Annotated in this window: 108 protein-coding genes and 1 tRNA gene (2 of these 109 cut by a window edge); 56 read left to right on the plus strand and 53 right to left on the minus strand. The window is 65.9% G+C overall.

All coding sequences use genetic code 11. From position 1 onward, the window contains the following. Nucleotides 1-727: the 5' portion of a tRNA (adenosine(37)-N6)-threonylcarbamoyltransferase complex transferase subunit TsaD gene (tsaD, locus tag IEV87_RS18695; protein ID WP_188479331.1), read on the minus strand. 362 nt of this gene lie to the left of the window's left edge; only the first 727 of its 1089 coding nucleotides appear in the window; the start codon lies at nt 725-727; the stop codon falls past the left edge of the window. Nucleotides 728-802: 75 nt separating this feature from the next. Here tsaD and IEV87_RS18700 point away from each other — a divergent pair, with 75 nt between their 5' ends. From IEV87_RS18700 to IEV87_RS18715, 4 genes are all read left to right on the plus strand, one after another. Further along, the gene (locus IEV87_RS18700) at nt 803-1516 is read left to right on the plus strand and encodes a uroporphyrinogen-III synthase (RefSeq protein ID WP_188479332.1); all 714 of its coding nucleotides are present in this window, start codon (nt 803-805) and stop codon (nt 1514-1516) included. Between the two features lie 47 nt (nt 1517-1563). Then, complete coding sequence (locus tag IEV87_RS18705; protein WP_188479333.1) at nt 1564-2892, plus strand: COG4223 family protein; 1329 nt, start codon at nt 1564-1566, stop codon at nt 2890-2892. Nucleotides 2893-2904: 12 nt separating this feature from the next. Further along, nucleotides 2905-4419, plus strand: coding sequence for a heme biosynthesis protein HemY (locus IEV87_RS18710; RefSeq protein WP_188479334.1), 1515 nt, complete (start codon nt 2905-2907; stop codon nt 4417-4419). 45 nt (nt 4420-4464) lie between these two features. Beyond that, nucleotides 4465-4540: transfer RNA gene (locus IEV87_RS18715), tRNA-Thr, on the plus strand. Between the two features lie 296 nt (nt 4541-4836). Here the strand turns inward: IEV87_RS18715 and IEV87_RS18720 are convergent. Together IEV87_RS18720 and IEV87_RS18725 are read right to left on the minus strand one after the other, a co-directional pair. After that, on the minus strand, nt 4837-6210 hold the full coding sequence (locus IEV87_RS18720; RefSeq protein ID WP_188479335.1) for an NAD-dependent succinate-semialdehyde dehydrogenase: 1374 nt from the start codon (nt 6208-6210) through the stop codon (nt 4837-4839). Between the two features lie 87 nt (nt 6211-6297). Then, nucleotides 6298-7917, minus strand: coding sequence for an FAD/NAD(P)-binding protein (locus tag IEV87_RS18725; RefSeq protein ID WP_188479336.1), 1620 nt, complete (start codon nt 7915-7917; stop codon nt 6298-6300). Nucleotides 7918-8118: 201 nt separating this feature from the next. On the opposite strand from IEV87_RS18725, the gene IEV87_RS18730 reads away from it, so the two are divergent. The 6 genes from IEV87_RS18730 to IEV87_RS18755 all read left to right on the plus strand — a co-directional run bounded on the left by IEV87_RS18730 (nt 8119) and on the right by IEV87_RS18755 (nt 14239). Beyond that, nucleotides 8119-8595 carry an MgtC/SapB family protein gene (locus IEV87_RS18730; RefSeq protein ID WP_188479337.1) on the plus strand — a complete coding sequence of 159 codons (477 nt, stop codon included), beginning with the start codon at nt 8119-8121 and terminating at the stop codon, nt 8593-8595. A gap of 125 nt (nt 8596-8720) precedes the next feature. Continuing rightward, the gene (gene coxB, locus IEV87_RS18735; RefSeq protein ID WP_188479338.1) at nt 8721-9737 is read left to right on the plus strand and encodes a cytochrome c oxidase subunit II; all 1017 of its coding nucleotides are present in this window, start codon (nt 8721-8723) and stop codon (nt 9735-9737) included. Beyond that, nucleotides 9734-12295, plus strand: a complete 2562-nt coding sequence (gene ctaD, locus IEV87_RS18740) for a cytochrome c oxidase subunit I (protein ID WP_188479339.1) — start codon at nt 9734-9736, stop codon at nt 12293-12295. Before coxB ends, ctaD begins: the two co-directional genes overlap by 4 nt. Beyond that, entirely contained in the window at nt 12295-12696 is a 402-nt protein-coding gene (locus IEV87_RS18745; protein ID WP_229737698.1) for a hypothetical protein, read from the plus strand. Before ctaD ends, IEV87_RS18745 begins: the two co-directional genes overlap by 1 nt. Continuing rightward, a complete protein-coding gene (locus IEV87_RS18750; RefSeq protein ID WP_188479341.1) occupies nt 12693-13265 on the plus strand; it encodes a cytochrome c oxidase assembly protein in 573 nt (190 codons plus the stop codon). The genes IEV87_RS18745 and IEV87_RS18750 overlap by 4 nt, the downstream gene beginning before the upstream one ends. After that, on the plus strand, nt 13262-14239 hold the full coding sequence (locus IEV87_RS18755; protein WP_188479342.1) for a c-type cytochrome: 978 nt from the start codon (nt 13262-13264) through the stop codon (nt 14237-14239). The genes IEV87_RS18750 and IEV87_RS18755 overlap by 4 nt, the downstream gene beginning before the upstream one ends. A 105-nt stretch (nt 14240-14344) precedes the next feature. Here the strand turns inward: IEV87_RS18755 and IEV87_RS18760 are convergent, their stop codons facing one another. The 20 genes from IEV87_RS18760 to IEV87_RS18855 form a co-directional block, all read right to left on the minus strand. Further along, complete coding sequence (locus tag IEV87_RS18760) at nt 14345-14680, minus strand: hypothetical protein (protein ID WP_188479343.1); 336 nt, start codon at nt 14678-14680, stop codon at nt 14345-14347. A 68-nt stretch (nt 14681-14748) separates the two neighbouring features. Continuing rightward, nucleotides 14749-16845 carry a pyrroloquinoline quinone-dependent dehydrogenase gene (locus IEV87_RS18765; protein ID WP_188479344.1) on the minus strand — a complete coding sequence of 699 codons (2097 nt, stop codon included), beginning with the start codon at nt 16843-16845 and terminating at the stop codon, nt 14749-14751. A 15-nt stretch (nt 16846-16860) separates the two neighbouring features. After that, the gene (locus IEV87_RS18770; protein WP_188479345.1) at nt 16861-17238 is read right to left on the minus strand and encodes a glucose dehydrogenase; all 378 of its coding nucleotides are present in this window, start codon (nt 17236-17238) and stop codon (nt 16861-16863) included. Nucleotides 17239-17356: 118 nt separating this feature from the next. Further along, complete coding sequence (locus tag IEV87_RS18775) at nt 17357-17950, minus strand: exopolysaccharide biosynthesis protein (protein ID WP_188479346.1); 594 nt, start codon at nt 17948-17950, stop codon at nt 17357-17359. Between the two features lie 17 nt (nt 17951-17967). Beyond that, nucleotides 17968-20157, minus strand: a complete 2190-nt coding sequence (locus IEV87_RS18780) for a xanthine dehydrogenase family protein molybdopterin-binding subunit (RefSeq protein WP_188479347.1) — start codon at nt 20155-20157, stop codon at nt 17968-17970. Next, entirely contained in the window at nt 20154-21125 is a 972-nt protein-coding gene (locus IEV87_RS18785) for an FAD binding domain-containing protein (RefSeq protein WP_188479348.1), read from the minus strand. The genes IEV87_RS18780 and IEV87_RS18785 overlap by 4 nt, the downstream gene beginning before the upstream one ends. Beyond that, nucleotides 21122-21646 (minus strand): 2Fe-2S iron-sulfur cluster-binding protein, encoded by a 525-nt coding sequence (locus IEV87_RS18790; RefSeq protein ID WP_188479349.1) that lies wholly within the window; start codon nt 21644-21646, stop codon nt 21122-21124. The genes IEV87_RS18785 and IEV87_RS18790 overlap by 4 nt, the downstream gene beginning before the upstream one ends. 107 nt (nt 21647-21753) lie before the next feature. Then, nucleotides 21754-23193, minus strand: a complete 1440-nt coding sequence (locus IEV87_RS18795) for an alpha,alpha-trehalose-phosphate synthase (UDP-forming) (RefSeq protein ID WP_188479350.1) — start codon at nt 23191-23193, stop codon at nt 21754-21756. 89 nt (nt 23194-23282) lie between these two features. Next, nucleotides 23283-25058, minus strand: a complete 1776-nt coding sequence (locus tag IEV87_RS18800; protein WP_188479351.1) for a glycoside hydrolase family 15 protein — start codon at nt 25056-25058, stop codon at nt 23283-23285. Further along, the gene (gene otsB, locus IEV87_RS18805) at nt 25058-25798 is read right to left on the minus strand and encodes a trehalose-phosphatase (RefSeq protein WP_188479352.1); all 741 of its coding nucleotides are present in this window, start codon (nt 25796-25798) and stop codon (nt 25058-25060) included. The genes IEV87_RS18800 and otsB overlap by 1 nt, the downstream gene beginning before the upstream one ends. Nucleotides 25799-25972: 174 nt before the next feature. Next, on the minus strand, nt 25973-26683 hold the full coding sequence (locus IEV87_RS18810; protein WP_229737699.1) for a hypothetical protein: 711 nt from the start codon (nt 26681-26683) through the stop codon (nt 25973-25975). 33 nt (nt 26684-26716) lie between these two features. Beyond that, nucleotides 26717-27076 carry a response regulator gene (locus tag IEV87_RS18815; protein ID WP_188479353.1) on the minus strand — a complete coding sequence of 120 codons (360 nt, stop codon included), beginning with the start codon at nt 27074-27076 and terminating at the stop codon, nt 26717-26719. Beyond that, nucleotides 27076-29070: an ATP-binding protein gene (locus IEV87_RS18820; protein WP_188479354.1), complete on the minus strand. Its 1995-nt coding sequence runs from the start codon at nt 29068-29070 to the stop codon at nt 27076-27078. Before IEV87_RS18820 ends, IEV87_RS18815 begins: the two co-directional genes overlap by 1 nt. A 2-nt stretch (nt 29071-29072) precedes the next feature. Beyond that, nucleotides 29073-29999, minus strand: coding sequence for a response regulator (locus IEV87_RS18825; RefSeq protein ID WP_188479355.1), 927 nt, complete (start codon nt 29997-29999; stop codon nt 29073-29075). Between the two features lie 11 nt (nt 30000-30010). Then, nucleotides 30011-31420: a hypothetical protein gene (locus tag IEV87_RS18830; protein ID WP_188479356.1), complete on the minus strand. Its 1410-nt coding sequence runs from the start codon at nt 31418-31420 to the stop codon at nt 30011-30013. After that, complete coding sequence (locus IEV87_RS18835) at nt 31417-33345, minus strand: glycosyltransferase family 2 protein (protein WP_188479357.1); 1929 nt, start codon at nt 33343-33345, stop codon at nt 31417-31419. Before IEV87_RS18835 ends, IEV87_RS18830 begins: the two co-directional genes overlap by 4 nt. A gap of 6 nt (nt 33346-33351) precedes the next feature. Further along, complete coding sequence (locus IEV87_RS18840) at nt 33352-35307, minus strand: cellulose biosynthesis cyclic di-GMP-binding regulatory protein BcsB (RefSeq protein WP_188479358.1); 1956 nt, start codon at nt 35305-35307, stop codon at nt 33352-33354. Then, nucleotides 35304-35678 (minus strand): Hpt domain-containing protein, encoded by a 375-nt coding sequence (locus IEV87_RS18845; RefSeq protein ID WP_188479359.1) that lies wholly within the window; start codon nt 35676-35678, stop codon nt 35304-35306. The genes IEV87_RS18840 and IEV87_RS18845 overlap by 4 nt, the downstream gene beginning before the upstream one ends. 223 nt (nt 35679-35901) lie before the next feature. Beyond that, on the minus strand, nt 35902-36333 hold the full coding sequence (locus IEV87_RS18850; RefSeq protein ID WP_188479360.1) for an acyl-CoA thioesterase: 432 nt from the start codon (nt 36331-36333) through the stop codon (nt 35902-35904). After that, a complete protein-coding gene (locus IEV87_RS18855; RefSeq protein WP_188479361.1) occupies nt 36333-37487 on the minus strand; it encodes an iron-containing alcohol dehydrogenase in 1155 nt (384 codons plus the stop codon). The genes IEV87_RS18850 and IEV87_RS18855 overlap by 1 nt, the downstream gene beginning before the upstream one ends. Nucleotides 37488-37942: 455 nt before the next feature. Here IEV87_RS18855 and IEV87_RS18860 point away from each other — a divergent pair, with 455 nt between their 5' ends. The 7 genes from IEV87_RS18860 to IEV87_RS18890 all read left to right on the plus strand — a co-directional run bounded on the left by IEV87_RS18860 (nt 37943) and on the right by IEV87_RS18890 (nt 45839). Continuing rightward, the gene (locus IEV87_RS18860; RefSeq protein ID WP_188479362.1) at nt 37943-39571 is read left to right on the plus strand and encodes an ABC transporter substrate-binding protein; all 1629 of its coding nucleotides are present in this window, start codon (nt 37943-37945) and stop codon (nt 39569-39571) included. Between the two features lie 71 nt (nt 39572-39642). Beyond that, nucleotides 39643-40944: an aspartate aminotransferase family protein gene (locus IEV87_RS18865; RefSeq protein ID WP_188479363.1), complete on the plus strand. Its 1302-nt coding sequence runs from the start codon at nt 39643-39645 to the stop codon at nt 40942-40944. Nucleotides 40945-40956: 12 nt separating this feature from the next. Beyond that, nucleotides 40957-41979 (plus strand): phosphotriesterase family protein, encoded by a 1023-nt coding sequence (locus tag IEV87_RS18870; protein ID WP_188479364.1) that lies wholly within the window; start codon nt 40957-40959, stop codon nt 41977-41979. A 40-nt stretch (nt 41980-42019) separates the two neighbouring features. Continuing rightward, the gene (locus IEV87_RS18875; protein WP_188479365.1) at nt 42020-42964 is read left to right on the plus strand and encodes an ABC transporter permease; all 945 of its coding nucleotides are present in this window, start codon (nt 42020-42022) and stop codon (nt 42962-42964) included. Further along, a complete protein-coding gene (locus IEV87_RS18880) occupies nt 42961-43830 on the plus strand; it encodes an ABC transporter permease (RefSeq protein WP_188479366.1) in 870 nt (289 codons plus the stop codon). The genes IEV87_RS18875 and IEV87_RS18880 overlap by 4 nt, the downstream gene beginning before the upstream one ends. Before the next feature lie 6 nt (nt 43831-43836). Continuing rightward, complete coding sequence (locus IEV87_RS18885) at nt 43837-44847, plus strand: ABC transporter ATP-binding protein (RefSeq protein ID WP_188479367.1); 1011 nt, start codon at nt 43837-43839, stop codon at nt 44845-44847. Further along, nucleotides 44844-45839: an ABC transporter ATP-binding protein gene (locus IEV87_RS18890; RefSeq protein ID WP_188479368.1), complete on the plus strand. Its 996-nt coding sequence runs from the start codon at nt 44844-44846 to the stop codon at nt 45837-45839. Before IEV87_RS18885 ends, IEV87_RS18890 begins: the two co-directional genes overlap by 4 nt. A gap of 19 nt (nt 45840-45858) precedes the next feature. Here IEV87_RS18890 and IEV87_RS18895 read toward each other — a convergent pair whose 3' ends face one another. Beyond that, nucleotides 45859-47160 carry a M20/M25/M40 family metallo-hydrolase gene (locus IEV87_RS18895; RefSeq protein WP_188479369.1) on the minus strand — a complete coding sequence of 434 codons (1302 nt, stop codon included), beginning with the start codon at nt 47158-47160 and terminating at the stop codon, nt 45859-45861. Between the two features lie 150 nt (nt 47161-47310). Beyond that, a complete protein-coding gene (locus IEV87_RS18900) occupies nt 47311-48099 on the minus strand; it encodes an IclR family transcriptional regulator domain-containing protein (RefSeq protein WP_188479370.1) in 789 nt (262 codons plus the stop codon). 169 nt (nt 48100-48268) lie between these two features. Between IEV87_RS18900 and IEV87_RS18905 the strand changes: the two genes are divergently transcribed. The 20 genes from IEV87_RS18905 (at nt 48269) to IEV87_RS19000 (ending at nt 69524) form a co-directional block, all read left to right on the plus strand. Beyond that, a complete protein-coding gene (locus IEV87_RS18905) occupies nt 48269-49726 on the plus strand; it encodes a M81 family metallopeptidase (RefSeq protein ID WP_188479371.1) in 1458 nt (485 codons plus the stop codon). Between the two features lie 19 nt (nt 49727-49745). Continuing rightward, a complete protein-coding gene (locus tag IEV87_RS18910; protein WP_188479372.1) occupies nt 49746-50858 on the plus strand; it encodes a C4-dicarboxylate TRAP transporter substrate-binding protein in 1113 nt (370 codons plus the stop codon). Between the two features lie 61 nt (nt 50859-50919). Next, a complete protein-coding gene (locus IEV87_RS18915; protein ID WP_188479373.1) occupies nt 50920-51423 on the plus strand; it encodes a TRAP transporter small permease subunit in 504 nt (167 codons plus the stop codon). Beyond that, nucleotides 51416-52729 carry a TRAP transporter large permease gene (locus IEV87_RS18920; protein WP_188479374.1) on the plus strand — a complete coding sequence of 438 codons (1314 nt, stop codon included), beginning with the start codon at nt 51416-51418 and terminating at the stop codon, nt 52727-52729. Before IEV87_RS18915 ends, IEV87_RS18920 begins: the two co-directional genes overlap by 8 nt. Next, a complete protein-coding gene (locus tag IEV87_RS18925) occupies nt 52726-53640 on the plus strand; it encodes a MurR/RpiR family transcriptional regulator (RefSeq protein ID WP_188479375.1) in 915 nt (304 codons plus the stop codon). The genes IEV87_RS18920 and IEV87_RS18925 overlap by 4 nt, the downstream gene beginning before the upstream one ends. After that, entirely contained in the window at nt 53637-54971 is a 1335-nt protein-coding gene (locus IEV87_RS18930; protein ID WP_188479376.1) for an aspartate aminotransferase family protein, read from the plus strand. Before IEV87_RS18925 ends, IEV87_RS18930 begins: the two co-directional genes overlap by 4 nt. A 259-nt stretch (nt 54972-55230) precedes the next feature. Beyond that, entirely contained in the window at nt 55231-55938 is a 708-nt protein-coding gene (locus tag IEV87_RS18935; protein ID WP_188479377.1) for a 3-oxoacid CoA-transferase subunit A, read from the plus strand. After that, nucleotides 55935-56633 (plus strand): 3-oxoacid CoA-transferase subunit B, encoded by a 699-nt coding sequence (locus tag IEV87_RS18940; RefSeq protein WP_269902656.1) that lies wholly within the window; start codon nt 55935-55937, stop codon nt 56631-56633. The genes IEV87_RS18935 and IEV87_RS18940 overlap by 4 nt, the downstream gene beginning before the upstream one ends. 116 nt (nt 56634-56749) lie before the next feature. After that, a complete protein-coding gene (locus IEV87_RS18945) occupies nt 56750-57748 on the plus strand; it encodes an NADPH:quinone oxidoreductase family protein (RefSeq protein ID WP_188479378.1) in 999 nt (332 codons plus the stop codon). A gap of 106 nt (nt 57749-57854) precedes the next feature. Further along, nucleotides 57855-59453, plus strand: a complete 1599-nt coding sequence (locus IEV87_RS18950; protein ID WP_188479379.1) for a class I adenylate-forming enzyme family protein — start codon at nt 57855-57857, stop codon at nt 59451-59453. A 30-nt stretch (nt 59454-59483) separates the two neighbouring features. After that, nucleotides 59484-60224, plus strand: a complete 741-nt coding sequence (locus tag IEV87_RS18955) for a FadR/GntR family transcriptional regulator (RefSeq protein ID WP_188479380.1) — start codon at nt 59484-59486, stop codon at nt 60222-60224. Then, entirely contained in the window at nt 60224-61228 is a 1005-nt protein-coding gene (locus IEV87_RS18960) for a phosphotransferase family protein (RefSeq protein WP_188479381.1), read from the plus strand. Before IEV87_RS18955 ends, IEV87_RS18960 begins: the two co-directional genes overlap by 1 nt. Nucleotides 61229-61241: 13 nt before the next feature. Continuing rightward, nucleotides 61242-62507: an acyl-CoA dehydrogenase family protein gene (locus IEV87_RS18965; protein WP_188479382.1), complete on the plus strand. Its 1266-nt coding sequence runs from the start codon at nt 61242-61244 to the stop codon at nt 62505-62507. A 224-nt stretch (nt 62508-62731) separates the two neighbouring features. Continuing rightward, nucleotides 62732-63619: a crotonase/enoyl-CoA hydratase family protein gene (locus tag IEV87_RS18970; RefSeq protein ID WP_188479383.1), complete on the plus strand. Its 888-nt coding sequence runs from the start codon at nt 62732-62734 to the stop codon at nt 63617-63619. Next, complete coding sequence (locus tag IEV87_RS18975) at nt 63616-64395, plus strand: enoyl-CoA hydratase-related protein (protein ID WP_188479384.1); 780 nt, start codon at nt 63616-63618, stop codon at nt 64393-64395. Before IEV87_RS18970 ends, IEV87_RS18975 begins: the two co-directional genes overlap by 4 nt. Nucleotides 64396-64452: 57 nt before the next feature. Next, entirely contained in the window at nt 64453-65589 is a 1137-nt protein-coding gene (locus IEV87_RS18980) for a C4-dicarboxylate TRAP transporter substrate-binding protein (RefSeq protein WP_188479385.1), read from the plus strand. Nucleotides 65590-65661: 72 nt separating this feature from the next. Further along, entirely contained in the window at nt 65662-66198 is a 537-nt protein-coding gene (locus tag IEV87_RS18985) for a TRAP transporter small permease (protein ID WP_188479386.1), read from the plus strand. Continuing rightward, nucleotides 66191-67498, plus strand: coding sequence for a TRAP transporter large permease (locus IEV87_RS18990; protein ID WP_188479387.1), 1308 nt, complete (start codon nt 66191-66193; stop codon nt 67496-67498). Before IEV87_RS18985 ends, IEV87_RS18990 begins: the two co-directional genes overlap by 8 nt. 34 nt (nt 67499-67532) lie before the next feature. Next, the gene (locus tag IEV87_RS18995) at nt 67533-69119 is read left to right on the plus strand and encodes an acyl-CoA synthetase (RefSeq protein WP_188479388.1); all 1587 of its coding nucleotides are present in this window, start codon (nt 67533-67535) and stop codon (nt 69117-69119) included. A gap of 51 nt (nt 69120-69170) precedes the next feature. Beyond that, nucleotides 69171-69524 (plus strand): GFA family protein, encoded by a 354-nt coding sequence (locus IEV87_RS19000; protein ID WP_188479389.1) that lies wholly within the window; start codon nt 69171-69173, stop codon nt 69522-69524. A gap of 3 nt (nt 69525-69527) precedes the next feature. Here the strand turns inward: IEV87_RS19000 and pepT are convergent, their stop codons facing one another. From pepT to xrtD, 6 genes are all read right to left on the minus strand, one after another. Further along, nucleotides 69528-70760: a peptidase T gene (gene pepT / locus IEV87_RS19005; RefSeq protein ID WP_188479390.1), complete on the minus strand. Its 1233-nt coding sequence runs from the start codon at nt 70758-70760 to the stop codon at nt 69528-69530. A gap of 9 nt (nt 70761-70769) precedes the next feature. After that, nucleotides 70770-72284, minus strand: coding sequence for an L-piperidine-6-carboxylate dehydrogenase (amaB, locus tag IEV87_RS19010; protein ID WP_188479391.1), 1515 nt, complete (start codon nt 72282-72284; stop codon nt 70770-70772). Between the two features lie 99 nt (nt 72285-72383). Next, the gene (locus IEV87_RS19015; RefSeq protein WP_188479392.1) at nt 72384-73649 is read right to left on the minus strand and encodes an NAD(P)/FAD-dependent oxidoreductase; all 1266 of its coding nucleotides are present in this window, start codon (nt 73647-73649) and stop codon (nt 72384-72386) included. A gap of 66 nt (nt 73650-73715) precedes the next feature. Continuing rightward, complete coding sequence (locus tag IEV87_RS19020) at nt 73716-73943, minus strand: hypothetical protein (protein WP_188479393.1); 228 nt, start codon at nt 73941-73943, stop codon at nt 73716-73718. A gap of 119 nt (nt 73944-74062) precedes the next feature. Continuing rightward, on the minus strand, nt 74063-75133 hold the full coding sequence (locus IEV87_RS19025) for an acyltransferase family protein (protein WP_188479394.1): 1071 nt from the start codon (nt 75131-75133) through the stop codon (nt 74063-74065). A 157-nt stretch (nt 75134-75290) separates the two neighbouring features. Next, nucleotides 75291-76907, minus strand: coding sequence for a VPLPA-CTERM-specific exosortase XrtD (gene xrtD, locus IEV87_RS19030; RefSeq protein WP_188479395.1), 1617 nt, complete (start codon nt 76905-76907; stop codon nt 75291-75293). A gap of 567 nt (nt 76908-77474) precedes the next feature. Between xrtD and IEV87_RS19035 the strand changes: the two genes are divergently transcribed. Continuing rightward, complete coding sequence (locus IEV87_RS19035) at nt 77475-78068, plus strand: VPLPA-CTERM sorting domain-containing protein (protein WP_188479396.1); 594 nt, start codon at nt 77475-77477, stop codon at nt 78066-78068. 76 nt (nt 78069-78144) lie between these two features. On the opposite strand, the gene IEV87_RS19040 is transcribed toward IEV87_RS19035, so the two are convergent. The 3 genes from IEV87_RS19040 to IEV87_RS19050 are packed head-to-tail and all read right to left on the minus strand — an operon-like array spanning nt 78145 to nt 81539. Then, the gene (locus IEV87_RS19040; protein ID WP_188479397.1) at nt 78145-78987 is read right to left on the minus strand and encodes a CpsD/CapB family tyrosine-protein kinase; all 843 of its coding nucleotides are present in this window, start codon (nt 78985-78987) and stop codon (nt 78145-78147) included. Between the two features lie 48 nt (nt 78988-79035). After that, entirely contained in the window at nt 79036-80622 is a 1587-nt protein-coding gene (locus IEV87_RS19045; RefSeq protein ID WP_188479398.1) for a GumC family protein, read from the minus strand. Continuing rightward, the gene (locus tag IEV87_RS19050; protein ID WP_229737700.1) at nt 80619-81539 is read right to left on the minus strand and encodes an ExeA family protein; all 921 of its coding nucleotides are present in this window, start codon (nt 81537-81539) and stop codon (nt 80619-80621) included. Before IEV87_RS19050 ends, IEV87_RS19045 begins: the two co-directional genes overlap by 4 nt. A gap of 729 nt (nt 81540-82268) precedes the next feature. Here IEV87_RS19050 and IEV87_RS19055 point away from each other — a divergent pair. From IEV87_RS19055 to IEV87_RS19080, 6 genes are all read left to right on the plus strand, one after another. After that, nucleotides 82269-82937, plus strand: a complete 669-nt coding sequence (locus IEV87_RS19055; protein ID WP_188479522.1) for a sugar transferase — start codon at nt 82269-82271, stop codon at nt 82935-82937. Nucleotides 82938-83165: 228 nt separating this feature from the next. Continuing rightward, the gene (locus IEV87_RS19060; protein WP_188479400.1) at nt 83166-85637 is read left to right on the plus strand and encodes a tetratricopeptide repeat protein; all 2472 of its coding nucleotides are present in this window, start codon (nt 83166-83168) and stop codon (nt 85635-85637) included. 175 nt (nt 85638-85812) lie between these two features. Continuing rightward, the gene (locus IEV87_RS19065; protein WP_188479401.1) at nt 85813-86424 is read left to right on the plus strand and encodes a polysaccharide biosynthesis/export family protein; all 612 of its coding nucleotides are present in this window, start codon (nt 85813-85815) and stop codon (nt 86422-86424) included. Nucleotides 86425-86494: 70 nt separating this feature from the next. Then, on the plus strand, nt 86495-87841 hold the full coding sequence (locus IEV87_RS19070; protein ID WP_188479402.1) for a hypothetical protein: 1347 nt from the start codon (nt 86495-86497) through the stop codon (nt 87839-87841). Nucleotides 87842-87901: 60 nt separating this feature from the next. Further along, complete coding sequence (locus IEV87_RS19075) at nt 87902-88558, plus strand: rhomboid family intramembrane serine protease (protein ID WP_229737701.1); 657 nt, start codon at nt 87902-87904, stop codon at nt 88556-88558. 98 nt (nt 88559-88656) lie between these two features. Continuing rightward, on the plus strand, nt 88657-88920 hold the full coding sequence (locus tag IEV87_RS19080; protein ID WP_188479403.1) for a spike base protein, RCAP_Rcc01079 family: 264 nt from the start codon (nt 88657-88659) through the stop codon (nt 88918-88920). Between the two features lie 548 nt (nt 88921-89468). Here IEV87_RS19080 and fliP read toward each other — a convergent pair. The 4 genes from fliP to fliF are packed head-to-tail and all read right to left on the minus strand — an operon-like array spanning nt 89469 to nt 92668. Then, complete coding sequence (gene fliP, locus IEV87_RS19085; RefSeq protein ID WP_373284068.1) at nt 89469-90200, minus strand: flagellar type III secretion system pore protein FliP; 732 nt, start codon at nt 90198-90200, stop codon at nt 89469-89471. After that, nucleotides 90197-90472: a FliM/FliN family flagellar motor switch protein gene (locus IEV87_RS19090; protein ID WP_188479404.1), complete on the minus strand. Its 276-nt coding sequence runs from the start codon at nt 90470-90472 to the stop codon at nt 90197-90199. Before IEV87_RS19090 ends, fliP begins: the two co-directional genes overlap by 4 nt. Then, complete coding sequence (locus IEV87_RS19095; RefSeq protein WP_188479405.1) at nt 90465-91064, minus strand: ABC transporter ATP-binding protein; 600 nt, start codon at nt 91062-91064, stop codon at nt 90465-90467. Before IEV87_RS19095 ends, IEV87_RS19090 begins: the two co-directional genes overlap by 8 nt. Further along, nucleotides 91061-92668: a flagellar basal-body MS-ring/collar protein FliF gene (gene fliF / locus IEV87_RS19100; RefSeq protein WP_188479406.1), complete on the minus strand. Its 1608-nt coding sequence runs from the start codon at nt 92666-92668 to the stop codon at nt 91061-91063. Before fliF ends, IEV87_RS19095 begins: the two co-directional genes overlap by 4 nt. Before the next feature lie 122 nt (nt 92669-92790). On the opposite strand from fliF, the gene IEV87_RS19105 reads away from it, so the two are divergent. From IEV87_RS19105 to IEV87_RS19150, 10 genes are all read left to right on the plus strand, one after another. After that, nucleotides 92791-93279 carry a flagellar basal body-associated FliL family protein gene (locus IEV87_RS19105; RefSeq protein ID WP_188479407.1) on the plus strand — a complete coding sequence of 163 codons (489 nt, stop codon included), beginning with the start codon at nt 92791-92793 and terminating at the stop codon, nt 93277-93279. 9 nt (nt 93280-93288) lie between these two features. Beyond that, nucleotides 93289-93663 (plus strand): hypothetical protein, encoded by a 375-nt coding sequence (locus tag IEV87_RS19110; protein ID WP_188479408.1) that lies wholly within the window; start codon nt 93289-93291, stop codon nt 93661-93663. An 80-nt stretch (nt 93664-93743) separates the two neighbouring features. After that, entirely contained in the window at nt 93744-94283 is a 540-nt protein-coding gene (locus IEV87_RS19115; RefSeq protein WP_188479409.1) for a MotE family protein, read from the plus strand. Between the two features lie 66 nt (nt 94284-94349). After that, nucleotides 94350-95219, plus strand: a complete 870-nt coding sequence (gene motA / locus IEV87_RS19120) for a flagellar motor stator protein MotA (protein ID WP_188479410.1) — start codon at nt 94350-94352, stop codon at nt 95217-95219. Then, nucleotides 95216-97435: a hypothetical protein gene (locus IEV87_RS19125; protein WP_188479411.1), complete on the plus strand. Its 2220-nt coding sequence runs from the start codon at nt 95216-95218 to the stop codon at nt 97433-97435. The genes motA and IEV87_RS19125 overlap by 4 nt, the downstream gene beginning before the upstream one ends. A gap of 135 nt (nt 97436-97570) precedes the next feature. Then, nucleotides 97571-98245, plus strand: a complete 675-nt coding sequence (locus IEV87_RS19130; RefSeq protein WP_188479412.1) for a transglycosylase SLT domain-containing protein — start codon at nt 97571-97573, stop codon at nt 98243-98245. Beyond that, a complete protein-coding gene (gene flhA, locus IEV87_RS19135; protein WP_188479413.1) occupies nt 98242-100335 on the plus strand; it encodes a flagellar biosynthesis protein FlhA in 2094 nt (697 codons plus the stop codon). Before IEV87_RS19130 ends, flhA begins: the two co-directional genes overlap by 4 nt. After that, nucleotides 100332-101108: a flagellar biosynthetic protein FliR gene (locus tag IEV87_RS19140; RefSeq protein WP_188479414.1), complete on the plus strand. Its 777-nt coding sequence runs from the start codon at nt 100332-100334 to the stop codon at nt 101106-101108. Before flhA ends, IEV87_RS19140 begins: the two co-directional genes overlap by 4 nt. Next, a complete protein-coding gene (locus IEV87_RS19145; protein WP_188479415.1) occupies nt 101105-102190 on the plus strand; it encodes an EscU/YscU/HrcU family type III secretion system export apparatus switch protein in 1086 nt (361 codons plus the stop codon). The genes IEV87_RS19140 and IEV87_RS19145 overlap by 4 nt, the downstream gene beginning before the upstream one ends. Next, nucleotides 102187-102564 carry a hypothetical protein gene (locus IEV87_RS19150; protein ID WP_188479416.1) on the plus strand — a complete coding sequence of 126 codons (378 nt, stop codon included), beginning with the start codon at nt 102187-102189 and terminating at the stop codon, nt 102562-102564. Before IEV87_RS19145 ends, IEV87_RS19150 begins: the two co-directional genes overlap by 4 nt. 9 nt (nt 102565-102573) lie before the next feature. Here IEV87_RS19150 and IEV87_RS19155 read toward each other — a convergent pair whose 3' ends face one another. The 9 genes from IEV87_RS19155 to IEV87_RS19195 are packed head-to-tail and all read right to left on the minus strand — an operon-like array spanning nt 102574 to nt 107097. Beyond that, nucleotides 102574-103065 (minus strand): flagellar basal body-associated protein FliL, encoded by a 492-nt coding sequence (locus IEV87_RS19155; protein WP_188479417.1) that lies wholly within the window; start codon nt 103063-103065, stop codon nt 102574-102576. 18 nt (nt 103066-103083) lie between these two features. Further along, nucleotides 103084-103821, minus strand: a complete 738-nt coding sequence (gene flgH, locus IEV87_RS19160) for a flagellar basal body L-ring protein FlgH (protein WP_188479418.1) — start codon at nt 103819-103821, stop codon at nt 103084-103086. Further along, nucleotides 103818-104231 carry a flagellar basal body P-ring formation chaperone FlgA gene (flgA, locus tag IEV87_RS19165; protein WP_188479419.1) on the minus strand — a complete coding sequence of 138 codons (414 nt, stop codon included), beginning with the start codon at nt 104229-104231 and terminating at the stop codon, nt 103818-103820. Before flgA ends, flgH begins: the two co-directional genes overlap by 4 nt. Before the next feature lies 1 nt (nt 104232). Continuing rightward, nucleotides 104233-105018: a flagellar basal-body rod protein FlgG gene (gene flgG / locus IEV87_RS19170; RefSeq protein WP_188479420.1), complete on the minus strand. Its 786-nt coding sequence runs from the start codon at nt 105016-105018 to the stop codon at nt 104233-104235. Nucleotides 105019-105027: 9 nt separating this feature from the next. After that, nucleotides 105028-105741 carry a flagellar hook-basal body complex protein gene (locus IEV87_RS19175; RefSeq protein ID WP_188479421.1) on the minus strand — a complete coding sequence of 238 codons (714 nt, stop codon included), beginning with the start codon at nt 105739-105741 and terminating at the stop codon, nt 105028-105030. A 3-nt stretch (nt 105742-105744) separates the two neighbouring features. After that, complete coding sequence (locus tag IEV87_RS19180) at nt 105745-106011, minus strand: flagellar biosynthetic protein FliQ (RefSeq protein WP_188479422.1); 267 nt, start codon at nt 106009-106011, stop codon at nt 105745-105747. Between the two features lie 3 nt (nt 106012-106014). Continuing rightward, the gene (gene fliE, locus IEV87_RS19185) at nt 106015-106302 is read right to left on the minus strand and encodes a flagellar hook-basal body complex protein FliE (RefSeq protein WP_188479423.1); all 288 of its coding nucleotides are present in this window, start codon (nt 106300-106302) and stop codon (nt 106015-106017) included. A gap of 12 nt (nt 106303-106314) precedes the next feature. Next, the gene (flgC, locus tag IEV87_RS19190) at nt 106315-106707 is read right to left on the minus strand and encodes a flagellar basal body rod protein FlgC (RefSeq protein ID WP_188479424.1); all 393 of its coding nucleotides are present in this window, start codon (nt 106705-106707) and stop codon (nt 106315-106317) included. A gap of 6 nt (nt 106708-106713) precedes the next feature. Then, complete coding sequence (locus IEV87_RS19195) at nt 106714-107097, minus strand: FlgB family protein (protein WP_188479425.1); 384 nt, start codon at nt 107095-107097, stop codon at nt 106714-106716. 85 nt (nt 107098-107182) lie between these two features. Here IEV87_RS19195 and IEV87_RS19200 point away from each other — a divergent pair, with 85 nt between their 5' ends. Then, the gene (locus IEV87_RS19200; protein WP_188479426.1) at nt 107183-108610 is read left to right on the plus strand and encodes a FliI/YscN family ATPase; all 1428 of its coding nucleotides are present in this window, start codon (nt 107183-107185) and stop codon (nt 108608-108610) included. Between the two features lie 236 nt (nt 108611-108846). Here IEV87_RS19200 and IEV87_RS19205 read toward each other — a convergent pair whose 3' ends face one another. From IEV87_RS19205 to IEV87_RS19230, 6 genes are all read right to left on the minus strand, one after another. Next, nucleotides 108847-109677: a DUF1217 domain-containing protein gene (locus IEV87_RS19205; protein ID WP_188479427.1), complete on the minus strand. Its 831-nt coding sequence runs from the start codon at nt 109675-109677 to the stop codon at nt 108847-108849. Continuing rightward, nucleotides 109674-110078 carry a flagellar biosynthesis repressor FlbT gene (gene flbT / locus IEV87_RS19210; protein ID WP_188479428.1) on the minus strand — a complete coding sequence of 135 codons (405 nt, stop codon included), beginning with the start codon at nt 110076-110078 and terminating at the stop codon, nt 109674-109676. Before flbT ends, IEV87_RS19205 begins: the two co-directional genes overlap by 4 nt. Continuing rightward, nucleotides 110078-110452: a flagellar biosynthesis regulator FlaF gene (flaF, locus tag IEV87_RS19215; protein ID WP_188479429.1), complete on the minus strand. Its 375-nt coding sequence runs from the start codon at nt 110450-110452 to the stop codon at nt 110078-110080. Before flaF ends, flbT begins: the two co-directional genes overlap by 1 nt. A gap of 77 nt (nt 110453-110529) precedes the next feature. Continuing rightward, entirely contained in the window at nt 110530-112080 is a 1551-nt protein-coding gene (locus IEV87_RS19220) for a flagellin N-terminal helical domain-containing protein (RefSeq protein WP_188479430.1), read from the minus strand. A 210-nt stretch (nt 112081-112290) separates the two neighbouring features. Beyond that, complete coding sequence (locus IEV87_RS19225; protein ID WP_188479431.1) at nt 112291-112647, minus strand: flagellar biosynthesis protein FlgN; 357 nt, start codon at nt 112645-112647, stop codon at nt 112291-112293. After that, entirely contained in the window at nt 112637-112915 is a 279-nt protein-coding gene (locus IEV87_RS19230; protein ID WP_188479432.1) for a rod-binding protein, read from the minus strand. The genes IEV87_RS19225 and IEV87_RS19230 overlap by 11 nt, the downstream gene beginning before the upstream one ends. Before the next feature lie 2337 nt (nt 112916-115252). Here IEV87_RS19230 and IEV87_RS19235 point away from each other — a divergent pair. Beyond that, nucleotides 115253-115343: the start of a flagellar hook-length control protein FliK gene (locus IEV87_RS19235; RefSeq protein ID WP_188479433.1), read on the plus strand. It continues 422 nt past the right edge of the window; 91 of the gene's 513 nt are visible here — the first part of the coding sequence; the start codon lies at nt 115253-115255; its stop codon lies beyond the right edge, outside the window.

Here is a 115343-nt window from a genome sequence, read left to right on the forward strand (position 1 = left end):
CGGCGCGGTCCTGCAAGGTCAGCCGGTTGCCCTCCATCACCTCGTCCCGCGTGCGCAGCAGCGCGGTCTTCAGGCCGGAAAAGCTCATGTCGCACCCGTCCCGGTCGAGCAGTGGCCGCGGGAAACGGAATCGCGCCGGATCGCCCTTCAGCGCCTCCGCCTCGACAGAGGGCCCGCCGGGCTGCGGCAGGGCAAGCAGCCGCGCGGTCTTGTCGAAGGCCTCGCCCGGCGCATCGTCGATGGTCCCGCCGAGCCGGGTGAAATCGTCCGGCCCGCGCACCAGCAGGAACTGGCAATGCCCGCCGGACACCAGCAGCATGAGGAAGGGAAACCCGATCCCGTCGGTCAGACGGGGCGTCAGCGCATGGCCCGCAAGGTGGTTCACCCCGACCAGCGGAAGCCCCGACCCGGCGGCGATCCCCTTGGCACACATCACGCCGGACATGACCCCGCCGATCAGGCCCGGCCCGGCGGTCACCGCCACCGCATCCAGTCCGGACAGCCCGACACCGGCGTCGGCCAGCGCCTGCCGTACCACGACATCCAGCCGTTCGGCATGGGCGCGCGCAGCGATTTCCGGCACGACGCCGCCGAAATCGGCATGAAGCGACGACTGCCCCATCACCACCGAGGACAGCACCTGCGCATCCCCCGGCACGCCGCGCACGACCGCCGCGGCGGTATCGTCGCAGGAGCTCTCCAGCCCGAGCAGAATGAAGGCGCGCATGTTGGGTCCGCCGATTGCATGATGCCTGTGCCGCAGGTAACACCGCACAGACTCTGAAACAATGGCGAGCCCCGGATGCGCCCGACGATCCTTGTGACCCGGCCAGACCCGGACGGACCTGCCACCGCAAGGGCGCTGGCCCGCGCCACCGGCCTGCCCGTGGTGGAAAGCCCCCTGCTGCGCATCACCGCCGCCGGTGCCCTTCCCGGCCTGACCGGGATCGCGACCCTGATCCTGACCTCGCGCAATGCCGCCCATGTCTATGCCGCGCTCGGCGGTCCCGCGCTGCCCGCGCTCTGCATAGGGGAGGCCACGGCCGAAGCCGCACGCGCCGCCGGACTGACCGCAACAGCCCTTGGCGGCGATGCCGAGGCACTCGTCGCCGACCTGCTGCGCACCCGGCCTGATGGCGCGCTGATGCATCTCCGCGGCGCGGCGTCACGCGGGAACATCGCCGCGCGCCTTTCCGCCGCCGGTCTCAGCGCGCGCGAGGCGGTGATCTACGAGCAGGAACTCTGCCCGCTGAACGAGGAGGCGCAGGCCCGTCTCGCCGCCCGCAAACCGCTGATCGTGCCGCTCTATTCCCCGCGCACCGCGGCCCATTTCGCGGATCTCGCCCGGCCCCGCGCCCCGTTGCATATCGTCGCGATGAGCCCCGCGGTGGCCCGCGCCGCCGCGCCGCTGGACAGCGATTCCCTGACCATTGCCGAGGCACCGGATGCCCCGGCGATGATCCGGGCGGTGGTTGCGACCGTACGGCGGGTTGAGGGGATGGGTCGCCCGGACTAAGTTACCCTTGCTGCATTTGCAAAGCAGGGATTCGAAAGGACTATTCCGTGGCCACCAAGAAGACCTCCAAGCCGCCTTCGGACACCGTCGCCGCCTCTGACGCGGAAGATACCCTGCCCGCCGCAGTCTCCGAAGATACGCCTCCGGCTGGCGAAGGCACGGACGCCATCGCTCTGCCCGAACCCGGTCGTGAGACGGATGCGGAGCCTGTTGCGACAGAGGATCCGGCCGCCCAAACATCCGATCCCGATGCCCCGGTGGCCGACCCCGCCGCGCCCGAACCCGCTTCGGATGTCCCGGAATCGCCTGATTCAGAGACTGTTTCTAATGACGACGATACACGCGCCGCCGCGCCGCAGCCTGACGATCTCGAGGCCGAGGCTGCGTTGGACACACCCGCTGATCCGGCACCCGAGCATCCCGCGCCCGTCGTCGTCGAGAAACGCGGCGGTTTCGTGCCGCTGGCGCTCGGCGGCATGGTGGCGGCCGCCATCGGGTTTTTCGCCGCGCTTGGCCTAGGCGGGTCGATCCCCGGCGTCGGACCGGGCGCAGGCCTGTCTGACCGGGTCGCCGCGCAGGAACAGGCCATCGCCGACCTGAAGGCCGCCCTTCCCGCCGCCCCCGACCTCGCCCCGCTGGAAACCGCCGCCGCCGACAACGCGACCGCCATCGCGTCGCTGTCAGACCGGATCGCGGCGGTCGAGACCGGGCTGACAGACCTTGGCACACGGATGGAGGACTCGCAGAAGGCAATGCTGGAAAACGGCGTCTCCGACACTGCCATCCAGGCCTACGAGGACGAACTCGCCCGTCTCCAGGACGCCATGCGCCAGCAGCGCGAAGAGGTCGAGACCATGGTCGCGAACGCGCAGACCATGCAGGCCGACGCCGAAACACGCACCGCCGAGACGGAGGCACGCGCTGCCCTGACGCAGATTCTGTCCGCCCTCGACAGCGGGGACGGCTATGCCGAACCGCTCGAACTTCTCCAGTCCACCGGGCAGCAGGTGCCTGAACCGCTGGTCGCCAATGTCGAAGGGGTGCCGACCCTGTCCGAACTGCGCGACAGTTTCCCGCCCGCCGCGCGCAACGCGTTGGCGGTGACGCGCGGGGCCGGGAACTCCTCCGTCGGGGATTTCTTCAGGACCCAGCTCGGTATCCGCTCGCTCGCCCCGAAGGAAGGCGACGATCCCGACGCCGTCCTGTCCCGGGCCGAGGCCGCGCTGGCGCGGGGCGACATCGCCGCCGCACAGCAGGAAATCGCGACCCTTCCCGAACCGGCCCAGGCCGAACTGGCAGACTGGACCGCCGCCGCCGAAACCCGCAGGACCACCGTCGCCGCCGCCACCGGCCTGATGGCCGAACTGAACAACTGAGGAACGCCGCCGATGCTCTGGTCTCTCGTCAAGATAGTCGTTTTTGTCGTCCTCGTGGCCGCCGCAACCTTCGGCGCCTCCTACCTGCTCGACATGCAGGGAGGCGTGCTGATCGCCATGGGCGGGATCGAAATCAACCTCACCCCCATCAAGGCCGTCATCGCCGCACTGCTGCTGATCCTTGCCGTCTGGCTGTTCCTCAAGCTGTTCGGCCTGCTGATCGCCCTGCTGCACTTCATCAACGGGGATGAAACCGCGCTCAGCCGCTATTTCGACCGCAACCGCGAACGCAAGGGCTTCGATGCGCTGAGCGAGGGCATGATGGCGCTGGCCTCCGGCGAAGGGCGCAAGGCCATGGCCAAGGCCGCCCGCGCCGAACGCTACCTCGACCGCCCTGAACTGACGACGCTGCTGACGGCGCAGGCCGCCGAACAGCTTGGCGACCGTTCCAAGGCGGAGGAGGCCTACAAGAAGCTGCTCAAGACCGACAAGACCCGGTTCGTCGGCGTGCGCGGCCTGATGATGCAGAAGCTGAACGACGGCGACACTGACACCGCGCTGGCGCTTGCCGAAAAGGCCTTTGCCCTGAAACCGGGCCACATCGAGGTGCAGGACACGCTGCTGCGTCTGCAGGCCCAGAAATCCGACTGGAAGGGCGCCCGGTCCACCCTCAAGGCCAAGCTGCGCCACGGCTCGCTCCCCCGCGACATCCACCGCCGCCGCGACGCGGTGCTGGCCCTGTCCGAGGCCAAGGGCGTTTTCAATGAGGATGCCAGCATCGAATCCCGCGAGGCCGCGATCGAGGCAAACAAGCTGTCCCCCGACCTGATCCCGGCCGCCGTCATGGCCGCGCGTGGCTATATCGACAAGGACCAGAAGCGCAATGCCACCCGCGTCCTGAAGAAGGCGTGGGAGGCTTCGCCGCATCCCGACCTCGCAGCCGCTTTCGCGGAGATCGAACCGGAAGAGACCCCCAAGCAGCGGCTCAAGCGGTTCGCCGCGCTGGTCAAGCCCGCCCCGAACCACCGTGAATCCCGCCTGCTGATGGCCGAGCTCAACATCGCGGCCGAGGATTTCCCGGAAGCCCGCCGCGCGCTTGGTGACCTCGCCGCCGAACAACCCGACGCCCGGACGCTGACCATAATGGCCGCCATCGAACGCGGCGAGGGCGCACCCGATGCCATCGTCAAGGGCTGGCTGGCCCGCGCCGTGACCGCTCCGCGCGGCCCCCAGTGGACCTGCGAGAACTGCAACCACATCCACCCGGCCTGGACCCCTATCTGCGACAACTGCGGGGCGTTCGACACGCTCGCCTGGAAATCCGCGCCCGCCGGCGACTATCAGAGCCCGGTCGGCACCGCGATGCTCCCCCTCATCGTGGGCGAGATCGAGGACAAGCGCGCCGAGCCCGTCCCGGAACCCGCAGCCGCGCCCGACCCGTCGCCGGAACCCGAGGACGCGGAGATCATCCCCGCCGCCCCGGTTCCCGACCCGACCGGCGAGCATGCGGAAAAGGCGGACAAATAGGCTTTCCCTGCCGTGGGAGGGGTGCTATAGCCCCGCCTCACCGGGGCCGCTGTAGCTCAGCTGGTAGAGCACGTCATTCGTAATGATGGGGTCGGGGGTTCGAGTCCCTTCAGCGGCACCACGGTCAATCCGAACAGCGCCTCTTTCGCAAAGTTCCACGGGTGTTCCGCTGTGGAACTGTCCAGTAATTAAATTCTTTCCGCCGGACACGCGCGTGCGTGTGAAGGTTGGTCTTAAGGGAAAACTCAGGTCTTCATTTTGCAGGACCGGTCGCTGTTTCGACTGTGGGCCATGCCGTCCGCCAAGTGGCGAGCCCGCGGTGAAATATCTGACCTGAGAGCGGCCCGCAGACGGTGCTGCGCCTGACGCACCGGGCGGCGTAGCCGGGCGCGTCAGGCGTCACGAACCGTCGTCCGGTCACGCGATGTAGAGCGACTTCGCGTTCACGAACTCCTTCATGCCGAACCCGCCGTGCTCCCGGCCATAGCCGCTGTTCTTCACCCCGCCAAACGGCATGTTGGGAATCGCGAGGTTGTACTTGTTGATGCAGACCATCCCGGTATCGAAATGTCTGGCAGCAAGCTCGCGCGCCCTGGCCGTGTCCTTCGAAAAGATGCCGCCGCCAAGACCGTAACGGCTGTCGTTGGCGATCCGCATCGCGTCTTCGTCGTCCTTCGCCCGGATGACCGAAGCGACGGGCCCGAACAGTTCGTCGTCATAGGCCGGCTGGCCGGGCGCGACGTCGACGAGGACCGTCGCGGGATAGTAGGCCCCCTTGCGGTCCGGAACCTCCCCGCCGCAGAGGACGCGCGCTCCCTTGGCCACGCTGTCGCGAACCTGCTCTGCCAGGTCGTCGCGCAGGTCGGTCCGGGCCATCGGCCCCAGGCCGCTTTCCGCCTCGGAGGGGTTGACCATCTCCATCGCCGCCATCTTCTTCGTGAAACGGTCGACGAAGGTGTCGTAGTTCGCCTCTGTCACGACAAAGCGCTTGGCAGCCACGCAGGTCTGACCGTTATTGTAGAGCCGGCCGGCAACGCAGGTTTCGACGGCGAGGTCGATATCCGCATCGTCGAGAACGACATAGGCGTCGTTCGATCCCAGTTCGAGCACCGTTTTCTTCAGGTGCTTCGCCGCCTGCTGCGCGACCACACGGCCCGCGCTGTCGCTGCCGGTGATTGTGACGCCGCGGACAAGGTCATCGGCGATGACGCGGTCGGACTGGTCGTGATCGATCACCAGCACGGTGAACAGATCGTCGGGCAGTCCGGCGCGCGCCATGAGGTCCTGAAGAAACAGTCCGCTGCCGGTGCAGTTTGAGGCGTGTTTCAAGAGTACGCCGTTGCCAGCCATCAGGTTTGCGACGGCATAGCGGATCACCTGGTAGCAGGGAAAGTTCCAGGGCTGCATGCCATAGATCACGCCGAGCGGGGCATAGGTGATGACCCCCTTGCCATCGGGAATATCCCGCTCTTCGTCTGCCAGATCCTTCGGTCCCTGAGCGGCGGTGAAATCGCAGATGGCGGCGCAGAGCTCGATCTCCTGCCGGCTGTCGCCGATCAGCTTGCCGACCTCCCGTGTCATCAGCTGTGCGAAGTCTTCCTTGCTGTCGCGCAGCGCCTGACCGATGGCCCTGATCCGGTCCGCACGGTCGTCCAGCGACACCAGACGCCATGACTCGAATGCGTCGTGACAAGCGCGGATGGCGGTTTTCACCTCCTCGTCGGTCATGAGGTCATAGGTGTCGATGACATCCCCGGTTGCGGGATTGATCGTCTTGATGGCGCTGCTCATCGCGGGCTCCTGTTCATTGGCATTCCCGGGGCAACGTTTCGCCGGTCAATTGTTTCCCCGGCTTTCGCGAAAGTGAGCGGGGCCGCGTCAGGCGATCCGGGACAGGACACCTTCGGCCCATCTGCGTGAGGCGGCGCCAAAGCAGTCGTGCAGGCTGTCGGCGGCGATCACGCTGCCAAGAGCCAGCCGCCCCAGAAGACTGAGGCCGGGGGCGATCCGGCCCTCTCGCCCGATCAGGCGGCCGTCGGGTCCGGTGCGCGCGGCCAGACCCTCGGTTACGGTCATCCAGCCATCATCCAGAAGGCCGGAGATCAGCGGATCGGTCACCTGCATAGGATCGGGGGAGGGCAGGACGGCGTCTACCATCACCCCGGCGGTCATGTCGGTGCCATCCGCGCCAAGACGCCATCCCTCCGGAACGGTTGCGATGTCGGGATCGCGGGACAGGGCGGTCGACACCAGACCGAGGTCGATCAAGGCCAGCAGTTCCCGGCACGCGTCGACCGGGGGGCCGTAGGAATAGCGTTTCAGACCCTCGTCGAACCCCACGATCAGCGCTGCGGTGTCAGGAGGCGTCCGGGCGGGATTGTAGCCCTGACGCAGCGGGTTCTGCCACTTTCGCCAGACCTGTCCGACCACGTATCCGATGGTGGGAGGTCGGCTGCCCTCGGCCATGGCGATACCGTTTCGAAGACACGCCACGGCGCTGTCGCGGGTCTGGGTGCCCGGATCAGACCACTCCGTCGCCAGCCAGTCCGCTATGGCTTGCCGCGGGAACGACTCTCCCTGACCGGCGAGGATGCGTTCCACCGGCGCAATCAGCGCGTCCGTGATGAGGGACTTCGCCGTGCCGGGCGTATCGAGGGATGCCGCCGCGATCGCATCGCGAAAGGCTGCGGTCTCCTCGTCCGCCGGGTCGAAACCGGCGTCGACCCCGGCGGTTTCGGGTTTGGGATAAGGCGGCTGGCCGTCGAGCGAAAACGGCAGGATGCAGCGTGGTTCGCGGCCCGACGGCTGATACCCGCCGTCGGTAAACCGTCCGCCCAGCCCCTGTGTCAGAACGCGGATCACGTCGAAGGAGGACAGGGCAAAGCCGCGCACGGCGACCGTCTTCCCGCCCCAGCTCTTCGCGCGGTCAAGAAGGTCCCGCGCCGGATAGGCCTGTGCCAAAGCGCCGTCGCTCTCCGCCGCGTGATCCTGCCAGCCGCTCAGCTGTTCATCCGGCCTGGTCGAAGGCTGGCCGGGCACAAGAAGAACCTCCGCATAGGGCCCGTGCCGCTTTGTCCCCGCCTGAAGGTGCCAGCCATCGGGCCCGGGGATCAGCTGTTCGACCCTTTCGGCAAATCGGGTCACGGTCACTGCGGAACCGGAGGTCAGCGCGTCGAGCCGGTATTGCAGGTATGCGCCAAGACGCGGACGCGGGGGGAAGGTGTTCCGGCCGATCGGCGGCGACAGCCAGTCGGACAGCGGCACGGTCCCCAGCATCTCCGGCGCGCGCAGGTCGATGTCGCGCATGGGAATGTTCAGACGGCAGAGATCGCTTTCATCGGGGTCGAAGTTGGGACCTGCGCCGGGCGACGGGTGCGGATCGAAGACGTCGGCAGACAGCGGGAAACCGCGGCCCATGGCAAGGGCCGCAAGCGCCTCCAGCGCGCCGAGCCCTCGCGGGCCAAGCCCGACGACCGCAATCCGGGGACTGTCCTGCACGATCTTGAAAGCCGTTTCGTTGTCGATACCGCGCTATCACTTAGCGCGCCGTGCCGCCTGCGCCAACGCTTTGACCGGGATGGGCCCATGGCAGCGGTGCCGAACACCGGTGCAGCGCGGAACCATGCGGGTGCTGCAACGGTTTACCAATAACCCGCGCGCGTCCGCGCGATACCGACCATCGACGGATTTGCGTTAGACATGGACGACTACCTGACCCTTCTGTCCAACGAATTCTCCGGCCACAGCACGCTTCCGTGGCCAATCGTATCGGTCCGCATTCTGGGGGCGCTGGTGCTTTCGGCCGTGATCGGGCTGGAAAGGGAGCGCAACGATCATGCGGCCGGCCTGCGGACCCATATGCTCGTCGGCCTTGCAGCGTCCTGCTACTGTCTCCTGGCGCTCGACCTCGTGGGGCGCGACTTCGGCGATGACGTCCGGCTTGATCCGATCCGCATGATCGAGGCGGTCACCGGCGGCGTCGCCTTCCTGGCCGCCGGCCTGATCGTATTCACGCGCGGGGAGGTAAAGGGCCTTACCACCGGGGCAAGCCTCTGGCTCGCGGCGGCGATCGGTACGGCCGCGGGGCTGGGCGTCTGGTCGATTGCGGCGCTGGCGACCTTGTTGTCCCTTTTCGTGGTCAAAGTCCTGAAATCGTTCGAAAGCCGGGTGAAATAGCCACGCCGGGAAACGGCAGGCGGGGTAAGGGCTTCATCGCGCGGACCCCACGGCGCCTCGCTCGACGATTTTGCGGTTTTTGCCGTTCGAATGGAACTCCCGCAGCGTGCTCACGTTACCGTGTCATGGCCGTGAAGAATTTCGGGCAGGGCACGCGTTGCCGTCCGTCGCGACGACACATTGGCACTTTGGTCTCGCTTCTCTCGGTCGCGGGTTGCGGCCTGCATCAGTCCGCCCTCAACCCTGCCGGCCGCGACGCCACTTCCATTTCTACGCTGTTCTGGGTGATGCTCGCAGGGGCGGTTGTGCTGTGGCTGCTGGTCAACGGTGCCTTCTTCTACATGTCCCGTGTCAGGCCCGGCCAGTTCGATCAGCGGTACGCGCGACACATCCTGATCGGCGGCGGCATCGTGTTGCCGGTGGTCGTGCTGACCACGCTGCTGGTCTGGGGCCTGTCGATCCTGCCCGACCCGCGCCGCCCGGGTGACGGGCTGGTCGTGCGGATCACCGGCGAACAGTGGTGGTGGCGGGTGGAATACTGGCCAGAAGGGGCGGAAGACCCGATCCTTTCGGCAAACGAACTCCGTCTTCCCGCCGGGGAGAGGACGGAGATCCGTCTGACCTCTGCCAGGGTGATCCACTCCTTCTGGGTGCCCGCGCTCGGCGGCAAGATGGACATGTTCCCGGGCCGCGAGACGATGATCAGCCTCGCGCCGGAAAAGCCGGGCAGCTACCGGGGGCAATGCGCGGAATTCTGCGGGGCAAGCCACGCGTGGATGGCCTTTTCCGCCGTGGTGATGGATCCGGGTGCCTTTGACACATGGCTGGCGGCAGAGGCCGCCGACGCCACGCCGCCGCAGGACGAGGCTGCGGTGCGCGGAGCAGACCTGTTCCTGTCGGAAGGCTGCGGTGCCTGCCACACCATAAGGGGAACTGACGCCGCCGGCCTGGTCGGTCCGGACCTGACCCATGTCGGCAGTCGCCAAACGATCGGAGCCGGTCGGTTGCCGGCCACGCTCGATGACATCCGCCTCTGGCTGGACCATACCGAGGCCCTCAAACCCGAGGTGAAGATGCCGACCTACGATCTGTCGCCAACTGAACTTGATGACCTCGCGCAGTATCTGGAGGGGCTGAAATGACGCATCCGTCCGGCTTGCCCGAACCCGAGGGCCCCTATCCGCCGACCGATGAGATGCTGGCCGAACCGGTCCCCCGGGACGTGCAGGAGGCGCAGGCGCGGCGGTTGCGGGCGGCGTGGGAGACCCCGAAAGGCTGGCGCTACATCACGGCGGTCAACAACACCGAGGTCGGCAAGTGGTACTGCCTGACCGCGCTGGTCTTCATGCTGCTGGCCGGGGTCATGGCGCTTATCATCCGGCTGCAACTGGCGGTGCCGGAAAACGACTTCGTCTCCGCCGACCGGTTCAACCAGCTTTTCACCATGCACGGATCGGCGATGATGTTCCTCTTCGCCGTGCCCATGTTCGAGGCGGTGTCGATCCTTCTGCTGCCCGGAATGCTGGGCGCGCGGGACATGCCGTTTCCGCGGCTGTCCGCCTTTGGATACTGGTGCTTCCTGATCGGCGGGATTTTTGTCATCGGGTCGATCTTCTTCGATGCCGCCCCCCGCGCCGGTTGGTTCATGTATCCGCCGCTCGCGACCGAGGACGAGGGACCGGGATCGGACATCTGGCTATTGGGGCTGTCGTTCATCGAGGTCGCGTCGATCGCGGCGGCGGTCGAACTGATCGTCGGCACGCTGAAATGCCGGCCGCCGGGGATGCGGGTGAACCTCATGCCGCTCTACGCCTGGTACGTGCTGGTTGTGGGCGGAATGATCCTGTTCGCCTTTCCGCCGCTGATCGCCGGGGATTTCCTCTTCGAACTGGAGCGCAGTTTCGACTGGCCCTTCTTCGACCCGACCCGGGGCGGGGATCCGATGCTGTGGCAGCATCTGTTCTGGATTTTCGGCCATCCGGAGGTCTACATCATTTTCCTGCCCTCCATTGCCATCGCCGCCATGGTGATCCCGACCGTCGCGCGCCGTCCGATCTACGGCTATTCGTGGATCGTCCTGTCGGCGGTCGGCACCGGGTTCCTCAGCTTCGGGCTCTGGGTCCACCACATGTTCACGACCGGTTTGCCGTCGATTTCTCTCGGCTTCTTCTCGGCGGCGTCCGAGGCGGTGGTGATCCCGACCGGCATCCAGATCTTTGCCTTCCTGGCCACGTTGATGGCCGGCCGGGTGAAGATGACCCTGCCGATGCTGTGGATTTCCGGCGCACTTGCGATCTTCACCATGGGCGGGCTGACCGGCGTGATGCTGGCGCTCGCGCCCTTCGATTTTCAGGCACACGACACCTATTTCATCGTGGCGCACCTGCATTACACGCTGTTCGGCGGCATGGTCTTTCCGGTGATCGCCGGGGTCTATTACTTCTTTCCCTTCATCCAGAAGCGGATGATGTCCGAACGTCTGGGCAAATGGGCCTTCTGGCTGACCTTCAGCGGGTTCAACCTGTGTTTCCTGCCGATGCACCTCACCGGGCTCTGGGGAATGCCGCGCCGGGTCTACACCTATCCGACGGGGCTGGGCTGGGACTGGCTGAACCTGATCTCGACAGTCGGGGCCTTTATCATCGCCGCCGGGTTCGCCGCCTTCGTCTGGGACCTGATCCGGCCCAAACATCGCCAGTCGCAAATCCCGCGTAACCCGTGGGAGGCCGGGACGCTGGAATGGACCCATGACGTGCCAGAGGAATCCTGGGGCGTCCGGTCCATTCCGCATGTCACGACGCGCTATCCGCTATGGGACCAGCCGGACATGCAGGCGCGCATCGACGCCGGGCGCTACTACCTGCCCGACGCCAAGGAAGGCAAACGCGAGACGTTGGTAACCTCGGTCATCGACGCCGAACCCGTACAGGTCCAGCGCGTGACAGGGCCGACATGGATCACGCTCTGGGCGGCGTTCTTCACCGGGGGCGCCTTCATCTTTCCGACCTTCCACTGGTATCCGCCCGCGATCGTCAGCGGGGCGCTGGCGATCTGCTGCATCATCTGGTGGCTCTGGACCGCGACCGCGCAGGTGCCCGAGGCGGACAGCAAGGACGCGGGCCTGGGGCTGCGCCTGCCGACCTATGCGGCGGGGCCGGCGTCGGTCGGATGGTGGGCGATGTGGATCACGATGCTCGGGGATGCGACGGCCTTCGCGTCGCTGGTCTTCGGCTTTTTCTTCTACTGGACCGCCTCGCCTGATTTCCCGCCAGAGGGGGCCCTGCATCCCGATGCCGGCCTCGTCGCGCTGGCGGCGCTCGGGTTCGCCGTCACCTGGTCGTCGACCGTGGGCGCGCGCTGGCTGAACCGCCGCGGTCAGGTCGGCGCGGCCCGGGCCGGCTTGATACTGGCACCGCTGGCGGCGGCGGGCGCGGCGGCGGCGCTGGTCGGATCGGTGATGCACCTCGACCCCGAAAGCCACGTCTACCCGGCAATCCTCTGGGCGCTGGCAATCTGGGTCGCGGTGCATTCCGGCGCCGGGATCATCATGCAACTCTACTGTCTGGCAGGATCGCTCTTCGGCAAGCTGACCCCGCGCTATGACGCGGATATCTGGAACGTCTCGCTGTTCTGGCACTTCGTGACGATCTCCGCGCTCGTCACCTGTGCCGTGGTGGGCCTGATGCCGGGGGCGCTGTGATGGCAGAGCGTCAGCCGACACGGGACGAGGACAAGCGCGAATTCGCGGAGGAACAGGCGAGCCTGTTCCGCATCACGCTTGCGCCCCTGGTCTGGGCGATACATTTCGTTGTCTGCTACGGGCTGGTGGCCGTGACCTGCGCGAAAGAGTGGGACATCGTCGCGGTCCGGACCGGGCTGCTGATCTTCAGCGCATGCGCATTGGCCGGGATCGGCTGGGTCGGGTTCGCCGCCTGGAAACAGTGGAACGTCGCGGAGACGGGGGATTTCGTGAACCGCGGCGGGCGGGCGGAGGACCGGCACCATTTCCTCGGTCACGCGGCCTTCCTGCTTTCGGTGATTTCCGTTGTCGGGGTGGTCTTCGTATCCCTGCCGCTGATCATGATCGGAGGGTGCCAGTGAAGCCCGTACGCCTCCTTCCGGGTCTTGGCCTGCTGGCGCTTGTCTGGCTGACGCCGCTGGACCGGATGTTGCCGGAATTCGCCGCGCACATGCTGCGGCACATGACCCTGGTGGCCCTGGCCGCGCCGCTGATCGTGCTGGGCCTGCCCGTATTGTCAGAGCGTCTGGCCATTGCCCCGCTCGCCGCCGCGCTGGTCGAATTCATCGTGGTCTGGGGATGGCACCTGCCAGCGGCCCATGCACTCGGTCGGCTCGACAATGTAGGGCTGGTGGCGGAACAGGCCAGTTTTCTGATTGTCGGGCTGATGGTCTGGGCCGGGTGCCTGCGCCGCGACCAGCCGCTTGCGGGGGCAGGGGGGCTGCTGCTGACCTCGATGCACATGACGCTTCTCGGCGCATTGCTGGTTCTGGCCCCGCGCGACATCTATGCCGATCTCTGCGGCACCGCGCCGGACCTCTCGGGGCAACAGGTCGGCGGCATGCTGATGCTGGCCATCGGCACGCCGGTCTACCTCATCGCCGGGTTGTGGCTGACCGGCCAGGCGCTGAAGGAAAGGGGGCTGGCATGAGACGACTCCTTCTCACCATGGCAGTGCTCGGCGGGCTTGGCCTGGCCGGGGCGGGGGCCGTGGTGGGACTTGGCCTGTACAACGTGTCGGCACAGGTCGGGCACCTGCCGGGGGTCTCCTGGGTCCTGCACACGACCTTCCGCAATTCCGTCCGGCTGCGCGCGCCGTCGATGGAGGACGCGCCCGACCTGTCCGATTCTGACCTGATCGCACTTGGTGCGGGTCACTACGCCACCGCCTGCGCGATGTGTCATGGCACGCCTGCCACGCCCCGCAGCGCGACGGCGCAGGCGATGGTTCCGGAACCTCCGGCAATCGCCGAGGCCGTGGAACACTGGCAGCCGAACGAACTGCACTGGATTGTCGAAAACGGCGTGAAGATGACAGGCATGCCCGCCTGGCCCGCCACGGGGCGGGGAGACGAGGTCTGGGCCGTGGTGGCCTGGCTTTTGGCGGTCCAGCAGAACAGGGCGCCGGTGCCGCCCGTTGATACAAGTGGCGCGGATTATTGCCGGACGTGCCATGAAAGCCCCGGTGGCCCGGTTCCACGCCTCGACATCCTGGCCCCGGCCTACATCGCTGCGCAGTTGGAGCTGTACCGGACCGGCAGCCGCCCGAGCGGGATCATGGCGCAGGCGGCCAGCGTCGTCCCGCGCGAAAGCTTCGCCGATCTGGCGGCGGAGCTGGGCGCGAAAGCCGCGGACGTCGCGCCCGACCTGCCACTGACGGGCGAGGGCGCCGAACTGGCCAGCCGCGGCACACGAAAGGTTCCGGCATGCCTGTCATGCCATGGCGACGACCGCAGCAAGGGGCCACGGCTGGCTGGCCAGCCTTCTCCCTATCTGGCGACACAACTGAGGCTGTGGCGGGATGGCACCTACACGCACGATCGCCTGATGGTCGCTGCGGCCCGCGACCTGAGCGATGCCGATATCGAGGCCCTCAGCCGGTATTTCGGAGCGCAGGGGGAGTGACCGGCGGTGCGGAAGTGCACGCTTCGTCACAAACTTGAAATGGATCAGATACCGATCGGTATATCGACGACGGCGAACCTGTCAGGGCTGATCGTGCCCGCGCCGCTACGGCAGGAATGCCGCCACGCCAGTGCCGATCGCGATCAGGACGCCAACCGCCACCGCAACCACCCAGACTCCTCGGCTCGCCCTCACCCTCTCCGCGGGAGTCTGTTTGTCCGCGGCTGGCGTGTCACGCGGCAGTTCCGCCGTCGCAGCCCGCCTCACCTCATCCGGGCCTGGCGGGTGCCCGGCGGCCTCGTCATCCGTGCCGAGCGGCGCCGCAGAGGGATCCGAGAAGGCGACCTTGTCGCCCGCCCCGCCGCGGTCGATCTGTTCCCGTAACTGATCCGCGTTGTCGACGGAGCCGGCCTCGCCGCTCGTTCTGGTTGGTGTCGCCATGGCAGGAGCTCCTTTTTACCCATTGGCGGGCGACCGGAGAGGCGGTCGCCCGATGCAGCAATCCCTGTTCAGTCTTCCGGCAGGGCCCATGCGATGACCTCGTCCCCGACGGGCGTTTCCATGAAATGGTGCCCCATGGCCGAGACCATCACATATTGCCGCCCGTCGACCTCGTAGGTGATCGGGTTCGCCTGACCACCCGCCGGCAGGACGGTCGACCAGAGCGTCTCTCCCGTCTCGATGTCGATGGCGCGGAACAGGTTGTCGGTGGCGGCTGCTATGAACACCAGTCCCCCCGCCGTCACCACCGAACCGCCGTTATTGGGCGTACCGATGTCGAAGGGCAGGAAGGAGGGAATGCCGAACGGTCCGTTGCGCCGCGCGGTCCCGATCGGACGGTCCCAGAGGGTTTCGCCCGTGGCGAGGTCGATGGCCCGGATGCCACCATAGGGCGGGCGGGTGCAGGGCACGCCGGTCACGTCATTGCGCCAGCCCGCGTTGACGCTGATCCCGTAGGGCGCGCCTTCCTGCGGGTCCGCGGCACCTTCCGCGTTGCTGCCGGAGTCCTCGCCCGCGCCCTTCTTGTGGATCGGCTGCGACGTCACCTCGTCGCGCGGCACCAGCCGGTTGTAGTTGGGAACGTCGTTGTAGTTGGCGATCAGGATGCCCCTCTCGGTATCCACCGCGACAGAGCCCCAGTCGGAACCACCGTTGTAGCCCGGGTACTGAATCCACGGCTTGTCGGACGACGGGGGCGTGTAGAAGCCGTCGTAATTGGCGCGATGGAACTGGATCCGACACCACAACTGGTCGATCGGGGTAAAGCCCCACATGTCCTTTTCGGTCAGGTCGTCCTTGCGCAGCGTATGCCATTCGCTGACAGGCTGCGTGTCAGAGACAAAGTCCGGCTCGATCTCGCCCTTCGGCAGATCGCTCAGCTCGCCGACAGGCGTCAGCGGTTCGCCGGTTGCCCGGTCGAGGATATAGATGTCCCCCTGTTTCGAGGGCAGCAGGATCGCCGGCGTGCCCTGATAGTCGAGAAGCGTGGCCTGCGACCCGAGATCATAGTCCCATACGTCGCGACGGACCGTCTGGAAATGCCAGACCTCCTCACCCGTTGTCGCATCGAGCGCGACGAGAGAGGTGGCGTATTCGTTTTCGGCCTCGCTCCGGTTGGATCCGTAGTAGTCGACGGATGAATTGCCCATGGGCAGGTAGACGTAGCCGAGCTCCTCATCCGCCGTGGCGGTCGTCCACATGTTGGGTGTGCCGCGGGTATAGACCTCGCCCTCGGGCGGACCATTGCGGTTCTGCTCCGGTGCGGCGAGATCCCAGGCCCAAGCGAGTTCGCCGGTCAGCGCGTCGTAGCCGCGCACCACGCCCGATGGGGCATCCTCGGCCTGCCCGTCCTTAACCTGCGCGCCGGTCACCACGATACCGCGCACGATGGCCGGCGGTGCAGTCACGGCGTACCAGCCCGGCACCCGTTCGCCGACATCCTGCCAGAGATCGACCGTTCCGTTCTCACCGAAGTCCTCGCAGGGCGCGCCGGTCTCCAGATCCACGGCCACCAGCTTCGCGTCCAGCGTTCCCTGGATCACGCGGGTCGCACAGGCGTCGCCCTCGGCTGCCTGCGGGTTGGTGTAGACCGACACACCGCGACAGGTGGCGCCATATGGGATTGCCTCGTTCGGCACGCCGGGGTTGAACCGCCAGTTCTCTTCTCCGGTCGCGGCGTCGACAGAGATCAGGATGTTCATGGCCGAACACATCAGCAGGTCGTCCCCGATCTTGAGCGGCGTGACCTCGGGCGAATACTTGCCCTCGGCCGTGCCTTCGGGAAGGTCGCCGGTGTGGAAAGTGAAAACCTGTTCAAGCCGGGCGACGTTGTCACGGGTGATCTGGTCCAGCGGCGAATAGCGTGTGGCATCGGCATCGCCGCCCCAGTAGGGCCAGTCGCTGCCGACCTCGCGCACGATCTGGGCCACGTCTTCGGACGGCGGCGCGGAGTCAGTTTCAGCCTGGGCCGCGCTCTCGGAAACTGCGTCGGACTGCGGGGCCTCTGCGGGCGGATTCTGCGGCGTGTCGGTTCCGGTTTGCTGGGCGTGCAGGGGGAAGGTTCCGGCCATAAGCAAGGCAGCGGCGAAGGGGGAAATACGTGTCATGGCAGCCTCTCGGGATCAGATCTTGGACGGATGGCGGCGCAGGGCGGGAATGCAGAGCAGCACGAGAACGAGGATCAGCGTCGGCGCCACGAGACGGGGCACCTGGGCCCACCAGTCGGCGCCGACTTCCCACCACGCCCAGGCGAGGGTGCCGAGCCAGACGATCAGATAGGCCCAGATGGCCTCGATCATGTAGCGGTTCAGGAGGATACCGGTCACCAGCAGACCCAGTCCTGCCAGACCGTAATACCAGCTGCCGCCAAGGGCGATGAGCCAGACGCCTCCGATGAAGATGACTGCCCCGAGCAGGACATTCACCCAGCCCAGGATCTTTACGCCCCAGATCGTGGAATGCGTGGTTGCGTGGTTCGGGGGTGCGGTGGTGTCGGACATGTGACCTCCTGTCAGCGTGGTGAGGTGCGAAAGAGCGTCGGAGCTCCTTGAGTCTTCAACGGACGGGTAACGGGATCGTTCCTGAAAAACGGGTCTGGCAACGCGCGTCGCCGCCGAATTATCCGAATTCGATGACGTATATCGCGACCGGTACCACCAGCAGCAGACACAGCGAAACGCAGGCGAGCACGCCATCCCGCGTCAGAAGGCTCGCCGCGAACAGTGCGATGACCGCCGAGGCGAGAGAACCCGACATCGGCACCACCTCCATGAACGGCATGAACAGCGTCAGCCCTGCGATCAGGATCATCGGCAGCCACAGCCACGGTCGGTGGAACAGGAACGTCAGTCTCGGCTTCAGCAGTTTTTCTACCCACTCCACCGGCCCCCGTATCCACCGGACGCCACCTTCGACCTTTTTCGCATCCAGTGGCTTGCGGGTGATGAAACCGGGCAGCCAGACGGAGTCACGACCCGCCATCATCTGCACGATCAGCAACAGGACGAGCATGGCAACGGCTGCGGTGACGCCCGGGATCGCGCTTGCCGGAGATGTGGAGATCAGTGAGAAGATGAGCATGATCGACGCGAAGGATGCCCGCCCGAGATGATCGACGATATCGCCGATCGTCACCTTCTGTCGGTTCAGGGAATTCTGAAGCGCGTCGAGCACGTCGCTCAGGGCATGGCTCTGGCTGGCTGTCCGGGGCATGTCGTCCGGCCTTCCTTTCAGTCGGGCAGTGTGGCGATCACTCGGTCCGGCGTCGCGGGCAGGTCCCGCACCCGGGCCCCGGACGCGTTGTAGACGGCGTTCAGGATGGCTGCGCCCGCTCCGCAGATGCCAAGTTCGCCAATGCCCTTGGCCTGCATCGGACCGGCCCAGTCATCGCGTTCCTCGACGAACAGCACGTCAAGGGGCGGCACATCCGCGTTCACCGGCAGGTGGTAGCCCGCGAGGTCGCGGTTCACCGCATGCCCGTCGCGCCGGTCATGGGTCAGCTCTTCGGTCAGCGCCATCCCAATGCCCCAAATCATGCCGCCATGGCACTGCGAACGCGCAGTTCGGGGGTTGAGGATTCGTCCAGCCGCGAAACTGCCGAGCATCCGGCGCACCCGCACCTCGCCGGTCACGCCGTTCACCGCCACCTCGGCGAAATGCGCGCCGAACGTCGCCTGGCGCACCTTTTCCGAGGCGTCGCCGGGTTGGACATGGCCATGGCCGTCGATCGGACCATCGCACAGAAGCTCTTCGAGCGGCACCCGACGGTTGGAAAAGATCGCCAGCCCGTCCTTCAGAGTTAGCTCCGTCTCGTCACAACCGAGCCGTTCGGCAAGCTGCCTGCGGATTTCCATCCCCGCGAGCCAGACCGCCGTGCCGGTCGAAGCCGCGCCGAACGACCCGCCAGAACCGGAACCCGGCGGGTAGTCCGTGTCGCCCAGTTCGACGCTCACCCTGTCCGGCGACAGGCCCAGCAATTCACCCGCGATCTGTCCGAAGATGGCATAGCTGCCGGTGCCGATGTCGGTCATGTCCGACCGGACCACCGCGCCGTCCTGCCTCAGGCTGATGCGGGCCTCGGCCTCGATCACCATGTTGACGCGGAAGGCGGCGGCCATGCCTGTGCCGATCCACCATTCGCCCTCTTTTCGCTGACGCGGTGCGGCAGTGCGGGCGGACCATCCAAAGGCCTCCGCGCCCTGTGTCAGGGCCTCTTTCAACCGATGCGAGGAGAAGGGCTTGCCGCTCTCGGGGTCCTTTTCCGGGATGTTGCGCAGCCGCAGCTCCACGGGGTCGATACCGGCCTTGTCGGCCAGTTCATCCATCGCCAGTTCAAAAGCCGTCACGCCGACGGATTCCCCCGGCGCCCGGACGGACCCCGACGCGGGACGATGAATACGCGCGATCTGCACCCCCAGTTTCCGGTTGGCGGCGGCATAAGCGAAATGGCTGCCCTGAACGACGGGTTCGGAAAAGCGTTCCTCCGGCAGGTTGGAGACAAGCGCGTCGTGACCGAGACCGGTGAGACGCCCGTCGGCATCCGCGGCAAGGCGGATGTGCTGGCGGGTTTCGGACCGGCGCGTGTTCACTTCGAACACATTGCGCCGGTGCTGGACCACTCGGACCGGCTGGCCAAGCTCCATCGCCGCCAGCGCCGCGGCAACACAGTCTGCCGAAATCCCCAGTTTGGAGCCGAAGCCACCACCGACGAACGGCGCCATGATCCGCACCTTCTCGGGCGGCAGGCCGATACTGTCCGCCAGTTCGTTGCGGTTGAACTTCAGCATCTGCAGCGACCCGCGCAGGGTCAGCGTATCGCCATCCCACTGCGCCGTGGCGGCGTGCGGTTCCATCGCGGCGGAACTCATAGAGGGGGTCGTGTAAATTGCATCGACCGTGACGGCCGCCTCCGCCATTGCCGCATCCAGATCGCCCATTGCACTCTGCTTGTCGTCCGGGACTTCGGGGTCGACAGCCGACGGGTCGGTCGGCGCGTCTTTAGTTTGGATGACCACGTCGAGGACCTGCGCGGCGTGCCGCGCCTGTTCAAAGCTCTCGGCGACAACAAGGGCGATTGGCTGGCCCACATAGTCGGCGGCATCAGCCCCCTGTACCGGGGCTTCGTCCGCCATACCCTGCGCGGCGTTCCGGATAAGCCGGTCGTCACGCAAGACAGCCCGGACACCGGGCATGGCACGCACGTCAGACAGGTTCGGGCAGGTCACCGCGCCGATACCGGGCGCGCGCACGAGGACTCCGTGCAGCAGGTCGCCGACGGTCTCTTCGGCCGCGTAGGTCGCGGAACCGGCCACCTTCGCCCAGCCATCGGGGCGGTCCGTCTCTGTGCCCAGAACCCCCTGCGCAAGGTCGTCGGGGCGGTGGCTGGGGTCGGGATTGTCGATCTTCAGGTCGAGGGTCATTCGGTCATCTCCTCTAGCGTGGCCGATAGCAGGCGCGTCACGAGGGTCAGTTTGAATTCCAGTCCGGGGTGCACCGCGGCATGGCGCATCAGCACATCGGCGGCCTTGGCGAAAAGCGCGGCGGAGGGTCGTTCGCCCTTCAGCAGCGTCTCCATCTCGGGATCCCGCCAGGGACGGGTCCCGATCCCGCCGAATGCGAGGGTGGCATCGGCGATGCGCCCATCCTCCATGCGCACGATCGCGGCGATGGAGACAAGCGCGAAGGCATAGGAAGCCCGGTCGCGCACCTTGCGGTACTGCTGGCGTCCCTCCAGGGGGGCGGGAAGTGTGACCCCGGTGATGAGATCGCCGGGGGCCAGCGTCGTCTCGATATCGGGGCGGTCGCCAGGCAGCCGGTAGAAATCGTCCAGCGCCACCTCGCGCCGGGTTCCGTCTTCGCCTTCGACCTCGACCATCGCATCAAGCGCCCGCATCGCCACCGCCATGTCCGAGGGGTGCAGGGCGACACAGTGCTCGGATGTGCCGAGGATCGCATGATTGCGCAGTTCACCCCCGATTGCCGCGCAGCCCTCGCCTGGGGTGCGCTTGTTGCAGGCGGTACCCGTATCGTAGAAATACGGGCACCTCGTGCGTTGCAGCAGATTGCCGCCGGTGGTCGCCTTGTTGCGCAGCTGTCCCGATGCGCCGGCCAGCAGCGCGCGGGACAGGACCGGATAGTCCCTGCGGATACGCATGTCCGCCGCAAGGTCGGAGTTCGTGACGGTTGCGCCGATGTGCAGGCCTCCGTCTTTTTCAGTGATCCTGTTCAGCCCGAGACGGGAGATGTCCACGACACGCTCCGGTGCCATGACCTCCAGCTTCATGAGGTCGAGCAGGTTGGTGCCCCCGGCCAGGATCGTCGCCCCGGCGCGGCTGGCGGTCCGTGCCGCCGCCGTGTCTTCGGCCCGCTGGTAATCGAACGGTCTCATTCCGCAGCCTCCGCATAGTCGGTGCTCTCTTCGGCAATTTCGAGAATGGCGGCGTTGATCCCGGGATAGCAGGAGCAGCGGCAGATATTGCCGCTCATCCGCTCCGCCAGTTCGTCGCGGGTCAGGGTTGCCGGCCCCTCCAGCGTCTCGCTGACATGGCTGGGCCAGCCTGCCTCGACCTCCCGCAGGACCGCGGTGGCGGAACAGAGCTGGCCGGGCGTGCAATATCCGCACTGCATCCCGTCATTTCGGACGAACGCGGTCTGGAGGGGGGATTTCCCATCCTCGGAAAGCCCCTCGACCGTGGTGATGTCATCCCCGTCATGCGCCACCGCGAGGCTGAGGCAGGCGTTGATCCGCCGACCGTCCACCAGAACGGTGCAGGCACCGCATTGACCGTGGTCGCAGCCTTTCTTGCTTCCCGTCAGGTGAAGATGATCGCGCAGGGCATCAAGCAGCGTCACGCGCGGGTCGAGGTCGAGCGTGTGCGGCCGGCCATTGACTGTCAGAGTGGTTTTCATGGGCAATCCTTTCCGGGGTCAGAAGGGCAACGACTGAGCGCGGCCCCTGTTCCTGTCGCGTCTCGCCTGTTTTTTGGGACAGCGGGCGACCCGCCGCGCCTTTCCGCTCACCGGCTGATGAAAGAGACTTCGGGGTCCTTCGCCGAAGCGCTGCGATCCTGCCTCTTCTGCAAACGGTCCAGGAGTGTGGGGACCGACAGCGTTCCCGCGCAGGCATCCAGCGCGGCGAGGTATTGCGTCGTCCAGGTCCCGACATCCGTCGCTTCGACCGCCGCCATGCAGGCGCGATGGCGTTCGCGGCGTTCGTGCAGCGGCATGTTCAGCGCCCGGTCGATTGCCTGGGCGATATCGCCGACATCGTAGGGATTGATGAGCAGGGCATCGGTCATGTCCTCTGCCGCACCGGCAAAGCGCGAAAGGATCAGAACCCCGGGGTCGTCCGGGTCCTGCGCCACGACGAATTCCTTCGCGACGAGGTTCATGCCGTCGGCAAGCGAGGTCACCATGCAGGCCCGCGCACCGCGATAGACCCCTGCCAGCCGGTTCCGGGCAATCGGTCGATGGATGTACCGGATCGGGGTCCAATCAAGCTCCGCATGCTGGCCATTGATACGCCCCGAAAGTTCCTCGAGCTCCTCTGTGATCTGGCGGTAGGCTTCGACCACCTCCCGCGAAGGCGGGGCGACCTGCACCAGACAGGGGCGTCGCGTACCGGCATAGCGCTGCAGGTATTCGCCGAATGCACGGAACCGGTGCGGCAGGCCCTTGGTGTAATCCAGCCGGTCGACGCCGATGATGTATTCCTGCGGACGCTCTCCGCCGAACGGATCGCTGTCCGACGTCTCGGCAAGCGACCGGAAGGCGTCGACCGCAATGCCGATCGGGAAGGATTTCACCCGTACCAGACGGTCCCCGAACTTGACCGATCCGTCCTGAAAGAACTCCGCCCGCGGGTCGGAACGGAACATTTCAAGGCAGCGCGCGGTATCGGCGCGGGTCTGCAGGCCGAGCAGGTCGAAGCTGGCCAGCCACAATGCAAATGCCGGCGGATCGGGCAGGATGGATAGGTCGGCCAGCGCGGGGAAGGGGATGTGAAGGAACAGGCCGATCTTGTTGTCCAGCCCCAGGTCCCGCAGGTCACTCGCGAGGGGAAGAAGGTGGTAGTCGTGGACCCATATCTGGTCCTCCGGCTCCGCAACGGTCGCGATCATTTCCGCCAGCCGGCGATTGGTCGCGACATAGCCCTCCGCATAGTCCGGCCTCAGCTGAACGAGATCGCTGCGCCGGTGGCAGAGCGGCCAGAGAACCGAGTTGGAAAAGCCGAGATAGTAGCTGTCGTATTCCGCGCGGCTCAGCCGGAACGCGAGCCTCTGGTAGGGCTCGCTGCCAATCTCGAACAACCCCTCTTCGGGTCCGTCGTCGGGATGGGCGCCGATCCAGATGCCGCCCCGTTCCCTGAGACTGTCGTGAAGGGCGACCGCCAGTCCGCCAGCTGAGGCTCCCTCGGTTGGTATCCGGTTGGATACGACGATGAGCCTGCCCGGCATTGCCCTGTGACCCCCTTCAGTGCGCGATCGAAACTAACATCAGGACAACAATGTTGAGGTACGATCGTTCCATGCTGCGGGCACCTTTTCTAAAGTTCCGCCTCCCATGACCGGGACAGCCGCATCGCCCCGTTGATGATGCCGACCATCGAATAGGTCTGCGGAAAATTGCCCCATCCGATGCCGGTGTCAAAGGCCGTGTCCTCTGACATCAGGCCCAAGCCGTTGCGCGCGTTCAGCAATTCGCCGAACAGCTCCCGCGCCTCGTCTTTCCGTCCGATCCGGGCGAGCGCGTCGACCCGCCAGAAGGCGCAGACATTGAACCCGACCTCGGGCACGCCGAAATCATCGGCCTCTTCGTAGCGCAGCATGAACGCACCGCGCCCAAGCGATCGGGACAGGGCGTCGACGGTCAGCTTGAACCGGTCGTCCGAGGCGGGCAGGAAATTGACCTCTCCCATAAGCAACACGCTCGCATCCAGCGTTTCCCCGCCGAAGCTTTCGACAAAGGCCTGCCGTTTGTCGGACCACGCCTCGCTGAGGATCCTGGCCTTGATGGTATCCGCGCGGTCGCGCCAGAACCGCGCCCGGTCGGGGATCGCCAGACAGCCTGCGATCTTGGCAAGCCGGTCGCAGGCCGCCCAGCACATCAGCGAGGATGAGGTATGGATGCGCGACCGGGTGCGCAGTTCCCAGATCCCCGCGTCGGGTTCGGTGTGCAGCGCCCAGGCCTGTTCGCCGAGCGGCTCCAGCATCTCGAACGCATGCGGACCGATATTCATGCGCAGTCGTCTGTCGAAGAAGGCCGGGGCGGCACCGAGGATGACATTGCCGTAGGTGTCGTGCTGGAAATGCTCATGTGCCTGGTTGCCGACACGGACCGGTCCCATGCCCATGAAGCCCGACAGGTGGTCTGCCTGCCATTCGGTCAGCCGCCTTTCCAGACCGATGCCAAGCACCGGCTGGATATGTCCACCCTTGGCGTCGGAGACGACGTTCATCAGCCAGTGGAAGTAGTTCTCGAGCGTCCGGGTCGCGGCGAGGGAATTCAGGGCGCGGACGGTGAAGAAAGCGTCACGGACCCAGCAGAACCGGTAATCCCAGTTCCGGCCGCTGTGTGGCGCTTCGGGCAGGGAGGTCGTCATTGCGGCAACGATGGCGCCCGTCTGTTCGTAGTTGCAGAGCTTCAGCGCGATGGCCGCCCGGATCACGGCGTCCTGCCATTCAAAGGGGACCGCAAGCCGTTGCGACCATCCCTCCCAGTACGCGCGGGTTTCGGCAAAGAACCTGTCCCCGGTCGCGCCGGGGGCGTCCGAAAGCGTTTCGTCCGGTCCGAGGATGAAAGTGTAGGGCCGGTCCAGATGGATCAGCTGTTCACTCTGCACATGGTCCAGCGGGGCGTCGGAGGTCAGGCGCAGCACCTCGTTTTCTCCGACGAAACGCAGGTGGTTCGATCCGGTGGTGACGAAGGGCTTGCGCGCACCGTATTCGAAGCGGGGCCGCACCTTGATGCGGATGCGGGGCCAGCCCTCGAGCGGTCGGATCTGCCGGACGAACATGCGCGGGCGAAACCGCCGGCCGAAGGCTTCGAACCGCGGGCAGAAGTCCGTGATCTCCACCGCGCCTCCGCTGCCCCTCAGGACTGTCCGCAGGATGGCGGTATTGGGCAGGTAGCTCTGCGACGCCTCGTGCAGCTCCTCCATCTCGATCTTGAAGGCCCCGTCGTCCGGATGGTCTGGCCCCGACCCGAGCAGGGCATGAAACACCGGATCGCCGTCGAAGCGGGGCAGGCAGAACCAGTTCAGGCTGCCGTGCGGATCGATCAGCCCCGCGACGGAGCAGTTGCCGACAAGTCCGAGATCCATCAGCAATCCTCCAGCGTTTCCGCCAGCCAGCGGGTCATGTCGGCGCGGGTGTCGAACCTGTAGTTGGCGGTGGTCTGACCGGCACCGATCTTGATGCCGATCCCGCCGACCGACCGGGCCGCCCTGAACATGTCTTCGTCCGTCGTGTCGTCGCCAATCGCGACAGGGGTGCGGCGCGCGAACCGGGGATGGTTGCTCAGCTGTATCAAAGCGGTCCCCTTGCTGTACTCCTTTGATGCCAGTTCGCTCACCATTTTGCCGTGCACGGGCTTCAGCCCGGGGTGGCCGGCGGCAAGGCTGTCGATCCTGGCCGTGACCTCGTCCGCCATCGCGGGCTGCGCGCGATAATGGACCGCGATCGCCGCGGCTTTCCTTTCGATCAGCAGACCATTGGCGTCGGCAAAGGGCTTCAGGACATTGAACGCGGCTTCGATGCCGACCCCGGCGCCGGGCACCAGCGTCGGGTCGCCATTGATGTCGATCTGCGCCCCGTGACTGCCGCTCAGGATCACGGGCAGGCCGTCGAGATGCGGGCGCAGGTTCTCCAGATCGCGCCCCGACAGGATCGCAACACCCCCTGAGCATCGCTCGGTCAGCGCCTGCAGAAGTGTCCGCTCACGTGTGCCGAGGCGTACGTCTTCAGGGCGCGGCGCCAGATCGACCAGCGTTCCGTCGAAGTCCAGATAGGCTGCACTCGCGGACCAGTCGACGCGGGGCGGGGCGGATCGGTCATGCGGCATGGTAGGGCGAGACAGGTCGTTCATATCCAAACAGTTAGCCCGGAAGTCAGGGCTTCAAGATGTTTCACGGGACGTCCGATCCGGAGCGGTATTTTCAGGCCGTCGATTGGTCAACTCTGACAGAAGTCGTTCGGTTCACCTCTCCGCACCCCCGGCACGCGCGCACCCGCTCGGTCAGAAAACCGTCCAGAGTCCCGCCTTCAGGGCGGTGGTGCCGTTGCGAAACTCATGCACGGCGCCGAGCTCCAGAAAACTCCGTTCGCTCAGCTTGATGACGTGGGACGGCGCGAGGGCCAGGGTGTTGCCACCACCGGACGGGGCGGAAAACTGGATCTGCGCGATCGTCAGATTGCCATTGGGATGGTTGATCCCGAATGTGGCGTCGATCTTGCCCAGACCTCCGCCCGAGGCATAGCGCGCATAGGTCGCATCCACGCCGAGCCAGCCGTTGCCCCAGGGCGCATCATACGGGCGGCCCCAGGACAGGCCGGGTCGCAGGGTGGCGGTGAGGCTGCCGCCCGCGTCGACCGCGCCCAGCCCAAGCTCAAGGGCAAAGACGCTCTTTCCGGTGTCCAAGGGCAGCGGAGTCCGGAGGAAGACGATCCCGGTCGTGTCGCCCGTGGCGATGTTGCGTCCGGCGTCGAGGCCAAGCGTCAGCTTCTCGGACAGGCCGTATTCATAGAACAGGGAGGCATAGTTGCCGAAATCCGGACCGTTCACCGTCGACTGGACCGAAAACGACAGGAAGGATCGCCCGGTCTCCCGCATCCAGGCGTTCGCCTGCGCTTCGGGCGCGGCCGCGATCGCGGTCAGTGCGGCCAGACCGCCCGACAGTCCCGTGGAACGAAGGCGTGATGAAATCCGGGGCCGGCGGGCAGGGGTCATGGGGCATCTCGTCTGTGGCAGGGTGCGCGGGGCCTAGCCGAGGCCGCGCAGGTAATCCGCCAGTTTCAGGGGTTTGAACGGTTTGTGCAGGACGTGATCGGCGCCGAGCGCCCGGAACTCCTCTTCCGACTCGGCGGAGGTGCGGGCGGTGCACATCACGATGGTGGCGCCGCTCTGGTCGGCATTGGCCCGCGCCGCGCGCAGGACATCCAGCCCGTCCGGAGGCGGCATCATCACATCCAGCAGCATGATGTCGAAGACCTGGCTCTCCAGCAGCGCCAGCGCTTCGAGCCCGGACCCGGCGAAGGTCGGTTCGATATCCGGTTCGGTCATGATCGCGAGTTCGATCAGTTCCCGGATGTCGGTTTCGTCATCGACGAACAGAACCTTCATCAGGCATGTCCTTCCTGTGTGTCAGTGCGGTTGAATCGGACGTGGAACGTGGTGCCGCTGTCGCGGACGCCGTCGGCCTGCGCCCGCGATGTGACGGTGATCTCGCCGCCGTGTCGCTGGACAAGTTCCCGCGTGATGGCGAGGCCAAGCCCCGTACCGCTGGCCTGCACCTCGCGCGGGTGGATCGGTGTGGTGAAGCGGTCGAACAGGCGTTCGCGCGCGGCGAAGGGAATGCCCGGCCCGGTGTCCGCCACGTAGAGCGAAACGCTGTCACCGGCGGTTTCCAGCCCCAGACGGACCGTCCCGCCTGACGGGGAGTACTTGACCGCGTTGGAGATGAGGTTGGCGAGGATCTGCTGCAGCCGCACCGGATCCAGCATCAGGACCGGGTCGTCCCCTTGGGGCAACGGATCGACCGCGATGCCGACGTTGCGCGAAACACCGTAGCCCGCGTTTGTGGCGGCGGCTTCGGCCAGCGCCTGCCCGAGGTTCACGGGTTCGCGCGCGATGGAAAGCTGCTGCTGGTCGATGGCCTGAAGGGTCAGGATGTCATTGACCAGCACCAGCAGCCGTTCGGTATTGCGCGAGGCCATGGAGATCAGCTTCAGGGCCTCTGGCGGCAACGCGTCGCTGAAACGCCCTTTCAGCAGGTCCAGCGCGCCGGAAAGCGAGGTGAGCGGCGTGCGCAGTTCGTGGTTGACCGATGTGACGAAGGACAGCCGCGTTTCCGCCAGACGTTCCTGCGCGGAGGTGTCCTCGAGCACGCAATACGCGATCACCGCGCCGTAGAGGTTCAGTTTCGTGACCCGGCACTGTATCGCCTGCGGACCAGCGTCGCCCTTGCTGCCGGGCAGGTGCAGGCGGAAGGAGGCGGTGTCATTCGGAATGTCGCTGAGCGGCGGGATGCGGTCGCGCAGCCGGCGGACCGCGGTTTGATCCTCAGACGCGTCAAGGAACCGGCGCGCAGCCAGATTGGACCGGTGCAGCGTGCCTGAATCGTCGAATACCACGATACCGTCGCCCACGTTCTCGAAGATCGCGTCGAACTCCCGTTGCGCGGCCTTGATCTGCATGCGGTCGTGTTCGGACCGTTTCAGCCCTTCGGCCAGCAGGACGGATTTCGCACGGGCGCGGATAGCGGACATCAGCACGGTGAAATACAGGATCAGCGCGATGGTTCCGAAGGCCGCGGTGCGTTCCCAGTAGCTGCGCATGACGGCGGCGCGAGTCTGGCTGACGTCGATCCGAAGGTCGGACACGGGCAGGGGGCGGCTGGCGGTCATCAGCCCTTCCTGGTCCGGCAGATCGCCCTGCACAGAGGAAAACGCCGTCTCACCGTCCGAGGTCACGATCTCCACGATGGTGCCGTCACCGATCCCCCGAAGCGACAGGAGTTCCGCGAAATACGCCTCTCCGAGGGATGAGGCGATCACGCCGCGGGTTTCACCCCCCTGGCTGATGACAGGCCAGGCGATTGGCGTCAGCCGCCGGCCCGTCGCCCGCGAGGTCAGCGGCATGCCCACGGTGAATGCGTCGCGCCCCAGAATCGCGGCCTTCTGGAAATAGGAACGGTCCGAGAGATCGACGCCGACCAGTTGTTCCGTGGTCGACCAGAGGACCGTGCCGTCGTTGTTCATCAGAAGCAGGCTGTCGATCTGTTCGATCTCGTCCACGGCACGGCGCAGGCGACGACCGTAATAGGCGTCGATGTTGTCGGCGTAGCGCAGCGGCAGGAGCGAGATGTCATCGATCACCGCCCACATCTTCAGATTGGCGACTGCCAGAGAGGCGGTCAGCGACTGTTCGAAAAGTTCGGTAAAATGCCCGAGCTGCTGCTGCGCCCGGGCAGCGGTGCGCCGGTAGTCGGCGTAGGACAGCAGAACCAGCCCGGTCAGGAAGACGAGGGTCACCGCGATCATGAGCAGGCGGAAGGCCAGACGCGACCGCGTGTCCGAGACATACTCGGCCTGGGGAAAGAGGTCGGGACGCGCCATCGTCAGGTGGTGACGGGCACGATCTGAATGCCACCCTCGCTTGCGTCGCCCGAGGCTTCGGCGGCCTTGATCCCCTGCACCAGCGCCGCCGCCGGAGAGAGGCCGGCCGGCAGGACCAGGGCCGCCGACAGGGTCAGCGGCTGCTTCGCCCAGCTGTCGCGCACGGTCAGGCTCGCCCCGGCGACGGCCTCGACAAAGCTGCGGGCGGTGGCCCGCATCCCGGCTTCGGTCGCATCGGGCGTGGCAAGGCAGAACAGATCGCCTTCCCAGTGGCAGAAGATATCCCGCGCGGGCAGGGGCACCGCACCCAGTAGCCCGCCGATGCTGCGGCAGATGTCGGCAACGTCCGCGGCGGGAAGGTCCGCGGCCTCGGGCAGGCCGTGGATCCGGAAGACGGTCTGCCCGACGCGATCCTGTGCGGCGGGCGGGATGGCCAGCAGGGCGGCCTGATACCCGGCCTTGTTTCCCAGAACCTCGGCCATTTCTGCGGGGGCGGTCGAAGCCCCACGGTCCCGGCGATGCGAGGTCGCGCGGCGGCGGTCCAGTTCCGTCTTCAGCCTAAGACAGCTTCGCATCCGGGCCTGAAGCTCGATCCGGTTGAAGGGCTTGGTGACGTAATCGTTGGCCCCGGCGAGAAATGCATGGTGCAGCGTGTCCATGTCCGTGCGGCTGGTCAGCATGATGATCGGCGTGTCGGCCCAGCCCGAGAGGCTCCGGATCCGCGCGCAAAGCTCGACTCCGTCGATATCGGGCATCATCACGTCCAGCAGGATCAGGTCCCCGCTGGCCTTTCCGGTGGTCAGGGCCTCCAGCGCTTCGGTCGGACTGACGAAACTGACGACGTCCTCGTATCCGATGTCGGAAAGCGCGGCGCGGATGTATTCCTGCGCGATGTCGGAATCGTCCACGGAAATGATGCGGTGTGCCATCGGAATACCCCTCAGAACTCCGTCTTTTCGAAAACGCGCCAGCGGCTGTTCTCGTAGATTTCACTGTAACCCGAAAGCCGGTTCTGGGCGAGGGCCGGAAACCGGCGCAGCACCCTGTCGGTCACGGTCTCTCCCTCGGCCATGCGCGGCACGAGGATATAGCGGGCCTGCGGCAGGCCACCCTCCAGCGCCCAGTCATAGGCCGGCTGCCCCGCGATGAGGAGGCCCCGGACGTTGTGCAGCGTCGTGACCATGTCCGGATTGCGTTCGACGTCCAGCATGATGCCGCTCCTGCCGGTCAGGAACGCGGCGGCCTGCTGCGTTGGCTGGTCGGCCTGCGTGCCCTGGCCCGAGATGGCGCGCGCCCAGTCCCGCGTTTCGGGCACGCTGGTCAAGCGCATGATCAGCACCGATTGCGCCAGCGCGAAGGCCAACAGCGCCACGATGACCGGTTCACGCAGGCGTCCCGAGGGCCAGAAGCGGAGGGCCGTCACCGCCACGCCAAGCATGGGGGCCATGGCGATCAGCGGGTCGCCTTCGACATTCAGCCCGAGGTTCAGCAGATAGGCCCCCCCGATCGTGCCCGCCGCGGCCATAACCGGCATGAACAGGCGCGGGGTCCGGATGTTGCGCAGCGCGGCAACGATCACGATAGGGCCGAGACCCGAGAGGATCAGCAGATGCTCCGCGGTGCCGACCGGGTTCGGCGTTTCCAGCAGTTGCGGCACGAGAGAGCTGTTGAAGATCAGGCTGACGAAATACAGCGACCCGATGGCCGCCGCGACCGGATAGAACATGGCGAAAAGATAGCCGCTGGCCGAGGCGGTGATCATGCTGGGCCGGGCCGCCACGATCAGGAATGGCAGGGCGCCAAGGCTGATCAGCAGCCCGTAGCTGTCCGAAAGCGCCACGATCATCAGCCCGACCGCGACCTTCATCATGTCGGGCGCATTGCCGGTCAGCCGCAGGTGAACGATGCCGCGGGCAAACAGCCATGTCCCGAGGATCGTCAGAATGGTTTCCGGCCCGTCCGCCAGCGCGCGCAGGAAGAACGGGTTCAGCCCCAGAAGCGCCACCGCCAGCAGGCTTCCCGCGACGCTCATCCCCGCGACACGGTGCAGGTTGGCGAACCACAGCAGCAGGATCAGCGCGCCGGCCACGGCGGCCAGGATGAACGGCACGGGGACAAGGTGATCGCCCGGCCAGGATTGAAGCGCCAGCGTCAGCGCATAGGGCACCGGCGGATAGAAGGCGTCGGAGGCGGTGAAGGTCCCCGGCCCGTCGATCTGCACGATGGCCTTCGCCCAAAGCTCTGTCACATCGTCCGAGGTGAAGCCCTGCGCCTCGGTCCAGCCAAGGCAGAGCAGGAGGGCAAGGAACACCGGCAGCCCGGCGGCGAGCCATGTGGCGGTGCGGGTCATGCGCCAGCCCCCCCTGCCTGCGCCGGGGCGATGTCCGGGTCGGCCATCCCGGGCCCGTCCATCTGCGCATCCGCCAGCTCCGCCGCGGTATGTTTCGACAGCCCGTGCTGCGTCTTTTCCCAGTAGAACGGGTTAGAGATCAGCTGCCACAGCGCCTTGTAGGCGGCCACGGTCATCAGCACCCAGTATCCGACGACGGTGATCCCCCAGGGGGCAAGGTCGGTCCATCGCCTCCGGAAGGGCGCGACCATGGTCAGGTAGATCAGCAGCCCGTTGCCCGCCAGCAGGTTGATCAGTGACAGGTACAGGACGGGCAGCGGGAAATAGGGTTCGATGGCATCGGCACCCACCACCATCCACACCCCGAAAATCGCCCAGAAGATCGGGTTGAGCAGGCCCGACAGGATCGTCCCGCCGATGAAGAAGACAAAACCGAAGACCCCGGCGGATCCGACCGACCGCCACAGATGCACCGGACGGCGCGAATGGACGAGGAAGGTCTGCATATACCCCTTGATCCAGCGCGACCGCTGCCGGATCCAGTTCGGGATGGAGACATTCGCCTCTTCGTAGGTCGTGCTGTCGATCACCCCGACGCGGTAGCCCTTCTGCGTCAGCCGGATGCCAAGGTCGGCATCTTCGGTCACGTTGAAGGGATCCCAGGCGTTCAGATCGCGCAGAACGTCGATGCGGAAATGGTTCGAGGTGCCGCCAAGCGGGATCGGCACGCCCATGCGTTCCAGCCCCGGCAGCATCAGGTCGAACCAGAGCGAATAATCCAGCGTGAACATCCGTGTCAGCCAGTTTTCCCGCGCGTTGTAATAGTTCAGGCGGCACTGGATGCAGGCGGTGTCGGGGGAGGACTGGTTGAAGGCCGCGACGACCTTGCGCAGCTGGTCCGGCTCCGGTTTGTCCTCGGCATCGTAGATGACAAGCAAATCGCCATGCGCATACCGCAGCGCGTAATTGCAGGCCTTGGGCTTCGTTTGTGGATGCGAGGGCGGGACACGCACGATCTCGAAAACGCCTTCGAGGTCGAGCTTTTCTGCCGCCTCGATCGTGTCGTGGTCGCCTTCCTCCAGCACGATCTTGATGTCCAGCTTGGCCAACGGATAGTTCAGGTTGCGCAGGGCCTGAGCGAGGATCGGCAGAACCTCCGGCTCGCGGAACATCGGCACCAGAACGGTATAGGCGGGCAGGTCTTCGTCCCTGAGCAGCTGCGCCTCTGCCGCGATGGCGCGGGAGGATGTCTCCTGCGCCGCGCCGCCGATCCACACGAGCAGCCCCTTGAACAGGAAATTGCCGGTGTAGAAGACCGTCAGACAGACGTTGAGCACGATCAGCGTCGCCACCGGCGCAAAGGCAAGACCCAGAAGAAACAGGCTGAGCACGGCGTAGATCAGCAGCACCTGCGGCGGCGTGACGACCTGCTGCGCGGACATGTCCGGATCCTGTTCAGCGAGCGCAAAGACCGCGTCATGGGAATGCCGGTCGCGGAACGCCTGTTGCAACGCGGCGGAGATCTGAAGATGCGTGGCGACGACAATGCGCGACCGCGGGCCGTAGGTGTCGCGGATGTGCAGCAGCGACTGCGGGCCGGGCCGTGAGGTCGCCACGGTGACGATGCCGCCCTCCTCTTTCAGGGGGATCGTGGCAAAGCGGTTCATCACGGCCGGATCGAAGCACCGCACCAGATCGTCGTTCGCCGGCTCAGAGGTCAGATCGACCAGCGGCAGGTCGTGGTAGGTGGCAATCTGGGCGTAAAGCTCCTGCGTGGTCAGCCAGCGCCGGGACAGCAGCACCTGGACGAGCGAGACGTTCCAGCCCTCTGCCAGATCCTCGGCCGCGACAAGCTGATCGACCGTAAGGGCGCCGCGTTCGAGAAGCAGTGTCCCGATGGCCTCGCTTTCGGCGTCCAGTGCCATCGCGACTTACGACCCCTGTGTGCCGCGTCGGCTGCGATAGATGCGCTGGAACACGATCAGCACGATGAGGGTCAGCAGAACCCAGGCCCCGCCGACGATCCACGGGCGATACTTGGCGAGGATCTGGGCAAGCGTCGTGCGGTCGGGATAGCTCACCTCGAGCACCGGATTGGTCCGGGCCGAGGTCGCGACGATCAAGCCCTCCTCACCGATCAGCGCCAGGTCGCCCCGGTTCAGGATCAGCGGTGTGTCGACGCTCGGCGCCGGTGCGGGGCCGGTGCCGGGACGCAGCCAGAGCCCCTCCTGCCCGGCGCGGGTGACGATCTGGGCCACGCCAAGACGCTCCAGCGACTCGCCCGCGAACATGACCTCGCCGTTGGTATTTCTGATCTCGACCCGCCCCTGATCGAAGGTGATGGCCGGTTCGTCTTCCCCCGGCGCGGTGGCGGAAATGACGAGGAAAGGCAGGCCCGGTTCAATGGCGGTCAATTCGGCGCGGGGCAGGATCGTCGCGCGGTCGGGGATCATGCTGCCCGCAACGCCCGTGATCCACGGCAGCGCCTCGTCAAAACTCATGTCGAGGGCGGGGTCCAGAACCACCTGCACACCCGCGCCGAAATCCTGACGAAGCGTGAAGAAATGGCTGTTTCGCCCGTCCGCATCGGTCAGGCGCAGGGCACTTCCCGGCAGGATCTGCGCCGGGTATCCCTGCGGCTTGAACCGGCATTCCCCGCCCGAGGGCTGGCGCTGGATCGCGATGCGCAGCTGGTTGTCGCGCCCGATCAGCCCGCGCGGGACGTCAAAGCTCAGCCGTTCGGGCACACCGTCCGGCAGCGGGCGATTCCCGAGGAGGGTTTCGTTCAGATAGACAGAGGCCGTCGCGCCTCGCCCCTCCGCGTCCAGCGCCGCCGCCATGACCAGATCGACCGAGGCCACGGTCTTGCCCGGCGGCAGGTCGGAGGACTGGAACGGCACCAGCACGTTTTCGGTCGAAACCACGTCGCGCGGGCTGAGATCGGCGCTGAGACCGGCGAGCGGCAGCAGATCGGGCGATGGATCGGCCGGATCGACGGCAGAGGTGATCGCGGTGTCGCCCCCGGCCAGCCCCGACCATGCAGAGGCCAGTTGCCACAGGCCGACCTGCGGATCGGACCCGCGCAATTGCAACGCGGGAAATCCGGAGGAGCCGTCCACCGCCATTTCGGATTGTGCGCCCGAGGCCGCGATGCCGATGGTCATCGCACCTTCGGCCCACTCCGGTCCCTCGGTCGCGGCACCCGCGCCGAACTGCACCTGCCCCGTTTCGGCGCCGAACAGCGCCGCCGCGCGGGTGGCAACGGCCAGACGCGCCAGCGAAGGCTCCTCCGGCAGGGTCACCCGAGTCACGGCGGGGCGGAACCCGGCGAACAGGGCGGGCGAGGTGATGCCAGCGGGGTCGAGCTCCATCGTCACCGCAGACCCGGGGCCGATATCGACAAAATCGCCCGAGGCGCGTTCGTCGACACAGACCCGGTCGGTGAAGGCGCCGGAATAGGTCAGCCCGACCGACAGAAATCCGCCAGACACATCGGAGGGCTGGAACTCCACCTCCAGGCGAAGCGTTTCCGTCGCATTGCCAAGGGCCCGGGTGGCGACCGGACGGCCGCCGATCGCGACCTGAATGTAGCGGTCGACCGGAACCGTCGCCCCATGCCGGATATCAAGCGTGACGGTGCCGCCCCGCAGCGGCGCGGTGTCGGGGATCGGCACGAAGACGGTGTTCTGGCCGGACAACTGGCGGAACGACAGACCGTTGCCGAAGCCCAGATCCGCCAGCGTAATGCTGCGGCGGATACCGTCGACCTCGGCCGGAGCCGCGGAAGCGGTCGCCTCACTTTCTGGTGCCGGGGGCGCGGATGTCTGGGCCTGCGCGGTGATCGGCATCATGGCGAGGGCCGCCAACAGGGCTTTGGTCGGCGTCATATGTTGTCGCTCCCGTCGCTGGATTGATCCGCGTTTGCTGTTGAAAGTATGTCGAAAAGTACGACTTCAATCATGAACAGCGATTCCTCGTCATACGGGATGTTCTTGACGTCGGCCTCTTCGGCGATGCCCAGAGCCCGCCGGACCGATTTTTCTATGGCCGAAAGCTCCAGCATGGCGGCGGTTCCGGCCATGTCGTGAAGCAGGCGATGCACCTTGCGCTGTTGCGTCTCGTTCGCGCCGGGGTCTGCAGTCTGACGCGCGGCCTGGCGGATGGTTTCGATGCGTTCGGGCAGGTTGTCGATGAACCGGGCCCGGGTCTTTGCGACACGCTGTTCAAACGTTTCGTCTGACTCCGTCAAGGCGAACACCTTTAAATCTGGTACAACTTCCGATGGTTATTTTAGTCGTCCGATCGGGAAATGGACAGTGGGGGAGGGAGGCATGCACGGAACCTCCGCATTGCTGCAACACTGGCGGCCAAGTAAGGCGAGGATATGGCGGCATCATCACGCCGTCATTCGCCACCAGTGGCCGGTGTGACAGCAGACATCGCGCAGCCGGAGGGTGCGGGCTTGTCCGGCAATCTTCAGCTCACAGGCACAGTGTTTCAAAGGCGGCGCGGCGGGCGCCTTCGATCGGCACGGGGCGGTGCGTGGCCCGGTCGACGTAGACATGGACGAAAAAGCCCTCGGCCGCCGCTTCGGGTTCGTCATTGCGGAAAAGGCCCACCTCGAACCGGACCGAGGACGACCCGATCCTGGCGATCCGCAGCCCGGCGTGCACGACATCGGGAAACTGCATCTCTGCGAAGTACCTGCAGCCGGTTTCCACCACCAGTCCGTAGCTGTCGCTGGTCATCGGGTCGAGCACCCCCTGTTCGATTAGCCAGCCGTTCACGGCGGTATCGAACAGAGAGTAATGCACCACGTTGTTCATGTGGCCATACATGTCGTTGTCCATCCAGCGGGTCTGGATCGGGCGGAAGGCGGCGAACTGGTCGCGGGTCGGACGGGGTGCGGCCATCACCACGCCGCCCGGTAGATCGTCAGGGCATCCTGTTCGGACACGGCGCGCGGATTGTTCACCAGCAGGCGTTGTTGCAGCATGGCGTCGCTGGCCATCTTCTCCAATGCGCTTTCGGGGATGTCGACGTCGCGAAGACGGGTGGGCATCTTCAGTTCCGTCGCCAGATCGGCCAGCGCCTCGATGAAGGCGGAACAGCGGGCCTGCGCGCCCTCGACCCTGTCCAGTTCGGGGAAGGCGTCCGCCGCGATCTCCGCGTAAAGCGCATAGGCCTCGGGCGCGTTGAAGCGCAGCACATGCGGCAGGACTAGCGCGTTGGACAGACCGTGCGGCACGTGGAAGGTGCCGCCGATCGGATAGGCCAGCGCATGCACCGCGGCGACCGGAGAGTTGGCAAAGGCCTGACCGGCCAGCATCGACCCCAGAAGCATGGCGCCTCGTGCCTCAACATTGCCGGGTTCGGTCACGACGGTACGGATGTTGGCGCCCAAAAGCCGCAGCGCTTCGCGCGCCAGCATCCGGCTGAGCGGGTTGTTGTTGGCGCTGGCAGAGGCATAGGCCTCGATCGCGTGCACCATCGCATCGACCCCGGTGGCCGCGGTGATGGCGGCCGGCAGGCCAAGCGTCAGGTCGGCGTCCAGCACTGCGATGTCGGGCAGGATCACCGGCGAGGATACGCCGCGCTTTTCCTCCGCCCCCACGGTGATGATCGAAACCGGCGTCACCTCGGACCCGGTCCCGGCCGTGGTCGGCACCAGCACCAGCGGCAGGCGGGGTCCCTTGGCCTGTCCAACACCCCAGGCTTCATCCAGATCCTCGCCGGAGCCCAGCAGAAGCGCTGCGACCTTGGCCACGTCCAGCGACGACCCGCCGCCGAAACCCACGACGCCCGTGCAGCCCTCGCCCGCCGCGACCGCTTTCTCCAGCGTCCCGCGCGAGGGGTCGGCCTCCACCTGATCGAAGACGATCACCTCATGCCCGGCGTCCTGCAGGGATGCCAGACCCTTGTCGCAAAGCCCCAGCTTGCGCAGCCCCGGATCGGTGACGAACAGAATCTTGTCACCCAGCAGCTTGCCCGCGACCGCCGCCAGTTCGGACGACGCCCCCGGACGGAAGACAATGGACTTCGTGGTGTTGAAGGTGAATGGCAGCATTTCGGGTCCCCGCATTGTCCTTGGCATCGGCTTGGGCGTCACGAAGCTTGAACAGCATTATCCCGTCACACCCCGTGCGCAGGATCTCGGTAACCGCCAAAGCGCCCGCAGGCAACTTGCAGGATGACGCGGTCCGGGCACTGAATTTGCGGTCGCCCTCCGTGGTCGGCGTCTCCATACCCCACCCCGTCGACGTCAGCCTGCGCCGATTCCTGACCTTTTTGAGGATCACCCCCAACCGGTCGCAACGGGAGCCCGATCCGGATGGGGGACCGGTCCGATGCATGTTTTTTCCGCGCGTCACGCCAAAGTCGGGGTCGATTCCGAATTGGGACTTGACGGATCCACCCGTAGTTCGTGCAAAGTGCGCATATCGGCCTATAGTGCGACATGCGCACTTCCGGTATAAAACAGCGCCTTCGCCACGGAAGCAGGGGCGCACAGGGAGACCAAACATGACCAAGACGAATACCGATTCAATACGTCGCTCGGTCCTCGGGGCTGCACTGGCGCTGACCGCTGGCTTCATCGTCGTGCCGGCCGGCGCTCTTCACGCCGAAGGCGGCACCGTCCTGAAGAGCGTTCCCAGTTCCGACCTCGCCATCCTCGACCCGATCTGGACGACGGCGCAGATCACGGGGGAACATTCGTTCCTCATCTACGACACGCTCTTCAGCATCGACAGTTCCGGCATGGCGCAGCCGCAGATGCTGGAAAGCTATTCGGTCAGCGATGACGGTCTGAGCTACACCTTCGTGCTTCGCGACGGCCTGACCTTTCATGACGGCACCCCGGTGGAGGCTGCGGACTGCGTTGCGTCGGTTGAACGCTGGTCCAAACGTCGCCCGGACGGAGAGATGATGAACGCCTATGGCGCCAAGTGGGCGGTCGTCGATGCAAGGACCTTCACGCTGACACTCGACAAGCCCTATTCCAATGTTGAGGCCGGGCTTGGCGACAACGCCCGCCCCGCCTTCATCATGCGGCAGGAGGATGCCGCCACCGACGCCTTCGAACAGATCAAGACCGCCGTCGGGTCCGGTCCCTACATGTTCGACGAAGAGGCATGGCGCCCCGGATCCAAGGTCGTCTACCACAAGTTCGCGGAATACGTGCCGCGCAGCGAACCATCCGACGGGTTCGCGGGCGGCAAGGTGGCCGGGCCGGACACGATCGAATGGACCGTCATCCCCGACAGCGCCACGGCGGTCAACGCGCTGATTGCCGGAGAGGTCGATATGGTGATCTCTCCCACGCCGGACCTTCTGCCGCTGCTCGACGCCGATCCGAACATCGAAACGATGACCCTGTCGCCGATCGGCTTTCAGGGGATGCTGCGGTTCAACAGCCTCGCCACGCCGACCGACAAGGCCGGGGTGCGCAAGGCGATCAACCTGGTCGTTCAGGCACATCAGGAGGAATACCTGTCCGCCATGGTCGGCCTTCCCGAAAACTACCGGGTCTGCCTGACACCGATGGTCTGCGGGTCGCCTTACGAGACCATGGTCGGAACCGAGCAGTTCACGGATGTGGACGTGAAAGCCAAGGTCGCCGAATACCTTGAAGAAGCAGGCTATGCCGACGAACCGGTCGTGGTTCTGGACCCGACCGACCAGCAGGCGCTGCATTCCATGATCCTCGTTTTGGCCCAGCAACTCCGCGACGTCGGGATCAATGTGGATCTTCAGGCGACCGACTGGGGCACCGTGTCCAAGCGGCGCACCACCAAGGCCGGCCCTGCCGAGGATCCGAATGGCTACAACATCTTCCCGACGTGGTGGGGGGCGAACTCCATGCTGAACCCCATCACCAACGTCCCGCTGAACACCGCGCCGGGCGGCGAGAACTGGTACGGCTGGCCGTCGGACGAAACGCTTGAAAGCCTGCGCCTGTCCTTCGCCGACGCGAGGACCGAGGAGGAAAAGCAGAAGATCGTCGACGACATCCAGCAGCGGTTCTTCGACGTCATGCCCTACGTCTGGGTCGGCCAGTATTTCGCACCCATGGGCTACCGCACCGACCGGATCGACGGGATCGTGTCCGGCGGGACGCCGGTCTACTGGAACATCACGCTCAAGGACTGACGCCGTCGGACCCCTGCCGGAGCGGCCCGACCGCTCCGGCGCAAGAAAAGACCCCCCGGAGCACTACACGCATGGACCTGCCGAATTCCTCGACTGAAACCGCGCTTCGTGACGCGATCCAGCGGTTCACCGAGAAGAACCCGAAAAGCCTTGCCCAGCATCGGACGGCCTCGGCTGTTCTGCCGGGCGGTAATACCCGGACCGTTCTCTATCACGAGCCCTTTCCAATGGCGCTGTCAGGCGGCGAGGGATGCTATGTCACCTCGTTGGATGGGGTGCGTTATCTTGACGGGCTTGGCGAATACACTGCCGGACTTTTCGGACATTCCGATCCTGTGATCCGCGCCGCCATCGACACCGCGCTGGACGGCGGGCTGGTCCTTGGTGGCCACACCCGGCCCGAAGCGGGTCTGGCCGCGCTGCTCTGCGACCGATTTCCCGCGATGGACCTGGTCCGTTTCACCAATTCCGGGACCGAGGCGAACCTGCTTGCCGTCGGCCTTGCCCGGACCCTGACGGGGCGCTCCAAAGTCATGGTCACCAGCGGCGGCTATCACGGTTCGATGATGCTGTTCGCCGCGCCGAACCCGCTGAACGTGCCCTTTCCCTACGTCTTCATGACCTACAACGACCTCGACTCGGCAAAGGCGACAGCGGCGGAGGCCGGCGACGACCTGGCCTGCATCCTCGTCGAGCCGATGATGGGCTCGGGCGGCTGCATCGCCGGGGATCCGGATTTCCTGCGCGGCCTGCGCGACCTCGCGGACCGGACCGGCGCGCTGCTGATCTTTGACGAGGTCATGACCTCGCGCCTGTCTCCCGGCGGGCTTCAGCTGACCCATGGGATCACCCCGGACCTGATGACGATCGGCAAGTACATCGGCGGCGGCCTGACATTCGGCGGGTTCGGCGGGCGCGGGGACCTGATGCGCCGTTTCGATCCGGCGGCGCCGGATGCCCTGCTGCATGCGGGAACCTTCAACAACAACACCCTGACGATGTCGGCGGGGCTGGCCGCGATGTCACAGGTCTACACGCCCGACGTGATCGCCGCCCACAACGCCCGCGGCGACCGCCTGCGGGACCGGCTGAACGCCATCTGTTCCGACGCTGGCGCGGCGTTCCAGTTCACCGGCATCGGTTCGATGATGACCGCGCATCCGACTGCCGCCCCGATCCGCACCTACAGCGACACGCTGTCGGCCGATCCCCGCCTCAGGGCGCTGTTCTTCTTCGACATGGTCGACAGCGGCGTCTGGCTGGCCCGGCGCGGCATGATCAACCTCTCGCTACCCATGGGCGACGCGGAACACGACCGTATCGCCGAAGCGGTGGAGTCCTTCGTGACCCTGCGCGCGCCCCTTCTGACCTGAGGAGACCTCCCGATGACCAGCGGACATATCCAGACCGTCACCGGCCCGATCGCCCCCGAGGCGCTTGGCCCGACGCTGATGCATGAACACCTTCTCTGCAACATCGTCCCGCCGGCGGCGCGCGACGGTTTCACGCCGGTTCCGCTGACGATGGAAAACGCCTTCGACCTCAACTACGGGCGGGTGAAGGGCGGCAAGTTCCCGATGCAGGACATCGACGTCTCCACCCAGGAAGTACGCTGGATGATGCAGGACGGCGGGGCGGCGATCGTCGAACTCACCATCGGCGGGCTTGTCCCCGATCCCGAGGGGCTGAAACGTATCGCCGAGGATACCGGCTGTCAGATCGTCATGGGCTGCGGGCACTATGTCGAGGAATACCAGGACCCGGCCAATCACGACCGGGACATCGACAGCTTCGCCGAAGAGATCGTCGCCCAGGTGACGACCGGGGCCTGGGGCACCGACATCCGCGCCGGGATCATCGGCGAAATCGGCTGCCAGACCCCATGGACCCCACTTGAGCGGAAGGTCATGAAGGGTGCCGTCATCGCGCAGCAGGCCACCGGAGCCTCGGTCAACGTGCACCCCGGTCGCGAACAGGATCAGCCGATGGAGGTCGCGCAGTTCTTCATCGACAGCGACGAGGGCGACGTGACCCGGCTGGTGCTGTCCCATATCGACCGGACGATTTTCGACGACGACCGGCTCTGCGCGCTTGCCGACACCGGCTGCGTGCTGGAATGGGATCTGTTCGGGCAGGAAAACACCTTCTACCCGCTCAACGACATCGACATGCCGAATGACGGAAAGCGGCTGCGCGACATCCGGATGCTGATCGACCGCGGGCATCTCGATCAGATCGTGATCTCGCACGACATCTGTTACTCGAACCGCCTGCAGACCTACGGCGGGCACGGGTTCGGGCATATCTTCCGGAACGTCGTCCCCCTGATGAAGGAGCGCGGCTGGACCCAGGCCGAGATAGACGCCGTCCTGATCCACAATCCCCGCCGGGTGCTGACCATCCAATGACCCTGCGCCGCCCAAGCATTAAAGGTCCGGAGCGCCGGGAATGCTGAGCTACATCCTGCGCCGGCTGGCCGCGACCATCCCGACGCTGCTGATCGTGTCGCTCTTCATCTTCTCGCTGCTCTACATCGGCGGCGGCGACCCCGCGGCGATGCTGGCCGGCGGCGAAGCCTCGGCCGTCGAGGTCGAGAAGATCCGCGAGACACTTGGCCTGAACGACCCCTATCTCAGCCGGTACATGGACTGGCTGACCGCGGCGCTTCAGGGGGATCTCGGCCAGTCGCTCTACTCGCAAAAGCCTGTGACCGAACTGATCCTGCAACGGGTCGAACCTACGGCGATGCTGACCGTGACGACGATGATCGTGGTGCTGGTGCTCTCGATTCCGCTTGGCATTCTTGCGGCATGGCAGGCCGGGCGGGCCACCGACAGGGCGGTTATGATCTTCGCTGTGGTCGGGTTCTCGGTCCCGATTTTCGTCGTGGCCTATGTCGGGATATACTTCTTCTCAGTCCAGTGGCGGCTGCTGCCCGTTCAGGGTTACACCAGCCCGTTCGAGGATTTTCCCGACTTTCTGGGCCACATGGTGCTGCCCTCTCTGGCGCTTGGCCTCACGCTGTCGGCTCTGGTCGCGCGGATCACCCGCGCCTCCATGCTGGAGGTGCTGAGCCAGCACTACATCCGCACCGCCCGCGCCAAGGGCCTGGGCGACCGGCCCATGCTGCTGCGCCACGCGCTGAAGAATGCCGCCGTGCCGATCGTGACCGTCATCGGCCTTGCCGTGGCGACCCTGATCGGCGGCGTCGTGGTGACGGAAACCGTCTTTGCCATTCCGGGCGTCGGACGGCTGACGGTCGATGCGATCCTCCGTCGCGACTTTCCCGTGATTCAGGGCGTGCTGCTGGTCTTCTCCTTCGTCTACGTGCTGGTGAACCTGGCGGTCGACCTCAGCTACAGCCTCTTCGACCCGAGGATCCGATACCGATGACCGACACCGCAAATCCTCCGGTCCCGGCTACCCCCGGTCGCCTGCGCGTGATGCTGCGCCGGCATCCGACGATCCTCTGGGGCAGCGGCATCCTTGGCCTCGTCCTGCTTCTCGCCGTTCTCGCCCCCGTCGCATTCACCGCGGACCCGCGCCAGGTCTTCCCGCTCGACCGGCTCAAGCCGCCGACGGGCGCGCATTGGTTCGGCACCGACATGCTGGGCCGGGACATCTATTCCCGGACCGTCTACGGCGCACGGATTTCGCTTATCGTCGGGTTTTCCGTCGCCGCCTGTTCGGTTGCCGCAGGTCTGGCGATCGGGCTTGTCGCCGGGTCGAACCGTTGGGCCGACGCGGTGCTGATGCGTATTCTCGACGGTGTCATGTCGATCCCCGCCGTTCTGCTGGCCATTGCCCTGATGGCGGTTTCCGGGGCGGGCATCGGCAACGTCATCCTCGCCCTGACCGTGGCCGAGACTCCGGGCGTCGCGCGGCTGGTGCGCGGTGTCGTCCTCAGCCTGCGCGAACAGCCCTTCATCGAAGCTGCGGTTGCCTCCGGGTCCCGCTACGGCTCGATCCTGCTGCGCCACATGCTGCCGAACACCGTGGCCCCGCTGCTGGTGCAGGGCACCTATGTCTGCGCGGCGGCGATGCTGCTTGAGGCGGTGCTCAGCTTCATCGGCGCGGGCACCCCGCCCGACGTGCCGTCCTGGGGCAACATGATGGCCGAAGGCCGCGCCTATTTCGCCATTGCCCCGCAGATCATCCTTTTTCCCGGCCTCCTCCTGTCGCTCACCGTGCTTGCGGTGAACCTGATCGGCGACGGCCTCCGCGACGCGCTCGACCCGCGCCTCGCCCGTCAGCACTGAAGGCCCATGACCGATACCGCCCCGCTTCTTTCCGTCCGCAACCTGCAGACCCGGTTCCGCACCGATGGCGGAGAGGTCCATGCCGTCGACGGAGTCTCCTTCGACATCCGGCCCGGGCAGACCGTCGCGCTGGTCGGAGAATCCGGCTGCGGCAAGTCTGTCACCTCGCTGTCCATCATGCGGCTTCTGCCCGCCCGCGCCGCCCGCATCGCTGGCGGAGAGATCCTGCTGAACGGCGAGAACCTCGCCACGGCGACGGAGCAGAGGATGCGGCGGGTCCGCGGCAACGACATCTCGATGATCTTTCAGGAGCCGATGACCTCGCTCAACCCGGTGCTGACGATCGGTCGCCAGATCGCCGAGACGCTTGAGCTGCACGAGGGTCTGACCCGGCGCGAAGCCGGCGAGAAAGCGATACACCTGCTGGCCTCGGTCCAGATCCCGGAACCGAAACGGCGCGCCGCGGAATATCCGCACGAACTGTCCGGCGGGATGCGCCAGCGGGTGATGATCGCCATCGCGATCGCCTGTTCGCCGAAACTGCTGATCGCGGACGAACCGACCACCGCGCTCGACGTGACGATCCAGGCGCAGATCCTCGACCTGCTGGCGGACCTCAAGGAAAGGACGAACATGGCGATGCTTTTCATCACGCATGACCTCGGCGTGGTGGCGGAAATTGCCGATCACGTCGTGGTCATGTACGCCGGCCGCAAGATCGAGGAAGCGCCGGTTGCCGATCTCTACGCCCGCCCGCGCCATCCCTACACCGCCGGTCTTTTCGGCGCACTTCCCGTGCTCGGCTCGTCCGCCGGGGGGCAAACGGATCGCCTGAACGAAATTCCCGGCAGCGTGCCCTCGCTCCGGTCCCCCGCATCACACTGCACCTTTGCCCCGCGCTGTCCGCGATCCACCGACCTCTGCCGCGCAGAGGTGCCGCCACTGGCCGGTCAGGGGGCGGGACACCTCGCCGCCTGCTTCCATCCCGAACCGGACCAGAAGGGGGGAACCGCATGACTACCCGCGACACAGGCTCCGCCGGACCCGAGGTGCTGTCGGTTCAGGACCTCGTCAAGCATTACCCGGTGCGCCGGGGACTGTTCGCCGCGCCGGGGACGGTCCATGCGGTCGACGGGATCGACCTGCGCCTGATGCCGGGCGAAACGCTTGGGCTGGTCGGGGAATCCGGCTGCGGCAAGTCCTCTGCCGGCAAGACGATCCTGGGTCTGACCCCGCCGACCTCGGGCGTGATCCGGCTGAACGGCCGACGTATCGACACGCTTTCGCGCGGGTCCATGCGGCCCCTGCGCAAGGATCTTCAGGTTGTCTTCCAGGACCCCTTCTCGTCGCTCAATCCCCGCATGACGGTCGGCGACATCCTTGCCGAACCGCTGCGGAACTTCGATGTGGTGCCTGCCAGCGGGCGCGACGGGCGCATCGCGGAGCTGCTGGACCGGGTCGGCCTGCCCGCCGCGGCCGCCGGACGGTATCCTTACGAATTCTCGGGCGGCCAGCGTCAGCGCATCGGCATCGCGCGGGCCCTCGCGCCTGAACCCAAGGTCATCGTCTGCGACGAATCCGTCTCCGCACTCGACGTGTCGGTGCAGGCGCAGGTCATCAACCTGCTGATGGACCTCCAGCGGGATTTCGGCATCTCGTACCTGTTCATCGCCCACGACCTTGCCGTGGTGGAACACATCAGCCACCGCGTCGCCGTCATGTACCTTGGCAGGATCGTCGAGATCGCGGACAAGGCCGCGCTCTATGCTCGTCCGCAGCATCCCTATACCGAGGCCCTGCTTTCGGCGGTGCCCCGCCCCGAACCCGGCCGGGCCCGGACCCGCATTCCGCTGAAGGGTGATGTGCCCAGCCCGCTGAACCCGCCATCCGGCTGCCGGTTCCATACCCGCTGTCCGCTGGCCATCGACCGTTGCCGGACAGAGGTGCCCGCGATGACAAAGCTGAGACCGGGCCATTCGGTCGCCTGTCACCTGCGAACCCCGGACTGAACGCGCTGGCCCGAGCGCCCTACCCCTCGGCCAGCCGCAGCGCAGTCAGGCCATAGACCCGCGTGGCGTCGTGGAAATGCGGGTATTCCATCGCCTCGTCCGGGTTATGGCTGCCGTTCTGGTTGCGCACGAAGATCAGCGATGACGCGATCCCCGCCTTGGCAAAGATCCCCGCGTCATGCCCGCCCGCCGGGAATTCCATCACCTCCTGCCCGACATCCCCCGCTGCCCGCGTGAGGGCCTGCCTGACGGACACGTCCAGTGGCTGCGGCACGGACCCGGCCTGCCGGCCCAGGTCGAACCGCACCTTCTTCCGCGCGCCGACCTCCTCCATCAGCTCTTTCAGCCGGGCGATGCCGGCCTCGATCACGGCCTGTTTCGTGGACCCGAAGTTGAAGGCGAACCGGCATTCCCCGGCGACGATGGTCATCGCCTCGCGGTCTCGGTCGGTGTGGATGCGCCCCACGGTCAGCACCGAATCCTCCTCTTCGGACGCCAGCAGATCCTGCCACCACAGATCGAAGCGATGCAGCACCTCGGCGCAGGCCAGCACGGTGTCGAACCGATAGTCGTAGGGCGTGGCGGAAGCGTGGGAATAGACACCCCGGCAGATCACCTCGGGAAAGCGCACATTGCCCCGGATCGCGGTGGCAAACGCGGTGGAGATCCCGGCATTTTCCAGCACAGGCCCCTGTTCGATGTGCAGCTCAAGATATGCGGCCGTGTTCTGCGCGGTGATCCGGGGCGTCCCGGCTGTCGCGCGCACCGCATCGGTATTGTATCCCAGCATCCGCACATGCTCCAGAAACGGCTTCCCGGTATCGATGCGGGTCAGCCCCTCCATCTCGGTCCAGCCGAGGTCGCCGGTGGTGAAACGGCTGCCGACATAAGCGATACCGTACCACGGGCTTTCCTCGCCGCGCATGCCGATCAGGGTGACATCCCGGCGCGGTGTGATCCCCGCATCCACCATGGCGGCCAGTGTGCCAAGCGCGGTCACGACGCCGGCATAGCCATCGTAATGCCCGCCGCGCCTGACGGAATCGAAATGCGACCCGATGAGGATCTGCGGCAGGTGCCGGTCCTGCCCGGGCAGCGTCAGAAACAGCTGGCCCAGTTCGTCCCGCGAAACCTCGAGCCCGAGCGACCCTCCGATCCCGGCGACATAGTCCAGACCCTGTTCCTCGATCTCGCCCCAGGCGGGGCGGGTGACGCCTTCGACATCGCGCGATACGGCCAGATAGCCCTCGAACATCTCTTCCAGAAACGGTTCGCGCGCCTTCAGCGCCGCCAGGAACCGGGCTTCAGTGTCTGTGGTCATTATGCGTCGCCTTGCTGAGTTGTGCGATATACGCACCTAAGGTGCATAATACGCACTTTCCGGCCTTCGCATGCCGCAAGTCAACCGATGCCCCGGAAAAAACCACGGCAGGCTCCGCCGGAAAAACCGAAGTGCCCGGCTGGCAGGCGTTCAGATCTGGCGGTCGAAGGCGCGGATGATGTCGCTCAGTTCCTGGGCGGTCTCGTGCATCCGCGGCGCCATCGACTCCAGCGAAGCACGATCGTGCCGCTCCACCTGAGTGCTGACCGACAGGGCATAGGCCACCCGCCCGTTCGGGGAAACCACCGGCACCGAAATCGCCCGCATGTTCAGATCGACTTCGCCATCGGCAATGGCGAACCGTTGCTCCCGGGTCTGCGCGATCATCTCGCGGATGCGCGCGGGGTCGGTCTGGGTGTTGGGCGTCCGTGCAGAATAGTCGCTGATTGCAAGGATTCGCTCGCGCTCCTCCTCCGGCATGAACGCCAGCAGCACCCGACCCTGCGAGGTATGGATCGCCGGAAGGCGGACACCGGTGTTCAGCGCGATGGACATGATCCGCCGCACCACCGCGCGGGCCAGAAGCACGATGTCCGGTGTGTCGATCATGGCAATGGACGAACATTCGTTCAGATCGGCCGTCAGCCGGTCCAGATGCGGCTGCGCGATCTCAAGCCACCCCTGCGACGCCAGGTAGGAATAGCCAAGCCGCAGGACACGGGGGCGCAATTCGAAGCGGCGACCCACGCTGGTCAGGTAGCCAAGTTCCTCAAGCGTCAGCAGGATCCGGCGGGCCGCCGCCTTGGTCAGCCCGGCCTGCTGCGCGACTTCCGCCTGGGTCATGGCACGGGGCTGATTGCCGAACAGTTCGATCACCGACAGGCCCTTGGCCAGGGTCGACAGGAAATCCCGTTCGGGCAGATTATCGGAATCCTTCATCCGCTGTCCTCCGTCACCTTCCGCGTGTCTAGTGCGATATGCGAACCCGCACAAGCGGCATGCGCCCCCGGGCGGTCCGGGCAGGGGCCGTCAGAAAGTTCACTGAAACACTTGCAAAACATTTGTTTCAGAACTTGTCTTTCGGAATGCAATTGTTTCAGGCTGACCCATGAAGATCGCCGTTGCCCGTTTCTGGCATGAAGGAAACTCCTTCGCACCGACCACGATCGGACCCGCCGAATTTCACGCACGTGAATGGCTGCGCGGCGATGAGGTTGCGCAGGCCATGCGCGGCACCGCGACCGAACCGGGCGGCGCGCTCGACTGGGCTGAGGCGAATGGCGCGACGCTGATCTTCTCCCGCTGCGCGGCGGTGGAACCCGGCGGACCCGTTGAACAGCCGGTGATCGACGCGTGGAGCGAAGAGGTGCTTTCCGATCCCGCCTTTGCCGAAGCCGACGGGATCTACCTGTCCCTCCACGGCGCGGCGATCGGGACCGTCGATCTCGCACCCGAAGAACGGGTCTGCACTGCGCTGCGGGCCAGGTATCCCGACACGCCGATCGTCGCGTCCTTCGACCTGCACGCCTGCCCGACCGACGCGCTCGCCGGGACGCTGAACGCCGCGACGATCTACCGGACCTATCCCCATGTCGACATGCCCGAGGCCGCCGCCGCCGCGCTCGACATGCTGAAGGAGATGGTGGAGAGCGGCGCGCGCTACCGTGTGCTGCGCCGCGCCATCGGGCGCATCCTGCCCAGCCACAACATGCGCACCGCCCCCGGCCTGCCGATGTACGAGATAGAGGAGATCGCGAAGGCCACGGACACCCCCGGCGTGCGCTGCGCCTATCCCTTCGCGTCCTTCGCCTATGCCGACATTCCGGGTGCGGACGCCGGGGTGCTGGTCACCTGCACGGATCCGGAGGCCGGGGCAAAGGTCGCGGATCATGTCTGTGCGGAGATGTTCGCCCGCCGCGCCCGGTTCCGCCCCGATCTTGAGACCGCCGCGCAGATCATCGCCCGCCGCCCCTGGCTGGACGGACCGACCGCCGTGGTCGAACCCGGCGACAATCCCCTGTCCGGCGGCGGCGCGGATACCCCCGGGCTGTTCCATGCGGCTGTTGACGCGCTCCCCTCGCTGCCCGACGGCACGGTCTTCGCCTTCTTCCACGACCCCGACCTTGTCGCGCGCGCAAAGACGGCCGGCCCCGGCGCGGTGATCGAAACGACGCTTGGCGCGCGGCACACGGATGTCTTCGGCGCTGCCGTGCCCGTAACCCTGACCGTCGAACGGCTGACCGACGGCGTCTTCACCAGTGCCGGCCCCATGTTCAAGGGTCAGCGCATGACGCTTGGCGATACGGCGGTCTTCACGCTTGGTCCGATGCGGATCATCGTCACATCCCACTGCGTGACACCGAACGATGAGAACTATTTCCGCCTGCACGGCATCGACGTCGCGCAGGTGCCGCTGATGCTGGCCAAGGCCAAGAACCATTTCACCGCCGCCTTCAGCGGTCATTTCCCCCGCATCATCCAGGCCGATACGCCCGGACCCGCACAGGCGGATGCAACCGCCCTGCCCTTCAAGAAGGTGCCGCAAGAACGGCTCTCGCTCGACTGACCAACAAGGAGAAACTGACATGAAACACCTGATTTACGCCGCGACCGCGACCCTTGCCCTGTCCGCGCCGCTTGCGGCCAGGGAACTGGTCGTCTCGACCTGGAACGCCCCGACGCACCCGACGCAATGGGCCGGATGGGAACCGATGTTCCCCAAAGTCACCGAAGCCACGGGCGGAGAGCTGACGTTCAAGATCGTCGGTGGCGGCGCGCTCATGGGGGCGAAGGAAACGCTTCAGGGCCTGGGCGACGGGGTGGCCGATGCCTCGATCCTCGCGCTCAGCTATCATCCCTCGGACCTGCCGACCGCGCAGATCGTGGCGGAACTGACGATGCAGTCCGGCGACGCGCTGGCGGTCTCTGCCGCCGTCACCGAATTCATCCTGACCGCCTGCGAGCCCTGCCTGGCGGAGTTCGCGGCCAACAATGTCGTCTACACCGGCAACTACGCGACCGCCCCCTATGCGCTGATCTCCAAAGAACCGATCACCACCCCCGAGGGGCTGAAGGGCAAGCGCGTGCGCACCCCCGGCGCGGCCTGGGACCGCTTTGTCACCGAAAGCGGCGGATCGGTCGTGCACACCGCCTCGGCCGAGATGTACGAGGCGCTGAACAAGGGGATCATCGACGTGGCGATGCAGCCCGCCGCGTCGCTCAAGACCTATTCGCTCTGGGACATCGCCAGCTCCATCACGCTCGGCGGTTACGGGGTCTACAACGCCGGTCCCCTGCTGTCCTTCAACAAGGACGCCTGGGCCGACCTGACCCCGGAAGAACGTCGCGCAATCCTCGACGCGATCCCCGAGGCGCTGATTGCCACGACCGAAGGCTACCTTGCCCAGGATGACGAGGCTCGCGTGACCGCCGCCGAAAAGGGGATGCAGGTGATCGAGGCACCGGACGCGCTGGAGGACTGGCTGACCGCCTTCAACGACAAGGACGTCGGCACCATCATCGACAGCGCCGGGGCGACCTACGGGGTCGAGGGCGCGGACGAAATCGCCGCCGCCTACCGCGAGGTCCTGAAGAAATGGACCGACCGCCGCGCCGACGGCATGGGCCGGGACGACATCGTCGCGACCCTGAAGGCCGAGGTTTTCGACAAGCTGGACGAAAACGCCTACGGCCTCTGATCCTCTCCGCGACCCGAGGGGTGGGCTCCCGCAGCCCACCCTGCTTACCGAAAGTCCCCGAATGCCCCTTATCGACCTGCTGCTGGCCCGTCTGGGCCGCCTGCTGATCTGGATCGCCGGCCTCTGTCTTGTCCTGATGATGGTGCAGGTCGCGGCGGATGTGGCCGGTCGGCTGTTTTTCGCGCGCCCCCTGCCCTCCACCATCGAGATCGTCGCCGAATGGTGGATGCCCGCGCTGATCTTCCTGCCCATGGTCGCCGTCGCCCTGAGGGGAGAGAACATCGCCGTCGACATCGCCTATGACCGTATGCCGCCGCGAATGCAGGCGGCCTGCGATGTCTTCGCCGGGCTGGCCTTTGCCGTCTTCCTCGGCTTCGTGTGCTGGGGGGCCTGGGAACAGGCGCTGCGGGCCTACGCCAAGGGGGAATTCGTTCTGGGCATGATCCCCGTCGTCACATGGCCGATCCGGTTCTTCCTGCCGCTGGCGGGGGGGCTGACCATGGTGGTCTACCTGTTGCAGGCCCTGCGGGCCGGGGCGCGACTTGTGGGGGTGCGCCATGGATAGCGTCTCCATCGCCCTGTCGGGTCTCGCCGTCCTGACCGTGCTGCTTGCGGTGCGGGTGCCCGTCGCCGCCGCGCTTGGCCTGGTCGCCATCGGCGGCAGCTATCTACTCATGGGGGAACGCGCCATGTGGGGCGTGCTGCGCACGACCCCCCACGCCTTCGCCGCCAGCTGGAGCCTTTCGGCGATCCCGATGTTCCTGCTCATGGGCTACGTCGCCTTCAACGCGCGGCTGACCGACGGGCTGTTCCGGTTCGCACGTGCATGGCTGTCCTTCCTGCCCGGCGGGCTGGCGATCTCCTCGGTCGGGGGGGCGGCGCTGTTCTCCTCCGTCACCGGGTCCTCGGTCGCCTGTGCCGCGGCCATGGGCAAGATCGCCGTTCCCGCGATGATCGAACGGAACTACGACAAGTCGCTGGCCGTCGGCACCATCGCCGCCGCCGGGACCATGGGGTCGCTGATCCCGCCCTCGACCGTGCTGCTGCTCTACGCGATCTTTGCCGAAGTGCCCGTTTCCGCCCTGTTCATCGGCGCGATCATCCCCGGCCTGCTGACCGCGCTGGCCTATGCGACGATGATCCTGATCCGGGTCACGCGGAACCCGGCGCTCGCCCCGCGCGAACCCGGCATGGGCTGGGGCGAAAGGCTGGCCTCCCTGGCCGAAACCTGGCCGCTGTTCCTCATGGTCATCGTCGTCTTCGGCGGTATCTTCGCCGGCTTCTTCTCCGCGACCGAGGCGGGGGGCATCGGCGCCCTGGCCGCGATCCTGATCGGGGTGGCGAAACGGACCCTGACGCTGAAAGGGCTGGGCGAGGCGATACTCGACACGATCCTGTCGACCTCTTCCATCTTCCTGATCGCCATCGGTGCGGCGCTGATGACCCGGTTCTTCGCCTTTGCCGGTCTGCCGGACTATGTGCAGACGCTGTTCGCGACCTCCGGCCTCGGGCAGGTCGGGGTGCTGGTGGCCATTGCCCTGCTCTACGTGATCCTAGGGATGTTCCTCGACCCGATCGGAGTCATGCTGCTGACCCTCCCCGTGCTGCTTCCGGTGTTCGAAGCGCAGGAGATCAGTCTGATCTATGCCGGTGTCGTCCTGACCAAGCTGCTTGAAATCGGGCTGATCACCCCGCCCGTCGGGCTGAACGTGTTTGTCATCAAGAACGTGATCGGCAACCTGATGACCACGGATCAGGTGTTCCGCGGCGTGCTCTGGTTCCTGCTGGCGGATCTCTTCGTGGTGATCGCGCTGATCGTCTGGCCGGAAACCGTGCTATGGCTGCCCGACCTGCTGACGGAGCGGCGATGAAACCCGACTACAAGGCCTTCCGAACCCGGCTCACCGCCCGCATCCCCTCGCTCTCCCGGCGGGTGGAGGATGGGGCGCGTTACATCCTCGACCATCCGGATGACGTTGTCGCCCTGTCCATGCGGGATGTCGCGCGGCGGGCGGGGGTCTCTCCGGCGACGCTGACCCGGCTGACCGATGCCATAGGGCTGAAAAGCTGGGCGGACCTCAAGGCGCTGCATGTCGAGCATTTCCGCCGCGTGCCGCCGGCCTATGCCGAAAGGGCAGCCGAGCTGATTTCGCGCGACAATTCGGGTGAGCTGATCCGCGCCTGTTTCGCCGCCGCAAAGGCCAATCTGGACCACACGCAGGGGGCCAACGCGGTCAACGACTTCACTGCTGCTGCCGCCACGCTGGCCACTGCCCGGCGGGTTTTCATCTCGGCGTTCCTCAGCTGCCGGGGGCCGGGTCATACCTTCGCCTATCTTGCACGGATGCTGCGCGACAATGTGGTGATGCTGGGCGAAGGGTCTTCGCTGGCCGCCGATCTGCAAAGTCTCGGTCCCGAGGATGCGGTGCTCTCGGTCAATTTCCGCCCCTACGGCCGCGAGATCGACCAGGTGGCGGACGCCGTGCGCGCCAGCGGGGCGCGGCTGGTCTGTCTCAGCGACAGCCGGGCCACGCCGCTGACCCCCGCCGCGCAGTCCGTGCTGATCTTCGCGCCCGAAAGCCCGTCCTTCTTCCCCTCGCTGTCCGCCGCAACCGCGGCGGTCGAGGCGCTGCTGGCCGCGATGCTCGCCACCATGGGCGAAGAGGCCCGCGCGCGTATCGGCAGAATTGAACAGCAGCTTTACTCCAGCGGCACCTATGCGCGGGCAGCCGAAGCAGAACGGGCCCCCGGACAGCCCCCCGACCAGAGGAAACCCCGATGACAACGCATGTCTTCCACCGCACCCCCGTGCGGCCTGCGATCGCGACCGAGGCCCGGGGTATCGAGATCACGGACGAGACCGGCAAGGTCTACATCGACGGTTCCGGTGGCGCGGCGGTCAGCTGCATCGGCCATGGCGACATGCGCGTGGTGGAGGCCATCGCGAAACAGGCCGCCACGGTCGAATACGCACATACCGGCGCCTTCACCTCTCCCCCGGCGGAAGAGCTGGCCGAGGTGCTGTGCAACGCCACGACCCTGCCGATGGCCAGGGTGTTTCTGGTCGGCTCCGGGTCCGAGGCGGTGGAGACGGCGGTCAAGATGGCGCGCGGCTACCACCTGGCACGCGGGGACGAAGGCCGGTTCCGCGTGATCGCGCGACGGCAGAGCTATCACGGCAACACGCTTGGCGCGCTGGCGCGGGGCGGCAACTTCGGCCGCCGCGCGCCCTACCTGCCGATGATGACCGAGGCGCATCTGGTCGATCCCTGTTTCGAATATCGTCACGCCCTGCCCGGCGAAACGCCCGAGACCTACGGCCGCCGCGCTGCCGACAGTCTCGAAGCCGAGATCCTGCGCCTCGGACCCGAGACGGTGTCGGCCTTTCTCGTCGAAACGGTGGTCGGCGCGACGACTGGCGCCGTTCCTCCCGCGCCGGGTTACTTCGCGCGGATACGGGAAATCTGCGACCGCCACGGCATCCTTCTGATCGCGGATGAGGTCATGTGCGGCGTCAACCGCTGCGGCCCCTTCTTCGCAATCGAGGATGAAGGCGTCTGCCCGGATATCGTGACGCTTGGCAAGGGTCTGGGCGGGGGGTATCAGCCGATCGCCGCCGCCATGTGCACCGCCGCCGTGCATGATGCCTTTTCCGACGTCGGGCGCAGCTTCATCAACGGGCACACCTACATGGCGCATCCCGTCGCCTGTGCCGCAGCGCTCGCCGTGCAGCAGGTCATACGCGACGACGGCCTGGCCGAGCGGGTCGCGCCCATGGGGACATACCTGAAACAGCGGCTCGAGGCGCGTTTCGGGAATCACCCCTACGTCGGCGATATCCGCGGCCAGGGCCTGTTTCAGGCGATTGAAATCGTGGCGGACCGCAACAGCAAGACCCCCTTCCCCGCGACGGAGGCGATGGCCAGCCGCATTTTCGCCGCCTGCCGCGACATCGGCCTGCTGTGCTATCCCGGCAGCGGCACGGCGGACGGGACCATCGGGGATCACCTGCTGGTCGCGCCACCCTATTCCGTCACCACCGCCGAGATCGACACGATCGTTGAGAGGCTGGGCGATGGCGTGGACGCGGGACTCGCACAGGCGGGCGGGTGAGGGACGGTGTGACGGTCCTGAGAGGGGGCATATCGACATGGGGCTGCCTTTCCGGCTTATGGCCTGACGGGCGCGCCGGATCGGGGCGGGCTCAGCCAGGGACTGCATGTCGCAAGAATTGCTTCAGGAAGATTAACGCTTTCTTATGCCACCGCGCGGTGGTGGTGGCGGGCTGTGCCGGACGCGATATGGTGCGCCTGTCGCTTGTCCCGATCCGCATGGCGCACTAGACGAAGACTGAACCCGACCGGAGACGCCCATGGACAAAACCGTACCCTCGCTTGCAGATGCCATCGCCCCGATCGGTGACGGCGCGGTCGTGATGATCGCGGGCTTCGGTGGTTCCGGCGCCCCGGTCGAACTGATCCACGCGCTGATCGACAAGGGTCCGAAGAACCTGACCGTCATCAACAACAACGCCGGGAACGGTCACGTCGGCATCGCCGCGATGATCGAACAGGGGATGGTGTCCAAGATCGTCTGCTCCTTTCCCCGCTCTTCCGACCCGGTGGCGTTCAACACCGCGTTCACCGCCGGCACGCTTGAGCTCGAGGTGGTGCCACAGGGCACGCTGGCGGAACGTATTCGCGCGGCGGGGGCGGGCATCCCCGCCTTCTACACCGCGACCAGCTATGGAACCGAGCTGGCAGAGGGCAAGCCGGTCGAGGAGTTCGACGGCAAGCACTACGTGCGCGAACGCTGGCTGCGCGCGGATTTCGCGCTCATCAAGGCCGATACCGCGGACACCATGGGCAACCTGACCTATCGGATGGCCGGTCGGAACTTCAACCCGATCATGGCGATGGCGGCGGACTGTACCATCGTGCAGGCGACCCGGATCGTGGAGCCCGGAGGCATTCCGCCGGAGCAGGTCGTCACCCCCGGCATCTTCACCGACCGGATCGTCGAGATCGCCGCGCCGGTACAGGAAGAAACCCTTATCCGTGAAGGAGCGGTCTATCCATGAGCGCCGATCTGACTTCCCTCAAGCTGACGAACGACCAGATTGCCTGGCGCGCCGCGCAGGACATCGAGGACGGAGCCTATGTGAACCTCGGCATCGGCTTTCCCGAACGGGTCGCGCAGTACACCGTTCCCGGACGCGCACCTGTCTTTCATACGGAGAACGGCATTCTCAACTTCGGTCCCGCCCCGGCGGCGGGGGAAGAGGACTGGGATCTCATCAACGCGGGCAAGAAGGCGGTGACGCTCAAACCCGGCGCGGCCTTCTTCCATCATGCCGACAGTTTCGCGATGGTCCGGGGCGGGCATCTGGATGTCGCGATCCTCGGCGCCTTCCAGATTGCCGAAAACGGCGATCTCGCCAACTGGTCCACCGGCAAGGGCGCGATCCCGGCGGTTGGCGGGGCGATGGACCTTGTCCAAAGCGCCAAGCGCGTCGCCGTGCTGACCGACCACGTCACCAAGAACGGCGATCCCAAGCTGGTCAAGCGCTGCACCATGCCGCTCACCGGCGTCGGCTGCGTGACTCGGATTTACTCCTCTCTCGCGGTTGTCGACGTCGTGGACGGACATTTCGTCCTGCGCGAGAAGCTGAAGGCGATGTCCTTTGACGACCTGCAGGCGTTGACGGGGGCAGAGCTTCATGTCGATGGCACGGTCGCAGACCTGATCGTCGAGGGTGCCGGCGCGCCGGTCTGAGGCGGGTCGCCGGTTTCCTGTCTGAGCCGCGGATCGTCCGGCGCCGCGCCTCGACCCCCTCTTGACTCATCGCTCCCGAATGCCCGACTGTCGGACAATCGAGGAGGAGTCGATCCGTGAAAGCCCTGTTGAGCACCCGCCCCGGCGGACCCGAAACGCTGGAATTTTCCGACATCCCGCGCCCCGATCCCGGCCCCGGAGAAATTCGGGTCAGGGTCCGGGCCGCGGGCATCAACTTTCCCGACCTGCTCATCATCGAGGACAAGTACCAGTTCCGCCCCGACCGTCCCTTCGCCCCCGGCGCCGAATTCGCCGGTGAGGTCACGGCCACCGGTCCCGGCGTCACCGGCTTTGCCGCGGGCGACAGGGTGATGGGCATGGGGCTCTGGGGTGCGCTGGCAGAGGAGGTCTGCGCGAAGGCCGCCCAGTGCTGTCACCTGCCGGACTCCGTCCCGTTCGACATTGCCGCGGCGGTGCAGTTCACCTACGGCACCGCGCTCTACGCCCTGTCCGAACGCGGTCAGCTGGAGGCCGGAGAGACGCTTGTCGTCCTCGGCGCGGCGGGGGGTGTCGGCCTGTCCGCTGTTCAGCTTGGCCGCCAGATGGGCGCGCGGGTGATCGCCGCCGTCAGCAGCCGGGACAAGCTGGACACCGCGCTGGCGGAAGGCGCGGCGGATGGCGTGATCTATCCGAAGGGCGACATGGACCGCACCGCCCAGAAGGCGTTCTCCGAAGCCCTGCGCGACAAGACCGGCAGCCATGGCAGCGACGTGATTTTCGACACCGTCGGCGGGGCCTATTGCGAACCGGCGCTGCGCACGATGGCGTGGAAGGGGCGCTATCTGGTGATCGGATTTCCCGCCGGCATCCCCTCGATCCCGGCCAACCTGCCTCTGCTGAAGTCCTGCGACATCCGTGGCATCTTCTGGGGCGCTGCGATCGAACGTGACGGACGGGCCTATTCGGATACCATGGCGCAACTGCTGGCGATGCTGGAACGCGGAGAGATCCGCCCGCATATACACGCCCGCCACGACCTGTCCGACGGCGCCGCGGCAATTGCGGAACTGGCGGCAAGAACGGTGCGGGGCAAGGTGATTGTCACCGTTCCCTGACCCGGCGGGACAAAAACAAACCAATTGACGGATCGCCATTAATGTCTGACAGTCGGACACAACTGGACGGACGGCCCGACCGGGTGCGGCAGAGGAGGAGTTGCCGATGACAGCCGTGACATCGCCTGCCCTGCGCAGCGAGACCCGCTTCGGCACGCGCCGGATGGCCTGCTTCCATCCCCGCCGTCCGACCCTTGATGCGATGATCCGCGCCGCAGTGGACGCCGGCCCCGACCACACCGCGCTTGTCTGCGGCGACACCCGGCTGAGCTTTGCGGCGCTGGACCGTGCCATATCCGCCTGCGCCGCCGCCCTGATCGGCCACGGGCTGTCGCGCGGCGACCGCGTAGCCATCCTGCTGGAGAACACGCCGGAGTTCATGATCGCCACTCTCGGTGCGATCCGGGCCGGGTGCGTCGCGGTGCCGATGAACGTCCGGCAGGCGCCGCGCGAAACCGCCTATATCCTGTCCCAGTGCGGGGCCGCGGTTCTGGTCTGCGAGGCGACCAATGCGACGCCCGTGCCCGCCCCGGTCGACATGCCGGGCATCCGCCTGACCCTCACCGCCAAAGATGGCGGTTTTGCCCGCTTCTGCGATGCGGCCGACCCGGACACCGTCTTCCCCGAGACGGCGGAGGAGGACTGCGTCTGCCTGCTCTACACCTCCGGCACGACCGGGCGGCCCAAGGGGGCGCGGCTGACCAACCTCGGCATGGTGCATTCCACCATGGGTTTCCACACGACCTTTTCCCTGACCGAGAAGGACGTCGCGATCCTTGCCGTCCCCGGGTCCCACGTCACCGGCCTGCTGGCGATCCTGTTCACCATGGTGACCTGCGGCGGTACCTCCGTCCTGATGAACCGCTTCACCGCGCGCGAATTCCTCCAGCTCGCCGAGCGCGAGGGGATGAGCTACACGCTCATGGTTCCGGCCATGTACAACCTGTGCCTGCTGGATCCGGACCTGCGCGGGTTCGACCTGACGCGCTGGCGTATCGCAGGGTTCGGCGGCGCGCCCATGCCGCCGTCCTCCATCGCGAAGATGGCCGAAGTGCTGCCGGGCGCCGCGCTCTGCAATGCCTACGGGGCGACCGAAACCACCTCTCCGGCGTCGATCCTGCCGCCCGGCCTGTTCCGCGATCACCCCAGAAGCGTCGGTCTGCCGCTGCCCTATGCCGACATCCGCGTCGTCGGAGAAGGTGACCGTCCGCAGCCGCCGGGAGAGGTCGGAGAGATCCTGATCGGCGGGCCCATGGTCGTCGCGGGCTACTGGGACAATCCCGAGGCCGACGCGAAGGAATTCGATGCGGAGGGGCGCTGGCGCTCCGGCGACCTCGGCTACTACGACGCGGAGGGGTTCCTGCATGTCGTGGACCGGCGCAAGGACATCGTGAACCGCGGCGGCTACAAGATCTACTGCATCGAGGTGGAGTCGATCCTCCAGCAGTTCGACGGCGTGCTCGAAGCGGCCGTGGTTGCCGCACCCGATCCAGTGCTGGGCGAAAAGGTCGTCGCCTTCATCCACACTGCCGGGGCGACCATCGACCTCGAGGCCCTGCGGGCCCACGCCCGCGCCAATCTGTCGAGCTACAAGGTCCTCGACCGCGTGATCCTGAGCGACGACCCGCTGCCCCGAAACGCCAACGGCAAGATCGTGAAGGCCGACCTGCGCGACCGGCTGCCCGCGGACGCGGCGACGGCATGAAACAGACCGTGTGAAAAGGACGAGGACCCCATGAGTTTGCAGGGACGACAGTTGAAGGTGAAATACGCCTATTATCAGGTGGCGGACGAAATTCAGCGCCAGATCCTCGACGGGTCGCTCAAGCCCGGTGAACGCCTGCCCGGAGAAGTGGAACTGGCAGAGATGTTCGGCGTCACCCGCTCTACCGTCCGCGAGGGTCTGCGCCAGCTGGAGAACGACGGGCTCGTGCACCGTCCCTCGCCCCGGCGGCTGGAAGTCAGCCTGCCGCAGATGGAGACGCTGACCACCCGGAATTCCCGCGCCATGGCCATGATGCGCGTGTCCTTCCGCCATCTCTGGCAGGTGGCGCTGGCCACGGAACCGCTGGCCGCCGACCTCGCCGCACTGCTGATCACGGAGGAGGAGAAGGTCGAACTGCGCGACATCCACGCCGAACTGCTCGACTCCGTGACAGACGTGGACCGGACCATCGAGCTGGACACCCGGTTTCATTCCTTCATCGCCACGGCGGCCAAGAACCCCGCATTGATGCTGGCCCGCGAACCCGTGGCGCTTCTGCTGTATCGCGGTTTTGCCCAGGTCGCCCCGGTGTCCGAAATCGCCCTCAGCCGCCAGGCAGAGGCGCATACCCATATCACCGACGCCATCTGCGCCGGGGACCGCGATCTCGCCCGGACCTGGGGCCGCCGGCATATCGAGGATTTCTGGAAGGCGATCAACAAGGCCGGACTGGCCGACGCCCCCGCCATCAAGTCGGCAGAGGGCATCTGATGGACACGCAGCCGGATTTCGACCCCGCAGCGCTCGAGGATCTGCTCGGCGGACCCGTCACGATCGCTCCGGTCGCCTCCGGCCAGTCCAACCCGACGTGGTTTGTCGACAGCGGCGACCGGCGGCTCGTCCTGCGCAAGAAGCCGCTTGGCGCGACGCTGGCCAGTGCCCATGCCGTCGACCGGGAATACCGGGTCATGCATGCGCTGGCGGGCAGCGGCGTGCCGGTTCCGCGCATGGTGATGCTGGACGATACGCCCGAACGGCTTGGCACGCCCTTCTACATCATGGAGCGGCTGGACGGCGCGGTGTCGGACGAAAGCGCCCTGCCGGGCTATGACCCCGGACAGCGCGCCGCCATCTACGACGACACCGCCCGCGTGCTGGCCCGCCTGCACGGCGTCGACTGGGCGGCGGCGGGTCTGTCGGATTTCGGCCGCCACTCCGACTATTACGCCCGTCAGGTCCGCCGCTGGTCGCGCCAGTGGGCGGAATCAAAGACCCGGGAGGATGCGGAGATCGACGCCCTCACCGACTGGTTCGCAGCCAATACCCCGGCCGACAGCGCGATCACCATCGTTCACGGCGACTACCGTATCGGCAACCTGATGATCGCGCCGGACGGGCAGGGCATCTGCGGCGTGCTGGACTGGGAGCTGTCCACGCTTGGCGATCCGCTCGCCGACCTCGCGCACCTGATGATGTTCTGGTCGCTGACGCCCGATCAGCTGGGTGGCATTGCCGGCCTGCCGCTTTCCGACCTCGGACTGCCCGAACCGCAGGCCTTCCTCGACCGCTATCGGGCCGCCGGGGGCACGACGGCGGACCTCACCCCCTTTCACCGCGCCTTCGCCTTCTACCGCATGTCGGTGATCTTCGAAGGCATCACCGCCCGCGCCCTTGCCGGTCACGCCGCCCATGCCGACGCGATGAAGGTCGGCGCACTGGCCCCCGCCTGCGCGCGCATCGCCGCCGACATCCTTGCGTCGGACAGGAAAATTTAAGGAATTTAGAAAGATGCACTTCGACTACTCTGACCGCACCAAGGCGATGATCGACCAGCTTCAGGCATTCATGGACGCCCATGTTCTGCCCGCGAACCGGCGTTTCCACGAACTGGCCGAACAGGACATCTACCCGCTCGAGGTCATCGAGCCGCTGAAATCCAGGGCTTTTCAGGAAGGGCTCTGGAACCTCTTCATGCCTGAACTCGAACCCGAGGATCCGGGCACCCGGCTTACCAATCTCGAATACGCGCCGCTGGCGGAAATCATGGGCCGCGTCCCCTGGTCGCCCGAGGTCTTCAACTGCAACGCCCCCGACACCGGCAACATGGAGATCCTCAAGCGTTTCGCCACGCCCGAGCAGAAGAAGCGCTGGCTCGATCCGCTGATGATGGGCGAACTCCGCTCCGTCGTCGGGCTGACCGAACCGGATACGGCCTCCTCCGACCTCACCAACCTCGCCACCACCATAACGCGGGACGGGGATCACTATGTCATCAACGGGCGCAAGTGGTTCTCTACCGGGGCGAAGCACCCGAACGCGAAGCTTTCCATCGTCTTCGGTGTGTCCGACAGCGCGGAGGATGCGGATCCGCATCGCAAGCACTCCTTCATCCTTGTCCCGATGGACACGCCCGGAGTTCGCGTCGTGCGGGACGTGCCGATCATGCACCACCACGCGCCCGAGGGGCATTGCGAGGTGCTGTACGACAACGTCCGCGTCCCGCTCGACGCCATGCTGGGTCAGGAGGGCGATGGCTTCATGCTGGCGCAGGCGCGGTTGGGACCGGGGCGCATCCATCATTGCATGCGCACCATCGGCCAGTGCGAGCTGGCGCTGGAGCTGATGTGCGAACGTGCGCTGGAACGGCGGACCTTTGGCAAGGCCCTGGCCGACAACGCCAATATCCAGGACTGGATCGCCCAGTCCCGGATCGAGATCGACAACGCCCGCATGCGCATCCTGCACACCGCCTGGAAGATGGACATGGCCGGGGCCAAGGCCGCGCGGGTCGACGTGTCGGCGATCAAGGTCACGGCGGCGCGGCTGCAGACCCAGGTGGTCGATCGCGCGATGCAGGTCTTCGGCGCGGCCGGCCTGACCCCGGACACCCCGCTGTCCTATCTCTGGACCTGGGGCCGCGCGATGCGGTTCCTCGACGGTCCGGACGAGGTGCATCTCAAGGTCATCGCACGGGACGAACTGAAGAAGGCCAAGGCCACCATGGGCCGCAACCTGCCCCATTTCATACCACCTGCGGTGGCACGGACCGCCTGATCCGCAACGCCGCAAGACCGGGTTTTGCTGACCGAGACGAGAATTGACATGGACCTTATGGAATGTCGGAATGTCGGACATAGAATCGCGCGGGACAGGGGAGAGCCGGAAGCGGCCGGACCTGCGCGGTGCAGACATGGGCACGGACCATATCGGGGAGGATATGCTGTGACAGGACACGACGGGTGCGTCACGCGCCGGGACCGCAGGAACGGTGCCGCACGGTGACATTCCAGACCATCACCACCACGACCGATGCCGGCGTCATGACCGTGACGCTGAACCGGCCCGACCGTCTGAACGCCTTCACCCGGCGGATGATGGAGGAGCTGATGACCGCGCTCGACCACGCCGATGCCGATGACGCCGTGCGGGCCGTCATCGTCACCGGGGCGGGGCGCGGGTTCTGCGCCGGGGTGGATCTGGACGATGACGACGCCTTCACCGCCGCCCGCGTGGATCCGAAGGCCACCGATCCGGCGATCTGGGCCGATCCGGCGAACCGCGACATGGGCGGGATGCTGACGCTGCGCCTGTTCAATTGTCTCAAGCCCGTCATCGCCGCCGTGAACGGCCCCGCCGTCGGGATCGGCGCGACGATGCAGCTGGCCATGGACTTTCGCCTGGCGTCCGACACCGCGCGCTTCGGCTTTGTCTTTGCCCGGCGCGGGATCGTGCCGGAAGCGGCCTCTGCCTGGTTCCTGCCGCGTCTTGTCGGCATGGCGCAGGCAATGGAGTGGTGCATGACGGGCCGCGTCTTCCCGGCGACCGAAGCGCTTTCCGGCGGCCTCGTCCGCTCCGTCCACGCGCCCGACGACCTGTTGCCCGCCGCCCGCGCCCTCGCGCAGGAGATCGCGACAAACACCGCGCCTGTTTCTGTCGCGCTGACCCGGCAGATGCTGTGGCGCATGGCCGGGGCCGACCATCCGATGCAGGCGCACCGGATCGACAGCCGGGGGATCGCCGCAAGATCCTCCTCTGCCGACGCCGCCGAAGGGGTGGCGAGCTTCCTTGAAAAGCGCCCCGCCGACTTCCCGGACCGCGTCTCCGCCGACATGCCCGGCTTCTTTCCCTGGTGGACCGAACCGGCGTGGGAGGAGGAGCCCGCATGACCGGAGAAATCCTGACCGAACGCCACGGCCCCGTCACCGTGCTGCGGCTGCACGACCCGGCGACCATGAATGCGCTGACCCCGGCCATGGCCCAGGCCCTGCGCACCGGCCTGACAGATGCGGTGGCCGACGGCGCCCGCGCCATCGTGCTGGCCGGCGGGGAGCGCGCCTTTTCCACCGGCGCCAACCTGCGCGCCGCGATGCCCGAGGACCCGGCGGGCTTTGACGTCGGCGAGACGCTGGAAACCGACTACAACCCGCTGATGCTGACCATCCGCGACCTGCCGGTTCCGGTTGTCTCGGCCGTGCGCGGGGCGGTGGCCGGTGTCGGCGCGTCGATCGCGCTGGCCTGCGACATCATCGTCGCCGGGCGCAGCGCCTACTTCCTCGAAGCCTTCGCGCGCATCGGCCTGGTGCCCGACGGCGGCGCGACCTGGCTGCTGACCCGTGCGGTCGGACGGGTCCGCGCGATGGAAATGATGCTGCTGGCCGAGAAACTGCCCGCAGAACAGGCCCACGACTGGGGCCTCGTCACACGCCTGACAGAGGATGACGCGGCCGAGGAGACCGCGCTTGCTCTCGCTCGGGCGCTGGCGTCAGGCCCCCGCCGGGCCTACGCGCTCATCCGGCGGGCGGCCTGGCGCGCAGCCGACAGCACGTTCGAGGAGACCCTGCAAACGGAGCGCGACCTGCAGAAACAGGCGGGGGAAACCCCGGATTTTGCCGAGGGACTGGCGGCCTTCAAGGAAAAGAGGCCCGCACGGTTTCCGGATTAACCCCGGCCCGGATGGGCCGGACACGACGAACACATGGTAAATGGGAGGAGAAAAACCATGAAACAGAGACTGAATTCACTGATCGCAGGCGCATCCCTGCTGGTCATGGCGGGTGCCGCGCAGGCGCAGCAGCTGACCTTTGCCGGCGGCTGGCCGCCGAACTCGGCCCCGACGGCCAAGCTTGAGGAATTCGCCACCGCGATCGGCGAGTACAGCAACGGAGAGGTGACGGCCAAGGTCTTCCCGCTGTCCCTTCTCAGCTTTGCCGAAGCCAACGCCGGGGTGCGCGACGGCATCGCCGACATGACTGCCAACCTGATGGCCTATTTCCCGGCGGAATTCTCGCATTTCAACATGCTGGCCGAATTCTCCGAACTGGTGGAGCTCGAGGAGTTCTCCGGCGAACTCTCCAGCCTCGCCTTCACCGGCGCGATCATGGAATACGTCATGAACAGCTGCCCGGACTGCATGTCGCAGATCGCGGCGCAGAATCAGGTCTACCTCGGCGCCAGCTCCACCACGTCCTACGTGCTGCAATGCGCCGTGCCGCTCAAGACGGTCGATGACCTGAAGGGCAAGCGCATCCGCGCCGCCGGTGCCTACTGGGCCCGCTGGGCCGAAACCGTGGGCGCGGTCCCGGTCTCCATGTCCATCAACGAAACGCTTGAAGGTCTGAACCAGGGCGTCGTCGACTGCACCGCGTCCAACACCGCGGACTTCGTCAACTTCGGCTTCATCGACGTGGTGAAATACCTCTACCTCGGTCTGCCGGGCGCGCAGTTCAACGTGACCTACACGATGAACAAGGACAGCTGGAACGGCCTGTCCGACGCCAACAAGCAGGCGCTGCTGAAGGCCCACGCCAAGCTGACCGCCGACATCACCTGGGTCTACATCCTCGAAGGCCGCGCGGGCAAGGAACGCGCACCCGAGAAGGGCATCGAATACGGCCCGGCCTCGGACGAACTGGTCGCCATGAACCGTGAGTTCGTCGCCAAGGACAAGGACGCCATCGGCCAGATCTACAAGGACCGCTTCGACATCACCACCGGCGCAGAGGCCGCGACCGCCCTGACCGAGCTGATGACCAAGTGGACCGCGCTGACCAAGGACGTCTCCGGCCCCGAGGAGCTTCAGGAGATCTACTGGAACGAGATCTATTCCAAGATCGACGCCTCGACCTACGGCAAGTGAGACCGCTAGACTGACACGGGACCGGGCGCCGGACACGCGGCGCCCGGTCCGCATGAGAAAGAGGAGGATCGCATGTACCAAATCGGCAGATCCCTGTCCTGGGTGGTCAAGGCCGCATCGTTCGTCGGCGCGATCTGCGTCGTGCTGATGATGCTGCATGTCACGGCCGACGTGGCGGGCCGCTACCTGTTCAACGCGCCGCTGCCCGGCACGACGGTCTGGGTGGCGAACTACTACATGATCATCGTCGTCTTCCTCGCCATCGGCGTGGCGGAGGAGCAGCGATCCCATATCTCTGTCGATGTCTTCACCGACCTGCTGCCGGACCGCCCGCGCAACGTGCTGTCGGTCTTCGCGACCCTCGTCACCATCGCCGTCGTCACCGTTCTGATGATCTCGGGCTATACCGAGGCGGTGAAGAAGACCGCCATGACCGCGACGAAGGAACAGGGCTCCCAGCTGTTCGAGGTATGGCAGAGCTACTGGCTGATCCCCGCGGGCGCCGCCCTGATGATCGCCGTCGCCGCCTATCGCGTGATCGCCACCGTCACCGGTGCGCGCAGCGGCCTGAACGAAGCCCCCCCTGAGGCAAATTTCATCAATGACTGACGCCGGAATCGGCCTGACCGGCCTTGCCACACTCATCGCCCTGATTGCCGTGCGCGTGCCGATCGGCATCGCGCTGATCGGGGTCTCCTTCACCGGGCTCTACGTGCTCATGGGTCCCCGCGTGGCCTGGGGCGCCATGGCCATCGTGCCTTACGAATTCACGTCGAGCTGGATCCTCAGCTCCATCCCGATGTTCCTGTTCCTCGGCTTCGTGAGCTACCACACGCAGCTGACCCGGGGCATGTTCAACGCCGCGCGCATCTGGCTGGCCCGCTTTCCCGGCGGGCTCGCCATTGCGTCGATCTTCGGCTCCGCCGGTTTTGCTGCCGTGTCCGGATCCTCCATCGCCTGTTCCGCCGCCATGGGCCGGATCGCGATCCCCGAGATGCTCAAGCACCGCTATCACCCGGAACTGGCCACCAGCACCGTTGCGGTGGCGGGCACCATCGGGGCGATGATCCCGCCCTCGATCATCCTGATCCTGTACGGCGTGATCGCGCAGATCTCGATCTCCCAGCTGTTCCTCGGCGGGGTTGTCGCGGGTCTGCTGACGGCGCTTGGCTATATCATCGTCGTGCTGGTGCGGGTCTGGCTGAACCCCGACCTCGCGCCGGAAAAGGACGAAAGCGTCACCTTCCGCGAAAAGATCATGGCGCTCAGGGAAACCTGGCCGATCCTGCTGATCATGATCGGCATCTTCGGCGGGCTGTTCGGTGGCGTCTTCACCCCGACCGAGGCCGGGGCCGTCGGTGCCGCGCTGGCCTGCCTGGTCGCCATCGTGACCGGCCAGATGACCATGGCCCGCTTTCTGACCGCGGCGCGCGAAACGCTGATGACCACCGCCGCGCTGCTCATCATCGCCATCGGGGCCAGCCTGCTGACCCGTTTCCTGGCGCTGTCGGGGGCAGGGGACCTGCTGTCCAACGGGATCCTGTCCATCGCCACCAACCCTGTGCTGCTGATGATCGGGATCGTGCTGGTATACCTGCTCATGGGGATGTTCCTGGAACCGATCGGGGCGATGCTTCTGACCCTGCCGATCATCCTGCCCGTGGTCGATTCCTCGGGCTGGAGCCTGCTGTGGTTCGGCGTCGTCCTGACCAAGCTGCTCGAGATCGGGATGATCACCCCGCCGATCGGCATGAACGTCTTTGTCATCAAGAGCGTGGTCGGAGATCTGGTGAAGATCTCCGCCATCTTCCGGGGCGTGTTCTGGTTTGTCGTGATGGACCTCGTCATGGTTGCGATCCTCTGCGCCTTCCCGGACCTCGTGCTCTGGCTTCCGGGTCTGCTGGACTGACGGACCCACCACAGTGAACCAAGGAGGAGAGACGATGCAGACCGAAGACCTCATCCGGCGCGCGCGCAGCCAGCAGCTTGCGGACATCCTGCGCCGCTCGGCCGCCCGCGTGCCCGACCGCACCGCACTGGTGTTCCGCGACCACACCGACACTTTCGCGGAGCTTGACCGCGCCGTGAACCGCGCCGCCAACGCGCTGGCGGCCGAGGGGATCGGGAAAGGGGACCGGGTTGCGCTCCTGTCCCACAACAGCCGCAGCTTCGTCGTTCTGCGCTTCGCGCTCGCCCGTCTCGGCGCGGTGACGACGCCGGTGAACTTCATGCTGAACGCCGCCGACGTCGCCTTCATCCTCACCCATTCGGGCGCGCGGATGATGCTGGCCGAAGACGCGCTTTGCGCCACCGCCGATGCCGCCATGGCGGAAACCGGCACCCCCCTGCCGAAGTTCGCGATCCCGCACGCCAGGACCACGACGCCCGAGGGCTGGCGGCCGGTGTCGGACCTGCTGGACCATGCCGACGACAGCGAAGTCTGGCGCGATGTCGGCAGCGACGATCCGATCCAGATGATGTTCACCAGCGGTACGGAATCCCGCCCGAAAGGCGCGATCCTGACCTCCGGCGCACTGTTCGCGCAGTACACCAGCTGCATCGCGGACGGAGAGATGCGGGAGGATGCCGTGTCGCTCCACTGTCTGCCGCTGTTCCACTGCGCGCAGCTCGACTGTTTCCTCAGCCCCGATCTCTACCTCGGCGTGCCTTCCATCCTGCACGACAAGGCCGACCCCGGCGAAATGCTCGCCGCCGTGGAGGCCCACAAGGTCACCAAGCTGTTCTGCCCGCCGACCGTCTGGATCGGCCTGCTGCGTCACCCCGACTTCGACAAGCGCGACCTCTCCTCCCTGAACGCCGGCTATTACGGCGCGTCGATCATGCCGACCGCGGTGATCGAGGAACTGGCGCAGCGCCTGCCGAACATGCGGCTCTGGAACTTCTACGGGCAGACGGAGATGGCCCCGATGGCCACCGTCCTGAAGCCCGAGGACCAGATGAAGAAGCTGGGCTCCGCCGGGCGGCCCGCCGTCAACGTCGAAACCCGCGTTGTCGACGACGACGACAATCCGGTGCCCGTGGGCGAGGTGGGGGAAATCGTGCACCGCTCCCCCCATCTCATCACCGAATACTACGCCGACCCCGCCAAGACGGCAGAGGCCTTCCGCAACGGCTGGTTCCACAGCGGCGATCTGGGCCGGTTCGACGAGGACGGGTATCTCTACGTCGTCGACCGCAAGAAGGACATGATCAAGACCGGCGGCGAAAACGTCGCCAGCCGAGAGGTTGAGGAAGCCATCTTCCGTCACCCGGACGTGGCCGAGGTCGCCGTTTTCGGCATCCCCCACCCCACCTGGATCGAGGCGGTCACGGCCGTCGTCGTCCCCAAGACGGGCGCATCCCTGACCGGGGACGCGGTGATGACATACTGCCGGGACACGCTGGCGCATTTCAAGGCGCCCAAGCACGTCGCGATCACCGACCAGTTGCCCAAGAACGCCAGCGGCAAGATACTCAAGCGGGAACTGCGCATGACCTACGCATCCGTGTTCGACGAAAAGGCGTCGTGACGATTCAGACGCCGCCGCGGACCGCGACGCGCAACAACGGAGGGGCAGCCGATGCCGGTCGCAACCTGTCACTGCGGGGCGGTGACACTGGACCTGACCGCGCCTCCGTCAGAGGTGACGGAGTGCAACTGTTCCATCTGCCGGCGGTACGGTGTGCTCTGGGCCTACATGCCGCCCGCGGAGGTGACCATCCGCACGACCGGTCCGACCGATAGATATGTCCGGGAGGGCGGGGACCAGGCCTTCCAACGCTGCGCCACCTGCGGATGCGTCACCCACTGGCAGAAATTCGATCCCGCCTTCGACCGGATGGGCGTGAACGCCCGCCTGCTGCCGCCCGACATCCTTGCCGCTGCCCGTCTCCGCCATCTCGACGGGGCGGAGACGGATCGCTACCTCGACTGATCGTCAGCCCCGGACCGCGCGGCCGACCAGTGTCAGCATCAGCTCCGCCGCCCGGGCCATGTCCTGCACCGACACCCACTCCAGCGGGCCGTGGATGTTCTGCATCCCGGTGAACAGGTTCGGCGTGGGCACCCCCATCTCGGTCAGGCGCGACCCGTCCGTGCCGCCGCGAATCGGGCGGGAAACAGGCTCTATTCCAAGCGATTTCGCCGCGTCGAGCGCAAGGTTGACCGGAGTCATGTCTGTTTCCAGCCAGTAGCGCATGTTGCGGTACTGCGGGGTGATGGTGCAGGTGATCTCTGCCCGCGGCTCCCCGGCCTGCACGGCTTCGCAGACCTTGCGCACCAGCGCGCCCTTGGCCTCCAGACCGTCCAGTTCGAAGTCGCGGATGATCAGCTTCAGCCGCATCTCCGACGACCCGCCGGTCATGTCTGTCGCGTGGATGAACCCGTCCCGCCCGGAGGTCAGTTCGGGCACCATGGACCCCTGCGGCAGCGCGCCCACGATCTTGGACGCGAGGTGGATCGCGTTCACCAACTTGCCCGTCGCGTAGCCCGGATGGATCGACACGCCCTTGATGCGGATGTCGGCCCCGTCGGCAGAGAAGCTTTCGTATTCGACCTCTCCCACCTTTCCGCCGTCGAAGGTATAGGCGAAATCGCAGGCGAGGTCCTTGGGCAACTGCGTGCCGACCCCGCGCCCGATCTCTTCGTCCGGGGTGAAGGCGATGCGCAGCGGCGGGTGCGGCAGCTCCGGATGGGCCAGCAGGTGCTGCGCAGCGGCCATGATGATCGCCACCCCCGCCTTGTCATCCGCGCCAAGCAGCGTGAGACCGGAGGCCGTGACGATGTCATGCCCCTGTTTTTCCCCGAGATAGGGACTGTTTTCCGGCGACAGCACCAGTTCCGGATCGTCCGGATAGGTGATGTCCCCGCCGTTGTAACCCCGGATCACCCGCGGCTTTACCCCTGTCGCGTTGAACTGCGGCGCGGTGTCGACATGGGCCAGGAAACCGATGGTTGGTCCCGGTGCGGTTCCGGGGATGGTCGCCAGCACCACACCGTAGTCGGTCAGCGTGACATCCTGCGCCCCGATCTCCCGAAGCTCTCCCTCCAGCATCCGCAGCAGGTCGTACTGGATCGCGGTGGACGGCGCCGTGGGACTGTCGGCATCCGACTGCGTATCCACGGCGCAGTAGCGGACCAGCCGCTCCTCGAGGTTCCGGTCAAAGCTCATCTCATGCCCTCAGATATCGAACACGACGCCCTGCGCGAGCGGAAGTTCGCGAGAGTAGTTGATGGTGTTGGTCGCCCGCCGCATGTAGGCCCGCCACGCGTCCGAACCGCTTTCGCGCCCGCCGCCGGTCTCCTTCTCTCCGCCGAAGGCGCCGCCGATCTCCGCCCCTGAGGTGCCGATGTTCACGTTGGCGATCCCGCAGTCGGATCCGCGGGCAGACAGGAAGGTCTCCATCTCCCGCAGGTCGGTGGTGAAGATGGACGACGACAGGCCGCCGCCGACGGCGTTGTGATCTTCGAGAACAGTGTCGAAATCGGCGTATTTCATCACGTAGAGGATCGGCGCGAAGGTTTCGCGCAGCACCGGGCCGTCATGCACCGGCATCTCGACCAGCGCGGGATGCACGTAATATCCGTTGCCTTCCACGTCCGCGCGTGTGCCGCCATGGACCGTGCCGCCCAGGGCCTTCGCCTCCTCAAGCGCCGCGCCCATGCCGTCGAACGCCGCCTTGTCGATCAGAGGCCCGACGAGGGCGCTGGTTTCCAGCGGGTTGCCGACCGTGACCGACCCGTAGGCCTTCACCAGCGCAGGGACGATCTGGTCATAGACCGACTCGTGCACGAAAAGCCGCCGCATGGTGGTGCAGCGCTGCCCGGCCGTGCCCATGGCCCCGAAGGCAATCGCCCGGAGCGCCATGTCCATGTCGGCCGAGGGGCAGACGATGCCCGCATTGTTCCCGCCCAGTTCCAGAATGCACTTCCCGAATCGCGCCGCCACCTTCGGACCGACGATCCGGCCCATGCGGGTCGACCCTGTTGCGCTGATCAGAGCCACATTTTCCGACTCCACCAGTGTTTCGCCGACCTCCGGTCCGCCGACCAGAACCTGGCTCAGCCCCTCCGGCGCATCGCCGAACCGCGCCAGCGCGCGGTCGAGCACCGCCTGGCAGGCCAGCGCGGTCAGCGGGGTCTTCTCCGACGGCTTCCAGATCACCGGATCCCCGCAGACCAGCGCGAGGGCGGAGTTCCAGCACCACGGCGCGCAGGGGAAGTTGAAGGCGGTGATGATCCCGACGACGCCAAGCGGATGCCAGGTCTCCATCATCCGATGACCGGGGCGTTCCGTGGCGATCGTCAGACCGTACAGCTGGCGCGACAGGCCGACGGCAAAGTCGCAGATGTCGATCATCTCCTGCACCTCGCCAAGCCCCTCTGACGGGGATTTCCCCGCCTCGATGCTGACCATCCGGCCAAGGTCCTCTTTCGACTTGCGCAGTTCCTCCGCGAACAGGCGGACCAGCTCACCGCGGCGGGGGGCCGGCACCATGCGCCAGTCGCGGAAGGCGGCGCGCGCCTTGCCAATGGCGGCTTCCGTGGCGGCGGCATCGTCCACGGCCAGGGTCGCGACGACCTCACCCGTCACGGGCGACACCACCTGCATGCCCCCGTCGTGATCCAGATCGGCCGTGACCCCGCAGGCCTGCATCGTGTTCTTGGTGATCGCGGAAAGCGGCTTGGTCAGCATCGGGCGGCTCCTGTCAGGGGAATGGTCTGGCCGCACCCTATCCCCGCCCGGCGGGAACAGTCCAGCAGGCGGCGCCGCGCCCGGCAGCGCACCGTCGGGTCAAAGCCCGCGCAACATCTCTGCCCCATGCGCGGCCAGCGCCCCGGTCTCGTAATAGGCGGCCTTCGCGGCGGTGAAGCCTTCGGAATAGCTGTCGTCCGGGGTTACGGGCAGCCCGTCCTCCCGGCCGGAGACAACCGCCCCGGCCAGCGCCCGCCCGAACAGCGTCCCCGTCCCGATCCCCCGCCCGGAATAGCCGAACACCGCATAGCCACGGGGGCCGAGCCGCAGCACGCGCGGCAGGTGATCGCCGGTGGTGGCGATGGTGCCGTACCACTCATGCGCCAGCGCGACGCCCTTCAGCTGAGGATACAGCGCCTCCATCTTCCGCCGCGCCCAGGCCCGGTGCAGCCCCGATCCGGCGTGATCCAGCGACCCGACCGACCCGATGATGACCCGCCCCGCCGCGTCCCGCCGGAAGGAGGTCATGACCAGCGCCGTGTCCCAGCATCCCTCTCCGCCCGGCAGGATGTCCGCCAGCAGGGCCGGGGGCAGGGGGTCGGTGGCCATCTGGAAGAAGAACATCTTCGTGTAGCGGTCGCGTGCGGAACCGTAGGCATTCGTCCCTTCGATCAGCGCATCGGCGGTGACCCGGTGGCCGCCGACATGCATCTGCCAGAGGTCGTCGCGGTAGACGACCCCGGCCGCCCGCGCGCCCTGCACGATGCGCGCGCCCGCCGCCATGGCAGCCCGCGCCAGACCGACCGCATAGGCGCGGGGCTGTATCGTCCCTGCCCTCGGGTCGAACAGGGCGCCATGCACCTGTGCCGACCCGGTGCGCCGCCGCGCCTCCTCAGCCCCGATCAGGGATACCGGCGCGCCGATGCCCTGCAACTGGGCGCAGCGCGTCTCAAGCTCCGCGAATCCTTTTGGTGAGTGGGCACAGTGCAGGGTGCCCTGCCGGACCGCCTCGCACCGGATCTGATGCTTCTCGATCAGGTCGAAGACCAGCGAGGGCCCGCCGGACAAGGCCATGTTCAGCCGCGCCCCGGCTTCTGCGCCCATGATCCGCGCCACCTCTCCGGGCGGCAGCCAGAGCCCGGCGTTGACCAAGCCAACATTGCGCCCCGATCCGCCGAAGCCGACCTGCTCTGCCTCGATCGCGACGACCGAAAGCCCGGCCTCCGCGGCATGCAGCGCGGCGGACAGGCCGGTGAAGCCGCCGCCGATCACCGCAAGATCGACGTGCAGATCACCGTCAAGCGGCGCGGTATCGGGCAGGGGCCCGGCGGTGAGGGTCCAGAGATTGCCTTGGGCGGCGGTCATGGTCGGCTCCGTCAGGGAACCGCCGGATGCTTCGCCGGAACGGGCCGGATTGCAAGGGGGGGAGCGTTACGCCAGCGCCAGCTCTTCGCGGCTGTCGCGGCGGTTCAGAACCTGCGCGACGGAAATCAGCAGGGTCAGCGCGCCGCCGGACAGGCAGAGCACCGCCAGCGACCAGAGAAACCCGAACCCCGCCAGAAGGGCCACGAAGGCCAGGAGATAGGCAGGAACGGCCGCAAGGATCAGGGCGCCGAGGAAGCTGGCGCGCGGCTGTTTGCTGTGATCGTCGCAGGTCATGGCAGTGCCCTTTCAGGTGTCTCGCTAAGGAGTACACCCTTCAAGCAGGGCACAAATAAGGCACCATCAAGGGAATGCCGGGGCAGGATCCACAGGTCTGGCCGGGTCGGAACCGCGCCTCAGGACCCGGGCCGGCTGCCCAGAAGCAGGGTCCGCAGGATCGGCAGACGCCGCAATACCCGGTCGGCAAGGATCGGCCCGGCGATGCCCGCAGGCAGGGTCACCGCCAGCCACAGCTCGGGCGAGAGCCCGGGAAGACCCGCCCGCACCGCCAGCGCCGCCCCGACGAGGAAGAAGGGATGCAGCAGGTAGATCGCGAAGGCGTGCCGCCCGAGACCGGTCAGCCAGCCGACCCTTGGCCGCAGGAGGAACAGCCCGACCACGCCAAGCAGCCCGATGCAGAGCGACAGGGTGTTGTGCAGCGCGGGCAAGGTCAGCGCCGGTGCCAGCGCCAGCACGGTCGCCGCATTCAGCGAAACCGCAAGCGCGACGGCCCCGGCAAGGCGGAGGCGCGCTGCCGCCGGCGAGCGTGAGGTCCGGCGGACCGGCGGATGCATCCCGCCCGCGAACAGCAGCCCGGTACAGAAGAAGACGGCCAGCAGCACGGCCTGGGCAAAGGCGAAAAGGGTGACATCGGGCACCCCGAGCGCCCCGGTCCAGACCAGTGCTGACCCCACGCCCAGCAACAGCGCCGCCACATCGTGCCGCCCGCCCAACACCCGCGCCAGGACAAGCACCGACCCCATGATGAGGAACAGCGCCTGCAGGAACCAGAAATGCGCATAGGGCAGCAACAGGACCCCGGGCCAGGCCGGACCAACACCCCCGCGCAGAAGCCACAGCAGGGTGCCAAGGGTCGCCAGCGGAATCAGCAAGGCCCCGGCCCGGCCCAGGACGGCAGCCCTCAGCGACCCTTCGGCCGCGCTGATGGCGACCGACCGGAAGGCATAGCCCGACACGAAGGCGAACAGCGGCATCCGGATATGCGACAGCGATGCATTGATGACCGGGACCCAGTGGTCCCCCGCCAGTTGCGGACCCGCGGCCGTTGCATGGAACAGCACCACGCCCAGACAGGCGAGGCCAGACAGCGCGTCGATCTCTTCCCGGCTCCGCGCGACGGCGGGAAAGAGGCGGGACGGAAACAGCCTGCGCGCGCCGGTATTGAACGTATCGTCATATATGGACATGGCAGCCCCTGCCTTGCCCCGGCTCCTCCCCACGGACAGGGAAAGCCTGACGCCAATATGGATAATTTTTGATTAATTTCGACGTCGATGGTCGGTGACAAAGGCCGGGCCGGGCCGTCTCACCCGGCCCGGCCCGTCACAACTTCCCCGAAGCGGGTCACTGGCCCGGAATATACCGCGGCATCACGTCCAGCGTTTCCAGAAGCATGGCTTTCAGCCGGTCTTCGGCCTGCTTCTCCGTCTCGCCCTGGTTGATCGGCGTGATCAGCCGCACCAGCGCGCCGTCGGTGCGCCCGATCGTGAACCCGTCCCACAGCAGCCAGAACTTCGCGGCGAAGTCCCAGGCGATGTGTCGCCCGTGCTGTTCGAACCAGTAATAGGCCACCATCCGGTATTCGCCCTTCTGGATGACCGCGCGGTTCAGGTTGAACGGTTCGCTCAGGCCGATCTCGGGCGCGATGTCGACCCGTTCCAGCCAGGCGATTTCCCAGCCCGCGCCGGGCAGGCAGATCTCGGGCGAATGGGTGCCGCCCTTCGTCTGGTCGTCGTACCAGGCCGAGAAGAATTCCACGCGCGAGGTGACCGGGTTCTTTTCAAGCGGATTGACGAAGGTGACCTGGTGGTAATCGTCCGCGCCAAGCGTCTTGGCGACCTTGGGTTCGAGGATCTGACGCCCCCCCGCCTGCTGCCAGTCGCCCATGCGGGTCGGGAAGGTGGCAAAGCTCTCGCGAACCGGAATGGAAATCTGCGGCGCCGGGCGCACGTACCAGGCCCCCGCCGCGCCGACCATCAGGACAGCGCCCAGGATCATGCCGCGGGAATTCTCCACCAGGCGGATCCGCGCCAGCTGCTTGCCGAGATCGGTGGTGTCGAGATCCAGCGCCTCGGTCAGGGACATCTTGCGCGGGTTGAACAGCAGCATCAGCCAGGCCAGCAGGAACAGCAGACCGACGCAGGCCATGAAGATCACCCAGCCTTCGAAGAAATGCGAAAAGCCCTCGACATGCTCAAGGCCCCAACGGTCCACGATCCATCCTGCAATCGCGATCCGGACAGAGTTCATCAGCACGGTGATCGGCGCGGCCGAAATCAGCAGCACCGCCTTGTGCCACATCGGCCCCTTGTAGAGCACGGCGAAGATGTAGCTGAACGACAGGATCGGGAAGAGGTAGCGCAGGCCGGAACAGGCCTCGGCCACGTGCAGCTTGTAGACCCCGAGGTCGATGATGTTGCCCTCGAGGAAGACCGGCACGCTCATCAGCTGCAGGAACCAGACGCCCAGTTCGGACGAAATCGCCTGCAGGAAGGTCGACATCTTGAAGTAGAGCACCCCCGGCAGCGGCAGCATGTAAACAAGGTGCAGCACCGGCGGCCAGAACCGCTTGCCCTGCGACCACCCGAAGGAAATCAGCAGGATCGCCCCGACCCAGAGGATCAGCGCATAGGCCACCACGTCTTCGATGCCCGAGAACTTTCCGATCGCACCGAAGAAGATCGCGATGACCATCAGGGCGAGCCCGGGGATGGTGTTCACCGGTCCGGTGTGGATGTCCTCTTCCTTCAGCTGGCGCAGGAACAGAAGTGCCGACAGCACCGGGATCAGCGGCCCGTGGCTGTATTCGGGCGCTTCCCAGGCGGACAGCAGGGTTTCGATGCCTTCCCAGAAGAACGCCACCGCCGCAACGGTCGCGAGGATCAGCCAGTAGAGGCCCGGATTGAGAAGGTCGAGGAATCCCGCGCGGCGCGGCGGATCGGAATAGTGATATGTGGCCATATGAATGTTCCGTCGCAAAAGGGACTGCCAGCAGCAGACGTGGAAATGTACCGCGACACTGTTTCACGCCGCACCCGCATCGTGCAAGCTTTCCGCGATCCGGGCCACGTCCTTGTGAACGATCCGGCAAATCGGTCCGGACTGTTCCACGAATTTGTCCTTTATGTGGCAGCGCTTGGCCGGTCCTGGCGTCCGGAGCGCCTCGATGTCGGCGCGATCGGCAGGGCGGAGGGGAATCGGGGCCGGAAGGCGGACGCTGTGTGATTCGCGCCACTGTCCACTGAGCGAACTGGCGGGCGGAAAGCTTGCGAACCCTGTTTATCTTGAAAATACGCACAATATCAGGAACTTAATTGCGGCAAGATCGCATTGCGCGCCCCGGCGGCTCTCAACCTTGCATTGCGGTCACACCATGGACCACACGGCGAACCGCTGTTTTTTTCAACAACACAAGGTCACGTAACGGAAATTCTTCAGAATCTTGATCATTCGTTCTCGCATCCGCAGCAAAATGGTATATTCTGGTCAGTAATGTGACCCCTCACTTGAACGCAGGAACCTTTCAGAATGAACGTGTTGCCCCTCCGCGCGCTCGCCACTGTCGCCTCCATCGGCCTGACCAGTGTTGCTGCGCAGGCGTCGACGGTCGATTTCGCGATCGACACCAGCGCCTCTTCCATCACCGTCGCGGACACCAGCGTCCTGACGGCATCTCTCTTCATCCCGACCGATTACAGCTTCTCGCTGAACGTGGGCGAAAGCGAATCCTTCGACTTCGCGATCTGGGACTTCGTTGGCGAAGGCACGACCGACGTCACCGTGTCGCTGGTCTTCTCCTCCCCGTCCGCAACGGTCGGCGGCTCCGGTGAAGCCAAGGTTGCCACGCTCAGCTTCATGGGCCTGACCCTGACCGCTGCCGGCATTTCCTGGGACAGCATCGTGACCACCGTGGCCGGTGGCGCGACCTTCTCTGTCGATTTCGGCGACTTCACCAGCTACACCAGCGACAACGTGGTCAAGGTCGTTTCCAGCGCCACCGTCACGCTGGACGCCTACACGCCGCCGGTTCCGCTGCCGGCCACCGGCCTGATGCTGGTTGGCGCCGTGGGCGGCATGGCCGTTCTGCGCCGCCGCAAGCAGTCGGACAAGCAGGCCGCCTGAGGCCTTCGGGACTTACGAATGAAAAAGCCCCGCATCGGAAGATGCGGGGTTTTTGTTTGTCCGGAAGGTGCCGGGCCTATTTGGAATAGTAGTCGTAGCTGGCATACACGTCGCTCTTGAAGCGCGTCTTGTTCAGCACCACGCCCAACACGTTCGTCTGTTCGGACAGCATCCGCTCCGACCGGTCGATCTGTTCGACGGTCGAGGCACCGGCCTCCGCCACGATCAGCGCGCAGTCCGTCTTGTTGAGGAAACCCGAGGTATCGTCGCTCTGCAGCAGCGGCGGCATGTCGAAGATCATCAGGGACGGACCGTAGACGGCCTCGATCTCGTCCAGCGTCTTGGCCGAGCGAGGGCTCTGCAGCAGTTCGGAAGAGTTGTTCACCGGCCCGACGTTCAGGGAAATTGCGACGTTGTTGCCGATCCGCCGTGCCTGGTCCGCGAAATCGACCTGACCCGTCAGCACCGCATCGGCGCCGAACTCCGGCCCGTTGGCGCCGGGACGCTGGAGCAGCGTCTTCAGCGACGGGCGCCGCATGTCGAGATCCATCAGGATCGTATTCAGATCGACCTGCCGGCCAAAGCTCAGCGCGAGGTTGGCGGCGACGGTGGTCTTGCCGCAGCCCGCGTCCGGAGAGGTCACGACAAGCCGTTTCCAGCCGTTCGCATCCATCATCTGCTTGATCCGCGTCCGCAGCATGTCGAAGGACGAAGACTTGCGTCCCCCGTCCAGCGACACGACCCGGCGGGATTCAAGGCGGTCCTTCCGGTCCTGCTCCAGCGGAGCGATCGCCTGCCAAAGCGCCTCGCGGGCGGCGGCCACGTCCTGTTCGGACCCGTCGACCCCGGCCGGAACCGCCGGCGCCTGCGTCGAGCGCTGCTGCCGGGCCTTTTCGATCGCGGCTTGAAGTTTTTCCATCAGTCAGGTCCTCAATACAGTGCAGCCTGCGGGCCGTCTTGTTTCCGGTCAGATTCCAAGCCGTACCTGGACCCGCGCCCAGACGGTCTCCAGCGGCAGGTATCTCTGGTCGACCACATAAAGCGCCCCCACGCAGAGAATCCCGACCACCGCGATGGTGACGAGACCCACGCTCAGGCGGCGTGCCGTGTCGCGCTGGTTCGGCATGTAGGGGATCGTCGCCAGCGGCGTGATGCCAAGCGCCCGGGTCAGTTCGGACGGGCGACGGATCGACCCGTTCATGAATTCCAGCAGGAAGATCAGACCGATACCGGCGGCCAGACCAACGGTGCCACCGGCGGCCGCGATCAGTTTGCGGTTCGGGCTGGTCGGCTGGGACGGCTCGGTCGGCTGTTCGATCACGCTGATCCGCTGCCCGCGTGAGGACAGTTCGATCCGCTCACCGGTTTCCGCGGCGTTCAGCCGCTTGATCGCGTTGCGGTACTGTTCCTGCGTGTTCTCGTATTCGCGCTTCAGCGCTTCGAGCCGGACCGCGTTGGCGGGCGTTGCCTGGATCGCCTCTTCCAGCGTCACCATCTCGTCCTCGATCTGCGGGATCTGGGCTTCCATGAACTTCCGGCGGGTGTCGAGCTCCACCAGCTGCGCGTTCAGCGTCGGGCTGTCGGTCAGCTGCCGCGCACCGGGTTCGGGCAGGGCGGTCAGCCCGCCGTCGTCGGTCGCTTCCGCTTCCTCCTCCGCCTGAGCCTGCGCGCCGATCAGCGCCGCTTCGATCTGGTCGACACGTTTCTGTAGCAGTCTGATCTGCGGGTTGTTGTCACTGTAGACCAGCTGCGCGGAGGCCAGGTCGGCCCGCGCCTGCGCCAGCTGCCGTTCCACCGGATTGGACGCGGCGTTCGAGCTGTCCTCGACCCGGCCGGTCGCCTCGTAAAGCGCGATCAGGTTCTGGCGCTGCGCATCATTGGAGTCGATGTCCCGCCGCAACTGGGACAGCCGTTCCTGAAGGATATTCAGCCGGGACTGGCGATAGGTCTGTCCCTCGGGCAGGGCGTTCAGGTTCTGGTTCTGGAAATCGATGATGCGGGCGCCACGGTCGTCAAGCTGGGTGCCGAGCTTCTGCACCTCCTGCTTGAAGAAGTTCAGCGTCTCTTCCGCGATGCTCGTCCGCAGGCGGACGTTTTCGTCAAGGATCGAGGTGACATAGGCATTGGTCACGTCGGTCGCGATCCTGGGAGACCGGGCGTTGAACGCGATGTACATCGTCGTCGCCTGGTCCCGCCCGGTAGAGGTGTTGAACACGGTCTGGCTGGTCATGCCCGACACGATCTCGTCCGGGGTCATCTCTGACATGTTCTCGAACACGTTGTAGCGCCGCGCGATGTTCAGCAGGTTGGCGCGCGTCAGCAGCTTCTGCCGGATCACGCCAAGCTGTTCGCCAAGACCGGTCTGCACCGTGGAGCTGGCCAGATCGTCCGGAATCTGCGGCTGTTCGACCAGCAGCTTGGAGCTGGAGGTGTACACCGGCGGCAGGCTCAGCGCGACCCAGATGCCGATGGCCATGCCCGCGATGGCAAGGCTCAGCATCAGGGGCAGGCGCTTCAGCATCAGGCTGACGTAAAAGCGGACGTCGGAGTTCATTTCCAGAACCTCTTCTTGATCTCTTCTTCGGGCTCGGACCCGGTGTGGATGAAGCGAAGCTGATCCGGCGAGGGCGGCAGCGTCTTCTCGTCGCCGGTTCCGGCGGGCGTATCTTCGGGTTCGTCACGGGTGGTGACGAACAGGTTGTCTTTCAGGACGTTGCGCACAATCCCGACACCGATCTTGGTGCGGTCGTCGGACGCCGCGTAGATCATGCAGAGGTCGCACATCTTGTTGACCAGCCGGGGCACGCCGCCCGACATCTCCGCGACGATGGAGATCGCCTTGGCGCTGAACTCCTCACCTGTTCCCCCGGCATGGACCAGACGATGCCGGATATACCCGGCAACCGTCTTCCGGTCCATCGGAGTCAGGTGATAGCTGGCCGCGACGCGCTGCGCGAACTGACGCAGCTCCGGCCGCTCGATCATGGTGCGCAGCTCGGGCTGGCCGATCAGGATGAGCTGCAGCAGTTCGTCCTTGTTGGAATTAACGTTGGTCAGCATGCGCAGTTCTTCCAGCGCCTCGCGCGACAGGTTCTGCGCCTCGTCGATGACAAGAACGACATGGCGACCGGCGGCATATTCCGCCAGCAGGTAGTCCTGCATCTTCTGGAACAGGCCGACATAGTCCATCGCGCCGTCGTGGCTGACGCCAAGCGCGTTCAGTGCCCATCTCAGCAGTTCACCGCGTCCGCCCTGCGCGTTGGAGATGAGCCCGACGGTCACGCCGTCCTCCATCCCGCGCAGCAGGGCCTGCAACAGGGTCGTCTTGCCCGCCCCGACCTCTCCCGTCACCAGGGTGATCGGCGCCCGCGACAGGATTCCGTATTCCAGAACGGAAAAGGCCCTGCGATGCGCCGGGGTCCAGAACAGGAAATCCGGATCGGGAAGCAGGGTGAAGGGGCGTTCCTTCATATTGAAGGCGCTGGCATATAGCCCGGCAGTCGACAAAACAGTACCTCGAATGTCGCCCGCTTCCGGGCGCTTACGTCTTGAAAACATAATGTGCGCAGTCTCGGGCACAGATGCAACAAAAGCGGAGGCCGCTCCACAGAAATACTCCGGGTGTACCGCTGCCGACGCGACCGTTGCGTGGATGCTGCACTGCAACATCGTTTCGCGCAAGGAATTCCTGAAGTGCTGTCATATCAGTATTTTGACAGCCGGTTTCGCACTCGCAGAAAATCCCGCGCCGCAGCGACCGTCCGGCAGATACCGCGGTGCGGCGGCGGTGACGCGGGGGCAGGGGTGGCGATTCGGACAATGTTGGAATGTGAAACAATCGTAGTGCTTTACCCGGTTTTGATACCGTTAACGAAGAAGGGATTTTGCTCGGGCGCATAGTTTTGTATCATTAGGCAAGGACCCGCCGGTCCTACCGCGCTGCGGCGAGGATATTGAAACGAGAATTGTAACACTTTGAATTAAAAGAAAAAGATGCGCATGTTGCGCGTCGGGTAGCCGGGAAAAACCCGGGAAATCGAGCAAAAAGACTGTGATTCGATTGCGGCGAAAGTCGGGCCGCTTCGTGTTTTTGACTTGGCATGCTGCACCAGCAGCATAGTATTAGAGGCGAACGAAGTTGGACGAAGACATTTTGAGCTGCCCCCCTCACCCCGATGCACGGAGTATGGCGCGTTGAGTATGATAAGCGAACCGATTGACACCAAGACCCGCTACCGTCAGTCCCCCGAAACCATATCCCTCCTCTCCTACCGCCGGACCTTCAAGCGTCTGCTGGATATTGTCGCCGTGCTGCTGCTTGCGCCGGTTGCCGTTCCGCTGATCGCCGTGATGGGTCTTATGGTGATGCGTGACGGAGGGTCCCCCTTCTACCGCCAGCGCCGGATCGGCCGGAACGGTCGCGTCTTCGCGATTCTCAAGCTGCGCACCATGGTCATCGACGCCGAAGCGCGCCTGACCCGCTACCTCGAGGAAAATCCCGAGGCCCGCGCCGAATGGGATTCGACCCAGAAGCTGCGCAAGGATCCCCGGATCACCCGCACCGGCCGTCTGCTCCGCAAGACCTCGCTGGACGAACTGCCGCAGCTCTGGAACGTGTTCATGGGCGACATGAGCCTCGTCGGCCCGCGTCCGATGATGTGCTCGCAGCGGTCGCTCTACCCCGGCACCGCCTACTACAACCTGCGTCCCGGCATTACCGGCAGCTGGCAGGTGTCCGAGCGGAACGAAAGCGAATTCGCCTCGCGCGCGGCCTATGACGCCAGCTACGACAAGGAACTGACGCTTGGCACCGACCTGAACATCATGTTCCGCACCGTTGGCGTGGTCCTGCGCGGCACCGGCTGCTGACCGCCTGAACGGAAACCGGACGAAACCGAACGCCGCGCCCCAGGGTGCGGCGTTCTGCGTTTCACCGCGTGCGCCATCCGCCGCGCAGGGCAGACAAGCCCGCCCTTTCCCCGGGATTGTTTCGCGGCCTCGGAAAAAATCCTTCGTGATTTGGACAGGGCGGGATAATCGGGTACTCTCCGCCGGACCCCTTTGCGGGACCCTGTTTGCCAACCAACGGATATTTTGATGAACCTCAGATTGCTAGTATGTGGACTGGTCCTCGTTCTCGGTCTTGCCGGATGTGACAGCCCGGAAGAACAGGCGCAGTCGCATTTCGAAAGCGGAATGGAGCTGCTGGAAAAGGGCGACAACGCCCGCGCATACGTTGAATTCCGCAACGCTCTGCAACTGGTCCCCACGCACCGCGAGACACTCGTCGCCTATGCCGACGCGCTCGAAGCGCAGGGCAACCGCCCCCAGGCCTTCGGTCTGCGCCGCCGCCTGGCCGAAATGTCGCCGGACCAGGCCGGCCCGACACTGGACCTGATCGACCGCGCGATGGAGCTTCAGGACTGGGAAACCGCCGAAAATTACGTCCCGCGCGCCGTCGAACTCGACCCCGAAAATCCGCGCACCAAGGCCGCGCAGCTGGCCCTGCAATACCGCGAATCCCACGATGACCTTTCTGCCAGCCGCGAGATCGTGCAGGAGGCCCGCGCGCTCCGCGACTCCGCGCTGCCCGACAGCATCGTCCTGCGTCAGATCATGCTCGACGGCATGGTCCGCGACGGCGAATTCGAAGACGCGCTGACCGAAATCAACCAGCTGATCGCCGCCCGACCCGACGACATACAAAGCTACCGGCTGCGGCTCCAGCTGCTGAACCAGACCGGACGCCAGGACGATCTCGAAGCCGCGCTGCGCGAGATGATCGAACGCTTCCCCGAAGACGACGCCTCCGAACAGCTGCTGATCCGCTACTACATGTCCCGCAAGGACGTGGCGAAGGCTGAAGAGTTCCTGCGCAGCCGCGTGCCCGCAGAGGGCCGCGCGGAAGAGGAACGTCAGGCCGTCATCCAGTTCCTCGCCGCCACCGGCGGACCCGAGGCCGCGATGAAGGAACTCGACCGTCTGATCGCAGAGGTCCCGGATGCCACGCGCTACCGGTCTCTCCGCGCCGCGCTGGTCGCACAGCAGGGCAACCCGCAGCAGGCCATCGACGACCTTCAGGGGCTGCTCGAAACCGCCAAGGCAAAAATGGCCGAAGAGGATCTTTCGGACGACGAACGCCCGCAGGCCAAGACGGTGAACGAAGCCCGTGTCCTGCTTGCGCAGCTGCTCGCCCAGACCGGCAATTCCGTTGCCGCGCGACGCGAGGTCGAAACCGTGCTGGCCGAGGATCCCTCCCAGATCGGTGCCCTTCAGATGAAGTCGGCCTGGCTGACCGCCGAGGACAAGATGGACGAGGCGCTCGCCCTGCTGCGCCGCGCGCTCGACACCGCGCCGGACGATGCCAACACGCTGACCCTGATGGCCCAGGCGCATCTGCGCAGCGGTGACCGGCAGCTCGCCGGGGACATGCTGTCGCGCGCGGTCTCGGGGTCCGGTCACGCGATCCCGAACGTTCTGCGCTACGTGCAGTTCCTTGTCGCGGACGGCAAGCTCCTGCCGGCGGAGGACGTTCTGATCGATGCCCTGCGCCTGACCCCGGATCGCCTTGAACTGCTGGTGCCGCTTGGCGAAATCTACCTCCGGCAGGAGGACTGGCCGCGCACCGCGCAGGTGGAACAGACCCTGCGCCGCATCGGTACGCCCCCGGCTCTGGAACAAGCGGACCGCCTGCACCTCGGCATGCTCGGCGGACAGCGCCGGAACGATGACGCGCTCGCCTTCCTGCAGGAACGCGCCGGCGCGTCCGACGCCTCTCTCGGGGACAAGGTCGCGCAGCTGCGCGCCCAGGTCGCCACCGGCAAGACAGAGGAAGCGCGGACCTACCTCGACGACCTCATGGGCGAGGATCCGGACAACCAGACGCTGCAGTTCCTGAACGCCGCGCTCAAGGTCCAGTCCGGCGATGTCGCGGGCGGTATCGAGGATTACCGCGCCCTCGTCGCCGCCAACCCGCAGAACGAACGCCTGCGTCTCGAACTCATCCGCGCCCTGTCCCTCGACAAGCGCCCGGAGGAGGCGCAGGAGGCGCTCGACGCCGCGCTCAAGGACATCCCCGAGGGTCCGGACCTGCTCTGGATGCACGCGGGCAACCTGGAACGCGAGGGCGATGCCGAAGGCGCGATCGCGATCTACGAAAAGCTCTACTCCCGCGACACCGGACGGTCGATCCTGGCGAACAACCTCGCCAGCCTGCTGTCCACGGCGCGCGAGGACGAGGAAAGCCTCGACCGGGCCTGGCAGATGTCCCGCCGCCTGCGCAACGCCGAACTGCCCGCATTCCGCGACACCTATGGCTGGATCGCCTACCGCCGCGGCGACTATGAAGAGGCGCTTCCGCATCTCGAAGCCGCCGCCGCCGCGCTGGAGAACGAACCGCTGGTCACCTACCACCTCGGCATGACCTACGCCGCCCTTGGCCGCACCGACGACGCCCGCGCGACCCTGACCCGCAGCGTCGAACAGGCGGAACAGATCGGCCATGCCGCGGCGATGGATGCCAAGGCGAAGGCGGAAAAGGCCCTCTCCGGGCTCGAGACCGGCCAGTAAGGCAGCCGCTGCGACATCCCGGCCGGCAACAGCGCGAACTGTTGCCGGCTGGCGACGCGGGACGTCCGAACCGGTGAAAACGGGTAAATTTCCTTTGCTTTTCGGCAGCGGCCGGTTCCATAAGAAACAAAATTCCCGTCCGACGACGTCGGGAGACCAGTCAAGGGGCAGTTCCATGATCCGACTCTTCGTTTTCCTCGCCGCGATGCTGACCGCCGGGTCCGCCGTGGCGCAGTCCGGCAACTACGCGATCCGCGAGGGCGACACGCTCCGGGTCGAGGTCGCCGAAGACAGCAGCCTGAACCGCAGCGTTCTGGTTCTGCCGGGCGGGAAGATCAGTTTCCCCTATGCGGGCGCCGTCCAGGCCAGCGGCCGGACGACCTCCCAGGTGGAACGCGCGCTCTCCACTCAGATGGCCAGCGCCTTCGCCAGCCCGCCCTCCGTCTACGTCGCGGTGACGAACATTCCCGAACGTCTCGGCGGCGACATGGCCGAGGAAGAGGAAGAGACCATCGCGATCTACATGCTCGGCGAAGTCGACAAGCCGGGCCTGATCGAGGTCAAGCCGGGCACGACGATCCTGCAGGCCCTGTCCCAGGCCGGCGGCCTGTCGCCCTTCGCGGCGACCAAGCGGGTGCAGCTGCGCCGCCGCGACCCGCAGTCCGGCAAGGAATATGTCTACAAGATCAACTACCGTGCCATCTCTGACGGTGCCGCGCTGACCGGGAACGTCTACCTGAGCGAAGGCGATGTCATCCTGATCCCCGAACGCCGCCTGTTCGAGTGACGGGGTACGCGGTCCGATGACGTCCGGGGGGGCAGGAAAACGCGCAGGCCGCATCGGCCTGGCAGGGGTGGTGACACTGGGTCTTCTGACCCAGGGTGGCGTGCATGCGCAGCAGACCGACAACGACTTCGGTTCGAAGCTCACGCTGCGCTTTTCGGAACGTCTGATCGCCGATGACAACCTTGGCCTGACCGCCGGGAATCAGCCGACATCGGTCTACGCCCGCACAGGGCTTGACCTGAACTTCACCACCCGCACCCGCACGGACCGCTTCAGCCTGCGCGGCGGCATCGACTACGACGCCGGCCGCCTGGGGAATAACGGGACCGAAGGCCGCATCGAAAGCCGCAACTTCGGCCTGACCTACCGGCGCGAGATCGGTGACAGCGAATTCGAATTCATCTCGAACTATCGCCGCAACCGTACGTCCAACCGGACCGAGGTCGACGACCTCACCGGGGAAGACCTGATCGTCAACGGTGGTGACGTCGCGCGCTGGCAGAACGAATTCACCCTCGCGATCGGGCAGGAAAGCACGGTTGGCCTGATCCTCAGAGGTTCCCGGCAGGACATCGAGTACGACAACAACGCTGTCGGCGGGGTCGACCGGACATCGCAGAGCCTGTCGCTCAGCGTGCCGGTTCGCGTCACGCCCGTCGCCGTCATCACCCCCTTCGCCGGCCTCAGCCGGTCAGAGCGGGACAATGCCCAGGAATACACCTCGGAAAACCACTACTTCGGGGTATCTGCCCGGCTGCAGGCAGGCGAAGCCCTGACCTGGAACGCCAGCATCCAGCACACCGATCTCGACATCCGCACCACCGTCGCCCCGGGGATCCGGGCGCTGCGCGAACGCAAGGGTGTCGCGGCAAACCTCGGTTTCAACATGGCGCGTCCCAACGGGACGATCTCCGGTTCCGTCTCGACCTCCGTGCAGACCTCGGGCCGGCAGTACAACGCCTTCCTCCGCCGGGAGCTGAAGCTCCCCCGCGGCAGCGTCGGCGTCCAGATCGGGGCTGGCAAATCCGATACCAGCGACCTGTCGCCGCTGTTCGGGCTCGACTGGACCTACGACACCCGCCGCGCGAAGTTCGGCGCCACCGTCCGCCAGCAGCTGACCTCGGACGCCGGCAGCGAATCCATCGTCTCCGTCGTATCGCTGAAGGCATCGGGGGATCTGACCGAAACGACCTCGTGGTCCACCGAAGCCTCCTACTACGACTACGACTCCCAGTCCGCCGCCGTCACCGACTACCGCCGGCTCGACCTGGAACTCGGCCTGACCCGCGACCTCACGGCCGACTGGGAACTGACCGCAGGCTACAGGTATCGCAACATCGACCGGACCGGCCAGGCGCGACGGTCATCCAATTCGGTCTATGTCGGCCTGCAACGGGAATTCTCCTACCGGCCCTGATCCTGCGGATCCGGCCGCGTCCGGTTCGCCCGAGGCCACAAAGGAAAGCGGGACAGCTTCGTGACCCAACTACGCCGCCGCGCCGCGCCGGAAGAATTCCCCGAAGACGGGCGGCTGGCCCTGACGCTTGTCGTCCTGATCGCGGCCTGCACGGCGCTGGAACTGGCGCTTTCCGCCGATGACTTCGGGTTGATCGGGTCACGGCCCGGCCTGCTGCGGCGCGAAGCCTACGACTACGGTGCCTTCTGGCCCGGCCTGCTTCGCGACTGGCCCGCGAACTACCCCGGTCAGCCCGCGCTGATGTTCGTCACTCACGCCTTCCTGCACGGCGGCCTGTCCCACCTCGCGATGAACATGATTACGCTCTGGTCGCTCGGCAACGGTGTGATCGCCCGTGTCGGGCAGCGCCGTTTCCTCGCCATCTACGCGATCTCGGCTCTGGGCGGAGGCATCGGCTTCGGCCTGCTCGCCGGGACCCTGACGCCGATGGTCGGTGCCTCAGGTGCGCTCTTCGGCCTCGCCGGGGCCATCATCGCCTGGGCAACGCTCGACCGGAGGGCGGATCGCCTCGGTCTCGGCCCGGTGCTGAAGGTGCTTGCCTATCTCGTCGCGCTGAACCTCGTGATGTGGCTTGTGCTGGCCGGGCATCTCGCCTGGCAGACCCACCTGGGCGGTTTCATCGCCGGGGCCCTGGCAGCCATCTGGCTGGACCGGTAGGGCACCGCGCGGTGCTGGCAGATTTGATTAACCAATTCCGCCTAGGGTCCCCTCCGTTGCATCAGACGCGGCCCCCGCCGCCAGCCGGAGAGACCACCATGCCCGACGATTCCTTTGCCCGCCATGCCGCCAGCCTGCACAGCCCGGCCCTGCGGCTTGAACCGATCACGCCCGACGATGGCGCAGACCTGACCCGTACGACCCGCGCGATCAACGTCGCCCAGTCCGGAACCGTGCGGGTCGTGACCGCCGGAGGAGACACCGCCGACATCTTCGTCGCCGCCGGCATCGCCTTCCCGGTTCGCGCAACGCGGATCATGGCGACGGGCACGACCGCCACAGGCATCTGCGGGATGAGCTGACGCGCCGGGTACCGGTGCCGGTTGCGGTGCCGTCCACAGCAATGCCCCGCGTTGCGGACCGAAGGCGCAGGGTCCACCAGGAAACCGGCATCGCCGGTGCCCGGCGCTGTCCCCGTTAACGCTTTGCTTGGTCGGCCCACTTTAAGTGACCGGATTGGCCGCGCCGCCTTGCGGTATCGGCCCCCCGCACTGCGGGCCCGGACCAATCCCGCGCTCTCCTCCCGCCGGGTCTCATCATGCGCCGGACACCACCGCGTCGGCCCGGTACCCGATCAGACCGCCACCGATGAGCACCCCGTCTCGCCGCATCAGTCGATCCACCGCATGCCGGTTGCGGCAAGAACAATGGAAACCGCCCGATGACCCCCTCACCACAGCCCCATCCCGGACACCGGTCTGCCGTCGTGTCCGCCCTGGCACAGCAGTCGCCCGCCTTTTCCCCGCTGCGGTCCACAGCGGCCCTGAACCAACCCCTTCACGCAACAATTCCCCGACCGGCCTCTCCCGCCACTGCCGTTGCCCTGTATCTGACCCGCGATAAGCCCGCGTCAGGAATAGCTTCGCACCAGGCTCCCCGCGATCAGGGACCACCCGTCCGCGATCACGAAGAACGCCAGCTTGAACGGGAGGGAGATCACGGCGGGCGGCACCATCATCATGCCCATGGACATCAGCACCGCCGCGGCCACCAGGTCGATGATGAGGAACGGCAGGTAGACGAGGAATCCGATCTGGAAGGCCCGCGCGATCTCCGACAGCATGAAGCTGGGCACCAGCACGGAAAGCGGCACTTCCTGGGTCACGGTACCGTCGCCGGGCGGGCGCAGCGCCGCCATGGTTGCCAGCGTATCCGGGTCCACCCGGCCGGACATGAAGACGCGGAATGGCGCGATGGCGGCCCGCGCGGCCTCCTCCAGCGGGAGGGTGCCGTCGATCATCGGCTCCACGCCCGCCACCCAGGCCGCCTGGAAGACCGGCTCCATGATGAAATAGGTCAGGAACAGCGCCAGCGACACGATCAGCATGTTTGGCGGGGACTGCTGCAGCCCGATGGCCGTGCGCAGGATCGACAGCACCGTCACGAGGAACGGAAAGCAGGTCACCATGATCGCCAGGCCGGGCGCGATGCTCAGCACGGTGATCAGCACGATCAGCTGGATGGACCGCGCCGTCAGCGATCCGCCCTCGCCAAGGTCGATGGTCATCTCCTGCGCCCCCGCGGTCCCGGCGGCAAGGATCAGGCACAGCCCGAGGGCAAGGCGGACGCAGGCGCGGCTCACAGGTCGTCCCTGAGCTCCGTCACCTCGGTCAGCCGAACCGCCAGCTGGCCGGCCTGCGCGCCCTCCATTTCCTCAAGCTCGCCGCGCGCGATCAGGCGGTCGCCGACGAACAGCTCCACCGGATCTTCGACCCGCCGGTCCAGCGGCAGGACGGCGTTGTGCTCCATCGACAGCAGGTCCTGGATCAGCGGATGCGCCTTGCCGACAGACACCGTGATCTCGATCGGGATGGAGGAGAAGGGATGGCTCTTGTCGGCGGAGGGGTTATCCATGGCGGACGCTCCTTTCGGTTTCTTGCAACTGGGTCTCCACCGCCTCGCGGATGCCGGCGATGACGGGGTCGAGGTCGATCTGCCGTTCCTGCCCGGACATGCGCAGGAACACCTGACCCTCCGCCAGCGTGTCGTCGGCCGTGGCGGTGACCGGGAAACCGGCATCCGCCTCAAGGAACGACCGGATCAGCGGCAGGTCGGCGGGCGCGCTCACGATCTCGACCTCCTGCGCCCCGGCGGTGCCCGCCATTTCCGTCAACTGTTCGACCACGCGCGGGCCGAGCGTCTGTCGCATCGCCTCTGGCAGAACCAGCGCGACGATATCCTCCAGCAGCCCGGTCACCGACTGCATGACGTGCGAATGCGCCTCGTGATAGGTGAAGGACAGGTCCTGAAGGTTGCGGGCAAAGTCGTCCCGGATCCGCGTCGCCTCCCCGTCCTGCGCCTTGAGGGAGTCGTCCCACCCGGCTTTGTACCCATTCTCGAACGCCTCCAGCCGCAGCGTTTCCAGCGACTCCTCGGTCATCGCCTGCGGGGTCACCGGTGATGCCGGCGGCTGCCCGAAATCCTCGAGAAGGTGAGAAATGCTCATTGCGCCGGCTCCTCGCGATCCTCGAGCCAGCCGCGGAGGATCTCCACCGCCTCATCCCGCCGTTCGGTGATAAGCGACTGCAGCCGCGCGACCGGATCGTCACCGGAGTCCGTCCCGTCGAAGCCCGGCAGCCCGCCGGTGTCGAAGTCGGAAATGATCGGCAGGTCGGGCAGGGCGAAATCGTCATCCGCGATCTCCCCGGTCAATGCCTCACCCTCCGGCTCCGGCGCGGCAGCGCCGGTGGCCGGGGCGGGCAGGGAGGACAGACCGGCGGGCGGGGCGCGCAGCACCGGCCGGATGACGAACAGGCCGAGGATCAGCGCCACCACCGCCAGCAGCGCAATCTGCGCGATCGACACCGGGTCGGGCGCGAAATCCTGCAGCCAGCCGTCGCTGACCTGCGTCCCCTCCGGCACGATCTCCTCGAACAGCATCGACTTGATGGTGATGACATCGCCCCGGTCCTCGTCGAACCCCACGGCGGACTGGACGAGATCGCGCAGCGTCGCGATCTCCTCCTCCGTGCGGGGGGTGAATTCAGTCGTGCCATCCTCCTGCGTCACCTGCTGCCCGTTGATGAGGATCGCCACCGTCATCCGCTTGACCGCGCCGGGCACGCGCAGGATTTCCCGTTCGGTTTCCGAGACTTCGTAATTCACCCGTTCGCGATTTTCGCTCGACTGGGAACTGGAGCCGCCGCCGCCCGTCTCGGAATCCGGCAGGTTGGAGGCCACCGTGACCTCCCCGGAGCCATTGCTCGACGTCCCGCTACGCGTCTCCGTCTCTGTCGATATGGCGACGCGGCTGTCGGGATCGAACCGGCGTTCGCGGATGGATTCGCTGTCGGTCTCCGTATCCAGGCTGATCTCGACCACGGCATTGCCATAGCCGACCCGCGCCTCCAGCAGGCGCTGCACCTTGTCGCGCAGCCGGTCCGCGCGGTCCGCACCTGCCGTGTCCGGGGCAGGGTCGGGATCGCCCGCCAGCAGTTCCCCCGCGCCGTCGATCACCGCAACATCCTCCGGCCGCAGGCCGGCAACGGCAGAGGCGACCAGAAATTTCAGCGCCCGTACCTGCCCGGCGGTGAGGCTGCCCGACCCGCCGACAGACACGGAGGCCGTCGGTTTCAGGTCGCGCTGGAACGGGTTGGAGCCCGCGTTCGCGATATGCACCCGCGCGCTCTGGATCTGAGGGCTGGCGGCGATTGTGCGCGCCAGCTCACCCTCCTTCGCGCGCCAGTAGGCGGCGTCGAACATCTGCGAGGTCATTCCGAAGCCGCTCAGCGAATCGAGCAGTTCGTACCCCTGAGTCGTGTTCCGCGGCAGCCCCTCGCTCGCCAGGGTCATCCGCAGTTCGTCGCGCCGCGCCCGGCTGACATAGATCGCGCCGCCGCGCACGTCGAAATCCGCGCCGCGCTGTTCCAGCGCCCTGACGACGTCACCCGCCTGCCCGTCTTCGAGCCCGGAATAAAGCAGCGCCAGCCCCGGCTGCGTCACCATGCGGGTCAGCGCGGCGAGCGTGACGACCGTCGCGATCACCGAAAGCACCGCAACCGCGCGACGGGCCGGAGTCATCCCGGTCCAGATGTCGATAAGCTGGGTCAATCCTGCCTCCTGACAGGGCGACGTCCTGTCGCCCGGTGACCTCCTTCTACCCCGCTACGGCTTAACAGTCGGTTAGTCCCTCCCGGCTAATGTCACGAAGGAACGAAAGGACGGATTCCCGCATGTCAGAGCCTGAAACCGAAGACGAATCGCCCCCGAAGAAGGCCTCCAGGCTGCCGCTTGTGATCGGCCTCGTGGTGGCGCTTGTCGGCGGCGGCGGCAGTTTCTTCGCGATCTATTCCGGTTTGCTCTTCGGCAGCCCCGCGTCCGAAGACATGGCAGAGGCGGAGCCGGAAGAAACCGACATGCCCGACGTCAGCTACGTGCCGATCGAACCGATGACCATCAGCCTCGGACGGTCCTCTGACGCCCGGCATCTGCGGTTCCGCGCCCAGCTCGAAGTGCCGAAATCCCGGCAGGGCGCGGTCGAAACCGTCCAGCCCAGGGTTGTCGATGTGCTCAATTCCTACCTCCGCGCGGTGGAAATTGCGGACCTCGAAGATCCTTCGGCCCTTGTCCGCCTGCGGTCGCAGATGCTGCGCCGCGTTCAGGTGGTCGCGGGCCCGGGCAATGTAAACGACCTGCTGGTCATGGAATTCGTGATGAACTGAGGGGCGGAGATGGACATGATTGCCGATATATTCCTGGTGGCCGGAGCCTTGGGCGCCGCTTTCTACTGCTTTGTGCTGGCACGTCGACTGACCCGGTTCAACGATCTGGAAAACGGTGTCGGCGGCGCTGTTGCGGTGCTGTCCGCGCAGGTCGACGATCTGACAAGGACGATGGAGGCCGCGCAGGCCTCCGCCGCTGAAAGTGCCTCCTCTCTCGGGCAGCTGACCAGCCGGGCGGAGGATGCGGCGCGCAAGCTTGAGATGCTGGTCGCCTCTCTGCATGATCTGCCCGCGCAGGACAGCGCCGACGACGATCCGGGTCCGGCGGCGGCCAAACCCGAACCCTTCGTGTCGCGCCGCGTCGCCGGGTCGCGGGGGCACTGATGCGCCTGACCCTCGGACGTCTTGTCACAGGTCGAAGGCGTACTGCCCGCCGTGCGCGTCACCCGGGACGCGGTGCGCTCATGGTCGTCGCGCTTCTGCTCGCCGGATCGGCCGTCCTGCGGCTTGGCGACGACGCCGGCCGGGCCTACGCGCGGGTGGAGGCGGCGGGCACCGAAGCCCCGCCGCCCGCCCCGACCGGCTGCACCCCGCCTCCCGACATCGCCGCCCTGCTCGACGCCTTCCGCACGCGGGAGGACCGGATCACCCGGCGGGAGGCAGAGATCGCCGATCGCGCGCAGGCCCTATCGGTGGCAGACCAGGCCATCGCCCGGAAGCTCGCCGCGTTGACGGAGGCGGAGGAGAAACTGCGCGCGACCCTCGCTCTCGCCGACACGGCGGCAGAGGACGACCTGAACCGTCTGACCGCCGTCTACCAGAACATGAAACCCGCCGAAGCCGCCGCCCTATTCGAGGAGATGGATCCCCAGTTCGCCGCCGGTTTCCTCGGCCGCATGGACCCGGCCGCCGCCGCCGGTGTTCTCGCCGGCCTGTCCCCGCAGACCGCCTATTCCGTCAGCGTCATCCTCGCCGGCCGGAACGCGAACGTGCCGAAGGACTGAGCCGGTGAGACAGCATTTCTTAACCCGTATCGGTGACACTCCCCACAAGGTACGGAGGCGCGCGACATGATCGGGTTCGTTGGCATCGGTGTCATTTTCGTGATGGTCTTCGGCGGCTATATCCTGGCCGGCGGGAAACTCGGCATCATCCTGAAATCGCTCCCGTTCGAAATGATGATGATCGGCGGCGCGGCGGTCGGAGCCTTCCTCGTCGGCAACGACATGGACACCGTCAAACACACGCTCAAGGACATGGGAAAGGTCTTCAAGGGCCCGAAATGGAAGCACGCGGATTATCAGGACCTGCTTTGTCTGCTGTTCGAGCTGATCCGTCTCGCCCGGCAGAACCCCGTCGCGATCGAGGAGCATATCGAAGCCCCGGCGGAGTCGGCGATCTTCTCCAAGTACACTAAGATCCTGTCCGACAGGGAGGCGATCGGCCTGATCTGCGACACCATGCGCTCCGCTTCCATGAATTACGACGATCCGCATCAGGTCGAAGAGGTGCTCGACAAGCGGATGGAGGCGAACCTGCACCATTCGCTGCACTCCAGCCACGCGCTGCAGACCGTCGCCGACGGGCTTCCCGCGCTTGGGATCGTCGCGGCGGTGCTTGGCGTCATCAAGACCATGGGCTCCATCGACCAGCCGCCGGAGGTGCTGGGCAAGATGATCGGTGGCGCGCTGGTCGGCACGTTCCTCGGCGTGTTCCTCGCCTACGGACTTGTCGGACCCTTTGCCAACAAGGTGAAATCCGTGGTGGAGGAAGACGCGCACTTCTACCACCTCATCCGCGAGGTACTGATCGCCAACCTGCACAATCACGCCACGAACATCTGCATCGAGGTCGGTCGCCAGAACACCCCGTCGCACAATCGACCCAGCTTTTCCGATCTGGAAGAGGCGCTGAAAGCCGTCAAGCAGGACGCGGCATGACCCGACTGTTCGCCGCAATGATCCTCCTGCTTGTCCCAGCGATCTGTGCCGCCGCGGAGACGGCGGTCGTGCGAAGCGGCGAACATGACGGATTTACCCGGCTTGTCGTCTACCTGCCCGAGACCACCGAATGGACCCTGAGGGAGGAGCCGGATCGTGTGACACTGATCACCGGTCCGGAGGTCAGGTTCGACACGTCGACGGTATTCCCCCGCATCGGCAGGCAGCGCGTCAGGGATGTCCTGCCGTCCAGAGGCAGCGAGGGCCTGGCGATTATCCTGAATTGCCGATGCGGGCTGCGAACGGAAACGCTGGTCGGCAATGTCGTCGTGCTCGATCTGCTGGACCCGCCTGCAACGCAACTGGAAACCGCCGCGCCGCCGCCCCCGGCGGAGCCCGCGCCACCTGACCGGATGGAACTCCCCGTTCCTGTCCCGCTCCGAACGATCCCGATGGCCGAAGCCCGCCGCGTGACGGAAACCGCAACCCGCTCGCTTCCGGACAAGGGCTCCCCCGAAGCCTCGGCGGATTTGCAGGCGTTCGAGACGGAAATCCTGAAGCAACTTTCTCTCGCCGCCACGCAGGGCGTCCTCAGCGCCAGCCTGTCTCCTCAACCCCGAAGCCCAGAGGCCGACCGGACCGCCGACTTGCCTGGCGCCGGCAGGACCGGGCCGGAGGACGGGGTAATCGTGCATCAGAACACGCTGATCCCGATGGAGACGGAGCCCCGGCCCGTCGACGCAAGCGGCATCCCCTGCATCACCAACGACCGGCTCGACCTTGCGGACTGGCGCGGGGAAGGCACGTTCGCCGCGGAACTGGGTCGCCTCCGCTCCGCGCTGACCGGGGAATTTGACGATCCGGCCCCGGCAACCGCGCGCGCGCTCGCGCGGTTCTACATCGCTTACGGGTTCGGGGCGGAAGCAGAGGCGATCCTGTCCCTTCCAGCCACGGAGGATCAGGATTCAGAGATCCTGCGATCCATGAGTCGGATTGTCGATCTTGGCCATGATCCCGATCCATCGCCCTTCGACAGCCAGCGGGGATGCGAAGGTCCAGCCGGTCTCTGGTCGGCGCTGGCGGGCCAGACAGGCGCGATGCCCGAAGCCGAAATTTCGTCGTTGCTGCACGAACTCAATGCCTTGCCGCCGCCCCTTCGAACGCATCTGGGCACGGTTGTTGCCGCGAATTTCGTGGCCGCCGGCAATGCGGAGGCCGCGGAGGCGGTTTTCCGGATCCTCGACCGCACCGACGAGGCAGGCACGCCCCGCAGTGAACTGGCCAAGGGGCAATACGAACTTGAACACGGTGACAGGCAGACCGGCCGGGCGCTGCTCGACCAGGCTGCCGGGCGCGAAGGGGACGCGTCGCCCGAAGCGCTTCTTGCTCTGGTCCGGGACGACCTGTCGCGTGACATGATCGTGCCCGAGGAGGTGGCAGACAGGCTCGCCGCCTATTTCCTCCAGTATCGCGACACGCCGCTGGCTGCAGATCTCGCCGAAACGGAAGCGCTCGCACGGGCGAGTTCCGGCCAGTTCGAGGCAGCGCTGGCCAGTCTGGCGTCGGGGAAGGAGACCGCGGACCGGATCGCGGATGTCACCGAAACACGCAGTCACGTGGTCCGGACACTCGCCCAGAACACCAGCGATCCCGATTTTCTGAAGCACGCCCTCCGCCTGGCCGATCACCCGGAGGAGAAAATCGCCGCCGATGCCGCGGACGCCATTGCCGAACGCCTGCTTGACCTCGGCTTCCCCGAACTCGCCGCAACCATCCTGCAGAACAACCAGCCCCTCCGGGAGGACAGCGCGAGGGCGCAGATCGCAGCCCGGGTCTCCCTCGGGCTTGGCCGCGGACGCCGTGCAGAGGCTGAACTGCACAGGTTTCAGGGGACGGACATTGCGGAACTCCTCGCAAAGACCCAGGCGGCGAACGGCGATCACACGGCCGCCAGCGAAAGCTACCGGACCCTGAACATGCCGGAACAGGCGGAACACCAGGCCTGGCTGGCCGGGGACTGGACCCGGCTTTCCGGTTCCGATGACCCGCTCCGGGCCGCGCTGGCCACCCTGATGACGCCAGACGGCACAGTCCCGGAGCCGGACCGTGGTCCTCTGTCCTCCGGGCGCCGGCTGCTACAGGATTCCACGTCCTCCCGATCCACGATCGAAAAAATGCTGGACCGCTACGCCCTGCCCGCAGAACCGCAGAACTGACGGAATTCACTCCGCCGATCACCAAAAATAAACTTGTCCTCCTCCATACTCCGGAAGTCCGATCCGGCCGGAGCGCGCAATATGACACCGCACAGAACCTTGGGGACTGCCAACAGGACGCGACGCGGCTCTCGCGTGAATACGCTGCAGATCGTGATCCTGTTGCTTTTTGCGGCACCCCAAAATGCAGCCACTCGGGAGCCGCGCCAGATCTGCGATCTCGCCGCCGCCCGGGCCGCTGCCGAATTCGCCGTCCCTCAGGACATCATGCTGGCGATCACGCGGGTCGAGACCGGCCGCATGTCCGCGGCGGGAAGGGTGCCGTGGCCATGGACGATCAATCTGGGTGGCCGCGGATTCTGGCTGCGCGATGAGGAGGAGGCCGCGACCATGATCCGGGACATCGCCGCTGCCGGCCGCCATGACCTCGACATCGGTTGCTTCCAGATCAATCTCCGCTGGCATGGCGACCAGTTCCGGGACCCTCGCGATATCCTGGATCCGGGTCGAAACGCCCGCTACGCAGCCCGTTTCCTGAGGAACCTTTTTCGCGAATTCGGTGACTGGTCGCGCGCCGCCGGGGCCTACCATTCCCGCGATCCGGAACGGGCGCGAATTTACCGGGCCAAACTTCGGCAGGAGCTCATTGCACTGTCCGCGATGCCCAAACCACCTGCAAAGGCGGTAACCGCCAGACGCGCAAATTCCTATCCTTTCATGAAGCCGAGCCATCCCTCCGACGTGGCGCGAGGCTCATTGGTCCCGATCATCGATCTGGGCCGCCAGCGCCCGGCTCTGATCGGGGGATGACCGTGCCAAAACTGAACGCAGCAACAATTTTCCAGCCGACGATCCTGCTGACCCTGGCCCTGATGACCATCATCATAATGATGATCCTGCCGATGCCCGCGATCGTCCTGGACATCGGTCTTGCCGGCAGCTTCGCGCTCGCCATCCTGATCTTCACGGTAACCCTGTTCATCGAGCGTCCGCTCGATTTCTCATCATTCCCGACGATCTTGCTGGCATCGCTGATGCTGCGCCTGTCGCTCAACGTTTCGTCAACCAAACTGATCATAGGTCAGGGGCATACCGGCACCGGCGCGGCCGGCGAGGTGATCGAGGGGTTCGCCGATTTTGTAATGGGCGGCAGCGTCTTTCTTGGATTGGTTGTCTTCGGCGTGCTGCTGATCGTGAACTTCATGGTCATCACAAAGGGCGCCGCGCGGATGGCCGAGGTCGGCGCGCGTTTCGCGCTCGACGGAATGCCGGGCAAACAGCTGGCGATCGACAGCGACATGTCCGCAGGTGCCATAGACCACGCCGAAGCCAAGGCCCGGAGAGAGCAGGAGCAGCGCGAAACCACCTTCTTCGGCTCGCTCGACGGGGCGTCGAAATTCGTCAAGGGCGACGCGGTTGCGGGTCTGCTGATTACCCTTCTCAACCTTGTGGTCGGTCTGATCATGGGGGCCGTGGTTCACGGCATGCCACTTGGCCAAGCCTTTGAGACATATGCCATTCTGACCGTGGGCGACGGCCTGGTGACGCAGATCCCGGCCGTCATCATCTCCATCGCCTCGGCCCTGTTGCTGGCCCGTGGCGGCACCACCGGTTCGACCGACCTGGCACTGGTCGGACAGCTGGGACGCCACCCCGCAGCCCTCGCCACGGTGGCCGGGCTGATGTTTCTGTTTGCGCTGGTGCCGGGCCTGCCGGTCGTCCCCTTCGTCCTCGGCGGCCTGGCACTTGGTCTCGCAGCCTGGCGCGTCAACGCCGCCACACCGCCGGATCCGGCGCAGCCGCCACCCGATGCCGACAATCCGGAGCGTCCCGTGCAACGCCCGCTTGGCGATCTTCTGGACCTTGACGACATCCACGTTGAATTCGCGCCCGATCTGGTCGACCTGGTGCTCGATCCCGGAACCGGGCTCGACGCCCGCATCGCCAACATGCGCAACCATGTCGCCACCCATTTCGGCCTGATCCTGCCGGAAATCCGCCTGACCGACGACCCGGCGCTGCAATCCGGAAGCTATGTCGTGCGCCTGCAGGGAGTGGTCGTTGCGCGCGCGGCCCTCAGGCAAGGCCATGTCATGGCGCTCCTGCCGGACTCCGCCACGAATCTTCCCGCCGGGGAAGACGTGCGCGAACCGGTCTACGGCGCGGCTGCCCGCTGGATTCGGGAGTCGGACCAGGACCGCGCGGCCCTGTCCGGCGTGACCCTCGTGACCCCGACGGAGATTCTGGCGACGCATCTTCTCGAACTCATCAAACGCAACCTGCCGCGCCTGTTCAGCCTAAAGGCCCTGCGCCGCCTGCTGGATGAAATGACGCGCCTGTCCGATCCCGCCCGGTCGGACGCGAATCGGAAACTGCTGGACGAACTCATCCCGGACCGTGTCCCCATGGACCTGCTTCACAAGGTCCTGCGACTGCTGCTGGAAGAACAGGTGTCGATCCGCAACATGCCCCTGATCCTGGAAGCCATTTCGGAGGCGCGGCTGCTCACCACCCAGGCCGAGGGCATATGCGAACATGTCCGTCAGAGGCTTGGGTTCCAGCTGGTCAGCGGCCTGACCCGCGAAGACGGTTCCATCCCGCTGATCCAGCTCGCGCCGGAGTGGGAGGAAACCTTCGCCGCCTATCAGATGGACGGTGACGGCGGCGCCATGGACGTCGCCCTGCCGCCGGAGGTCTTCAACACGCTCGCCGGAAACCTTGCGGACAAGCTGGGCCAGGCCATAGAGCAGGGGATTTATCCGGCCGTCGTAACCTCCACGCGCCGCCGGAGGTTCCTGCGCATGGTGATGAGCGCGAAGGCGCTGGCAAATCCCGTCCTCGCGTTCGAGGAGATCGGCCTGGACGCGCGCCCGTCTCTCGTCGGCGTGGTCGCCGCATGACGGTAGAGGCGTTGCTCCTCGTCCATGTCCGGGACGGGTTGTGGCACGCGACGCTGGTGTTTCTTCGGGTCGCGCCGTTGATGGCGCTGGTGCCGGGCTTCTCGGAACACTCCGTCCCCGGCCGCATCAAGCTGGTGCTCGCCCTTGCGCTGACGGCTGTCGTCACCCCGGCGACAAGCCCGGCGCCGGTCGGCGATGCCTGGGCCTTCCCGGTTTTCATCCGTCTTCTCGCAACGGAAACCTGCGCCGGACTGGCTCTTGGGATCGGATTGCGATTGTTTGTGATCACATTGCAGACGGCCGGCAGCATGGCTGCGCAGGCAGCGTCCCTGTCGCAGCTTGCCGGCGGCGCCGCCGCAGATCCCATGCCGGCGATCGGCCACCTGCTTGTCATCGGTGGGCTGGCGCTGGCGATGACCCTCGGGCTGCACACGCGACTCGCCGAATATGTGATCGCAAGCTATGCGATCCTTCCCGCCGGAGATTTCCCGAACGCGGCGGACTTCGCCGCCTGGGGCATCGCCGGCGCTTCGCGGAGCTTCGCCCTGGCCTTCACGCTCGCGGCGCCATTCGTGATCGTGTCCTTCACCTACAATCTGACGCTCGGAGTCATCAACCGGGCCATGCCGCAGCTGATGGTCGCCTTCGTCGGCGCGCCCGTGATCACGTTCGGAGGTCTCGCGCTGCTCATGCTGCTCGCCCCGCCGATCCTCGTAGTCTGGGGCAATGACCTGCTCACTTTCCTGACCGCACCCTTCGCGCCGCCACCATGAGCGAGGAAGACGACGAAACGAAATCACACGAACCGTCCCGGCGGAAGCTGGAGAATGCCCGACGGAAGGGGGAGGTGCCGCGGTCGCAGGATATTTCGACTGCCGCAGCATATGCCGGTTTGGTTCTGGCCGCGGCTGCGGTCGGGGCGAAGAGCCTCGATACGGCGGCGACCCAGATGCGGGCCTTCATCGGTCAGGCGGACAGGCTGGCCGACGGCTTTGTCACCGACGGACCTCATGTCGCGTTTGGCGCGCTTATCTCGCGCACGGTGCTGGCGCTGTCGCCTTTCTTCGCATTGCCCGCACTGATGGCCATCGCCGTGCTGTTCGTTCAGCAGGCCTTTGTTTTTGCGCCGAAAAAGCTTGAACCGAAGCTTTCCCGTATCGCCCCCGTTTCCAACGCGAAGAACAAGTTCGGTCGCAACGGCCTTTTCGAATTCGCCAAGAGCTCCGTCAAACTGGTGATCTTCTCCATCCTCCTTGGCCTGTTCATCCTGCGCCAGCTTCCGGAGATCTCGGCCAGCCTGCAGACCAGCCCGAAACCCGTGACCCTGTTGTTCCTCGACCTCGGGATCCGGCTCATGATGTTCGTGCTGGTCATCGCATTGTCGATCGGCGTGATCGACTACCTGTGGCAATGGCAGGAACATCTGCGCAAGAACCGCATGTCCGACAAGGAGATGCGGGACGAACACAAGGAAACGGAGGGCGATCCGCAGCTGAAATCCGAACGGCGGGCAAGGGCGCAGGAGATCGCGATGTCCCGCATGATCGAGGCCGTTCCCCGTGCGGACGTTGTGATCACAAATCCTACGCATGTCGCCGTGGCGCTGGAATGGCAGCGGACCCCGGGGTCGGCACCAATCTGCATCGCCAAGGGGCAGGACGAAATGGCTGCAAAAATCCGGGAGGTCGCACAGGCTCACGGCGTTCCGCTGCACCGCGACCCGCCGACAGCGCGCGCATTGTTTGCCGTGACAGACCTTGGTCAGGAGATTCCGGCGCACCTGTATCGGGAAGTCGCCGCCGCCATCCGGTTTGCCGACGGCATGCGGGTCCGGGCGAGGAGAGGGTGGCGATGACCGGGCAGTTCCGCGATCTCTTCCTGGCCGTCGACACCGTCTATCAGGCACGGCAGGCGCATATGCGGCGACTGACAGATGACGCCGCCGCCCTGCGTAACGAACTTGAAGACCTTGATCGCCAACTGCGCGACAGCCTCGACCAGTCCAGTCACGAAGCGACCCCATGGCGCGCGATCGGCGCGGATCAGACATGGCGCGCCTGGCTGATGCGGCGTCGCGGAGCGTTGAACATCCGACTGGCTGGGGTCCTTGCCGACCTCGAAGACGCGCGCGAGGCCTTGAAACAGGCATTTGCGCGTCGTCAGGCCTGCCACGAGATTCTGGCGGATGAGGCGCGCAAACTGCGGCGCCGCGCAAACCGTGTGCGGTAGAGGATCCCGTCAGGCGTCCTGCCGGGCGATGTCGGTGATCAGCACGTCGAGAAGGCTGTCGCCGAGAACGTGCACCCCGGCTTCCCGCAGGGAATTTCGCAGGACGTCCAGCGTGTTGGAGTTCGTGAAGGCCCCGCGGAAGCCGCCCTGATTGGCGTGATCGAACAGTTGCTGAAGGAAGATGTCACGCAATTTCGGTTCCCGCGCGAACACCATTTCGCGCGTGCCGGTCTGGACCTCCACGCTCAGCGACAGGACCACGAGGGAGGCGACGCGGCCTTCCTCGACAACCGGAACGATGAACTGGTTGTTCATCTTCACGTAGTCCCTGTCCTCCGGCGGGAGAGGCGCGGCAGGCTCAGTCGGCTCGGTCGCCGCGGGCATGTCCCCGCACGGGTTGGCGAGCGCGGCGACCTCGGGTGCCGGTTTCAGCATGAACCCCGCACCCGCGCCTCCGCCGATGCCGAGGATGATGAGGATCAGGGGAAGCAGTTTGCCCATGGGTCGCAGGCTCCGATGTCAGAAGGGCAGGACGGCGTCGAGCACCTGTTGCCCGATACGCGGTTGCTGCATGTCGGTGATCTGTCCGCGCCCGCCATAGGACACGCGGGCCGAAGCGATCTTGTCATAGGTGATCTCGTTCTGGCGCGAGATATCCTCGGGCCGGACGTAGCCGGAGACGATGAGTTCACGCATCTCGAAATTCACCCGCACCTCCTGCGATCCCTCGATATGCAGGACGCCGTTCGGCAGAACCTCGACAATGGTGGCGGCGACGCGGAGCGTCACCTTTTCGTTCCGGCGCACGGACCCGTTGCCGCCCGAGGTGCTGGAGGAGGTGACGGAGACAGCATTCGCGGCGGAAGCCCCTTCGGGCAGCGCGGTGTCGAGCCGCTGGGGCAGGCCGATCAGTTGCGGAATCTGCAGGGACTCGCTGCCGTTCCGGGACCGGCTGGTGGCATTGGAGATCTCGGCCTTGTCGTCGATTTCCACAACCACCGTCATGATGTCACCGCGCCGCATCGCCCGCCGGTCGCCAAGCAGCGACTGCCGCGTATCGCTCCAGAGCGAGACTCCGGGCACGACCGGGGCGACCTCGGGCGTGTAGGGCAGCCCGGGATCCATCATCGCCCCGTGTTCAGTACCGGTGGCCGGAGGCGTGAAACTTGGCGCTTTTCCAAGGTGGTCCTGCCGCCCGCAGCCCGCAGCCGTGGCGCAGGCAAGGATCAGCGCGATGGACCGGTGCAGAGTGCTCATTGGACCAAGACCGATCCGTCAGCCTGGACACGACCGCTCAGCGTGGTTCGCGATTGCACGTTCATCACCCGGACGGAGTCGCCGACACCCGCGCGTCCGAGGGAGCGGCCTTCGGTCCGGATCGTCAGCCCGTCGCGGGCGAATGTGAGGGTGACGATCTGGTTGCGGTCGACGATGGCGGGCGCTGCGATGTCCTCGGGCAGGACGGGGCGGCCGGCGTAGAGCACGACGCGCGTCTCCTTGCCGATCAGCGCGGCGACGGAGGCGAAGCTGCCCGGCATGGTGCCGTCCTGAAGGGTCAGGTCGGCGGCGGTCAGAACGGACTGCGGCCGGACCGTCCGCGCCGCGACGACCGTCTCTGCCGCACAGGGGGCCGCCAGGATCAGCAAGGGGAGGATGCGCGCGACCATGTCAGCGGATCTGCGTCGTGGCGCCAAGCATCTGATCTGCTGCGGAAATCACCTTGGCGTTCAATTCGTATCCGCGCTGCGCCTCGATCAGGTCGGTGATCTCGCGGACCGGGTCGACGGTGCTTTCCTCGAGATAACCCTGCCTTACGGTGCCAAGCCCGTCGAGCCCCGGCGTCGTCACATTGGCCGGGCCGGAGGCGGCGGTTTCGACAAACAGGTTGGAGCCGATGGCCTCCAGCCCCTTCGGATTGGTAAACCCCGTGAGGCTGATCTGGCCGAGGAACTGCGCCTCCGTCCCCGCTTCGAAATAGCCGTAGACCTCCCCGTCCGGGCTGATCGAGACGCTGCGCACGTCGCCGGGAATGACGATCTCCGGCGACACGCGGAACCCGTCAGAGGTCACGATGACCCCCTCGCCGTTCCGCTTCAGAGACCCGTCGCGGGTGTAGGCGGATTCGCCCGAGGGCAGCGTGACCTCAAGGTAACCACGCCCCTCGATGGCGAGGTCGAGATCGCCGCCGGTGCTGGCCAGAGGCCCCTGTGCGAGCAGCATGGAAACAGCCGCGGGCCGCACGCCGAGGCCAAGCTGGATGCCCGTCGGCAGGGTCGTCCCGTCCGCGGCGTTGATCGTTCCGGCGCGGGCGAACTGCTGGTAGTGCAGGTCGGCGAAATCGGCGCGCCGGGCGTTGTAGCCCGTGGTCGACATGTTCGACAGGTTGTTCGAAATCGTCTCGACCCGCATCTGCTGCGCGGCCATGCCGGTTGCGGCGATCTTCAGCGCTCTCATCGTGGTGTCCTATTTCATGAAGGTGTCGATTGCGGTGCGGAGGCGTTCGTTCTCCGCATCCAGAAAGCTCTGCCCGAGCTCGTAGGCCCGCTGCACCTGGATCATGCGCGCGATCTGCCCGATCGGATCGACGTTGGAGCCTTCGACGAAACCCTGCACGACGCGCGGATTCTCCACCGGCTCCGTCCCGGTGTCCGAACGGAACATCACCCCGTCTTCGCGGATCAGGCCCAACCCGTCGACCGGCCGGACCACCCCGATCTGCGCGATCGGCAGGGCACCGACGGACAGGGTGCCGTCCGCGGCGGCGCTGATCTCTCCGGCCCCCGGCGGGACGAGGATCGGCGCCCCGCCCGCATCCAGCACGCGAAAGCCGTCGTTTGTGACCAGCTCCCCCTCGCCCGAAGAGGTGAAGCTGCCCGAGCGGGTCAGGCGTTCGCCCTGTGGGGTTTCGATCAGGAAGAATCCCTCGCCCTCGATGGCGAAGTCGAAGGGGCTGCCGGTCCCGCTGAGCGTGCCCTGCATGAGGGACGTACTGCGAACATTCGCCGTCGCCATGGAGATCGACGGCCCTTCCCGCAGCGCCTGCACATGTTCGGAGAAGATCAGCCCCTCCTGCCGGAACCCGGTCGTCGCCGCGTTGGCGATGTTGTTCGCGATAAGCTGCATTTCCCGCATCAGCCCGGACTGGCGCGTGAGCGTGGTGTACCCTGCGTTATCCATGCGTCAGCCTCCGGCGATCAGGGGGATCAGCGTGTCGTGAAAGAAGGCCACCAGCGTCTGCGTCATGAACCCCATGCAGAGCCAGAACACGCCGATGATCGCCCCGAGCTTGGGCACGAAGGTCAGCGTCATCTCCTGGATGGAGGTCAGGGCCTGGAAGAGACCGACGGCAAGACCGACCACCAGCGCCACCGTCAGGATCGGGACGGAGGTGATGACCGCCACCCAGAGCCCCTGCCGGAGCGTGTCGAAGAACAGAAGTTCATCCATGGATCAGACCGGCATCCGCAGGATTTCCTGATACGCCTCGACCACCTTGTCGCGGACGGTCACGACGGTTTCCACGGCCAGTTCCGTCTGCGCGAGCGCCTCGACCAGCGCATGCGGATCGGCGCCGCCGATCATGGCGGCGCGCGCGGTGGCCTCTCCCTCCCGGAAGGTGGTGGCAAAGTCGTCGATCGCACGGGTCAGCGCCGCGCCGGACCCGGTGCCGGGCTGGGGTTCCGTAACGCTCCGCGCCGTATCGTAGGAGCGGGCGACGTTCATCGCGCGAATATCCATTCTGGAATGTCCTTATCGTCTGAGGAGCCCGAGCAGTGACGAGGACATCTGCCGCGCCTGATCGAACATCTTGAGGTTGGCTTCGTAGCTGTGCTGCGCCTCGCGGGCGTCGGCGATCTCGATCAAAAGATCGACGTTGGACCCGGCGTAATTCCCCGCCGCATCTGCCAAGGGATGAGATGGGTCGTGGATCGTGGTGAGCGCGGACTGGTCAAGGCGCACGCGCCCGGTCCGCACCTCTCCGCCATCGGCGCCGAACCCTGCAACGGTTTCGAACGGAACGGACTTGCGCCGATAGCCCGGCGTGTCCGTATTGGCGATGTTTTCCGAAACGTGACGCAGCCGCTGCGCCTGGGCCCGCAGCCCGCTTGCCGAAATCGCCAGAGCCTTCCCGAAGTCCGACATCGCGACCTACCTCCGCCCAAGAGAGGCGCGCAGGATCGACAGCCCGCTGCGGTAGACCGCAAGGGCGCGGTCATGCTGCTGCTGGACCTGAACCCCCTTCATCATCTCTGACTCGAGCGAGACAGAGTTGCCGTTCGGGTTGTCCTCCCCCTCCGTGGCATCGCGGATCTGCAGGTCGAACCCGGACGCCTGCCCTCCGCCGTGTCCGGGCCGCGTTGTCCGAAGCCCGGAACCCGCCGTACGGTAACTCTCCGCAAAGGACGCGATGTCGCGCGTGCGGTAGCCCGGCGTGTCGGCATTTGCGATGTTTTCCGCGATCACCGCCTGCCGCAGACCCGCGTGGCGGGCCATGGCATGCGACATGCGGAACATGTCCAGAGATGAGAACATCGGGGCTTCTCCCTCGATCAGCTTCAATCAAGGCTTAACTCCGATTCCTTTAGAAACCGTTCCTGAGGGTCAGAGGAATCGCCTGATGAAGCAGAATGCCTTCGCCGGTCTGCGGGCCGAACTTGGATCGCTGGCGCCCGTGCGGTGCATCGGGCGTGTCGCGACGGTGGAATCCGCGGTCATTGGCGTCACGGGCCTGGGCGGGGCCGCGCGCATGGGCGATCTGGTGCGCATTCTCCGCGCTGGCGGACCGGCCCTCGGGGGCGAGGTCATCCTGATCTCCGGTGAACTCGTGTCGATTCTGCCCGACGAGTCGACCGAGGGTATCGCACGCGGCGACCGGGTCACGCTCATGGGACCCGCCGGATTGGACCCCTGCGACAGCTGGATCGGGCGGGTGATCGACCCCTTCGGCCTTCCGCTGGACGGTCGTCCGCTGGCCCGTGGCGACCGGACCCTGCCGCTGCGACGCTCGCCCCCCGATCCCGGCGGACGCGGCCGCATGGGTGCGCGGCTGGAGACCGGGATGACCGTTTTCAACACCATGCTGCCGGTTGTCGAAGGTCAGCGCATCGGGCTTTTCGCGGGCTCCGGCGTCGGAAAGTCCAGCCTTCTCGCCCACTTCGCCGCGCAGATGTCCGCGGATGTCGTGGTGATCGCACTGGTCGGCGAACGGGGGCGGGAACTGCGCGACTTCGTTTCGGACGCTTTGGGACCGGAGGGTATGGCGCGCAGCGTGGTGGTCGCGGCGACCTCCGACCGCTCTGCCCTGGTGAGGCGGCGCTGCGCCTGGGCGGCGATGACCGTGGCGGAGCATTTTCGCGATCAGGGGCGGCGCGTGCTTTTCCTCGCCGACAGCATCACCCGTTTTGCCGACGCGCATCGGGAAGTCGCCGTCGCCGCGGGCGAACAGCCTGCGCTGCGCGGCTACCCAGCCTCCACCAGCCATGTCGTCATGCAGCTTTGCGAACGCGCCGGGCCGGGGCCGGAGGGGGGCGGCACGATCACGGCGATCTTCACCGTGCTGGTCGCCGGGTCCGACATGGAGGAGCCGGTGGCCGACATCCTGCGCGGCGTTCTTGACGGGCACGTCGTACTGGACCGGGCGATTGCGGAACGCGGTCGCTATCCGGCCATCGATCTCTTGCGGTCGGTGTCTCGCAGCCTGCCCGGCGCGGCGGATGTATCTGAAAACGAAACGATTTCCGCGGCGCGCAGGTTGCTGGGCGCCTATGACCGGAACGAGGTCATGATCCGGGCCGGGCTGTATTCCGAAGGGAGCGATCCGGAGCTCGACAGGGCCATACGCGCCTATCCCGACCTCGACGCCTTCCTGTCGGAGAGGGAGGCGGGAGACATCGAGAACTCTTTCAATCGCCTGCGGCTTATCCTCCAGCGTGCAGGACCTGCCGGGCGTCAGGCGGCCCCGAAACCGCGCGCCCCGGAACCCGCAGGCGCGTCCCCCCGGACCAGGTCAGGGGGTGCCGTTGCGCTCAGACCGCCAGGGCGGTGACGGTAAGTTGTGACGTGTCGTATGTAATAGCGTGGATGGCGCGTTTGGCGACAACCGGCACGGGTCGCGCGAAATCCGTTGCATGCAGGCGGAGGTCCCTGTTTGTGGCGGTTTGGCACCGGCGCGATCATGACTGACTATCGCCGGGCGGGCACATACCGCGCCGATGCCCTGTGGAAAGGCTTATGCCTGTTTTTGGAGGCGGTTACCGCAACGCGCCGGGTCCCGCTTCCAGCTCAGCCACGCCGCAGGGGAGACCGCGACTTGGCAAACTGGGCAGCGCTTTCCAGCATGGATACGGCCCCGCTGGCGGAATTCGCCGCACGAAACTCCTCGACCTGGTTGCGAAGGAGGAACCTTTGCACCAGCTTCTCCACCATTTCCGGGTCAGAGAACTGGGCGATATCGTCGCTTCCCATCTGCCGGGTGGCGCGTTCCATGAACAGGTCAACCTGGCGGTCGAGGTCGAGCTGAGAAAAACTCTCCGGCATCCCGAGCGCTCCTTCCATCACCGACCGGAGCGGCGGATTCCCCATGATCCGCAACCATTTGGTCCGATTGGAGGAACCGCTTTCCGCCAGCTCAGGCAGGCTCCGCTCCGCATTCATCGCGAGCCGCAGGGAATCGTCCTGTTCGCCAACCGCAACCTCGAATTGCTGGCGACGGAATTTGTCGGTGATCTTCTGCCCGAAGTCCGAAATCTTGGACCTCGGCGTGTCGAAGTCGCCAAAACCGAAAGCCTGAGCGAGGTCCTTGTATCGGCTGTCGGTCAGCTTGTTGGCAAGCGCGTCCTCATCCAGGGAGCCCTCCTCCAGAACCCGCTTTATGAAATAGCTATTGTTGATGTCGTCCTGCAGCCCGAAGGCACCCAGGGCCACGCGCAGCAGCCTGCGGTCTTTGACCAGGTCCTCCGCCGTATCGATCGAACCGATCATGGCCTCGAAATAGTCGGTATCGCGCGAAATTTCGGGGCTCGCCGCAAACACCGTGGACTGGGTATCCAGCGTCCGGTTCAACAATGTCCAGGCGGCAAGCCCGGAGCCCGCGATCACCGGCTGGAACGTCATGACATCCTCGCCTGCAGCAGCCGGTCCTCACGCGGCAGAAGGCTGCGCAGGGCCTTCAGGCATTGGTAGTGGCGTTGTCCCAGTACCGCTTCTGTCGCCTCCGTCAGCAGGCGGCGGCTGTCCGGGTCGGTAAGAATCTGGCTCAGTTCCTCGATCCGGCGTAGCAGGCGCGGCTCGGTCTCGTCTGCCTCTGCATCGCCGGTCAGTACCAACTGGGCGAGGTAGCACACGCGCCGCACCGGCGTGGTCGCATCGTTCGGATGAATGGCGTCGCGCAAACGCAGGATATTGGCGTTCGGTGTCATGATCGACAAACGCGACCTGCGATCCCCGTTTTCGATCACCGCCCCGTTGACGAGGACCCGCTCCTTGGGACCGAGTTTAAGGACAAGCCCGCCCATCACGAGCCCCCGCCGGTTCTGAGCCCTCGCATCACGGCCGAATTGATTTCGACCAGTGGCGCGACATTGGCTTCACGGCGCAGGACCTTGCTGCTGTGGGCATGCGTGAATTCGGCCAGATAGAAGATGCGTGCGCGCAATTCCTCGGGCAGGGCGTTGTCGCTGTCGGCGACGTCGCCCGCAAGAATTGTCCACATCTGGCGATTGTCATGGATGGCGCGGCAGAGGTCCGAAAAACCACCCCGGCCTTTGCGGGCCGCGTTGATCAGTTGTCGCGTGATCCGGACGAGAATGTCGTATTCTGCACCACGCGCAGTACGGGTCGGCGCGGTCGTCTGGCCGTAGGTGCGTTGTGCCAGGGAAAAGGCGGTCACGGTTCGTCCTTCCGGTTAGGAAAATCGTTCGGGTCAGGCGACCGGGCCGCACTGGGCGGCCCGGTGCCCTTGCCGGATCAGCCGAAGAGAGACAGCAGGGACTGCGGCGCCTGGTTGGCAATCGACATGGCCTGAATCGACAGCTGCTGCTGGACCTGAAGCGCCTGAAGCCGGGCCGAGACCTCCTCCATATTGGCGTCCACAAGTGAGCCAATGCCGGATTTCAGGCTGTCCGTCAGTTTCCCGATAAATTCAGCCTGGGTTTCGATCCGCCCCTGTACGGAGCCGAAGGCCGCGGCGGCATCGATCGACCCGTCGATATAGGTCTCGATATTCTGCAGTGCCGCCGTCGCCCCGTCGTCGGTGGTGACGTCAATCTTGTCCAGACCAGACAGGCCGCCTGTTGCGACACCGCCTGCATCCCCGTCAACGGCCAGCGACACGTCGGCGCCATCGTTGTCGATCTGCAGAACATACTGGCTGTTTGCGTCGTCGTAGGTGACCTTGGTCGTGATGCCCGAAAGGCTGGCGCCGTCGATGACGGTCTTCAGACCCTTGGCCACATCTTCGAAGGATTCACCTTTGCCGGCGACATAGTCGTAGTTGCTGCCGTCGACCGTGACACGATAGCCGTCACCCTCCGACACGCCCGCCGTTGCGGAGAAGGCGATTTCGGATGCCCGTGCCGCGATGGTTTCGCCGGTGAAGCCTGCGCCTGCCGCGGTTGCAGTTCCGCCGTTCACCGCCGCGGTGACGTTCACGTCGGAGGTCGTCAGGTTCACTTCCACGTCGTCGAACTTGGAGGTGGAGGTGATGGTGATCGTGTCGGTCGCAACCTCGGCAGTAATATCCTCGATCCCCGCGGCGCTGAGCGCGGCAGTGATGCCGGCAGCCACACTGTCGGCGGTGTTGCCGGCGGCTTCGGAAGTGAAGGTAACCGTCTGGCCCGCCACCTGCAGGTTGTAGGTGTTGGACGCACCGGCCGTGACGGCGGCCAGCTGGATTGTCATCGTGTTGCCGCTGCTGGAGAATTCCGTCCCGGCCACACCGGCGAGGCTGTTGGAGCCGAGCGTCGCGGCAATGTTGCCGGAGAGGTCCGCCCCGGTACCCATGACGCCTGCATCGAAAGTGAGATCCTGGCGCCGCACGACGATGTCCGACGACGAAACGGTCCCGTCATTCGCCCGGTCGAGGGAGGACAGCACGTTGACGTCATCCGTGCCCGACAACAGGTTGAGCCCGTTGAACTGCGCGGCGCCGACAACCGACTTGATCTGGTCGGTCAGCGCGGTGATGTCGGCCTGCAGCTTGTTCCGGTCCACGTTGCTTTCGTTGGCCGAGATGATCTTGCCCTTCATGTCCTTCAGAAGGTCGGTCACCGTTTCCGCGGCATTTGCCGCAACGGCCACCGTGGATTCACCAAGCGACAGGCTTTCCGAGATCGCCTTGAACCCCTTCACATCGGATTCCATCACCTTGGAGATGGCCCAGACGGCGGAGTTGTCGCGCGCGCTGGCGACACGCTTGCCGGTGGAAATCTGGCTTTGGGTTTCGGTCATCGCCTTGTTGACCGACTTGAGCGTCTGGAGCGCCACCATGGCGCTGTTGTTTGTCAGAATGCTGGACATGCGTTTTTCCTTTTTGACTGGCGCTTCACGCCCGTTGCACATCCCGCCCCGGATTTCGGGACGGTACAGTCTGTCGTTCTGACTCTTGCTGACGCCGGGCTTATTCCCGTCGCCGCGCCACCCGATCGGATGCCTGCCCACCATCGCGCAGAGAAGCTAACGGATCCCTAAGTCGCTCGCGCCAGCTGCCGCGATTTTTAGACAATCCCGTCAGGCGCGTTTTTCCATCCGGCTGTCGGAGACAGTCGGCACCGACAGCTTGTGTCCGAATTCATCGTAAGTTTCCAAAGACTTGCGAATTCGGCGCAGGTTCGCGAACCGGGTCGCCACATTGCGGATGCCGCGCAGGGTGCTATCCAGAAGCGCCTGGTTGCGCAGGGCCTTGCCGTGCAGATCGGCAAGTTTTTCAGCCCAGTCATCTGCCACGACGCGGTCGATGAGATCCTTCTTTTTCCGCAGCAACTCGCCGAGTTCCTGCAGGTCGCCGGACAACAGCATCGCCCTTTCCCGACTCAGCAGTCGGTCGAGCTGTTCCAGACAGTCGTTTCCATCGGTCTCATCGGTCATCCCTACGCTCCTTCAGGCTGTTGAAAATGGTCTCGGCAAGTCCAATACCGCCGGTGGCCGCCAGACGGCGGGCCTGTTCTTCGACGAGAAATGAGGTGAACTGGTCTTCACCCGTGCCGCCGCCGAAGGCGCCGCCACGCCCGTTCAGCCCGGCACTGCGCAGCATTTCCGCAAGGAAACTTGCTTCAAGCTCTGTCGCGGCCTCGCGCAGCGCAGCGATTTCGCGTGTTCGATGTCCATGGGCGGGAACGACGGTTTCGGGCTGCATCATTGCCTCCAATTCTCAGCGGTTCCCTCGATTTTGACGCCAATCGGTAAAGGACCAGTAACCGAATCCGTGGATATTCGCCGTCGCAGAAGAATTTCTGAGGCTGACATGAAAGCAGAAATGCTTGGCTTTCCGATCCTTCGGGCCACCCCGCGCCCGATACCTGGTTCCGCCCCCTCCGGGAGGGCATTTTCCGAGGTCTTTTCCGCCAAATTGGAGGAACCGGACGTGCCGTTGATCTCCGACCGCAAGGAAAGCCCGACAACTGAAACGGGCGAAGAGTCCGGGACGATGTCCACGCGCTCGGAATCTCGTTCTGCTGACGATCCTGCAGATGCGAAGGATGGCGAAGATGGTTTCGCGGATGAGTGGTCCGACGCAGTGGAAGCCGGGTCGGAGATTGATGTGCACCCTGCGTCGTTTTCGGAGCGTGAGGTGCCTACAGTACCGGTGCCGGCTCAATTCGCCGCGACACCGGAACACGGGTTAGCCGGGCGAGAATCCCCGGAACCGACGCCGGTTGTGGAACCGGTTGGAGTGCCCCTACCGCGGCAAGCCCGGAACAGAATTGATCCGGAACCAGAAGTCGCAACAGGAACCCCGGCGACCGTACCGGCGCCAGCTCCGGCCTTGCGTCCTGCCGTTGTACCCTCGGGGCCCGCCTTCGGCAGTCCTGCGACCATCCTGGTGGCGGAGCCGGAACCTGGCCCGCAGTTGCGCCGCCCGAAGCGGAGCTCCCTCAGTCCGGACATCGGGGCGGCACCGGCCAACCGAACATTTCCGTCCTTAGAACCCATGTTGCGAACGCCACCGGTGGCGTCACGAGTCCCGGTCGCTGATGGAAAGAACATTCCCGACCACGGTGCGGCTCCGCCTGGCGACCGATCGCCGGTTCCCGCGCCGGTTCATACCGACTACCGGGATCGCCGGCTCTCTGAACCCACAATACTGAATGAGGTCGACCTGCACCGGAAGATACTCTTGGTGCCGGGCACGGGGCCTGAGGTGTACCGGGCACAGAGCGCGATTCCGGGCGCCGAAACCCGCACTGCCCGCACTGAAACGCCCAGGGTGGCCACCGCCACTGTCGTCAACGTGTCCGGCCCTGTGCCGCGATCGGCCAAAGTTGCGTCGACTTTGGAAATGTCTCGGCACCAGACGGAACGGGACCGTGTACTGACGGCACCGGCTGTTGAGATGGACCGGACCTCGCACATACCCACGCCGGCGCAGCGGTCCCCAACGAACACAACGCAAGTATTGGCGTTTTCGGAACGAACGGTGTCAGAAAGCCTGTCTGCGAGTGCGACACCGATCGGCGATGCGGCCGTTACCCCCGGACGAGATCAGGTCCGTCAGCCGAAAGTGATCGCGCCGGACCCGCCGGTACCCTGGGTGGAACAAACTAAAAGCGCCCAATCGCAGACGATCCCGGAGGAAACGCCAGGGTCGGCACAACGTCGCGCTGCAAACGGCAAGATTATCCCTGAAGTTGCGAAACAGGGCTCAGAGGTAGCGGTTGCGACACCATCCGCGTCCGATATCCCATCGGACAAAGATGCGATACGATCAGTCATTCCGCGAAGAGAGCTCCCGGTGCACCCGAAGGCTCCGCACTCCGCGCGTACGAACCCAGCGCCGTCAGAAAGTGCCACCCTTCGGGCCGACTCCGTCCCGCAGGAACGCGCAATTCGACCTCTCCGCCAAACCATAGTCGGGCCTGAAAAGGGCAGTGTTGTCGAGCCCAGGATCGCTTCCATCCCGCCGGTCGCAAGTCCTGCCGCGGCAACGGTGCCTGAGACCGACGTACAGAAAGTTGTCCCAAGACCTGCTTCAGCAACCGCGCCCGAACTTCCGACCATGACCGGCACACGACGAACCGGTCGGAGCAAAAGCTCGACGTTCGACGCACCTGCTACTCGACCCCTATCGACCAGCGGGCCATCAGCCCTTCCGAAAGGTGTCTCTGAAATCCGTGAGACCGACCAGATAATCCCGTCTGCGCGCAATATCCCCGGTGCCGCTGCGTCAATTCAAGAAGCGCCCATGCACGACGAAGCCGGCCGGACGACAGAGCCGCTGCGCTTCGCTGCTGTTCCAGAACGCGCAGCGGCCTTGCCTGAAACGGTGATTTCGGCGCGCCGGATAGATAAGGCGGGTAGGACTCAAGAAAGGGCACGACCGCTGCACCCGGACACATCCAGACCAGTTCGGGGTGCCGCTGAGCCGCCGCCAGAACGGCCTTCCACGGTCCCGCGCGTTGCGGCCGAAACGGATACTTCGCTACGACCTGCACAGGGGGGCGCCGCGCAGCCGCAGACTGTCCGATCCGAACCGGTGCCGGTCCGGACCACCACTGCCGATCCCGCCCGCGACCCTGCGCTGGAGCCAACCGCTGAGTTCGGCCCGCCGCCCGGCGATACCCGCA

This window comes from Primorskyibacter flagellatus (genome assembly GCF_014638275.1).
Lineage (GTDB): Bacteria > Pseudomonadota > Alphaproteobacteria > Rhodobacterales > Rhodobacteraceae > Pseudooceanicola > Pseudooceanicola flagellatus_A.

Coding starts and splice junctions, on each gene's coding strand:
- IEV87_RS19020 (WP_188479393.1), bottom strand. CDS start 73,943: ATGACCTGCGACGATCACAGCAAACAGCCGCGCGCCAGCTTCCTCGGC.
- IEV87_RS18865 (WP_188479363.1), top strand. CDS start 39,643: ATGGACCTGCCGAATTCCTCGACTGAAACCGCGCTTCGTGACGCGATC.
- IEV87_RS18720 (WP_188479335.1), bottom strand. CDS start 6,210: ATGAGCAGCGCCATCAAGACGATCAATCCCGCAACCGGGGATGTCATC.
- xrtD (WP_188479395.1), bottom strand. CDS start 76,907: ATGGCCACATATCACTATTCCGATCCGCCGCGCCGCGCGGGATTCCTC.
- flgA (WP_188479419.1), bottom strand. CDS start 104,231: ATGGTCGCGCGCATCCTCCCCTTGCTGATCCTGGCGGCCCCCTGTGCG.
- IEV87_RS19035 (WP_188479396.1), top strand. CDS start 77,475: ATGAACGTGTTGCCCCTCCGCGCGCTCGCCACTGTCGCCTCCATCGGC.
- IEV87_RS19015 (WP_188479392.1), bottom strand. CDS start 73,649: ATGACCGCCGCCCAAGGCAATCTCTGGACCCTCACCGCCGGGCCCCTG.
- IEV87_RS19050 (WP_229737700.1), bottom strand. CDS start 81,539: ATGAAGGAACGCCCCTTCACCCTGCTTCCCGATCCGGATTTCCTGTTC.
- pepT (WP_188479390.1), bottom strand. CDS start 70,760: ATGAGCTTTGACCGGAACCTCGAGGAGCGGCTGGTCCGCTACTGCGCC.
- IEV87_RS19045 (WP_188479398.1), bottom strand. CDS start 80,622: ATGAACTCCGACGTCCGCTTTTACGTCAGCCTGATGCTGAAGCGCCTG.
- IEV87_RS18960 (WP_188479381.1), top strand. CDS start 60,224: ATGGACACGCAGCCGGATTTCGACCCCGCAGCGCTCGAGGATCTGCTC.
- IEV87_RS19225 (WP_188479431.1), bottom strand. CDS start 112,647: ATGACCGATGAGACCGATGGAAACGACTGTCTGGAACAGCTCGACCGA.
- IEV87_RS18850 (WP_188479360.1), bottom strand. CDS start 36,333: ATGGCCGCACCCCGTCCGACCCGCGACCAGTTCGCCGCCTTCCGCCCG.
- IEV87_RS18745 (WP_229737698.1), top strand. CDS start 12,295: ATGGCAGAGCGTCAGCCGACACGGGACGAGGACAAGCGCGAATTCGCG.
- IEV87_RS18795 (WP_188479350.1), bottom strand. CDS start 23,193: ATGCCGGGCAGGCTCATCGTCGTATCCAACCGGATACCAACCGAGGGA.
- flhA (WP_188479413.1), top strand. CDS start 98,242: ATGACCGTGCCAAAACTGAACGCAGCAACAATTTTCCAGCCGACGATC.
- IEV87_RS19115 (WP_188479409.1), top strand. CDS start 93,744: ATGGTCGTCGCGCTTCTGCTCGCCGGATCGGCCGTCCTGCGGCTTGGC.
- amaB (WP_188479391.1), bottom strand. CDS start 72,284: ATGCTGACCAAGCCGCTTTCCGCGATCACCAAGAACACGATGCAGGCC.
- IEV87_RS19110 (WP_188479408.1), top strand. CDS start 93,289: ATGGACATGATTGCCGATATATTCCTGGTGGCCGGAGCCTTGGGCGCC.
- IEV87_RS18885 (WP_188479367.1), top strand. CDS start 43,837: ATGACCGATACCGCCCCGCTTCTTTCCGTCCGCAACCTGCAGACCCGG.
- IEV87_RS19090 (WP_188479404.1), bottom strand. CDS start 90,472: ATGGATAACCCCTCCGCCGACAAGAGCCATCCCTTCTCCTCCATCCCG.
- IEV87_RS18810 (WP_229737699.1), bottom strand. CDS start 26,683: ATGACCCCTGCCCGCCGGCCCCGGATTTCATCACGCCTTCGTTCCACG.
- IEV87_RS19000 (WP_188479389.1), top strand. CDS start 69,171: ATGCCGGTCGCAACCTGTCACTGCGGGGCGGTGACACTGGACCTGACC.
- IEV87_RS18950 (WP_188479379.1), top strand. CDS start 57,855: ATGACAGCCGTGACATCGCCTGCCCTGCGCAGCGAGACCCGCTTCGGC.
- IEV87_RS19125 (WP_188479411.1), top strand. CDS start 95,216: ATGACCCGACTGTTCGCCGCAATGATCCTCCTGCTTGTCCCAGCGATC.
- IEV87_RS18700 (WP_188479332.1), top strand. CDS start 803: ATGCGCCCGACGATCCTTGTGACCCGGCCAGACCCGGACGGACCTGCC.
- IEV87_RS18965 (WP_188479382.1), top strand. CDS start 61,242: ATGCACTTCGACTACTCTGACCGCACCAAGGCGATGATCGACCAGCTT.
- IEV87_RS18910 (WP_188479372.1), top strand. CDS start 49,746: ATGAAACACCTGATTTACGCCGCGACCGCGACCCTTGCCCTGTCCGCG.
- IEV87_RS18830 (WP_188479356.1), bottom strand. CDS start 31,420: ATGACCCGCACCGCCACATGGCTCGCCGCCGGGCTGCCGGTGTTCCTT.
- IEV87_RS19175 (WP_188479421.1), bottom strand. CDS start 105,741: ATGGATAACGCAGGGTACACCACGCTCACGCGCCAGTCCGGGCTGATG.
- IEV87_RS19220 (WP_188479430.1), bottom strand. CDS start 112,080: ATGTCCAGCATTCTGACAAACAACAGCGCCATGGTGGCGCTCCAGACG.
- flgH (WP_188479418.1), bottom strand. CDS start 103,821: ATGAGCACTCTGCACCGGTCCATCGCGCTGATCCTTGCCTGCGCCACG.
- IEV87_RS18730 (WP_188479337.1), top strand. CDS start 8,119: ATGGACGACTACCTGACCCTTCTGTCCAACGAATTCTCCGGCCACAGC.
- IEV87_RS19105 (WP_188479407.1), top strand. CDS start 92,791: ATGTCAGAGCCTGAAACCGAAGACGAATCGCCCCCGAAGAAGGCCTCC.
- IEV87_RS18890 (WP_188479368.1), top strand. CDS start 44,844: ATGACTACCCGCGACACAGGCTCCGCCGGACCCGAGGTGCTGTCGGTT.
- IEV87_RS19155 (WP_188479417.1), bottom strand. CDS start 103,065: ATGGGCAAACTGCTTCCCCTGATCCTCATCATCCTCGGCATCGGCGGA.
- IEV87_RS18925 (WP_188479375.1), top strand. CDS start 52,726: ATGAAACCCGACTACAAGGCCTTCCGAACCCGGCTCACCGCCCGCATC.
- fliE (WP_188479423.1), bottom strand. CDS start 106,302: ATGGATATTCGCGCGATGAACGTCGCCCGCTCCTACGATACGGCGCGG.
- IEV87_RS19025 (WP_188479394.1), bottom strand. CDS start 75,133: ATGTCCATATATGACGATACGTTCAATACCGGCGCGCGCAGGCTGTTT.
- IEV87_RS19055 (WP_188479522.1), top strand. CDS start 82,269: ATGATAAGCGAACCGATTGACACCAAGACCCGCTACCGTCAGTCCCCC.
- IEV87_RS18760 (WP_188479343.1), bottom strand. CDS start 14,680: ATGGCGACACCAACCAGAACGAGCGGCGAGGCCGGCTCCGTCGACAAC.
- IEV87_RS19180 (WP_188479422.1), bottom strand. CDS start 106,011: ATGGATGAACTTCTGTTCTTCGACACGCTCCGGCAGGGGCTCTGGGTG.
- IEV87_RS18780 (WP_188479347.1), bottom strand. CDS start 20,157: ATGACCCTCGACCTGAAGATCGACAATCCCGACCCCAGCCACCGCCCC.
- flbT (WP_188479428.1), bottom strand. CDS start 110,078: ATGGGCGGGCTTGTCCTTAAACTCGGTCCCAAGGAGCGGGTCCTCGTC.
- IEV87_RS18980 (WP_188479385.1), top strand. CDS start 64,453: ATGAAACAGAGACTGAATTCACTGATCGCAGGCGCATCCCTGCTGGTC.
- IEV87_RS18985 (WP_188479386.1), top strand. CDS start 65,662: ATGTACCAAATCGGCAGATCCCTGTCCTGGGTGGTCAAGGCCGCATCG.
- IEV87_RS18855 (WP_188479361.1), bottom strand. CDS start 37,487: ATGCTGCCATTCACCTTCAACACCACGAAGTCCATTGTCTTCCGTCCG.
- IEV87_RS18955 (WP_188479380.1), top strand. CDS start 59,484: ATGAGTTTGCAGGGACGACAGTTGAAGGTGAAATACGCCTATTATCAG.
- IEV87_RS18930 (WP_188479376.1), top strand. CDS start 53,637: ATGACAACGCATGTCTTCCACCGCACCCCCGTGCGGCCTGCGATCGCG.
- IEV87_RS18770 (WP_188479345.1), bottom strand. CDS start 17,238: ATGTCCGACACCACCGCACCCCCGAACCACGCAACCACGCATTCCACG.
- IEV87_RS18825 (WP_188479355.1), bottom strand. CDS start 29,999: ATGGCACACCGCATCATTTCCGTGGACGATTCCGACATCGCGCAGGAA.
- IEV87_RS18940 (WP_269902656.1), top strand. CDS start 55,935: ATGAGCGCCGATCTGACTTCCCTCAAGCTGACGAACGACCAGATTGCC.
- IEV87_RS18785 (WP_188479348.1), bottom strand. CDS start 21,125: ATGAGACCGTTCGATTACCAGCGGGCCGAAGACACGGCGGCGGCACGG.
- IEV87_RS19145 (WP_188479415.1), top strand. CDS start 101,105: ATGAGCGAGGAAGACGACGAAACGAAATCACACGAACCGTCCCGGCGG.
- IEV87_RS18895 (WP_188479369.1), bottom strand. CDS start 47,160: ATGACCACAGACACTGAAGCCCGGTTCCTGGCGGCGCTGAAGGCGCGC.
- otsB (WP_188479352.1), bottom strand. CDS start 25,798: ATGCCGCATGACCGATCCGCCCCGCCCCGCGTCGACTGGTCCGCGAGT.
- IEV87_RS18870 (WP_188479364.1), top strand. CDS start 40,957: ATGACCAGCGGACATATCCAGACCGTCACCGGCCCGATCGCCCCCGAG.
- IEV87_RS18815 (WP_188479353.1), bottom strand. CDS start 27,076: ATGAAGGTTCTGTTCGTCGATGACGAAACCGACATCCGGGAACTGATC.
- IEV87_RS18800 (WP_188479351.1), bottom strand. CDS start 25,058: ATGGATCTCGGACTTGTCGGCAACTGCTCCGTCGCGGGGCTGATCGAT.
- IEV87_RS19140 (WP_188479414.1), top strand. CDS start 100,332: ATGACGGTAGAGGCGTTGCTCCTCGTCCATGTCCGGGACGGGTTGTGG.
- IEV87_RS18880 (WP_188479366.1), top strand. CDS start 42,961: ATGACCGACACCGCAAATCCTCCGGTCCCGGCTACCCCCGGTCGCCTG.
- IEV87_RS18935 (WP_188479377.1), top strand. CDS start 55,231: ATGGACAAAACCGTACCCTCGCTTGCAGATGCCATCGCCCCGATCGGT.
- IEV87_RS19200 (WP_188479426.1), top strand. CDS start 107,183: ATGAAGCAGAATGCCTTCGCCGGTCTGCGGGCCGAACTTGGATCGCTG.
- IEV87_RS19040 (WP_188479397.1), bottom strand. CDS start 78,987: ATGGAAAAACTTCAAGCCGCGATCGAAAAGGCCCGGCAGCAGCGCTCG.
- IEV87_RS18710 (WP_188479334.1), top strand. CDS start 2,905: ATGCTCTGGTCTCTCGTCAAGATAGTCGTTTTTGTCGTCCTCGTGGCC.
- IEV87_RS18860 (WP_188479362.1), top strand. CDS start 37,943: ATGACCAAGACGAATACCGATTCAATACGTCGCTCGGTCCTCGGGGCT.
- IEV87_RS18790 (WP_188479349.1), bottom strand. CDS start 21,646: ATGAAAACCACTCTGACAGTCAATGGCCGGCCGCACACGCTCGACCTC.
- ctaD (WP_188479339.1), top strand. CDS start 9,734: ATGACGCATCCGTCCGGCTTGCCCGAACCCGAGGGCCCCTATCCGCCG.
- IEV87_RS18755 (WP_188479342.1), top strand. CDS start 13,262: ATGAGACGACTCCTTCTCACCATGGCAGTGCTCGGCGGGCTTGGCCTG.
- IEV87_RS18900 (WP_188479370.1), bottom strand. CDS start 48,099: ATGAAGGATTCCGATAATCTGCCCGAACGGGATTTCCTGTCGACCCTG.
- IEV87_RS18920 (WP_188479374.1), top strand. CDS start 51,416: ATGGATAGCGTCTCCATCGCCCTGTCGGGTCTCGCCGTCCTGACCGTG.
- IEV87_RS18975 (WP_188479384.1), top strand. CDS start 63,616: ATGACCGGAGAAATCCTGACCGAACGCCACGGCCCCGTCACCGTGCTG.
- IEV87_RS18835 (WP_188479357.1), bottom strand. CDS start 33,345: ATGGCACTGGACGCCGAAAGCGAGGCCATCGGGACACTGCTTCTCGAA.
- IEV87_RS18915 (WP_188479373.1), top strand. CDS start 50,920: ATGCCCCTTATCGACCTGCTGCTGGCCCGTCTGGGCCGCCTGCTGATC.
- IEV87_RS18820 (WP_188479354.1), bottom strand. CDS start 29,070: ATGGCGCGTCCCGACCTCTTTCCCCAGGCCGAGTATGTCTCGGACACG.
- IEV87_RS18765 (WP_188479344.1), bottom strand. CDS start 16,845: ATGACACGTATTTCCCCCTTCGCCGCTGCCTTGCTTATGGCCGGAACC.
- IEV87_RS19060 (WP_188479400.1), top strand. CDS start 83,166: ATGAACCTCAGATTGCTAGTATGTGGACTGGTCCTCGTTCTCGGTCTT.
- IEV87_RS19230 (WP_188479432.1), bottom strand. CDS start 112,915: ATGCAGCCCGAAACCGTCGTTCCCGCCCATGGACATCGAACACGCGAA.
- motA (WP_188479410.1), top strand. CDS start 94,350: ATGATCGGGTTCGTTGGCATCGGTGTCATTTTCGTGATGGTCTTCGGC.
- IEV87_RS19195 (WP_188479425.1), bottom strand. CDS start 107,097: ATGTTCTCATCTCTGGACATGTTCCGCATGTCGCATGCCATGGCCCGC.
- IEV87_RS18775 (WP_188479346.1), bottom strand. CDS start 17,950: ATGCCCCGGACAGCCAGCCAGAGCCATGCCCTGAGCGACGTGCTCGAC.
- IEV87_RS19150 (WP_188479416.1), top strand. CDS start 102,187: ATGACCGGGCAGTTCCGCGATCTCTTCCTGGCCGTCGACACCGTCTAT.
- IEV87_RS18905 (WP_188479371.1), top strand. CDS start 48,269: ATGAAGATCGCCGTTGCCCGTTTCTGGCATGAAGGAAACTCCTTCGCA.
- IEV87_RS18840 (WP_188479358.1), bottom strand. CDS start 35,307: ATGACGCCGACCAAAGCCCTGTTGGCGGCCCTCGCCATGATGCCGATC.
- IEV87_RS19095 (WP_188479405.1), bottom strand. CDS start 91,064: ATGAGCATTTCTCACCTTCTCGAGGATTTCGGGCAGCCGCCGGCATCA.
- IEV87_RS19065 (WP_188479401.1), top strand. CDS start 85,813: ATGATCCGACTCTTCGTTTTCCTCGCCGCGATGCTGACCGCCGGGTCC.
- coxB (WP_188479338.1), top strand. CDS start 8,721: ATGGCCGTGAAGAATTTCGGGCAGGGCACGCGTTGCCGTCCGTCGCGA.
- IEV87_RS18995 (WP_188479388.1), top strand. CDS start 67,533: ATGCAGACCGAAGACCTCATCCGGCGCGCGCGCAGCCAGCAGCTTGCG.
- IEV87_RS19205 (WP_188479427.1), bottom strand. CDS start 109,677: ATGACGTTCCAGCCGGTGATCGCGGGCTCCGGGCTTGCCGCCTGGACA.
- flgC (WP_188479424.1), bottom strand. CDS start 106,707: ATGTCGGACTTCGGGAAGGCTCTGGCGATTTCGGCAAGCGGGCTGCGG.
- IEV87_RS19080 (WP_188479403.1), top strand. CDS start 88,657: ATGCCCGACGATTCCTTTGCCCGCCATGCCGCCAGCCTGCACAGCCCG.
- flgG (WP_188479420.1), bottom strand. CDS start 105,018: ATGAGAGCGCTGAAGATCGCCGCAACCGGCATGGCCGCGCAGCAGATG.
- IEV87_RS18990 (WP_188479387.1), top strand. CDS start 66,191: ATGACTGACGCCGGAATCGGCCTGACCGGCCTTGCCACACTCATCGCC.
- IEV87_RS18875 (WP_188479365.1), top strand. CDS start 42,020: ATGCTGAGCTACATCCTGCGCCGGCTGGCCGCGACCATCCCGACGCTG.